The sequence below is a fragment of the Kitasatospora sp. NBC_00240 genome (assembly GCF_026342405.1).
Classification (GTDB): Bacteria; Actinomycetota; Actinomycetes; order Streptomycetales; family Streptomycetaceae; genus Kitasatospora.
In genome coordinates this window covers 742,723-858,065 of record NZ_JAPEMU010000001.1, presented here as the reverse complement: position 1 = coordinate 858,065, position 115,343 = coordinate 742,723, and the positions used below count along the sequence as shown (strand labels likewise).

79 protein-coding genes and 6 pseudogenes (1 of these 85 running past the window's edge) are annotated in these 115,343 nt (G+C 69.9%); 44 read left to right on the top strand and 41 right to left on the bottom strand.

Features of this window, described 5'->3' with window-relative positions; all coding sequences use genetic code 11:
- The 3 genes from OG689_RS03625 to OG689_RS03615 form a co-directional block, all read left to right on the top strand.
- Positions 1–1,016, top strand: the 3' portion of a protein-coding gene (locus tag OG689_RS03625; RefSeq protein ID WP_266326842.1) for an IS110 family transposase. Its footprint begins 214 nt before the window's first position; the window shows 1,016 of its 1,230 coding nt (coding positions 215–1,230); its start codon lies beyond the left edge, outside the window; the stop codon is at positions 1,014–1,016.
- A gap of 1,123 nt (positions 1,017–2,139) precedes the next feature.
- On the top strand, positions 2,140–2,529 hold the full coding sequence (locus OG689_RS03620; protein WP_266317621.1) for a tyrosinase cofactor: 390 nt from the start codon (positions 2,140–2,142) through the stop codon (positions 2,527–2,529).
- An 80-nt stretch (positions 2,530–2,609) separates the two neighbouring features.
- Positions 2,610–3,440 carry a tyrosinase family protein gene (locus OG689_RS03615; RefSeq protein ID WP_266317620.1) on the top strand — a complete coding sequence of 277 codons (831 nt, stop codon included), beginning with the start codon at positions 2,610–2,612 and terminating at the stop codon, positions 3,438–3,440.
- 183 nt (positions 3,441–3,623) lie between these two features.
- Here OG689_RS03615 and OG689_RS03610 read toward each other — a convergent pair.
- Positions 3,624–4,063: pseudogene (locus OG689_RS03610) on the bottom strand (transposase); the annotation flags it as partial.
- A 76-nt stretch (positions 4,064–4,139) separates the two neighbouring features.
- On the bottom strand, positions 4,140–4,736 hold the full coding sequence (locus OG689_RS03605) for a TetR family transcriptional regulator (protein WP_266317618.1): 597 nt from the start codon (positions 4,734–4,736) through the stop codon (positions 4,140–4,142).
- 91 nt (positions 4,737–4,827) lie between these two features.
- Here OG689_RS03605 and OG689_RS03600 point away from each other — a divergent pair, with 91 nt between their 5' ends.
- The 3 genes from OG689_RS03600 (at position 4,828) to zapE (ending at position 7,228) form a co-directional block, all read left to right on the top strand.
- The gene (locus tag OG689_RS03600; RefSeq protein ID WP_266317617.1) at positions 4,828–6,012 is read left to right on the top strand and encodes an alpha/beta hydrolase; all 1,185 of its coding nucleotides are present in this window, start codon (positions 4,828–4,830) and stop codon (positions 6,010–6,012) included.
- A gap of 139 nt (positions 6,013–6,151) precedes the next feature.
- The gene (locus tag OG689_RS03595) at positions 6,152–6,301 is read left to right on the top strand and encodes a hypothetical protein (protein WP_266317615.1); all 150 of its coding nucleotides are present in this window, start codon (positions 6,152–6,154) and stop codon (positions 6,299–6,301) included.
- Between the two features lie 66 nt (positions 6,302–6,367).
- Positions 6,368–7,228 carry a cell division protein ZapE gene (zapE, locus tag OG689_RS03590; protein ID WP_266317613.1) on the top strand — a complete coding sequence of 287 codons (861 nt, stop codon included), beginning with the start codon at positions 6,368–6,370 and terminating at the stop codon, positions 7,226–7,228.
- Between the two features lie 656 nt (positions 7,229–7,884).
- Here zapE and OG689_RS03585 read toward each other — a convergent pair.
- From OG689_RS03585 to OG689_RS03570, 4 genes are all read right to left on the bottom strand, one after another.
- Positions 7,885–8,919, bottom strand: coding sequence for a substrate-binding domain-containing protein (locus OG689_RS03585; protein ID WP_266317561.1), 1,035 nt, complete (start codon positions 8,917–8,919; stop codon positions 7,885–7,887).
- Between the two features lie 146 nt (positions 8,920–9,065).
- Positions 9,066–9,848: a transposase domain-containing protein gene (locus OG689_RS03580; protein ID WP_266317554.1), complete on the bottom strand. Its 783-nt coding sequence runs from the start codon at positions 9,846–9,848 to the stop codon at positions 9,066–9,068.
- 294 nt (positions 9,849–10,142) lie between these two features.
- The gene (locus OG689_RS03575) at positions 10,143–11,186 is read right to left on the bottom strand and encodes a substrate-binding domain-containing protein (RefSeq protein WP_266317552.1); all 1,044 of its coding nucleotides are present in this window, start codon (positions 11,184–11,186) and stop codon (positions 10,143–10,145) included.
- A 423-nt stretch (positions 11,187–11,609) separates the two neighbouring features.
- Complete coding sequence (locus tag OG689_RS03570) at positions 11,610–12,038, bottom strand: ATP-binding protein (protein ID WP_266317550.1); 429 nt, start codon at positions 12,036–12,038, stop codon at positions 11,610–11,612.
- Between the two features lie 415 nt (positions 12,039–12,453).
- Between OG689_RS03570 and OG689_RS03565 the strand changes: the two genes are divergently transcribed.
- The gene (locus OG689_RS03565; protein WP_266317548.1) at positions 12,454–12,750 is read left to right on the top strand and encodes a hypothetical protein; all 297 of its coding nucleotides are present in this window, start codon (positions 12,454–12,456) and stop codon (positions 12,748–12,750) included.
- On the opposite strand, the gene OG689_RS03560 is transcribed toward OG689_RS03565, so the two are convergent.
- The 6 genes from OG689_RS03560 to OG689_RS03535 all read right to left on the bottom strand — a co-directional run bounded on the left by OG689_RS03560 (position 12,708) and on the right by OG689_RS03535 (position 22,903).
- On the bottom strand, positions 12,708–13,484 hold the full coding sequence (locus tag OG689_RS03560; protein ID WP_266317546.1) for a hypothetical protein: 777 nt from the start codon (positions 13,482–13,484) through the stop codon (positions 12,708–12,710). The genes OG689_RS03565 and OG689_RS03560 overlap by 43 nt on opposite strands.
- A gap of 122 nt (positions 13,485–13,606) precedes the next feature.
- Complete coding sequence (locus tag OG689_RS03555; protein ID WP_266317544.1) at positions 13,607–15,952, bottom strand: hypothetical protein; 2,346 nt, start codon at positions 15,950–15,952, stop codon at positions 13,607–13,609.
- Positions 15,953–16,684: 732 nt separating this feature from the next.
- On the bottom strand, positions 16,685–19,117 hold the full coding sequence (locus OG689_RS03550) for a hypothetical protein (RefSeq protein WP_266317542.1): 2,433 nt from the start codon (positions 19,115–19,117) through the stop codon (positions 16,685–16,687).
- A 98-nt stretch (positions 19,118–19,215) separates the two neighbouring features.
- Entirely contained in the window at positions 19,216–20,256 is a 1,041-nt protein-coding gene (locus OG689_RS03545) for an ABC transporter permease (RefSeq protein WP_266317540.1), read from the bottom strand.
- Entirely contained in the window at positions 20,253–21,854 is a 1,602-nt protein-coding gene (locus OG689_RS03540) for a sugar ABC transporter ATP-binding protein (RefSeq protein WP_266317538.1), read from the bottom strand. The genes OG689_RS03545 and OG689_RS03540 overlap by 4 nt, the downstream gene beginning before the upstream one ends.
- A 5-nt stretch (positions 21,855–21,859) precedes the next feature.
- Positions 21,860–22,903, bottom strand: a complete 1,044-nt coding sequence (locus OG689_RS03535) for a substrate-binding domain-containing protein (protein WP_266317536.1) — start codon at positions 22,901–22,903, stop codon at positions 21,860–21,862.
- A 188-nt stretch (positions 22,904–23,091) separates the two neighbouring features.
- Between OG689_RS03535 and OG689_RS03530 the strand changes: the two genes are divergently transcribed.
- The 7 genes from OG689_RS03530 (at position 23,092) to OG689_RS03500 (ending at position 29,116) form a co-directional block, all read left to right on the top strand.
- Positions 23,092–23,859, top strand: coding sequence for an SDR family NAD(P)-dependent oxidoreductase (locus OG689_RS03530; protein ID WP_266317529.1), 768 nt, complete (start codon positions 23,092–23,094; stop codon positions 23,857–23,859).
- A gap of 61 nt (positions 23,860–23,920) precedes the next feature.
- On the top strand, positions 23,921–24,637 hold the full coding sequence (locus tag OG689_RS03525) for a FadR/GntR family transcriptional regulator (RefSeq protein ID WP_266317522.1): 717 nt from the start codon (positions 23,921–23,923) through the stop codon (positions 24,635–24,637).
- Entirely contained in the window at positions 24,634–25,779 is a 1,146-nt protein-coding gene (gene dgoD, locus OG689_RS03520) for a galactonate dehydratase (RefSeq protein WP_266317514.1), read from the top strand. The genes OG689_RS03525 and dgoD overlap by 4 nt, the downstream gene beginning before the upstream one ends.
- Positions 25,773–26,618 carry a hypothetical protein gene (locus OG689_RS03515; RefSeq protein ID WP_266317506.1) on the top strand — a complete coding sequence of 282 codons (846 nt, stop codon included), beginning with the start codon at positions 25,773–25,775 and terminating at the stop codon, positions 26,616–26,618. The genes dgoD and OG689_RS03515 overlap by 7 nt, the downstream gene beginning before the upstream one ends.
- Positions 26,619–26,633: 15 nt before the next feature.
- Entirely contained in the window at positions 26,634–27,260 is a 627-nt protein-coding gene (locus OG689_RS03510) for a bifunctional 4-hydroxy-2-oxoglutarate aldolase/2-dehydro-3-deoxy-phosphogluconate aldolase (RefSeq protein ID WP_266317500.1), read from the top strand.
- Entirely contained in the window at positions 27,257–28,222 is a 966-nt protein-coding gene (locus OG689_RS03505) for a sugar kinase (RefSeq protein ID WP_266317495.1), read from the top strand. Before OG689_RS03510 ends, OG689_RS03505 begins: the two co-directional genes overlap by 4 nt.
- Positions 28,223–28,237: 15 nt before the next feature.
- Complete coding sequence (locus OG689_RS03500) at positions 28,238–29,116, top strand: SMP-30/gluconolactonase/LRE family protein (protein ID WP_266317490.1); 879 nt, start codon at positions 28,238–28,240, stop codon at positions 29,114–29,116.
- 227 nt (positions 29,117–29,343) lie between these two features.
- Here the strand turns inward: OG689_RS03500 and OG689_RS03495 are convergent, their stop codons facing one another.
- Together OG689_RS03495 and OG689_RS03490 are read right to left on the bottom strand one after the other, a co-directional pair.
- Positions 29,344–29,772 carry an ATP-binding protein gene (locus OG689_RS03495; protein ID WP_266317486.1) on the bottom strand — a complete coding sequence of 143 codons (429 nt, stop codon included), beginning with the start codon at positions 29,770–29,772 and terminating at the stop codon, positions 29,344–29,346.
- Positions 29,773–30,104: 332 nt separating this feature from the next.
- Entirely contained in the window at positions 30,105–32,528 is a 2,424-nt protein-coding gene (locus OG689_RS03490) for a ricin-type beta-trefoil lectin domain protein (RefSeq protein WP_266317479.1), read from the bottom strand.
- A gap of 836 nt (positions 32,529–33,364) precedes the next feature.
- Here OG689_RS03490 and OG689_RS03485 point away from each other — a divergent pair.
- The gene (locus tag OG689_RS03485) at positions 33,365–35,257 is read left to right on the top strand and encodes a glycoside hydrolase family 27 protein (RefSeq protein ID WP_266317475.1); all 1,893 of its coding nucleotides are present in this window, start codon (positions 33,365–33,367) and stop codon (positions 35,255–35,257) included.
- A gap of 322 nt (positions 35,258–35,579) precedes the next feature.
- Positions 35,580–37,088 carry an ISL3 family transposase gene (locus OG689_RS03480; RefSeq protein ID WP_266326828.1) on the top strand — a complete coding sequence of 503 codons (1,509 nt, stop codon included), beginning with the start codon at positions 35,580–35,582 and terminating at the stop codon, positions 37,086–37,088.
- A 64-nt stretch (positions 37,089–37,152) separates the two neighbouring features.
- Here the strand turns inward: OG689_RS03480 and OG689_RS03475 are convergent, their stop codons facing one another.
- From OG689_RS03475 to OG689_RS03465, 3 genes are all read right to left on the bottom strand, one after another.
- Entirely contained in the window at positions 37,153–38,424 is a 1,272-nt protein-coding gene (locus tag OG689_RS03475; RefSeq protein ID WP_266317470.1) for an IS256 family transposase, read from the bottom strand.
- Between the two features lie 66 nt (positions 38,425–38,490).
- Positions 38,491–39,939 carry a HAMP domain-containing sensor histidine kinase gene (locus OG689_RS03470; RefSeq protein ID WP_266317467.1) on the bottom strand — a complete coding sequence of 483 codons (1,449 nt, stop codon included), beginning with the start codon at positions 39,937–39,939 and terminating at the stop codon, positions 38,491–38,493.
- Between the two features lie 11 nt (positions 39,940–39,950).
- A complete protein-coding gene (locus OG689_RS03465; protein WP_266317455.1) occupies positions 39,951–40,604 on the bottom strand; it encodes a response regulator transcription factor in 654 nt (217 codons plus the stop codon).
- Between the two features lie 191 nt (positions 40,605–40,795).
- On the opposite strand from OG689_RS03465, the gene OG689_RS03460 reads away from it, so the two are divergent.
- Genes OG689_RS03460 through OG689_RS03445 form a run of 4 tightly spaced genes read left to right on the top strand, consistent with a single transcriptional unit; the run spans position 40,796 to position 44,644 of the window.
- The gene (locus OG689_RS03460; protein WP_266317452.1) at positions 40,796–41,380 is read left to right on the top strand and encodes a hypothetical protein; all 585 of its coding nucleotides are present in this window, start codon (positions 40,796–40,798) and stop codon (positions 41,378–41,380) included.
- A gap of 29 nt (positions 41,381–41,409) precedes the next feature.
- Positions 41,410–42,690 carry a peptidoglycan-binding domain-containing protein gene (locus OG689_RS03455; RefSeq protein ID WP_266317447.1) on the top strand — a complete coding sequence of 427 codons (1,281 nt, stop codon included), beginning with the start codon at positions 41,410–41,412 and terminating at the stop codon, positions 42,688–42,690.
- A complete protein-coding gene (locus OG689_RS03450) occupies positions 42,687–43,424 on the top strand; it encodes an ABC transporter ATP-binding protein (RefSeq protein ID WP_266317441.1) in 738 nt (245 codons plus the stop codon). Before OG689_RS03455 ends, OG689_RS03450 begins: the two co-directional genes overlap by 4 nt.
- A complete protein-coding gene (locus tag OG689_RS03445) occupies positions 43,421–44,644 on the top strand; it encodes an ABC transporter permease (protein WP_266317435.1) in 1,224 nt (407 codons plus the stop codon). The genes OG689_RS03450 and OG689_RS03445 overlap by 4 nt, the downstream gene beginning before the upstream one ends.
- 201 nt (positions 44,645–44,845) lie before the next feature.
- Here OG689_RS03445 and OG689_RS03440 read toward each other — a convergent pair.
- A protein-coding gene (locus tag OG689_RS03440) for an IS3 family transposase (RefSeq protein ID WP_266326840.1) occupies positions 44,846–46,095 on the bottom strand; the annotation gives its coding sequence in 2 pieces (ribosomal slippage) (positions 44,846–45,804 and positions 45,804–46,095; 1,251 coding nt in all).
- A gap of 217 nt (positions 46,096–46,312) precedes the next feature.
- Between OG689_RS03440 and OG689_RS03435 the strand changes: the two genes are divergently transcribed.
- Together OG689_RS03435 and OG689_RS03430 are read left to right on the top strand one after the other, a co-directional pair.
- On the top strand, positions 46,313–47,383 hold the full coding sequence (locus OG689_RS03435) for a substrate-binding domain-containing protein (RefSeq protein WP_266317430.1): 1,071 nt from the start codon (positions 46,313–46,315) through the stop codon (positions 47,381–47,383).
- 280 nt (positions 47,384–47,663) lie between these two features.
- On the top strand, positions 47,664–49,601 hold the full coding sequence (locus OG689_RS03430) for a DUF2264 domain-containing protein (RefSeq protein ID WP_266326838.1): 1,938 nt from the start codon (positions 47,664–47,666) through the stop codon (positions 49,599–49,601).
- A 114-nt stretch (positions 49,602–49,715) separates the two neighbouring features.
- Here the strand turns inward: OG689_RS03430 and OG689_RS03425 are convergent, their stop codons facing one another.
- Positions 49,716–50,771 carry a LacI family DNA-binding transcriptional regulator gene (locus tag OG689_RS03425; protein ID WP_266317429.1) on the bottom strand — a complete coding sequence of 352 codons (1,056 nt, stop codon included), beginning with the start codon at positions 50,769–50,771 and terminating at the stop codon, positions 49,716–49,718.
- Positions 50,772–51,061: 290 nt separating this feature from the next.
- Between OG689_RS03425 and OG689_RS03420 the strand changes: the two genes are divergently transcribed.
- Together OG689_RS03420 and OG689_RS03415 are read left to right on the top strand one after the other, a co-directional pair.
- The gene (locus tag OG689_RS03420; RefSeq protein WP_266317424.1) at positions 51,062–53,413 is read left to right on the top strand and encodes a LuxR C-terminal-related transcriptional regulator; all 2,352 of its coding nucleotides are present in this window, start codon (positions 51,062–51,064) and stop codon (positions 53,411–53,413) included.
- A 110-nt stretch (positions 53,414–53,523) separates the two neighbouring features.
- Positions 53,524–55,557, top strand: a complete 2,034-nt coding sequence (locus tag OG689_RS03415) for an NB-ARC domain-containing protein (protein WP_266317418.1) — start codon at positions 53,524–53,526, stop codon at positions 55,555–55,557.
- 153 nt (positions 55,558–55,710) lie between these two features.
- Here the strand turns inward: OG689_RS03415 and OG689_RS03410 are convergent, their stop codons facing one another.
- The 5 genes from OG689_RS03410 to OG689_RS03390 all read right to left on the bottom strand — a co-directional run bounded on the left by OG689_RS03410 (position 55,711) and on the right by OG689_RS03390 (position 61,488).
- Entirely contained in the window at positions 55,711–57,384 is a 1,674-nt protein-coding gene (locus OG689_RS03410; protein ID WP_266317412.1) for a TIGR03767 family metallophosphoesterase, read from the bottom strand.
- 89 nt (positions 57,385–57,473) lie between these two features.
- Entirely contained in the window at positions 57,474–58,535 is a 1,062-nt protein-coding gene (locus OG689_RS03405) for an ABC transporter ATP-binding protein (protein ID WP_266317405.1), read from the bottom strand.
- A 64-nt stretch (positions 58,536–58,599) separates the two neighbouring features.
- Positions 58,600–59,289 (bottom strand): ABC transporter permease subunit, encoded by a 690-nt coding sequence (locus OG689_RS03400; RefSeq protein ID WP_266317403.1) that lies wholly within the window; start codon positions 59,287–59,289, stop codon positions 58,600–58,602.
- A 158-nt stretch (positions 59,290–59,447) separates the two neighbouring features.
- Entirely contained in the window at positions 59,448–60,371 is a 924-nt protein-coding gene (locus OG689_RS03395) for an ABC transporter permease subunit (RefSeq protein WP_266317399.1), read from the bottom strand.
- Positions 60,358–61,488, bottom strand: coding sequence for an ABC transporter substrate-binding protein (locus tag OG689_RS03390; protein ID WP_266317392.1), 1,131 nt, complete (start codon positions 61,486–61,488; stop codon positions 60,358–60,360). Before OG689_RS03390 ends, OG689_RS03395 begins: the two co-directional genes overlap by 14 nt.
- A gap of 198 nt (positions 61,489–61,686) precedes the next feature.
- On the opposite strand from OG689_RS03390, the gene OG689_RS03385 reads away from it, so the two are divergent.
- Both OG689_RS03385 and OG689_RS03380 read left to right on the top strand, forming a co-directional pair.
- Positions 61,687–64,029 carry a LuxR C-terminal-related transcriptional regulator gene (locus tag OG689_RS03385; protein WP_266317385.1) on the top strand — a complete coding sequence of 781 codons (2,343 nt, stop codon included), beginning with the start codon at positions 61,687–61,689 and terminating at the stop codon, positions 64,027–64,029.
- 266 nt (positions 64,030–64,295) lie between these two features.
- A complete protein-coding gene (locus OG689_RS03380; protein WP_266276092.1) occupies positions 64,296–65,147 on the top strand; it encodes an IS5 family transposase in 852 nt (283 codons plus the stop codon).
- A gap of 17 nt (positions 65,148–65,164) precedes the next feature.
- On the opposite strand, the gene OG689_RS03375 is transcribed toward OG689_RS03380, so the two are convergent.
- Both OG689_RS03375 and OG689_RS03370 read right to left on the bottom strand, forming a co-directional pair.
- Positions 65,165–65,563, bottom strand: coding sequence for a hypothetical protein (locus OG689_RS03375; RefSeq protein WP_266317380.1), 399 nt, complete (start codon positions 65,561–65,563; stop codon positions 65,165–65,167).
- The gene (locus OG689_RS03370; protein WP_266317377.1) at positions 65,560–66,414 is read right to left on the bottom strand and encodes an IS5 family transposase; all 855 of its coding nucleotides are present in this window, start codon (positions 66,412–66,414) and stop codon (positions 65,560–65,562) included. Before OG689_RS03370 ends, OG689_RS03375 begins: the two co-directional genes overlap by 4 nt.
- 135 nt (positions 66,415–66,549) lie before the next feature.
- Between OG689_RS03370 and OG689_RS03365 the strand changes: the two genes are divergently transcribed.
- Complete coding sequence (locus tag OG689_RS03365) at positions 66,550–66,951, top strand: aminotransferase class IV (RefSeq protein WP_266326836.1); 402 nt, start codon at positions 66,550–66,552, stop codon at positions 66,949–66,951.
- A gap of 492 nt (positions 66,952–67,443) precedes the next feature.
- Positions 67,444–68,193 (top strand): DNA methyltransferase, encoded by a 750-nt coding sequence (locus OG689_RS03360; RefSeq protein WP_266317371.1) that lies wholly within the window; start codon positions 67,444–67,446, stop codon positions 68,191–68,193.
- Positions 68,194–68,444: 251 nt separating this feature from the next.
- Here the strand turns inward: OG689_RS03360 and OG689_RS03355 are convergent.
- Positions 68,445–68,729: pseudogene (locus tag OG689_RS03355) on the bottom strand (putative quinol monooxygenase); the annotation flags it as partial.
- 269 nt (positions 68,730–68,998) lie between these two features.
- A complete protein-coding gene (locus OG689_RS03350; protein WP_266317368.1) occupies positions 68,999–69,964 on the bottom strand; it encodes a carbohydrate kinase in 966 nt (321 codons plus the stop codon).
- A 331-nt stretch (positions 69,965–70,295) separates the two neighbouring features.
- On the opposite strand from OG689_RS03350, the gene OG689_RS03345 reads away from it, so the two are divergent.
- The 5 genes and pseudogenes from OG689_RS03345 to OG689_RS03325 all read left to right on the top strand — a co-directional run.
- Complete coding sequence (locus OG689_RS03345) at positions 70,296–71,258, top strand: sugar ABC transporter substrate-binding protein (RefSeq protein ID WP_266326834.1); 963 nt, start codon at positions 70,296–70,298, stop codon at positions 71,256–71,258.
- 125 nt (positions 71,259–71,383) lie between these two features.
- Positions 71,384–72,379 carry an ABC transporter permease gene (locus tag OG689_RS03340; RefSeq protein ID WP_266317365.1) on the top strand — a complete coding sequence of 332 codons (996 nt, stop codon included), beginning with the start codon at positions 71,384–71,386 and terminating at the stop codon, positions 72,377–72,379.
- Complete coding sequence (locus tag OG689_RS03335) at positions 72,376–73,215, top strand: ATP-binding cassette domain-containing protein (RefSeq protein ID WP_266326832.1); 840 nt, start codon at positions 72,376–72,378, stop codon at positions 73,213–73,215. The genes OG689_RS03340 and OG689_RS03335 overlap by 4 nt, the downstream gene beginning before the upstream one ends.
- Before the next feature lie 69 nt (positions 73,216–73,284).
- Entirely contained in the window at positions 73,285–74,304 is a 1,020-nt protein-coding gene (locus tag OG689_RS03330; RefSeq protein ID WP_266317361.1) for a LacI family DNA-binding transcriptional regulator, read from the top strand.
- Between the two features lie 139 nt (positions 74,305–74,443).
- Positions 74,444–75,051: pseudogene (locus OG689_RS03325) on the top strand (glycoside hydrolase family 32 protein); the annotation flags it as partial.
- Between the two features lie 3 nt (positions 75,052–75,054).
- On the opposite strand, the pseudogene OG689_RS03320 reads toward OG689_RS03325, so the two are convergent.
- A pseudogene (locus OG689_RS03320) lies at positions 75,055–75,299 on the bottom strand (DNA-3-methyladenine glycosylase 2 family protein); the annotation flags it as partial.
- 256 nt (positions 75,300–75,555) lie between these two features.
- On the opposite strand from OG689_RS03320, the pseudogene OG689_RS03315 reads away from it, so the two are divergent.
- Positions 75,556–75,921 (top strand): annotated as a pseudogene (locus tag OG689_RS03315) (PHP domain-containing protein); the annotation flags it as partial.
- Positions 75,922–76,252: 331 nt separating this feature from the next.
- On the opposite strand, the gene OG689_RS03310 reads toward OG689_RS03315, so the two are convergent.
- A complete protein-coding gene (locus OG689_RS03310; protein ID WP_266317356.1) occupies positions 76,253–76,483 on the bottom strand; it encodes a hypothetical protein in 231 nt (76 codons plus the stop codon).
- Between the two features lie 1,091 nt (positions 76,484–77,574).
- On the opposite strand from OG689_RS03310, the gene OG689_RS03305 reads away from it, so the two are divergent.
- The 3 genes from OG689_RS03305 to OG689_RS03295 all read left to right on the top strand — a co-directional run bounded on the left by OG689_RS03305 (position 77,575) and on the right by OG689_RS03295 (position 80,036).
- Positions 77,575–77,856, top strand: coding sequence for a MerR family transcriptional regulator (locus OG689_RS03305; RefSeq protein ID WP_266326830.1), 282 nt, complete (start codon positions 77,575–77,577; stop codon positions 77,854–77,856).
- Between the two features lie 1,268 nt (positions 77,857–79,124).
- Positions 79,125–79,610 carry an Hsp20/alpha crystallin family protein gene (locus OG689_RS03300; protein ID WP_266317354.1) on the top strand — a complete coding sequence of 162 codons (486 nt, stop codon included), beginning with the start codon at positions 79,125–79,127 and terminating at the stop codon, positions 79,608–79,610.
- A 213-nt stretch (positions 79,611–79,823) separates the two neighbouring features.
- On the top strand, positions 79,824–80,036 hold the full coding sequence (locus tag OG689_RS03295) for a hypothetical protein (protein WP_266317349.1): 213 nt from the start codon (positions 79,824–79,826) through the stop codon (positions 80,034–80,036).
- 59 nt (positions 80,037–80,095) lie between these two features.
- Here the strand turns inward: OG689_RS03295 and OG689_RS03290 are convergent, their stop codons facing one another.
- A complete protein-coding gene (locus OG689_RS03290) occupies positions 80,096–81,919 on the bottom strand; it encodes a right-handed parallel beta-helix repeat-containing protein (RefSeq protein WP_266317345.1) in 1,824 nt (607 codons plus the stop codon).
- 33 nt (positions 81,920–81,952) lie between these two features.
- On the opposite strand from OG689_RS03290, the gene OG689_RS03285 reads away from it, so the two are divergent.
- Positions 81,953–83,461: an ISL3 family transposase gene (locus OG689_RS03285; RefSeq protein ID WP_266326828.1), complete on the top strand. Its 1,509-nt coding sequence runs from the start codon at positions 81,953–81,955 to the stop codon at positions 83,459–83,461.
- Between the two features lie 270 nt (positions 83,462–83,731).
- Here the strand turns inward: OG689_RS03285 and OG689_RS03280 are convergent, their stop codons facing one another.
- The 4 genes from OG689_RS03280 to OG689_RS03265 all read right to left on the bottom strand — a co-directional run bounded on the left by OG689_RS03280 (position 83,732) and on the right by OG689_RS03265 (position 92,948).
- Positions 83,732–86,194 carry an RICIN domain-containing protein gene (locus OG689_RS03280; RefSeq protein WP_266317340.1) on the bottom strand — a complete coding sequence of 821 codons (2,463 nt, stop codon included), beginning with the start codon at positions 86,192–86,194 and terminating at the stop codon, positions 83,732–83,734.
- Between the two features lie 498 nt (positions 86,195–86,692).
- Positions 86,693–89,179 (bottom strand): RICIN domain-containing protein, encoded by a 2,487-nt coding sequence (locus OG689_RS03275; protein WP_266317337.1) that lies wholly within the window; start codon positions 89,177–89,179, stop codon positions 86,693–86,695.
- Between the two features lie 196 nt (positions 89,180–89,375).
- A complete protein-coding gene (locus OG689_RS03270) occupies positions 89,376–90,671 on the bottom strand; it encodes an extracellular solute-binding protein (protein WP_266317336.1) in 1,296 nt (431 codons plus the stop codon).
- Between the two features lie 909 nt (positions 90,672–91,580).
- Positions 91,581–92,948 (bottom strand): ROK family transcriptional regulator, encoded by a 1,368-nt coding sequence (locus tag OG689_RS03265; protein ID WP_266317335.1) that lies wholly within the window; start codon positions 92,946–92,948, stop codon positions 91,581–91,583.
- Positions 92,949–93,308: 360 nt separating this feature from the next.
- Between OG689_RS03265 and OG689_RS03260 the strand changes: the two genes are divergently transcribed.
- The 3 genes from OG689_RS03260 to OG689_RS03250 are packed head-to-tail and all read left to right on the top strand — an operon-like array spanning position 93,309 to position 96,480.
- Positions 93,309–94,616, top strand: a complete 1,308-nt coding sequence (locus tag OG689_RS03260) for an extracellular solute-binding protein (RefSeq protein WP_266317334.1) — start codon at positions 93,309–93,311, stop codon at positions 94,614–94,616.
- Between the two features lie 2 nt (positions 94,617–94,618).
- Positions 94,619–95,614, top strand: a complete 996-nt coding sequence (locus tag OG689_RS03255) for a carbohydrate ABC transporter permease (RefSeq protein ID WP_266317331.1) — start codon at positions 94,619–94,621, stop codon at positions 95,612–95,614.
- Complete coding sequence (locus OG689_RS03250) at positions 95,611–96,480, top strand: carbohydrate ABC transporter permease (protein WP_266317324.1); 870 nt, start codon at positions 95,611–95,613, stop codon at positions 96,478–96,480. The genes OG689_RS03255 and OG689_RS03250 overlap by 4 nt, the downstream gene beginning before the upstream one ends.
- Before the next feature lie 52 nt (positions 96,481–96,532).
- Here OG689_RS03250 and OG689_RS03245 read toward each other — a convergent pair whose 3' ends face one another.
- Positions 96,533–97,099: a GNAT family N-acetyltransferase gene (locus OG689_RS03245; protein ID WP_266317321.1), complete on the bottom strand. Its 567-nt coding sequence runs from the start codon at positions 97,097–97,099 to the stop codon at positions 96,533–96,535.
- Between the two features lie 1,171 nt (positions 97,100–98,270).
- On the opposite strand from OG689_RS03245, the gene OG689_RS03240 reads away from it, so the two are divergent.
- A complete protein-coding gene (locus OG689_RS03240; protein ID WP_266317316.1) occupies positions 98,271–100,889 on the top strand; it encodes a CBM35 domain-containing protein in 2,619 nt (872 codons plus the stop codon).
- 280 nt (positions 100,890–101,169) lie between these two features.
- Here the strand turns inward: OG689_RS03240 and OG689_RS03235 are convergent, their stop codons facing one another.
- Entirely contained in the window at positions 101,170–103,950 is a 2,781-nt protein-coding gene (locus OG689_RS03235; RefSeq protein WP_266317311.1) for a beta-galactosidase, read from the bottom strand.
- A gap of 110 nt (positions 103,951–104,060) precedes the next feature.
- On the opposite strand from OG689_RS03235, the gene OG689_RS03230 reads away from it, so the two are divergent.
- Positions 104,061–104,297: a hypothetical protein gene (locus tag OG689_RS03230; RefSeq protein ID WP_266317305.1), complete on the top strand. Its 237-nt coding sequence runs from the start codon at positions 104,061–104,063 to the stop codon at positions 104,295–104,297.
- A 148-nt stretch (positions 104,298–104,445) separates the two neighbouring features.
- On the opposite strand, the gene OG689_RS03225 is transcribed toward OG689_RS03230, so the two are convergent.
- The 3 genes and pseudogenes from OG689_RS03225 to OG689_RS03215 form a co-directional block, all read right to left on the bottom strand.
- A complete protein-coding gene (locus OG689_RS03225; RefSeq protein WP_266317299.1) occupies positions 104,446–106,821 on the bottom strand; it encodes a beta-galactosidase in 2,376 nt (791 codons plus the stop codon).
- Between the two features lie 1,258 nt (positions 106,822–108,079).
- Positions 108,080–108,207: pseudogene (locus OG689_RS03220) on the bottom strand (transposase); the annotation flags it as partial.
- A 105-nt stretch (positions 108,208–108,312) separates the two neighbouring features.
- Positions 108,313–110,511, bottom strand: a complete 2,199-nt coding sequence (locus tag OG689_RS03215; RefSeq protein ID WP_266317295.1) for an NPCBM/NEW2 domain-containing protein — start codon at positions 110,509–110,511, stop codon at positions 108,313–108,315.
- A 1,612-nt stretch (positions 110,512–112,123) separates the two neighbouring features.
- Between OG689_RS03215 and OG689_RS03210 the strand changes: the two genes are divergently transcribed.
- Positions 112,124–113,908: a sigma-70 family RNA polymerase sigma factor gene (locus OG689_RS03210; RefSeq protein ID WP_266317291.1), complete on the top strand. Its 1,785-nt coding sequence runs from the start codon at positions 112,124–112,126 to the stop codon at positions 113,906–113,908.
- 118 nt (positions 113,909–114,026) lie between these two features.
- Here the strand turns inward: OG689_RS03210 and OG689_RS03205 are convergent, their stop codons facing one another.
- Positions 114,027–115,268: an IS256 family transposase gene (locus OG689_RS03205; RefSeq protein WP_266317287.1), complete on the bottom strand. Its 1,242-nt coding sequence runs from the start codon at positions 115,266–115,268 to the stop codon at positions 114,027–114,029.
- Between the last annotated feature and the right edge of the window lie 75 nt (positions 115,269–115,343).

Here is a 115,343-nt window from a genome sequence, read left to right as displayed (position 1 = left end):
TGATCGCGGCCGGCTACCGGGTCTACGCGGTCAACCCCAAGCAGACTGACCGGTTCAAGGAGCGGTACGCCACTCCGGGGGCCAGGAGCGACGAGGGTGGCGCGCACGCGCTGGCGGACATGGTCCGCATCAACCGCGACCAGCTGCGGCGGGTCGCCGGGGACAGCGACCTGGCCCAGGCCGTCCGCGTGGTCGCCCGCGCCCACCAGACCCTGATCTGGGAGCGCACCCGCACCTTCCAGCGGCTGCGGAGCTCGCTGCGGGAGTACTTCCCCGGCGCGCTGACCGTCTACGCGTGCCTGGAGCTGGTCAGTTCCGAGGCGTTGGAACTATTGATCAAGGCCCCCACGCCCGAAGAAGCGGCCAGATTGACGACGCCGCAGATCACCGCCGTCCTGGCCGGACACCGCCGCCGCAACCGGGAGCAGTGGGCCGGCGCGATCCAGGCCGCACTCCGCGAGCCCCGGGTTGGCCTGCCCGCGCCGGTCACCACCGCCTACGGCGCGGCAGTGACAGCCCACGCGAGGGTACTGATCGCACTGAATGAGCAGGTACAGGCACTGGAAGAGCAGGTGAGGGCGCATTTTCTCGCGCACCCGGACGCTGAGATCTACCTGTCGATGCCCGGCATCGGCGAGATCACCGGCGCCCGGGTGCTGGCCGAGTTCGGCGACGACCCCACCCGCTACACGTCCGCGAAGGAGCGCAAGAACTTCGCCGGCACCAGCCCCGTCACCCGGGCCTCCGGCAGGACGCACAGCGTTCAGGCCCGCTTCGTCCGTAACAACCGGCTCGCGGACGCCCTGCACCGTCAGGCGTTCTGTTCGCTGCAGATCTCGCCCGGCGCCCGCCGCTACTACGACGTGCAGCGAGCACGGGACCTGGACTCCAACTCCGCCCTGCGCCAGCTCGGCAACCGCCTCGTCGGTTTCCTCCACGGATGCCTCAAGGCCCGCACCCTCTACGACGAGGCCACTGCCTGGTCACACCACGCAGCCCTCCCAGCCGCAGCTTGACACCGGGACGGCATGGGGTGTCTGACAGCGAGCGGAACACGGCACCACACCACAGTCTCCGCTGGTACCTGTCCGCCCTGTCATGGGGTCAGGGCGGACAGGGCACCGTCCAGCGGAACGGCGAGCGGCCGCTGAGGGTCGGCCGCCTCGCCAACGCCGCCGGTGGCGTCCACCTGACAGGACGCCACCGGCGGTGTCATCGGACGCGTCAGTGATCTCGTGTCAATCATGCAGGAATACTGAACGCCCGTCGAGGTGGTGGGCGAGCTCGTGGCGGCGGCTGATGCTGCGGCGGGCCAGGACCCAGCGGCGGCGAGTGGGCTCGTCACCGTCCAGGCAGGGGTGTGGACAGTGTTGTCCGCAGACACCACACCCCGCGTCGCCGAGGACTGTGGGGCGGCCCGGGGACGGCCACGGTGCGCACCCCGGGGCCGCGCCGTAGCCGGCAGGGGGAGGAGCAGGCCACAACGGCTGTTCAGATCGGCCTGATCGGTATGTGAGGTTGCCCCGCTGTGCCTGAGGGTGGTAAAGGGCAGCCTGATTTCCCCATGAGCCGGTCCGGGGGGTGACGAGAGGATCGAGCGCCGGCCAAGCCAAGAGCCGCACTGTCATATTCTGCTCATAACTGACCATTAGTCAACAACAATGTACATATGACTTGTTGAACATGCGCACGTGGGGTGCTGTTTGAAGAGAACATGAGGGCATTCAGTCAAGTCGCCAACCCCCGGGGCATTTACGGGGGGTCGACTTCAAGCCACTCGGGAGATGTGAGGACTGACACAATCGCCTGTGGTCACGGCAAGAATTCCGCCCCCGGAGGCCGCGTCGACTGAGGATCGCTCGCGACTGGGGGGCCCAGGCCGGACAATTGCAACTGGATCAGGATGCCGTGACTCCCAAGAGGCATCCGGATTCTGGCTCATCGACGTGCCATCGCCGGTTCGCCATTGCGGAGCGATGGACGGCTTGCGAGCATGAGTGCCGCGCCGCCGTGATCACGAGCGCCCAACCGGTGTCGGTCAGTAGTCAACTGATCCATCGTCAGAAATTTGCGCCTTCGCCCTTGCCTCCATGGCCGGCGCCCGCCACCAAGACCGTCGCCCACCCCAGGGGAACTCTCATGCCCGAAAACAGCACCGAACTTACCCGACGCCGGATGCTGCAGAGTGCGGGTATCGCCTTGACCGCCGCCGCCGCCTTCACCGCGATCGGCCTTACCGGCCCAGCCGCCGCACCGGCCGGCGCGGCCGTCACCGCAGGCAGCGATCCTGAGACCGACTTCGACGAGACCTATCTCGGCCGCCGGATCCAGAGCCGGCCCGCCAATGGACACCAACACCACAGCAGTCACGCAGTCCTGATCGACGGTCAGGAGTTGCACGCGATGCAGAATGCCGATGGCACCTGGGTCAGCGTCATCGACCACTACCGGACGCACCGCACACCGCGCGCCCTCGCCCGCGCCGCCGCCACCAAACTCCAGGGCGCGACGCTGCTCCCGCCCAGCTGAGCCCGCGGCTTCCGTAGCCGCTCACCTGAGCCCCCTCCCGCACCCTGCCCGCCCTCAGCATCGACCAGGAGCACCCGCGCATGGCAGTCCGCAAGAACCAGGCCTCCCTCACTCCCCAGGAGAAGAGCGCCTTCGTCGCCGCCCTCCTCGAACTCAAGCGCCGCGGCCGCTTCGACCCGTATGTCACCACCCACAACACCTTCATCATGAACGACAACGACAACGGCGAGCGGACCGCCCACCGCGCGCCGTCCTTCCTGCCCTGGCACCGCAGCTTCCTGCTGCGGTTCGAACGGGACCTGCAGTTGATCAACCCCAACGTGACTCTGCCGTATTGGGACTGGACCGTCGACCGGACCGTCGACGCCAGCCTCTGGGGCTCCGATCTCCTCGGCGGCGACGGCCGGGCCAGCGACGGCCAGGTCACCACCGGCCCGTTCGCCTACAGCGGCGGGAACTGGCCGCTCACGGTCAGCCCCGACAGCCGCAACTTCCTGCAGCGATCGCTCGGCAAGGACGTCGGCGAGCTGCCGACCCGGGCCGAGGTGGAGTCCGTACTCGCGGTCCAGCCGTACGACGCCGCGCCCTGGAACAGCAGCTCGACCAGCGGCTTCCGCAACCAGATCGAGGGTTGGCACGGGGTCAACCTGCACAACCGGGTGCACGTCTGGGTGGGAGGGTCGATGGGTACCGGCATGTCGCCCAACGACCCGGCCTTCTGGCTGCACCACTGCTTCATCGACAAGATATGGGCCGAGTGGTCGCTCCGACACGCCGACCACGGCTACCTGCCGGCCACTGCGACCCCCAACGTGGTCGCGTTCGGCGACGTGATGAAGCCGTGGAACGACACCACCCCGGCAGATATGTTCAACCACCTGCGGTACTACCGCTACGACACCCGGTTCTGACCGTTCCCGGCCGCGTCGGCGCAGTTCCCGCCGGCGCGGCCGGCCCGGCGGTCGGGCCCGGCAGCCATCCGTCAGACCTCCGCCAGGAGCTGCAGCAGACGCGCCACCTCGCCTGCAACGGCGTTGCGGGCGAGGGCACTTGCGGCGTCGGAGGTAGCCGCCGGCGGCACTCGTCCCCAGGTGCTTGACGGTGTTCAGGGTCAGGTCCAGGCGGCGGGAGCATTCCAGCAGGCCGACGCCCTGACCGAGGAGGCCGTGGACCTTGATCCGGCGTTCGCGGGTGGTCTGCTCGTGGACGCCGCCGGGGCGGTGCGGTCGACGGCGGCACAGCAGGGCACGTGGGCACGCAATTCGGCCGGGACTTGTCACGCAGATTCCGCCACAGGTGCCATCGGTCGTCGACCTGCACCGCATCGGGCAGAGCCTGCCGAATCTCCTCGGCACAGGTGGCAGAGCCGTCCCGGCGGAATCCCGACCCCGGGATGAGCACGCAGCCAGGCCGTAAGGGTGGAGGCCTCACGGCCCGGGAGCACTTCGACCCGTCGGCGGGTTTCGGCGTTGATGATGGTCGTGTAGCGGCGCCGACGGCGCGGAGCGAAGTCGTCGACCCCTGTCACCGGGGAGGCTCACACCCGCGTGGGCCGCCCTGCAGTGAGCTCCCCCGGCCGCGTCGGGAGCGGGCCGGCCCACCCTTGAGCCTCAGTGACGGCGGCTCTGCGCGGCGGAGTCATGGGCCGGGCCGTAGACGGTGTCCAGCAGCCCGTGCGCGAAACGGTCGAGGTCGTCCAGGCCGGCGGCTGCGAGGACCCCCTGGCCGCCGGTCAGAAGGTGGGGGACGGCGGCGTGCAGGGCGAGCGTGACGGCGGCGGCGCGCGGTGGGGTCACCGGCAGGCCCGCGGCGCTCTGGGCGTCCTCGAAGGCGGTGAAGTCGGCGATGGCCACAGTGTCGAGGAGAGCTGCCAGGTGGGGGCGGCGGGTGGCTTCCGCGCGCAGCTCAAGGTAGGCGAGCATGCGGGCGCGGCCCGGGCCGGCGACGTTCTCCAGAAGTGCGCGCAGCATGGCGGCCAGACCCGCGCGGTCGGCGGGTGCCGGCCGAGGCACGTCGCGGTACAGCTCGACGCACCGATCGGCGACGGCTGCGAGCAGGGCGTCCCGGGTGGGGAAGTAGTTCTTGGTGGTGCCCGCGGGGACCTCGGCGGTTGCGTCGACGGCCCGGTGGGTGAGGCCGCGCCCACCCGCCTCTGCCAGCACCTCGATGGCCGCATCGCGCAAGCTGTCGCGCCGGTTCCTGTTCACCTTGGCAATTCTACCCCATCCGTGGTACCACGGATGGGGTACCACGGATGGGGTGACGCCGTGGCCGAGCTGCGATTCGGAGGATGGTCTCGTGCCTGTCGGTTACCTGTGGACCGTGGTGTTCATCGCCACGGGCACGTTGTTCGCGCTCGCGCCGGTGCGCCGGCCGCGGCTGCTCGCCGACCTGAGCTTCCGCCTCGGTCTGGTCATCGGCGAGCTGCCGTTCGTCGCCCTGGCCTGGCTCCTGCTCTGGACAGCCGTGGCCATCGCCCAGGGAGACATCGACACGCTCGCCGGCCGGGCGGTCGTCGCCCTGGCGGCGGTCACCGCAGCATGGCTCGCGGTCGTCGTCCGGCGCGGGTTGCGCGGTCGGGCAGCGGTCGACCGTGCCCTGGCCGAGGGCCTGGGTACGGGCTGGCGGGAGGCCATCGCCCAGGACAGGGCTGCCGGATTGCGCCACCGCCGGCCGCTCGCCCGCATCCTGCTCCGGCCTTTCGCCGGCCGCCCGTACGACGTGGTGCGGGTGGCGAACCTGCAGTACGGCGCCGGCGGCCGGCGGCAACGGCTCGACGTCTACCACCACCGCTCGCGGCCTGCCGGCGCCCCCGTCCTGATCCATCTGCACGGCGGCAGCTATCGCGGCGGCCGCAAGAACAGCCAGTCCCTGCCGCTGCTGCACCGCCTGGCGAGCCGGGGCTGGGTCTGCGTCAGCGCCAACTACCGCCTCCTGCCGGAGGTCCGGCATCCCGAGCACCTGATCGACGCCAAGCGGGTGATCGCGTGGGTCCGCGAGCACGGTGACGCGTACGGAGCCGATCCCGCGGCACTGCTCATGGCAGGCAGCTCGGCCGGCGGGCACCTCGCGGCGCTGGCCGCCCTCACGCCCGGCGACCCGGCCCTCCAACCCGGCTTCGAGGCCGCCGACACCTCGGTCACCGCCGTGATCGGACTGAACGGCTACTACGGCCCCTACTACGGCCAAGGACCCGAGTCCTCACCCTCGGCACACATCACCGCGGACGCGCCGCCCTTTCTCCTGGTGCACGGCGACCGGGACACCGTCGTGCCCGTCGACATCGCCCGGTACTTCGCCGCCGACCTGCGTGGCGGCTCCGTCGCCACCGTGGTCTACGCCGAACTCCCGGGCGCCCAGCACGCCTTCGATCTCTTTCACTCGCTGCGCTTCGAGGCGGTGGTGGACGGCGTCGAGGCCTTCGCCGGCTGGGTGCTCTCGTCCCGGCGGGTGTCCGAACCCCCGCATCCGACCGCGAGGTGAGGGGGTCAGCCCGCTGGTCGCGGGCGGCCGGGAGTGCCCTCCGAGGCCTGGGCCGCCGCGGGTGACCCGCAGAGGCACCAGGATCCGGACAACTCTCCGCGATATTAGTGCTTCTGACGCCCTGCCAGGGTCGAGACCCGTGACGGACAGGGCGCAGAGGCAGTACGAGGCGATGCGCGGCCACTTCCACCAGACCGCCCGGGAGCGCGGATTCGCGCTCGTCCCCACTCAGGAACGGCCGGTCGAGCTGCTCAGCCGGCTGGCCGGCGAGCTGGCCCACCCGGCCTGACGGTTGCGCCGCCCGCCGCGCCATCTCTACCTCTGGGGCCCGGTCGGCCGTGGCAAGAGCTGGCTGGTGAACACCTTTCTCGAAGGTCTGCCGACGCCGCGCAAGCGGCGGCTGCACTTCCACAGCTTCTTCCGCCGACTGCACGAGGGCGTCGCCCACCACGCCGAGGGCCGGAATGCGGACGGCTCGGCGGTGGACCGGGCCGTGGACGAGCTGCTCGGCGACTGCCGGATTCTGGTCTTCGATGAGTTCCACGCCCATGACGCCGGTGACGCGATGCTGGTCGCCCGGCTCTTCCGCTCCCTGCTGGACCGGCGGATCACGCTCGTCACCACCTCCAACTACCCGCCCGCCGGGCCGATGCCCGACCCGCTCTACCACCACCTCTTCGAGCCGACGATCAGGCTGATCGAGGAGCGGATGGACGTGCTCGACGTCTCGGGGCCGGTCGACCTCCGGCGGCAGCCCCGGCCGGACGGTGCTCACGGGTTCGCCCTCGGCGCCCGTCTGAGCCCCGGCGACGTGGACGCGGCCGGCCTCACTCCGCTGCAGCCCGAGGAAGCGGGCCGGGTACCCGCCCACCATCGTGAGCTGTCGGCCCGGGCGGCCCGCACCGACCTGGTCTGGTTCGGTTTCGAGGAGCTCTGCGAAGGTCTCACCGCCGTCGCGGACTACCTCGCACTCGTCGACCGCTTCCCGGCCATCCTCCTCGACGGCGTCCCACCGCTCACCGAGGCCTCCCCCGACGCCCGTCGACGCTTCGCCAACCTGGTCGACGTCTGCTGCGACCGCGACGTGCCCCTGACCCTGATCGGCGCCGACCCGCTCGCCGGCCTCCCCGCCGACTCCACCCTCATGCGCGACCTCGATCGCACCGCCAGCCGCCTCGCCCTCCTGCGACAGCCGGCCCCGGGCGCTGCCCGCTGAGCGCGCACCGGGCAGCCCGTTCGACCACCGGGCCCCGGCGATCGCGCGCCACGTCATCAGCACGGACAGGGGTTCGCCGGGCTCTGACTGCCGCCGCGGCCGACGAGCCCCCCTGGCGCCCGGGTTCTTGACGAAGTTCCCGATGAGCCCGGGCCAGTTCAGTGGCGCCCGGTGATGTACTCACCGAGGTGGGCGAGCTGTTCGGCGTCGAAGAGGCCGATGGAGGTCCGGTAGGCCCTGATCGCCCGAGCCCGGGGCGCCACGCAGGCCTGAGCGACCGCACCGATCGGCACCCCGGCGGGCCCGTGCCGGATTCGTCCCGCGCGGCGCCCACCGCGTCCCCCGCCGCGACCTGGAGGCCACACCACGATCGGCGCCGGCACCGCCGTCCGTACCGCCTGCTTCATGCAGTGGCGCACCAAGCCGGGCAGGGCCCTCGGGGGCATCGCCCACCTGCCCCAGGGCACAGGCGGCAACCCGGCCGCCTTCGACCTGTTCACCACCCTCGCCTGGCGGACCGGCCCGACCGACCAGCAGAAGTGGTGCGCCGACTACGCCGCCTACCGCTACACGCTCCGCGCTGGTCGGGGTGTCGGGGCGGAGCCGGTTGCGGAAGCGCCCCGACACCCGTCGGTGTCGTTCGTCGAAGCCGCGACTCAGGTGCAGCTGAGGCCTGAGGCCTGCCAGTTGGTGGGATCGACCATGGTGGTGGGCGCCAGGGTCTCTGCCGGGAGGGCTTGCTTGCGGCGTATGTGGGTGACCAGCTTCTCCACGGCGAGAGCTCCGACGTCCTTGCCCTTGATGTAGAGCGCGGCTCGCATCGCGCTGGGCTTGCCGGTCAGCCATTCCCGGCAGGCAAGGCCGGCGCCGATGCCGATGCCGATGACGTTGTCGGGGCCGAAGCCGGCGTCTCTCAGGGCTTGCGCGGCGCCCTGGACGTTCTCGTCGTTGCAGCCCCAGACGACCCAGTGTTTGACGCCGGCGTTGGCGGTGACGGCCAGGGCGACCTTCAGGCGGGCGTTGGCGGCGGTGTTGTCGGTCCAGATTTCCAGGTCCTTGGTGCTGCCGGGGACCTTCCCATGGAAGGCGTCCAGCGCCCCGTGGACGCGCTCCCCGCAGACCGGAATGTCGTGGCCGTACACCGACAGGATGCGGGTGTCGGCGGAGTTCCAGCCGGTGCGGGCGAACTCCGCTGCGGCCCTTGTGCCGACCTCCTTGCCCATGCCGGTGCCGCTGAACCCGACACGCGGCACGAGGTCGTTGGGGAAGCAGGCGCCGGGATCGGGATAGTTGGTGCAGATCTGGTCGTCCGAGGTGAGCAGGGGGATCCCGGCTTCCTTGGCGGTCCGGGCGAAGTCCGGCCCCTCCGCCGGATCGGGAAGCACGGCGATCAACCCGTTGGTCTTCCGCTCGATTGCTTTTTGCAGCTCACTGCGAGTGGTGTCGCCGCGGTTGCCCAGGTTGATCACGTCGAGGTCGACGCCGAGTTCGGCGGCCTTCGCTCTCGCTCCGGCGGCCTCGTCCATGAAATACGGCTGATCTGCCTGCTTCTGGAGGTAGGTCAGAGAGAGCCTGCCGGTGGGACCGGCGGCATCATGCGGGGAAGAGACCAGAGCGCAGCCGGTGACGGCCAGGGCGAGGGTGATCAGGCCGGCAGTGCGTAGGGAGTGCCCGAGGGCGGGTGAGGTCATGACGTCCTTCTGGTGGGAGTGCCGACGTGGTGCGCAGGTCGCGGCTCGGCGGGGGGTTCGTCCTCGCACGGCGGCCGCGCCGCAGGTGGCCCTCGGCCGCCGGACGAGGGCGGGGGTGGAGTGGGCTGGGGCGCAAGGCGGTGACTTCAGGTCGGGCATCTCACACGCGGCACACCCCGTTGGAAGAGCAGCCGCAACGGGTCCGGGCGCAGCCGGCGGAGGGCCCGGCCGATCGCGGCGGTTGTCGGCACCTGCCACGCCCGCCGCCTGTCCCCGACCCCCTCACCCAGCAGCCGCGCGACCTCCTCGTACTCCTGGTCGAAGAACAGGCACGTCGCGAGCACGAAGTGCACGACGCCCCGCGCCGGCAGCAGCCGACTACGCTGCTCGGCCCGCCCGGCCTCGGCGATCACCTCATCGACCAGACCCGGCGGGAAGGCCCGGGTCAGCACCCCGATCGCGATCCGGTCCGACAACCGCTCACCCGCAGGCGACTCAACGCTCCACCCTCGCCACACCACAGCGACGCGACAAGCAGACCAAAGTAACCGGCATGGGCTTGGGGGGCCGACGGGGCGTTCGCGGGTGCGGCGTTGTCGGATGACGACGCCGGCGACGAGGAGAGTGCCTTGGGTGACGTTCTGCCAGAAGGCGGCGAGGGTGGCAATGGTGGGCCTGACCCGACCGTGGATGATGACGGCGCCGTTGAGGATGCTGAAGCCGAGGCACCTCAGGTCGGTGGTGATCCGGCGGTTGAGTTCGGTGCGGTCGAAGCGACATGCCGCCGCACGGGGCAGCGCGGCGACGTGGACGTTCTCCGCCGGCGAGACGTGCGGGATGATCGCGTGTCCCTGAGGGATGACGCGGATGCCGGACCGCCGCGCGTAGGTCGGCGGCATGTGGGCGAGCGGTGACCCGTCGAGCAGCACTCGTCCTTCGGTCGGACGGTGGTCGCCCGTGAGGATCCGCAACAGCGGGGACTTGCCTGCACGCTCTCTCTCATGAGGGCGGTGACCTGGCCGGCTGGAAAGCCGAGCGTGGCACCCTGGAGTGCCTTGACGGCACCGGAGTGCTTGGCGACGCTCTCGGCGACGAGGCCGGACGGCGGGGCGAGCGTACGGTCGAGGGCGGTCATCGTCTTCTCACGGGCGGTGGACGGGGGAGGTTGCTGTGGAGGCCGGCGCGGCGGTCAGGGCGTTGGCGCCGCGCCGGCTGCTGATCGGTCAGTTGCAGGACACGCCGGCGGACTGCCAGTTCGAGGGATCCACCATGGTGGTGGAGGCGAACGCCTCCTGGGGGAGGGGCTTGCCGTTCTTGAGCTGGTCGAAGATCGTCTGTACGGCGAGTGCGCCGACCTCCTTGCCGCTGATGAACAGGGAGGCCTTCATGCCGGAGGGCTTGTCGGTGCCCCAGTCCTTGCAGGCGAGGTAGGCTCCGAGGCCCACGCCGGCGATGTCGTTCGGGCTGACGCCCGCGTTCTGCAGGGCGGTGACGCCGCCCTGGACGTTCTCGTCGTTGCAGCCCCAGAGGACCCAGTGCTTGACGCCGTGGTTGGCGGTGATGGTCGCGGCGATCTTGTCCTGGGCGCCGGTGGGGGTGTTGTCGGTGGCCACGTCGATGTTCTGGACACCGGGGATGGCTGTGTTGAAGGCGTCCTTGGCGGCCTGCACACGGTCGCCGCAGACGGTGACGTCCTGCTTCCAGGCGGAGATGACCCGGGTGTCGGCGACGCTCCAGCCGGCCTTCTGGTACTCCGCGGCGGCGCGCTTGCCGACTTCGGCGCCCATCTGCTGGCCGGAGAAGCCGATCCGCGGGACGAGGTTGGCCTTGTCGCATCCGGCCGGGTCGGGACCGGTGGTGCAGATCTGGTCGTCGGAGGTGAGCAGTGCGACCTTGGCGTCCTTGGCGGTCTGTACGACCTGCGGGCCGACGGCCGGGTCCGGCACGACGATGATCAGGCCGTTGCTCTTCTGCGCGATCGCGGACTGGACCTCGCTGACGGTCTTGTTGGCGTCGTTGCCGAGGTTGACGACCTTGAGGTCGACGCCCAGCTCGGCGGCCTTGGCCTTGGCGCCGTTGGCCTCGTCGATGAAGTACTGCTGGTCGCCCTGCTTCTGCAGGTAGGTCAGGGAGATCTTCCCGCTGACCGGGGCGACCGAGGCATCGCCGGCTCCGCCGGAGGTCTGACCGGTCGAACACGCCGTCAGGGTGAGCACGACGGTCGCGCCGATGACAGCGGCGGCGACTCGGGTGCGGGTGGTGATCATATGGTGTGACGCCTTCGAGTAAGTGAGCGGGAGGTCGTTCGTTCGAGGAAACGAGAAGGAGTTTGGGCGGCCTCGACCGGTGCGGAGCGTGGCTGGGCGGCAGCGGCCCGCACGGGGGTGCGGACGCCTGTGAGGTCCGCGTCGGTCCGGCTGACGGGCTCACAGGGGGATCCGGATCTGCGTGGCCTCCGGGGAGAGAGGGTTCGATTCCCCGGCGCTTGGCCGCTCCCGCGAGCGCGGACGCTTCGTCGGGCGGAGAGGGCGGGCCGCCCGAGGCGCCTGTCCTTCGGCTAGGAGCTTGCAGGAGGATCATGGAAATCGTCAAGATATTTCCATGATTAATGTCAATTGGTTACAGTTCTGTGCTGGGCCGAGCTCTTGAACTCCGGGACGGCGGCGGGGTGGTTCGGCGCGGACGCGGCTTCAGGCGAGATGGCACCAGACCGTTTTGCCGGTGGCGACCGGGCGGGTGCCCCAGTCGGTGGCGAGTGCGTCCAGGAGTGCCAGGCCGCGTCCGTGTTCCGCGCCCGCGTCGGAGGTGCAGGGGGCCGGGGGTCGCGGATCGGGGTCGGTCACTGCCAGGAGGAGACGCCGGCCGTCCCAGTGGACGTCCAGGCGGGCGCCGGTAGGGGTGCCGGCGGCAGCGGTGTGCTGCAATGCGTTGCTGATCAGTTCCGTGGCCACCAGCGTGGCCGCGTCGATCAGGTGCTCTGCGCAGTTGCGTGCTTGCAGTGCGTCGCTGAGGTGCCGGCGCACTGCGCTGATGCCGGCGTTGTTGTGGGTGGTGAGGGTCAGGCCCGGCTGGGAGGCGCTTGCCACGGAGGGCGGGTGCGGGGTGGATACGGTGGCCATCGGGACTCCCATGTCGGGCAAATCGGGTGATGTCTCCACCGTCGCCGGTCCGGGTCGCGCGCACAGCCGTGGAACTACCTGTTGCGTACCTGTATGCCGGTTCGCGGGGAAAGTAGCGCCAGTCGGGAAGGCCGCCAGCTCCGACGGCCTCCCTGGGCGACCCCACCCCGGGCAACCCGCCTGGCGGTGTAACCACGATGGCTCGGCGGTGGTCCGTTGCCCGTGGCACCGGCCGTGACGAGGGGCCGGCGGGAAGCCCAGCCCGGGCGCCGACCTGTGCCTCCAAACGCTCCCGCAGCGGCGGGGGACCTCGGTGGTCATCCAGCCGCAGCCGTCCTGCGCCTGTGCAGCCCAGCGGACTCCGGCTACGACGCCGGCGACAGTGCGGGGGCCGCGACGGAAGATTCATGGCCGCGTGGGGCAATGTCGAATCCTGGCCGCGACAGATGACGGCCAGTCGGCGGGTGCGGTCCGGGATGTCGGAGGAGGCTGGGCGGTAGTCGAAGCAGGCGCCATCGGCGGGCAAGGTCGCCGACCGGACCACACCATCTCGGCGAACACCTTCGGCGGCCTGGTCTGGGAACGGTACCCGGCCGGCATCGCCCGGCTGTGCAACTCGCTGTTCGAGCCCTACGCGTACACCCGGGACTCGGCGTACCTTCAGAAGGTCTACGACACGGTGTTCGCCGGCGCCGGCATCGACGTCACGTGACGGCCCGTCGAATTCTCCTCGTCCGACGGGCCGTTTCGACCGACCGGGCCGGTTTGCCACCGACCGGATCGGTCCACCGCAACACTACCCACCGGCTCCACGCGCTGCACGGCTCTCGCGGTCGCAGCCGTCGCAGGCACTCGGGAGCAGCGGCCACTGCACCGGACGAGCCCACGCCCAGGAGCTGGAGCCTCGTCCGGTGAGCCTTGGTGCGGCACTACGGCCTGCGGTGTGCGGGCCGGGTGCGACGGCCTGCGCAGGAGGAGCACGGCGGCGCCGCCTCCGACGGTGAGCAGGGCGTCCATGCCGCCTGCCCAGAGCCCGGTCGCTCCGGTGACGGCGAGAGATCCGCGGTCCGTCGGCGCGGTGGCCGGAGTGCTGCCGGGGGTGCTGGTGGATCCGATCACGGTGTCGTCGTCGGGACCGTCGGGACTGTCGGGGGAGGGCGGGGCAGCTGCCGTGGGCGCGTCGGGCTGCGCGGCGGCGGCGGGCCTGCCCGCCGGCGAGGTGGTGCCCTCGGCGCCGAACTGGATGTGGCCGTCGGCGCCGGCGGCATCGGACCGGACGACGCTGATCGACAGGTGCGCCGCGGTGTCGACGAGTGGGGTGCCAGCGGTGGTGAAGGAGCCGGTGGCGGCCTGGTCGTCGTGTTTGGCGTTGCCGATCATGAGGGCTTGGGCGTAGCGGCCGGCCGGGACCCGGTGGACGTTCACGCCCTGGGCGACCGCGCCCACCGAAGGCGGGCTCCTTTTGTCGTGCGCACGGGCGGTCGGCCCGCTGCGCAGGCGGCCCGCCACCTTCCGGGGAAGGTGGCGGGCCGTCTCATTGCGGCTGCGCTGTAAGGGGGTTGCGCCGATCAGGGGTGGGCGGCCGCGGCGGGGTTGCCGGTCAGCTTCGTGGTGCTGTCGAGCTGCTGCCAGGTGCCGGTGGGGCCGGTGCCGATGCGGTACCACTGCCACAGGGTGTTGTCGGTGGCGCGGATGTAGACGTTGATGCGGTCACCGACCTGGGAGGCGGTCGGTGCGCCGGTGCCGGCGCGGCCGAGGTCGTACCAGGTGGAGGACCAGCCGCCGGTGGCGGTCCAGCTGAGCTGGCCGATGTTGCCGGTGGGGGAGAGGGCGGCGAACACCTCGATCTGTCCGGGGTGGCCGCTGACCGCGGTCGGCGAGGAGGAGAGGGTGCCGCCGCGCTTGGTCCAGCCGGTCCATTCGCCGCTGACGTAGCTCTTCTGCCACAGGGCGTTGTCGGTGCCGCGGGCGAAGAGGTCGATGCGGTTGAGGGAGGCCACCGCGGTGGGGGCGCCGACGATGGTGCCGCTGCCGGTGGGCGTGCTGGGGCCGCCGAGCGCCACCGAGCTGGTCGTCCACTTGACGTCGTACCAGTACGCCGGCTTGTCGTCCGCGCCGGGCGTCTGCTGGAAGGTCCGCTGGTAGACCTGCCCGTTGGTGCCTCGCACGAACACGTCGATGCGGTCGCGTCCCATGCTTGCCGCGGTCGGGCTCGCGGTCAGAACCATCCCGGGGAGATTGAGCCAACTGCCCCAGGCGCCGTTCTTGTAGGTGTTGGTCCACAGCCCGTCGTCGGCGCCGCGGACGAAGACGTCAACGCCGCCTGCGGAGGAGACGACGGCGGGCTCGCCCTTGATGGAGCCGGGGCCGGTGGAGCCGGCGGTGCCCAGGGACACGTTCTGCCACGCCGACCAGGTGCTGCTGTTCCAGATCTTCTCGCTGAGACCCGTGGCGGTGGGGACGATGACCGTGTCCGGCTTCTGTTCGGTGGCGCCGGTGAGCTTGAGCAGCACGGACTGGTGCGGGGCCAGGGTGAAGGACTTCGATCCGGTGGAGCTGAGGGTGCCCAGGCCCGCGCCGGTGTAGAGGTTCTGCACCGTGGCGGTGCCGTTCAGGCCGAGGCTCTGGGTGGTGAAGGAGTAGGTCTGCGAGGTGGTGCTGCGGTTCAGGAGCAGGACGGCCCGGGTGCCGGCGGTCGCCAGCTGCTTGGACCAGACCTGGACCTTGCCGTTGTCGAGGACCTTCTGCCCCTGGTGGTTGGCACTGTCCTGGGCGACGGCGATCACGGACTGATTGCCGACGATGCCCGCGGACGCCGCGGTGAGGTTGGTGAGGTCGCTCGCCAGCACCAGCGGCGCGCCCTGGACGGCCCACATCCCGAAGTAGGACTGCTGCTCGTCCGGAGTGAGCCCCCAGAGCGTGGTGGTGTCCGTGCCGTGGGTCTGCTGCTTGCCGGTCGCCGGGTCGTTGCCGAAGCCGGGCCCGATCATCAGGTAGTCCGGGTCGTTGTACTGGCCCGTCGCCTGGTTGCTGGGGTGGTCGTTCAGGTCGAAGTTGCCCGTGACCTGGGCGAAGTTGACCCAGGTCGAGCCGCCGTTGGACGTCGTGCCCCAGCCGACGTTGCCCGAGAGGTCGTGCCCGGTCCGCCAGGTGCGACCCGCTGCACCGCCCCACACCCACGGGCCGTCCGGGGAGCCTGCCCCCCACTGGCACATGTCCAGGGCGATCGGGTGCGCCACGCCGGCGGAGGTCTTGGCGTTGGCCGCCAGACTGCCCCAGTCCTTGTAGTCCGCCATGACCGTGCTGTACTTGGTCGGCGTTCCGCCGCAGTGGTCCAGCTTCAGATAGTCGAAGCCCCAGTCCGCGAACGTGGTCAGGTCCTTGGCCTCGTGGTCACCGCTGCCACTCATGCCGCCGCAGCCGCGGGCACCGGTGTCGGTGTACATCCCGGCCTTCAGGCCGAGCTCGTGGATGTAGTCGGTGAGGTCCTTCATGGAGTTCAACGCACGCGCCGCGACGACGGTGCCGTTGGAGAGGGTGACCGCCTTGGTCTGGGCACCGGTCAGGAAGCCGGTCTTGGTGGTGAAGGTGCCGTTGGCGTCGCGTCCGGCGCCGTTGTTGGGACCCCAGCCGTCGTCGATGCCGACGTCGCGGTATCCGAGGTCGGCCAGGCTCTTGTGGGTGCCCGAGGCGTTGACCGGGAGGTTGCTGTTCGGTGTCGCCATGCCGGCCGCCTGGTCGGCGATGTTCTTGGCGGAGATGTTGGCACCGTAGAAGAACCAGGAGTTCCAACCCATCGGCGGGGCCGTCGCACCGTACCCACCGGGCGGGACCATGGCCTGGGCCGGCGTCGGGTTGCTGAAGGCATTCACGGTCAGCGACCCGGCGACGAGGATCGCGGCGCTCAACGCCACGCCGGCGATGCGGCGGACCGGGCGGGCCGTCCGGTCCGCGGGCGGCGGGGAGAAATCCGCCGTCGCCGGGTCGGGACGGGACGAAGGTGCGGAAGCGGGAGAAATCGCGAGCTCCTAGTGGTGGAGATCATGCGGATCGGGCAAGTTCTGCGACACGGAGAACTGCCCTTGGCCTGAATGGGCGGCGGGTGGTCCTACGGGGTCGACGACGAGTCGGTCCGTGCGGCGCTCCTGGACGACGACGGCGATGACGAGGGTGCCGCCGCGAAACCGACCTCGTCCGAGTCCGCAGACGCCAAGGGTGGTGGCGGGACCGAGGAGATGATGAAGGGGAGTCGCCGCATCGGCCTGTCCGGTGGCCGGCGATGAGGACGTCGATCGGCCCGACGGACACCCGATGTGCTGAGGTCGTCCAGGGGGTTGCTCGAACGCCCGGTGTTCCCCGGCCGCCCGGGAGCAAGGACCGTCTCTTCGGGCGGAGTTGGCGGGCCGGCCGAAGGCTGCGCCACGCCGTCCGGCCCGTTGGCAAGAGCATGCCGCAGGCCGATGGATGACGTCAAGATTTATCAATGATTAATGGTGAGTGGTTACCGTGGTGTTACCTGATACCGCGGGCCGGGTCCCTGCGGCCGCCCCAGCTGCCGGCTCGATGCGAACGTGGGCGGCCCGCCACCTTCCGGGGAAGGTGGCGGGCCGTCTCATTGCGGCTGCGCTGTAAGGGGGTTGCGCCGATCAGGGGTGGGCGGCCGCGGCGGGGTTGCCGGTCAGCTTCGTGGTGCTGTCGAGCTGCTGCCAGGTGCCGGTGGGGCCGGTGCCGATGCGGTACCACTGCCACAGGGTGTTGTCGGTGGCGCGGATGTAGACGTTGATGCGGTCACCGACCTGGGAGGCGGTCGGTGCGCCGGTGCCGGCGCGGCCGAGGTCGTACCAGGTGGAGGACCAGCCGCCGGTGGCGGTCCAGCTGAGCTGGCCGATGTTGCCGGTGGGGGAGAGGGCGGCGAACACCTCGATCTGTCCGGGGTGGCCGCTGACCGCGGTCGGCGAGGAGGAGAGGGTGCCGCCGCGCTTGGTCCAGCCGGTCCATTCGCCGCTGACGTAGCTCTTCTGCCACAGGGCGTTGTCGGTGCCGCGGGCGAAGAGGTCGATGCGGTTGAGGGAGGCCACCGCGGTGGGGGCGCCGACGATGGTGGTCGCGTTGGGTGCGTCCTGGCCCACCCAACTGGTCGTCCACTTGACGTCGTACCAGTACGCGGGCAAGTCGCTAGCACCGGGCGTCTGCTGGAAGGTCTTCTGGTACACCTTGCCGTCGGTGCTGCGGACGAACACGTCGATGCGGTCGCGGCCGAGGCTCGCGGCGGTGGGGCTCGCCGAGAGCGTCCCGCCGAGGTTCACCCAACTGCCCCAGGCGCCGTTCTTGTAGGTGTTCGCCCACAGGGCGTTGTCCGTACCGCGGACGAAGACATCAACGCCACCCGCGGAGGAGACGACGGCGGGCTCGCCCTGGATCGAACCGGGGCCGGTGGAGCCGGCGGTGCCCAGGGCCAGGGTCTGCCAGCCGGACCAGGTGCTGCCGTTCCAACTCTTCTGACTGATGCCGGTCGCGGTCGGAGCGAAGACGGTTTCGGGCTTCTGTTCGGTGGCGCCGGTGAGCTTGAGCATCACGGACTGGTGCGGGGCCAGGGTGAAGGACTTCGATCCGGTGGAGCTGAGGGTGCCCAGGCCCGCGCCGGTGTAGAGGTTCTGCACCGTGGCGGTGCCGTTCAGGCCGAGGTTCTGGGTGGTGAAGGAGTAGGTCTGCGAGGTGCTGCTGGTGTTGAGCAGCAGCACGGCGCGGGTGCCGGCGGTTGCCAGCTGCTTGGACCAGACCTGGACGTTGCCGTTGTCGATGACCTTCTGCCCCTGGTGGACGGCGCTGTCCTGGTCGACGGCGATCACGGACTCGTTGCCGACGATGGCCGCGGACGCCGCAGTGAGGTTGGGGGTGTCGGTCGCCAGCACCAGCGGCGCGCCCTGGATGGCCCACATCCCGAAGTAGGACTGCTGCTCGTCCGGGGTGAGGCCCCAGAGAGTGGTGTCCGTGCCGTGGGTCTGCTGCTGCCCGGTGGCCGGGTTGTCGCCGAAGCCGGGCCCGATCAGCAGGTAGTCCGGGTCGTTGTACTGGCCGGGACCTTCGTTGCTGGGGTGGTCGTTCAGGTTGAAGTTGCCCTGGACCTGGCTCCAGTTGATCCAGGTCGAGCCGCCGTTGGACGTCGTCCCGTAACCGGCGGCCCCGGTGATGTCGCGCCCGGTGCGCCAGGTCCGGCTGGCTGCACCGCCCCACACCCAGGGGCCGTCCGGGGCGCCCGTGCCCCACTCGCAGATCTCCAGCGCCAGCGGGTGCGCGACGCCGGCGGAGGACTTGGCATTGGCCGTCAGGCTGCCCCAGTCCTTGTAGTCCGCCATGACCGTGCCGTACTTGGTCGGGGTTCCGCCGCAGTGGTCCACCTTCACCCAGTCGTACCCCCAGTCCGCGAACGTGGTGACGTCCTTGGCCTCGTTGTTGCCACTGCCGCGCTGGCCGCCGCAGCCGGTGGTGCCAGTGTCGGTGTACATGCCGGCCTTCAGGCCGAGGGCGTGGACGTAGTCGGTGAGGTCCTTCATCGTGTTCAGCGCGTGTGCGGGAACGGTGGTGCCGTTGGACAGCGTCACGGCCTTGCTCATGGCGCCGCTGGGAAGGAAGCCGGCGTTGGGGACGATGGTGCCGCTGGCGTCGCGTCCGCTGCCGCTGCCGGTCCACCATCCTCCGTCGATGCTGACGTCGCGGTAGCCGAGGTCGGCAAGACTCTTGTGGGTACCCGTGCCGGTGAGCGCGAGGTTCGCGTTCGGCGTGGCGAGTCCGGCCGCCTGGTCGGCGATGGCCTTGGCGGTGATGTTGTTGTTGAAGAAGTACCAGGAGTTCCAGCCCATGGGCGGGGTCGTCGCACCGATGGCACCGGGCGGAACCATCGCCTCGGCGGGGGTGGGCGCACTGACGGCCGTGACCGCCAGCGAACCGGTGACGAGGATCGCGGCGCTCAGCGCCAGGCTGGCGATGCGGCGGACCGGGCGGGCCGTCCGTGCGGGCGGCGCGGGGAAGCCGGCTGTCGCCGGGTCAGGACGGTTCGAGGGGGCAGAGGCAAGGGACATCGGGAGCTCCTAGGTGGTGGAGATCACGCGGGTGGGGGAGGTTGGGCGGGTGCCGTGCCCACCCCTTCGATCCAGGGGTGGGCACGGATCGGTCGCTCCTAGGCGGGGAGGCCGATGCGGCGTTCGCCGTTGCGGCGCTGCTGGATGACGACGGCGACGACGAGGAGGGCGCCCTGGGCGACGTTCTGCCAGAAGGCGTTGATGCCTTGGACGGTGAGGCCGTTCTCGAGGCAGCCGAGGAGGGCGACGGCGAGGAGGGTGCCGCCGATGCCGCCCTTGCCGCCCTTGAGGGCTGCGCCGCCCAGGGCCGCTGCGGTGATGGCCTTGAGTTCGAGGCCTTCGCTGCCGGAGGTGGGCTGGCCGGAGCCGGTGCGGGCGGTGAGGAGGATGCCGGCTACGGCGGCGACGACGCCGATGAGGGCGTAGACGGCGACGAGGTACTTGTTGATGTTGATGCCGGCGAGGCGGGCGGCGGTGTCGTTGCCGCCGATGGCGTAGACGTTGCGGCCGATGTCGGTGTACTTGAGGAGCAGGTGCACGGCGAGGGCGACGACGATGAGGATCCAGACCATGACGGGGAGGCCGGCGATCTTGCCGCGGCCGAGGAAGACGAAGATGTCGTTGTTGAGGACGTAGCCCTGGGCGCGGCCGTCGGAGATGAGCTGGGCGAGGCCCTTGTAGGCGGCGAGGCCGGCGAGGGTGGCGATGGTGGGGTTGACGCGGCCGTAGACGATGATCACGCCGTTGAGGATGCCGACGAGCAGGCCCACCCCGACGGCGGCGGCGATGCCGGCGAGGGCGTTGGAGCCGGTGGAGGTGAAGGCCATGGCGGAGACGACGGAGGCGACGCCGGCCTGGGAGCCCACCGAGATGTCGAGGCCGCCGCAGATGATGACGGCGGTCTGGACGACGGCGAGCAGGCCGGTGATGGTGGCGGCCTCGGCGATGACCTGCATGTTGGAGACGCTGAGGTAGTTGTCGTTGAGGATCCCGAACAGGCCCAGGACCAGCACCAGGGCGCCGATCAGGCTCAGGTTCTGGCCACCGACGGAGGTGAGCCAGGTGCGTGCGGTGGTTGCCGGTGTCGGCCGGTTTCCGTTCTTGTCGGGCTCTCGCTCGACGGAAAGGGCGGTCGTCATCGGGTGCCTCCGGGGGCCGGGTGGGTTCCGGTGCGAGGTGCCGTGGTGGTCTCGTGCGGAAGGGTGGGTGCGAGGTCGTCGGCCATGGCGAGGCTGAGGATGGCTTCCTCGGTGGCCTGGGTGTGGTCGAGGTGGCCGGTGATGCGGCCGTTCTGCATGACGATGACGCGGTCGGCGAGGCCGAGGACTTCGGGGAGTTCGGAGGAGATGACCAGGATGGCGGTGCCTTTGCGGGCCAGGTCGGCGATGATCTGGTAGATCTCGGCCTTGGCGCCGATGTCGACGCCGCGGGTGGGTTCGTCCAGGATCAGCAGGGCGGGTCGGCGGGCGAGCCAGCGGGCGAGGACGACCTTCTGCTGGTTGCCGCCGGAGAGGGTGCGGACCTCGGCCTCGATGGAGGGGGCGCGTACGCGCAGGCGGTCGGCGTATTCCTGGGCGAGTGCCTTCTCCTGGAGGCGGCTAACGAATCGCCAGCGGCGTAGTCTGCCGAGGCTGACGAGGGAGGTGTTGTCCCGGATCGTCCGGTGCAGGAAGAGCGCTTGGGCCTTGCGTTCCTCGGGGGCGAGGCCGATGCCCGCGCGAATCGCGTCGCGTGGTCCCCGCAGTCGGAGCCGTTTGCCGTCGACGTGGACGGTTCCGGATCGTATCGGGGTGTCACCGGCGAGGGCCAGAGCCAGTTGGGAGCGCCCCGCGCCGATCAGTCCCGCCAGGGCGACGACCTCGCCCGCCTTCACCTGGAGGCTGACGTTGTGCACGTCCTCGGTGGTGAGGTTGTCGACCTCCAGGACGACGCGGTCGCCGGCGACGTGCTGGCGGGCGAAGAGCGCGGACAGGTCGCGGCCGACCATGAGGCGTACGAGTTCGCCCTCACTGGTCGTCCTGGCGTCCACGGTGCCGGCGAGGGCGCCGTCGCGCAGGACGGCGATCCGGTCTGCGAGTTGGAAGATCTCCTTCATGCGGTGGGAGACGTAGATGACGGCGATACCCTCGTCGCGCAGGCGCCGGATCAGGGCGAACAGTGCGTCGACCTCGTGGTCGGACAGGGAGGAGGTCGGTTCGTCGAAGGCGATCGCCCGGGGCGGGGTGTCCCCGGTGAGGGCGCGCAGGATCTCCACCAGTTGCCGTTGTGCGGCGGTGAGCTGGGAGCCGAGCAGGTCGGGGTCGAGGACCTTGTCGAAGCCCAGGCGTCTCAGGTCAGTGGTGATCCGGCGGTGGAGCTCGGCCCGGTCGAGGCGGCGGCCCGCGCGTCGGGGCAGCGACCCGGCGTAGACGTTCTCGGCGACCGAGACGTGCGGGATGATCTCCGGTTCCTGCGGGATGATCCGGATCCCGGCGCGCCGCGCGTCGGTCGGCGAGTCGAGGTTCAGGACCCCGCCGTCCAGGCGGACCCGGCCGTCGGTGGGCTGGTGGTCGCCGGTGAGGATCCGCAGGAGGGTGGATTTTCCGGCGCCGTTCTCGCCCATCAGGGCGGTGACCTGCCCGGGCGGGAAGTGCAGGGTGACGTCGCGCAGAGCCTGGACGGGGCCGAACCGCTTGGTGAGCCCTTCGGCTGCCAGCCCGGCCCCGAACGCGTGTGCCCGCGTGCTGGGGATGCTCATCCGGCTCAGCTGCACTTCAGGCCGGCGGACTGCCAGTTCGAGGGATCCACCATGGTGGTGGAGGCGAACGCCTCCTGGGGGAGGGGCTTGCCGTTCTTGAGCTGGTCGAAGATCGTCTGTACGGCGAGTGCGCCGACCTCCTTGCCGCTGATGAACAGGGAGGCCTTCATGCCGGAGGGCTTGTCGGTGCCCCAGTCCTTGCAGGCGAGGTAGGCTCCGAGGCCCACGCCGGCGATGTCGTTCGGGCTGACGCCCGCGTTCTGCAGGGCGGTGACGCCGCCCTGGACGTTCTCGTCGTTGCAGCCCCAGAGGACCCAGTGCTTGACGCCGTGGTTGGCGGTGATGGTCGCGGCGATCTTGTCCTGGGCGCCGGTGGGGGTGTTGTCGGTGGCCACGTCGATGTTCTGGACACCGGGGATGGCTGTGTTGAAGGCGTCCTTGGCGGCCTGCACACGGTCGCCGCAGACGGTGACGTCCTGCTTCCAGGCGGAGATGACCCGGGTGTCGGCGACGCTCCAGCCGGCCTTCTGGTACTCCGCGGCGGCGCGCTTGCCGACTTCGGCGCCCATCTGCTGGCCGGAGAAGCCGATCCGCGGGACGAGGTTGGCCTTGTCGCATCCGGCCGGGTCGGGACCGGTGGTGCAGATCTGGTCGTCGGAGGTGAGCAGTGCGACCTTGGCGTCCTTGGCGGTCTGTACGACCTGCGGGCCGACGGCCGGGTCCGGCACGACGATGATCAGGCCGTTGCTCTTCTGCGCGATCGCGGACTGGACCTCGCTGACGGTCTTGTTGGCGTCGTTGCCGAGGTTGACGACCTTGAGGTCGACGCCCAGCTCGGCGGCCTTGGCCTTGGCGCCGTTGGCCTCGTCGATGAAGTACTGCTGGTCGCCCTGCTTCTGCAGGTAGGTCAGGGAGATCTTCCCGCTGACCGGGGCGACCGAGGCATCGCCGGCGCCGCCGGAGGTCTGACCGGTCGAACACGCGCTCAGACCGAGAACGACGGCTGCGCCGAGGACAGCGGCGATACCGCGGCTGCGTACGGTGATCATTTGGAGCTCCAAGGGGAGGGTGGGGTTCTTCAGGAAGCCGACCGGCCGGCGGGTCCGTGGCCCGGAACTGCTGCGGCTTCGGCCGCGAGCTGCCTTCTCGCCTGTCGTCCTGGGCTCGAATCCTGGGACCGGGGAACCATCGCTGTCAATATATTTGCATAATTAATCACAAGCGCTACGGTGGTGACGTGACTGAGAAGACCTGTCGAAGATTCCCGGGCCGTGTCGCCCTGATCACCGGTGCCGCCAGCGGCATCGGTGCCGCGACCGCGCAGCGGCTGGCCGCCGAAGGCGCCTCCGTCGTCGCCGTCGACATCGCCGACACGGCCGGTCAGGCCGTCGTCGAGACGATCCGGAGAGGAGGTGGCCAGGCCGAGTACCGGCACGGCGACGTGACCTCCGCCGCGATGTGGGACGAGCTGGCCGCGCATGTGCACAACCGGTACGGGCGGCTGGACGTACTGCACAGCAACGCCTACGCCGTGGTGGTCAAGCCCGCCCACGAGCTGACCGAGGCCGAGTGGGACCTCCAGCTCGCCGTGACGCTCAAGGCGTCCTGGTTGGGGGTCCGGGCCCTCGCCGGTGCCCTGCGGGACAGCGAGGGTTCGGTGGTGCTCACCTCGTCCGTCCACGCACTGGTCGGCCTGCCGGGACATCCCGCGTACGCCGCCGCCAAGGGCGCGCTCTGCGCGATGGGGCGCCAGCTCGCCGTCGAGTACGGCCCGCAGGTGCGGGTCAACACCGTCGTGCCCGGGCCGATCATGACCGCGGCGTGGGACCGGGTGGACGAGGCGGGGCGGGCCGGCAGCGTCGCCGAGACCGTCGCCAAGCGCTTCGGGCGGCCCGAGGAGGTCGCGGCCGCCGTGGCGTTCCTCGCCTCCTCGGACGCTTCCTACGTCACCGGCGTGAACCTGGTGGTCGACGGTGGCTGGTCCGTGGTCAAAGCTTCCTCGTGAACATGCGATATACAGACGTGCGCGCGACCGCCCCGCGCAGAGCGACCGAGGGAGAGCCCCCATGAACCAGCCGGCACGAGGACTGCACGGACAGGCCGTCGAGATCATCGGTGAACGGATCATCCGCGGTACCTACGCCCCGGGCGCCTCGATCTACCCCGACCAGATCGAGCAGGAACTCGGTGTCAGCAAGACTGTCGTGCGCGAGGCGCTGCGAGTACTGGCGTCCAAGGGGCTGATCGGATCCCGCCAGAAGCGCGGCACCTTCGTCAGGCCGCGCTCCGACTGGAACCTGCTGGACAGTGATCTGCTGCGCTGGCAGGGTCTCGGCATCCCCGACGCGACCTTCCTCGACAACCTCGGCGAGGTCCGATCCATCGTCGAGCCGGCCGGTGCCCGGCTGGCCGCCGAGCGCCGTGACGAGGCCGACCTCGCCGCGCTGGAGGACGCACTGGAGCGGATGGCCGCCGCGGGCAGCGACGCCCATGCCGCGGTCGAGGCCGACCTCGCATTCCACCGCGTACTGCTGGCCGCCGCCCACAACGAACTCCTCACCCGGATGGAGGTGGTGATCGAGGCCGGCCTGCGGGTGCGGGACCACATCGTGCACGGCTCGGACCACAGTGCCGACGCCGTCCCCGCCCACCGGGCCGTGCTCGACGCGGTCCGGGCACGGGAGCCGGAGGCGGCCGCCCGCGCCGTCCACGACCTGCTCGCCCAGGCCACCGCCGACCTCCACCACCTGATAGACGATGCCGCTCGGAGAGAGACCCAATGAAGATCACATCGCTGGAGACATTTCTTGTCGGCCCGCGCTGGCTGTTCCTGCGCGTCGCCACCGACGAGGGGATCACCGGCTGGGGCGAGCCCGTCGTCGAGGGCCGCGCCGAGACGGTGCAGGCCGCGGTCCGTGAACTCGCCGACTATCTGGTCGGTGAAGATCCGCTCCGCATCGAGCACCACTGGCAGATCCTGACCAAGGGCGGCTTTTACCGGGGCGGCCCGGTGCTCTCCAGCGCGGTCGCAGGCATCGACCAGGCGCTGTGGGACATCGCGGGCAAGGTGCACGGCGTTCCCGTCCACCAGTTGCTGGGCGGCCACGTCCGTGATCGCGTGCGGGTGTACGCGTGGATCGGTGGCGACAGCCCCTCCGAGGTCGCCGAACTCGCCCAGGCCCAGATCGACGCCGGCTTCACCGCCGTCAAGATGAACGGGTCGGCACAGATGGGCCCCATCGACACCCCGGCCCAGACCCGGGCCGTCGTCGACCGGGTCGCCGCGGTCCGCGAGGTGCTCGGCGACGAACGCGACGTGGCCGTCGACTTCCACGGCCGGATGTCCACCGCCATGTCCAGGCGGCTGCTGCCCCTGCTGGAGCCGTTGCACCCGATGTTCGTCGAGGAGCCGGTACTCCCGGAGCACTCCCGCGACCTGCGCCGCCTCGTCGACTCGACCTCCATCCCGCTGGCCGTGGGCGAACGGCTCTACTCCCGCTCGGACTTCCGCGACGTGCTCGCGACCGGCATCGCCGTCGCCCAGCCCGACCCCTCGCACGCCGGCGGCATCTCCGAGGTCCGGCGCATCGCCGCACTCGCCGAGGTCCACGATGTCGCGATGGCGCCACACTGCCCCCTCGGCCCGATCGCCCTTGCCGCCAACCTCCAACTTGCCTTCGCGATACCGAACTTCCTCATCCAGGAACAGAGCCTCGGGATCCACTACAACCAGGGGAACGACCTCCTGGACTACTTGGTCGACCCCGAGCCCTTCCGCTTCACCGACGGTCACGCCGCCCGGCCCACCGGCCCGGGCCTCGGCATCGAGATCGACGAGGAGGCGGTGCGCCGCGCCGCCGAGACCGGCCACCGCTGGCGCAATCCCGTCTGGTTCCACCAGGACGGGTCGTTCGCGGAATGGTGACCGACCTGCCCGTCGCCGCCCGCACCGATCTGTCGCAAGGCGGCCGGTGGACCTCCCTGCGCGCCGGCGAGCGCGAATGGCTCTGGCACCGCCCGGATCCTGCCCGTACCGGCGTCCTCCCCGGCGACGCCTTCGTCGACGCCGGCGGCCTGGAGGAGTGCATCCCGACGGTGCGCGGCACCCCCGACCACGGAGACGCCTGGTCCCGGCCCTGGCGACGCGAGGGCGACACCGACATCGTGCAGTGCCCGGATTTCGAACTGCGCCGACGCGTGGTCGGCGGCCCCGCCGCGCTGCGCGCCGTGTACGAGCTGCACGCCGAACCGGGATACCGGTTCCTCTGGGCGGCCCACGCACTGCTCGACGTCACACCGGACGCCCGCCTGGCCGCCCCCGAGGCCACCACGACCCGGCTCTTCCCCGAAGCGGCAGAACTGCTGGCACAGCCCTGGCCCGCTGGCGCCCACCACATCACCGGACCATGGCCCGCACCTCACGGCCTGCGCCTGGACCGCCTCGGACCGGACGACGGCACCGCCGTCGGGTCCGTACTCACCGGCTGTGCGAGCGTGACGGTCCTGGACGGCCCCGACACGCTCTCCATGTCCCTGCACACCGACGCCGACGTCCCCGTCTCCGTCGCCCTCTGGCGCAACCTGCGCGGCTTCCCGGCCCCGACACCGTACCGGAGCATCGGCGTCGAGCCCATGCTCGGATCTGTCTTCGACCTCGCCGAGGCAGGGCCCGGCGACGCGGCGACGGTGCCGGCCGGCGGCACCCTGCGCTGGACGCTCGAAATGACCGCGACGAGCACCCGCACCCCGACCGACCCGACCTGACCGACGAGGCCCACCATGAACCTGACCGAACTGCCGCACCGGACGCTGGCCATCGTGCGCGGCACCGACCGTGAAGCGGCGCTGCGCACCGTCCTCACCCTCGCGGAGGAGGGCATCACCGCATCGGAGGTGTCCCTGACCACCCCCGGCGCCCTCTGGGTGATCGAACAGGCCCGCCGTGAACTCGGCTCCCTCGCCACCCTCGGCGCCGGGACGGTCCTGACCGCCGTGGACGCCGCCCGCGCGGCCGACGCGGGTGCGAACTTCCTCGTCACTCCCGGTCTCGGCGAAGACCTGCGCAGCGGTCCGTTGCCCGGGATCCCGGTACTGGTCGGAGCGCTGACACCCAGCGAGGTGATCGCCGCGACCGAGTACGGAGCCCTCGCCGTCAAGCTCTTCCCCGCCTCCCTGGGCGGCCCGGCCTACCTGAAAGCACTGCGGGACCCCTTCCCCGCCGTGCCGTTCGTGCCCGTCGGTGGTGTCGACACCGAGTCCGCGCTCCGCTACCTCGCCGCCGGCGCGGTGGCCGTGGGCGTCGGCTCGCCCCTGGTCGGCGACGCCGCCGACGGTGGCAGCCTGAACGCACTGCGCGAGCGTGTCGCCCACTGGCGCACCGCCCTGACCGAGGAGATCGCGGGATGACAAGCACGACAGGACCTGCGGTCGTCACGGTCGGCGAGACCATGGCCGCCCTGCGCGCCACCGGCCCGGTCCGGCTCGGCGCACCGATGGAGCTCTCCGTCGCCGGCGCCGAGGCCAACGTCGCGATCGGCCTGGCCAGACTCGGCCACCGGGTGGGTTGGGTCGGCAACGTCGGCGACGACGAGTTCGGCGCCCTCGTCCTGCGCACGCTCCGGGCGGAGCAGGTCGACGTCGGCCACGCGCGGGTCGACGCGGACGGCCGGCCGACCGGGCTGCTGGCCCGGGAGGACCGGATCGCCGATCTGGTGAGCGTCGCCTACTACCGCGCGGGATCGGCCGGATCCGCCCTGCGGGCCGAGGACGTCCTGCCGGCGCTGGACCCCGCCGTCCGGATTCTCCACCTGACCGGTATCACGCCCGCCCTGAGCGCCACCGCCGCCGACGCCGTCCGCGCGGCCGCCACCCGGGCCGGCGAACTCGGCATCACCGTCTGCCTCGACGTCAACTACCGGGCCCGCCTGTGGTCGCCGGCCGAGGCGAGGAGGGTCCTGCTGCCGCTGGCCCGGACGGCCGACGTGCTGGTCGCCTCCGCCGACGAACTGCACCTGGTGTCCGACGACCCGGACCTGCCCGAGCGGGAGGCTGTCGCCGCGCTGCTCGCCCAGGGGCGCCGCGAGGTGGTGCTCACCCGCGGCGGCGACGGCGCGAGCGTCGGCAGCGCCGACGGCACCGTCAGCACGCCGGCACGCAGGGTACCCGTGGTCGATGTGGTCGGCGCCGGCGACGCGTTCGTCGCCGGCTACCTCTCCGGCCTGCTCGACGGACTCGACATCGAAGGCCGCCTCCACCGGGCCACCGCCACCGGCGCCTTCGCCGTCACCAGCCGGGGGGACTGGGAAGGCCTGCCCACCCGCCGCGAGCTGGCCCTCCTCGACGCGCCCGCCGGCACCACCCTGCGCTAGCCCCCGGAGGTCCCGATGTCCTTCTCCAACCAGTCGTACGCCGATGTCTGGGCCGACAGCGACCACGAACTCGGCGAAGGCGCCCGCTGGATCGACGGGCGGCTCGTGTACGTCGACATCCTCGCCGGCCGCCTCCTCGAAGTCCCCGATCTGCCCGGCCCGCGAACCCCACGTGAGATCGCCCGCGTCGACGTTCCCCTGGGCGCGGTGGCTCCGGTCAGCGGACGCCCGGGACACTGGATCGCCGCGGCCGGCACCGGTATCGCCCTGCTCGGCCCGGACGGAAGCCTGGACTGGCTCGCCCGCCCCGAGGACCGGTCGCCGGTCCGGACCAGGATGAACGACGGTGTCTGCGACCCGCACGGTCGCTTCTGGGCCGGCAGCATGGCCTACGACGGCACCCCGGGCGCCGGATCCCTCTACCGGACCGACCCCGACGGCTCCGTCCACCGGGTCCTCGACGGCCTGACCATCGTCAACGGCCCGGCCTTCGACCCCAGCGGTGACGTCCTCTACGTCGCCGACAGTGCGGCGGGCGTGATCCACCGATGCACCCTCGACCCCGACGGCAACCCGGACGGTCGCGAGGAGTTCGCCCGCGTGGGCGCCGGTGGTGCTCCGGACGGAATGACCGTGGACACCGACGGCTGCCTGTGGGTGGCGATCTGGGGACACGGAGCCGTCCACCGCTACCATCCCGGCGGTGCCCTGCTGGGTACCGTGCGCCTGCCCACTCCCCAGCCCACCTCCGTCTGCCTGACCCCGTCCGGCGGGAGCCTCTTCGTCACCACCGCCCGGTACGGCCTCAGCCAGCCCGGCGGGCAGGACGGGTCCGTGCTCCGGGTGCCCGCCCAGGCCGCGGCTCCGGCCGCCCGCGCCTACCGGCAGGAATAGGACTCAGGGCCTCCCCGGCGGGCTCCCGGGGCGCGATCGCGTGCTTCAGCCGCTGTGCGCGGGTTCCTCGTCCCGGACCATGGATTCCGGCGGGTCGACCGTTGCGGCCGCCCGCCAGGCGATCGAGCAGCGGGCGGGCCAGTGCCCCCACACCCCTTCCGGGATGTGGGGGCGGTCTCGGGCGGGAGCGGTCGGGCACGGGCCGTCGGGTGTGCGTGGTGGTGGATTCAGGTGAGAACGCACCAGACGGTCTTGCCGGTGGTGGTGGGGCGGGCTCCCCAGAGGGTGGCGAGTGCGTCCAGGAGTTCGGTGCCGCGTCCGCCTTCGTCGTCGGGGTCGGCGGTCCTGGGGGTCGGGGGCAGGGGGTCGGGGTCGCTGACGGCGATGGTCAGGTCGTGGCCGTCCCAGTTCATGTCCAGGCGGGCGCCGCGGGGGGTGTCCGCGGCGGTGGTGTGCCGCAGGGCGTTGCTGAGCAGTTCGGTGGCCAGCAGCGCCGCCGAGTCGATCAGGTCCTCGGTGCAGCCGCAGGACTCCAGTGCCTCGGTGAGGCGGCAGCGCAGGGTGCGGATGCCGGCGAGGTGGTGGGTGCTGAGGGTCAGGTCCGACCGGGAGGGGCAGGTCGCGGTGGGCCGGGGCAGTACGGCTGTGCTGGTCATCGGGACTCCCGCGGTCGGATCTGTCGGGTGATGTCTTCACCCTCGCCGCTCCGGGCGCCGGGCACAGCCGTGGTACTACCTGTTCGGCTACCCGTATGCCGTCCGGGGAGTACGTAGTGCCCTCCCGCCGCTCGGCCTGGAAGTCGGCTCCGCTGCTGCCGTTGATCACTCCGAACGGCCACAGCGGCTCCAGACCGACGTTATCCACGTTCCTGGCGCCGCCCTCGGGCCGGACAACGCCGGATGAAGGGGCGGGCGGGGGCCCGCCCCTTCGGGACGCCGCCTTCACGAGGCGGTGTCAGAGCGTTGTCAGGCGGATGCGCGGAGCATCCCTACGGCAGGGTCCACTTCTGGTTGAACCCGCCGTTGCAGTCCCAGATGTCCAGCTGGGTCCCGTTGGTGGCGGTGCCACGGGGATCGTCGAGGCAGCGTCCGGACTGCGTGCCCTTCAGGGTGCCGTCGGGCTGCGGGGTCCACTGCTGGTTGGCGCCGCCGTTGCAGTCCCACAGGTCGACGAGGGTCCCGTTCGCGGTGCCGCGGCCGGTGACGTCCAGGCACTTGCCGTTGACCTGCAGGGTGCCGTTGGTGAAGGTCCACTTCTGGGCGTTGGTTCCGTTGCAGTCCCAGATCTGGATCTTGGTGCCGTTCACGGTCGAGCTCTTGTCGTCGTCGACGCACTTGCCGGCCACGCCCGAGGTGATCGGGCCGGTGTGGGAGGACGCCGTGCCGGCGGTGAGCGCGAACTTGTCGAACTGCTCGGTCTGGTAGCCGGTGACGCCGAGGCCGGCCCGGCCGCTGGTGTAGGTGGTGTCGGTGGCGGTGCCCACGGTCGTACCGTCGATGGCCGCGGTGAGCGTGGAGCCCTCCATCTTCAGGGCGAGGCTGTGCCAGGTGTTGGTCCCCGGTGCCGTCACCGTCCCGGAGGCCAGGGACGTCCAGGCCCACTGGGTGCCCTCCGGTGCCCTGGGGACGGTGTCGCTGCGCTGGATGGACCACGCACCGGTGTTCGAAAGCTGCAGGTGGTAGGCGTTCAGGCCCTGGTTGTTCTTGGCCTGCTGGCCGATGCGGCCCAGTACCTCGACCGTTCCGGCCTGTTCGAACAGGGCGTCCGTGCCGACCGTGTAGTTGCTCCAGCTGCCGTCGCCCATGAAGGTGTAGGGCGCGTGGTAGTTCTCGTGGGTCCAGTTGATCGGCTGGGTGGGCGCCATCTGGCGCAGGCAGGTGCCCGTGCGCCCGCCGCCGCAGGCGGTCTTCGCGAAGGCGCCGTTCATGTCGGCGAAGTACTTGGGCGAGGTGCTGGCGGTCGCGGTCTCGAAGGTGTCGGAGTACGGCAGCGCGAGCGCGGACGCCGCCGGGGGAGTCGTGTTGCCCTTGCCCTGGCCGGTGGTCGTCGTGACCGTGTAGAGGTAGCCGGGCTGCAGGGTCAGCGTGTAGGTGCCGTTGACCGGGGTGACGTCGGGGGCCTGGACGAAGTGGTCGGCGGTGTTCGAGGACTTCAGGTTCGTCGCCCAGAGGTGCACCTTGCCGGTGGACAGGCCGCCGCTGACGGTGAACGTCGCGCTCTGCGCGGCGGTGGCGTCCATCGTCTCGATGACGGTGCTGTAGTCGGTGTTGTTGGTCGACTTCAGCGTGACGTAGCTGCCGTTCACCCGGTCGCCGCCGAGGTAGCCGCTCGCCGAGTCGATGTAGTGCCAGCCGGGCTTGGTGAACTGGGTGGTGTGTGCGGTGGCCCAGGTGGTCCTGCCGATCTGGTAGTTCCCCGACCAGGGCTGGGCGGCGATGGACATGCCGTCGGTGGAGAAGTACTGGTTCGGGTACAGGGCGGCAATGACCGGCCAGTTGATGTAGGAGGTCATCCTGCCGTCGATGTAACCGCGGTTGATCGCGCGGGCGGCCGCGGCCGCTCCGGTGTTGGCGTCCTGGGAGCCGTTCTCGCTGGCCCACAGCGGCTTGCCGAGGGCCTGCGCGGCGGGGGTGCTGTTGCACGTGGCGCCGCTGCTGAGGTACCCGCAGACGTAGTGGGCCCCGACGATGTCGACCGCCGCCTTGAACGCGGGATCCTTCGCCATGTCGTCGGCGATGCCCCAGTCGCCGTCGGCCGCGACCACCTTGGTGGCGGCGTGGCCGTTCGTGTTCAGCGCGGACCGGAAGTTCTCGTACCAGGCCTTGTCGTAGCCGCGCTCGTTCCAGCCGCCGACGTAGTCGATCGACAGGTCGTGCTGCGCGGCGCAGCCGAACCAGGACATCAGGTAGTCGATCATGTCCTGGGACCAGAAGTTCCCGCCGCCGATCCAGCCCGGCGCGCCCCAGGCGAGGGCGGCGAGCTTGATGTCGGGGTTGCGTGCCTTGGCCTGCTCGGCGAGCCACCACTCGTAGCCCTGGTTGCAGTCCACGGCCCCACGGGTGTGCTGGAAGCTGGCCTCGGCGCCGTCGGTCGAGTTGGTGTCACCACCGATCTCGATCTTCAGGACCTGGAGCGACGCACCGTAGCCGGGCTTGAACAGGTAGTCGAGCAGCTCACTGCGCTGCGGCTCGGGGTAGTCGATCAGCAGGCGGGAGTTGCCACCGCCGCCGGAAATCGCCCCGACGCCGTCGAAGGTCAGCCCCGGCTTGCTGCCGTCTAGCGTGATCGACGTCGTGGTGGCCGCCTGCGCGGCGGTCGGCAGGACCAGACCGATCATCGTGGCGAGTGCGGCGAGTACCGCACCGACAGTCGCTGCTGGGAGAGCGGGACGGCGCTCTCGGCGGGTGGGCATGGGTGTCTCCTTGGGTTCGATCGGTGGCTGCGACCCCGGCGCGCCGGCTCCGGCAGGAGCGCGCATCAGACGGCCCCGCGGCGACGGTCCCCCACGACCGCCGCCGCGGCGACCACCGTCGCCCGCTCGCCACTCGCCGCCTCGTGGCGCGCAGTGGGAGGTGTGCTGGAGGCGTGGCCGGGCCGTCCAGCACTGGCGACAGACACCGTCGACACCCCTGGGCGAGCTTCGTTGCTCCCCCGACCGACGTGTCCGACGGACCGGAATCCGGATGGCCAGAACGGTAGGCAGCGAGGTCCGGCGGGTCAACGGCGTGAGAGCGAATGACCAGGCGGATGAATTCAGCAGCGGTTCAGGGGCTCAGCACATTGACGGTCGGGTGAACCACGGAAGACCCCGTTCCCGTCGTGCTGGTCGGGCGACGTGGCAGTTCACTGAGGGCGGTCAACGAGAGCGTCTGCACACATCACGAGGCTGGGGCGTACGAAGCCGTCCCGACCCCGGCCGGCAGGCCGGGGTCGGGACGGGGAAGGTGCGCCGCGCGGCCCGGAGGCCTCTGATCGATCCATGGGCAATGGCGGATCATAAGAGCAAGTAGGCATAGAATTGCTCATTCGATACTAAAGTCTTGACTATGATCTGGCCGTGCCACAGGATGACGGCACACTGAACCAGAGGCAACCGCGTCGGAGCCCCAACCACCCCCCGTCCCAGACCAGTTCACCCCCGGGCTGCCCCGCGGCAGTGTGACCTCCTCTTCCGTGTCCGGGCTGCGGGCAGATTCCTCCGGCCGCCGTGCCCGGATCCCCCTCACGACGATCGACAAGGAGATCCGCGTGCGCTCCTCCAGGCTCACCGCATCACTCGCCACCGTGATGGTGGCCGCTTCGACGGTGATCGCCACCGTAGGGACGTCGCCGGCAGTGGCCGTGACGGTGCCGGGCAACATCGCCGACCACACGCTGCAGGCCACTCCGCCGATGGTCGTCCGCCCGGGATCCTGGCGGGAGACCAACGAGACCCTGGTGAAGCAGGACGCCGACGCGCTGGTGTCCACCGGACTGGCCGCGAAGGGCTGGAACGTCGTCGCCGTCGACGACGACTGGATGATCAAGTCCAACGGCCAGGACTGGGACGGCACCCAGATCGTGTCCTCCGCCCAGAAGGGCCGTGACCTCGACGGCAACATCATCACCGCGCCCAGCAAGTACCCGAGCGGCATCAAGTCGGTCATCGACTACGTCCACAGCAAGGGCCTCAAGTTCGGCATCTACAACGACGCCGGGACCCTGACCTGCGACGGCGGCGCCGGTAGCTACGGCCACTTCGCGCAGGATGCGAACTACTTCGCCAGCCTGGGCGTCGACTACATCAAGTCGGACTACTGCTACAACTACGACAACACCTCCAACGGCTGGCCGCTGACGACGGACCACGACGCCGACATCGCGGTGGCGGCCTACCAGGAATTCGCCCGGGCGATCAAGGCGGCGAACGCCTCGTACGGCACCCACATGGTGCTCAACGCCTCCGCACCGGCCTACTTCAACTGGCACAGCGACGCCACCGGCACCGACGCCTACAAGAAGGTCGTGGCCGGCATGCAGACCAGCGCGCAGGCCTGGCGCGCCGGCGTGGACACCGGTGGTACGTGGAGTGCCAGCCTCAGCCAACTCGACCAGGGTGAGGGCGCCCGCCAGTTCGCGAAGGCCGGGCACTTCAACGACCTGGACCAGCTCAGCTTCGGCAAGGGCACCATGACCAGGGCGCAGGAGCAGGCGCAGTTCACCATGTGGGCGATGGTCGACTCACCGCTGAACATGAAGCTCAAGGGCACCGCCGCCTTCACCGCGAACATCGTGGCCGACGCCGGCAACACCGACGTCATCGCGGTCAGCCAGGACCGCCTCGGCGTCCAGGGCCGGCGCATCTCCACCAGCGCCGACGCGGACGTCTACGTCAAGCCGCTGGCCAACGGCGACTTCGCCGTCACCCTGCTGAACAAGAACACCACCACCGCCCGGACCATCAGCACCACCGGCTCCGCGATCGGCACCTCGGCCACCGGCCTCACCCTCAAGGACCTGTGGACGAAGGCGACCACCTCCAGCACCGGAACCATCTCCGCGACCGTTCCCGCCGGCAGCGCCGTGATCTACCGGGTGACCCCGGGCAGCACCTTCACCGGCTGGACCAAGGCCCGCAACGCCACCGCGATCAGCGACGAGGACGCGGTGACCGCCGGCTGCTTCGACCGGGTGTGCGACAGCTACTCCGCAGACCGGCTCGCCGCCGCCGGCGCCCACCGCGGTGACGTCCTCAGCTTCGGCGGCAGCGCCTTCCAGTGGCCCGGCGTCGGCTCCGGCGAGCCCGACAGCATCGTCGCCAAGGGCCAGACCATCACCCACGTGGTCGGCAACAAGCTGGCTTTCCTCGGCTCCTCCAGCGGCGGTGACACCTCCGGCACGCTGACGATCAACTACACCGACGGCACGAGCAGCACCGCCACCCTGGGCTTCCCCAACTGGGTCACCTCGAACCCGACCGCCTTCGGCTGCTCCACGGCCGTCGACACGACCGGCCGCAACGCCCCCACCGGTCCCGACCAGCCCAGCACCCACTACGTGGTCTCCTATTGCCCGATCACCGTCACGGCGGGCAAGACCATCAAGTCCTTCACCCTGCCCGACAAGCCGGCACTCCACATCTTCTCCGTCAACGCCAGCTGACATCAGATGCTTCTCCGGGAGCGGCCCGTCCCAGCCGACGGGCCGCCCCCGCCCGTCGTGCGTGCCCGCTGCGCCGTGCCTTCACCGTGCCGTGCACCGTGCTGACGATCGCGACTGACCGATCGCGGCCTCACGCCCCCGTGCCCGGCTCCAGACCTCATGTTGTCGGGAAGAGCGGCCACGAAGGCCCTGTGTGCTTCGCCGAGGGCGTCATCGATCCGGGGCGTGTCAGTGTCTTGGCTCTGTCCCGTAATCGGTGGTAACCAACGGTGACGACTGTCGTTGGCATGGTGTGCGTGATGTCAACGAGCTTGTGCGTGTGGTGTTTTCTGGGCTCTCTGCGCTGGTCGTCGAGGGTGTGACGGACGAGGGCGAGGTCATTCGGGTGTCGGCGCGGACCCGGGACGATCCGGTGCCGTGTCCCGCGTGCGGGACGCCGACAGGGCGGGTGCACGGTTTCCACGGGCGGAGGGTCTCGGACGTGCCGGTGGACGGACGGCGGGTCGTCGTCTCGGTGAGGTTGCGGCGCTTGGTCTGCCCGGTGCTCGGCTGCCGGCGGCAGACGTTCCGTGAGCAGGTTCCCGGCGTCGTGGAGCGCTACCAGCGGCGGACTGGTCGCCTGGCTGATCAACTCGCTTCCGTGGTGAAGGAGTTAGCGGGCCGGGCGGGCGCCCGCCTCTCCCGTGTACTGGCCTGCGCGGTCTCCCGCTCGACCGCCCTGCGCATGCTCATGTGCCGGGCGGTGCCGCTGCTGCGCGTCCCGCGTGTGCTCGGTATCGACGACTTCGCCCTCAAGCGCCGGTCCCGCTACGCGACCGTGATCATCGACGCCGAGACCGGCGAGCGGATCGACGTCCTGCCCGACCGCACCACCCGGACCCTGGTGGCGTGGCTGCGTGCGCATCCCGGAGCCGAGTACGTCTGCCGCGACGGCTCCGCCTCCTACGGCGAGGCGATCCGCCAGGCCCTGCCCGACGCGGTGCAGGTCAGCGACAGGTGGCACCTCTGGTCCAACCTGTGCGGCAAGGTCCTGGCCGAGGTCCGCTCCCACGCCGTCTGCTGGGCCAGCACCGTGAACCCCGCACGTCCCGGGGGCGTCCGCGAGCAGACCACCCGCGAGCGTTGGCAGCAGGTCCACACCCTGCTCGGCCAGGGCGTCGGCCTGCTCGAATGCGCCCGCCGCCTCGACGTCGCCCTGAACACCGTCAAACGGTACGCCCGCATGAAGGAGCCCACCGCAGAGCGCCGCGCACCCCGCTACAAGCCCACCCTCGTCGACCCCTACCGCGACCACCTGCGTCGGCGCCGAAGCGAGGACCCCGCGGTGCCCGTCACCCACCTCCTGCGCGAGATCAAGGAGCTGGGCTACACCGGCAGCGCGAACCTCCTGGTCCGCTACCTCACCCAGGGCCGCGCCGAGGGCGACAGGCCGGTCACCACCCCGCAGCGTTTCGCCCGCCTCCTGCTCACCCGCCCGGAGAACCTGCGCGACAAGGACGCCGTACTGCTGCGGGAACTCACCGAAGCCTGCCCGGAGATGAACGAACTCGCCCGTCTGACCGGAGAGTTCGCAAAGCTGCTGACCCCGGCCGAAGGCAATGACGCCAAGCTCACCGACTGGATCACCATCGTGCGCGCCACCGACCTGCCCCACCTGCACAGCTTCTGCAACGGCCTCGAACTCGACCGGGCCGCCGTCGACGCCGGCCTCACCCTCCCGTACCACAACGGCCGCACCGAGGGCGTCAACACCCGAACCAAGCGGATCATGAGGCAGATGCACGGCCGGGCCGGGTTCCCCCTCCTCCGCCACCGCATCCTCCTCCAGTGACCACTACACAGCGCTACCACCGATTACGGGACAGAGCCAGTGTCTTTGTGTAAGTCGGTTGGTGTCATCGGATGCTGAGCCGGTCCTCGAAGAACAGTGAGAACTGGTTCAGCGCTTCCTTCCAGTGTGCGGCGACGTGATTGGCGTCGCGTGCTTTGGGGTTGATCTGTTCCCTGACGGCGAGGTAGAGCACCTTCAGGGCAGCCTGCTCCGACGGGAAATGGCCACGGTTGCGGGTGGCCTTCCGAAGCCGGGAGTTGATCGACTCCACCATGTTCGTGGAGTAGACGACCTTCCTTATGGCGGGTGGGAAGGCCAGGTAGGGCGTGAACTCGCTCCAGGCCGCCCGCCAGGTGCGGACCACGGCCGGGTAGCGGGCCGCGAGCTCGGAGTCCGCGAACTCGGCCAGGGCCAGTTCGGCCGCCTGCTCGGTGGGTGCGGTGTAGATCGCCCGCAGGGCCGGCACCAGTGCGGGGTGGTCCTTGCCCGAGGTGAGCCGCAGGGATGCGCGGATCAGGTGGATCACGCATGTTTGGACCGTGGCCTTGGGCCAGGTCGCGGTGACCGCGTCGGGCAGGCCCTTCAGGCCGTCGCAGGCCACGATGCACACGTCCTCGACGCCGCGGTTGCGCAGTTCGGACAGCACGGCCATCCACGTGGTGGCACCTTCGCCCTCGGCTCCCACCCACAGGCCCAGGACGTCTTTGCGGCCGTCCATGTCCACGCCGACGGCCACGTAGACCGGCTTCGACGTCACCGACCCGGAGCGGATCTTCACCCACAGCGCGTCGATGTAGATGATCGGCCAGACCGCGTCCAGCGGTCGGCTCTGCCAGGCGGCCAGCTCGTCGACCACAGCGTCGGTGACCTTGCTGATCAGGTCCGCGCTGACCTCGACCCCGTAGATCTGAGCCAGGTGCGAGCGGATGTCGCGCACGCTCATCCCGCGCGCGTACAGCGACAGGATCCGCTCGTTGAACCCTGCCAGCCGACGGGTGTTCCGGGGCACGAGACGGGGCTCGAAGTCCCCGTTGCGGTCCCGGGGCACCGCCACCGTCACCGCGCCGACGTCCGTCAGCACGGTCTTGGGCGAGGTTCCGTTGCGGGAGTTGCCCGAGCCCCGGCCCGCCGGGTCGTGCTTCTCGTAGCCCAGGTGCTCGGTCATCTCCGCCTCCAGAGCGCGTTCCAACACCGCCCTGGTGATCTCGGTGAGCAGCCCGCCGTCGCCGAGCAGGGCCGCCCCGGAGGCGTCAGCACTGTCCATCAGCCGCTCGACGACCTCGTCGACCAGCGCGTCCCCGGCCGGTGCAACAACCGGTTCAATCTTGTCCGTCATCACTCGTCCGTTCCGCCTGGTCAGGGCCCGGACACCGAGCCCCGGCCAGACTTCCACATCACGGACTTACACGAAGTTTCGGACACGCTCTCGATCCGGGCGAATGGCCAGTTGGCAGCGTGTGCCACAAGGGGGCGGGTCTTCCGGAATGTGCCGTCCGGAGCTGTTCCGTTCATCGTTGGCCGGTCCACCACGTGAAGTTCCGGGCCGCGTGGTGCTCCTGGTCGGGCTGCGCGTACCGGCCGTTGCTTCGGTGGGCAGTAGAGGCAGGGTGACGTGGACCTCCAGGCCCCCGTCGGGGTTCGGGCGGGCGGTGACGGTCCCGGCATGGATCTGGGCGATGGAGCGGACGATGGACAGGCCCAGTCCGGCGCCCTGGGTGGAGCCGGTGCGCGCGGTGACGCCTCGCCGGAAGGGCTCGAACAGCTCGGGGAGGGTGTCTGCGGGCACGTAGGGTCCGCTGTTGTGGACGACCAGTCCACCGTGCGGGGATGTGCGGATCTGCAGCGCGCCGCCGCGGTGGTTGTGTCGGATCGCGTTCTGGACCAGGTTGGTCACGAGGTGGGTGAGCAGGACCGGGTTGCCCAGGACACTGACCGGGTGCAGGTCCAGGTCGACCGTGACGCCGGAGGCGGTCGCGGCGGACTCATGTTGGCGGGCCACCTCGGCGGCCACTTCGTCCAGCGCGACGGGTTCGCGGTGGGTGAGCCCTTGTTCGCCCTGGGCGAGGAGCAGCAGTCCGTCGATGAGGCGTTCGGCACGGCGGTTGGCGTCGAGGAGCTGCTGCCTGACCGTGTTGAGGCTGTCGGGTGAGGGGGAGGTGTCGGCGAGACCGATCTGGATGGCGGCGCGTTGGATGGTCAGGGGGGTGCGTAGTTCGTGGGAGGCGTTGGCGATGAAGCGCCGCTGACTGGAGAAGGCGTTGTGCAGCCGGTCAAGGAGGTCGTCGAAGGTGTCGGCGAGTTCCTTGAACTCGTCGCGGGGGCCGGTGAGGGCGATCCGTTCGTGCAGGTTCTCCCAGGACAGCCGCCGGGCGGTCGTGGTGATCGCGTGGACCGGTCGCAGGACGTGCCCGGCCATCCACCAGCCCAGCAGCATAGCGAGGAGCACCAGCAGGGCGAGTGCGATGCCGGAGACGGTCAGTAGCTCCTGCAGCATTTCGTGCCTGTATCGCGCGATGGCGTCGGTCACCGCCTCCGGCACGATGTTCGGCGGCTGCACGGCCGACTGCCGCCATTCCCCGGGCAGCGAGGGGAGCGGTCCGACGACGGGGGGTCGGGAGCCGAGCGGTGTGCCTGCTTCGGTTCCGACGGACACGGTCCTAGCAATGGCCGTGCGCTGCTGGAACCACAGGTAGATGACGGTGATCAGTAGCGTGCCGGCGAGGAAGAACAGTCCGCCGTACAGGGCGGTCAGGCGGACCCGTACGGTCGGCAGCAGGCGGCGTACCTTCCTGGGGTGGTCGGCCTGGACGGGCGGGTGGACGGGGTCGGGGTGCACGGGGTCGGGGTGCACGGGCGCCGCCTTCATATCCGGTAGCCGATGCCTGGCAGGGTCTCGATCATCGGGGGCTGTCCGAGTTTGCTGCGGAGCCTGGAGAGGGTGACGCGGACGGCGTTGGTGAACGGGTCGGCATTCTCGTCCCAGGCGCGTTCCAGCAGCTCCTCCGTGCTGACCGCCGCCCCCCTGGCCCGCAGCAGTACTTCGAGGACGGCGAACTCCTTGCGGGACAACGCCAGATAGCGGCCGTTCCGGTGGACCTGGCGGTTCGCGGCGTCGAGCACGAGGCCGCCCTTTTCCAGGATGGGTGGCAGAGCAGTCTGGGTGCGGCGGCCGAGCGCCTGGACTCGGGCGACCAGTTCGTCGTATTCGAAGGGCTTGGGCAGATAGTCGTCGGCGCCCAGCCGCAGTCCCTGGACCCGGTCGGCCACCGTGCCGGCTGCGGTGAGCATGAGGATGCGGGTGCGGGCGCCTATCCCGGTCAGCTCCCGGCAGATCTGGTCACCGTGGACGCCGGGCAGGTCGCGGTCCAGCACGAGCACGTCGTAGTCGTTGACCGCCAGCCGCTGCTGGGCGCTGGGGCCGTCGTAGGCGATATCGACGGCCATCGCGTACGCACGCAGACCCGCTGCCACCAGGTCGGCGAGCACGTGCTCGTCCTCGGCCACAAGTACGCGCATCGCTCGTTCCCTTCTTCCTGTCCGCGGGTCGCCGCCGGGCATATATCGGGCGCCGGCCTTCCCTACGCCAAGTGGTATCGCGGCGAATGTTTCTGCGGCATAACAGAAAACTGGAACGCCCATGAAATGCCGAGCCGCGTATTCCTTGGTGCCGACGGCCGAATCCGGCCTAGGACGAAGGGTACGAGAAGATGAAGATCAGCACACTGATCCGCCCTGCTCCCACGCTGCGCACGCCTTCCAGGCTCCGGCGGGGGCTGGCCGGTGTGGGGGTGGGAGTGGCGGCACTGGTGCTGGCCGGCTGCGGCGGCGGCCAGGACGGCGGCCCGAAGGTGGCCAGCCTCGGTAACGGCTCGCAAGCCGGGAGTTCGGCGAGTCCGTCTCCGGGGGCGGCGAACCCCGAGGACGCACAGTTGCAGTTCGCCCGCTGCATGCGCGACAAGGGCGTGGACGTGCCGGACGCGCAGGCGGGCGGTTCCATCAGGATCGGCGGTCCGGGCCAGGACCCGGCCAAGGTGCAGGCGGCCCTGCAGGAGTGCCAGCACTTCCTCAGCGCCGGCGGTCCGAGCATGGACGACCCGAAGGCCAAGGACATGCTCACCAAGATGGCCCAGTGCATGCGCGAGCACGGCGTGAACATGCAGGACCCGGACGGAAGCGGCTCGCTGCGCGTCGAAGGAAATGTGGACCCGCAGAAGATGGACGCGGCGAACAAGGCGTGCCAGTCGGTCATGTCGAAGCCGGCCGGCTCTGCGCCCGGGAGCGGTGCGGGATGATCCACCGACAAGAACAGGATGACGTGCCAATGAACCCTGACCACGGCGCAGCGGCCGGCCCCGGCACGGTCACCGCCCCACCCGACCCCGACCCGATCACCGCTGCCCGCCCGGTACCCGGCGCACCTGCCTCCGAGGCGGCGCGCCCTGGCCGGCAGAGACGTCGCTGGCTGGTCGTCTGCACGGCGCTGGTCTTGGTGGCAGGCTGCGCCGCAGCGTACCTCGCGGTCCACCCCACGGGAGACAAGCAGGTGGCCGGCACGGCCCGGCCGACGACAGCAGCGGTCACCAGAACCGACCTGGTGGTGCAGGACAAGGACGACGGGACGCTCGGCTTCGACGGCTCCTACACGATCACCGCGGGCTCCGGTTCCGGTCCCGGCACGGCGGGTGGCGGCCCGTCCAGGACGCCTGGTGCGTCGAACGCGGGTGCCAACGTGCTGACGTGGCTGCCCGCTCAGGGACAGACCATCGAGCGCGGCCAGCAGGTCTACCGCGTGGATGACAAGCCGGTTCCGCTGCTGTACGGGTCGGTCCCGTCCTGGCGCGACCTGAACGTGGGCGTGTCCGACGGTGCGGACGTGCAGGAGCTGAAGGAGAATCTCAAGGCCCTCGGCTACGGCAGCGACCTGGCCGACGACAAGCACTTCAGCGATGCCACCGCCCAGGCGGTCAAGAGCTGGCAGAAAGCTCAGGGGCGGTCGCAGACCGGCACGGTCGCGCTCGGGGATGTCGTGGTGGAGCCCACCGCGATCCGGGTCGCCTCCGTCACCGGGACGGTCGGCGCCCCCGCTTCCGGCGCGGTGCTGAGCGCCACCGGTACGGACCGGGTGGTCAGCGTGAACCTGGCGACCGGCAAGGTGGCCTTGGCCAAGCAGGGAGCGGCCGTGCAGGTACAGCTGCCCGGCGGCACGACGACCTCAGGTCAGATCAGCGACGTCGGCACCGTCGCCACAGCCCCCGACAACGCCGGCAGCGCGGGCCCGGCAGGCAACAACCGGGCCGGCTCCGGCACCGACAACGCCACCATCAAGGTGAAGGTCACGCTCGACCAACCCGCGGACGCGGGCAGACTCGACGGGGCACCGGTCACGGTGCTGTTCACCAGCGACGAGCACAAGAACGTGCTGGCCGTACCGGTGACGTCGCTGCTGGCCACCGTGCAGGGCACCTACGCCGTCCAGGTCGTAGCCGACGACGGCACCACCCGCCTGGTGCCCGTCACGCTCGGCATCTTCGCCGGTGGCAACGTGGAGGTCATCAGCCCGGACCTGCACGAAGGCATGAAAGTGGAGGTCCCCTCCTCATGATCCCCGTCATCGAACTCGACGGCGTCGGCAAGTCCTACCCCGGGGGCGTACACGCACTGCGCGAGGTCTCCTTGCGGGTATGGCCCGGCGAGCTGCTGGCCGTCGTCGGCCCCTCCGGGTCCGGCAAGTCGACGATGCTGCAGCTCATGGGAACCCTGGACCGGCCAACCGCGGGACACGTCAGGGTGATGGGCCACAACGCCGCCCGCCTGACCGACCGTCAGCTGTCAGCCGTGCGCTCCCGCTGGATCGGCTTCGTCTTCCAGCAGTTCTTCCTCACCCCGCACCTGAGCGCGGTGGAGAACGTCGCCACCGGGCTGCTCTACCACGGCGTGCCACGACGCCGCCGCCGCTCCCTCGCTGCCGAGGCGCTGGGACGCGTGGGCCTGGGCCACCGGCTCGCCCACCGGCCCCACGAACTCTCCGGCGGTGAACGCCAGCGCGTGGCCATCGCCCGCGCCCTGGTGGGGCGGCCCGCGATCGTACTCGCCGACGAGCCCACCGGAGCGCTGGACTCCGCCTCCGGCACCCAGGTGATGCGGCTGCTGCACGAGCTCAACGCCGACGGCACCACCATCGCCGTCATCACCCACGACCAGTCCATCGCCCGATCGATGCCCCGCCGGGTCGAGATCCTCGACGGCCGCATTCGCTACGACAGCGAACCACTCGACCCGATGACAGCCCCGGCGGCACTGCCCCCGCCGCGCTACGAGGCCAGGGAGGCGACGTGAACACCGCACCGTCCCGGACCGGGGCACCCGCCCCACTACCGGCGTCCGGCCGCCTCAGCCCCGGCGACGTCATCCGTGTCGGACTGGTAGGCGTCCGCGGGCGCCCGCTGCGCGCGTGCCTGTCCGCCCTCGGCATCGCGATCGGCATCGCCGCGATGGTCGCCATCCTCGGCATCACCGCCGGCAGTCAGGCCCAGATCGAGGCCCAGATCGCCAAGGTCGGCACCAACCTGCTCACCGCCACCACCGGACATGACCTGTTCGGAACCAAGTCCGAACTGCCCACGGAATCCGCGACCATGGTGAGCCGGATCGCACCCGTGCGCCAGGTCTCCGCCGTGGGCACGGTTTCCAACGCCACCGTGCACCGCAACGACAAGACCGACCAGCGCGACACCGCCGGCATCGCCGTCCAGGGCACCCGGCTCGACCTGCCCACCACGATCGGCGCCACGATCGCCAAGGGCACCTGGCTCAACGCGGCCACCGAGCAATACCCCGCAGTCGTCCTCGGCTCCGTCGCCGCCGACCGGCTCGGTGTCCACAGCCCCGGCACCCCCGTCTACCTGGGCGGCCAGTGGTTCACCGTCGCTGGCATCCTGAGCCCCGTCACCCTCGCCCCCGAGATCGACCGCTCCGCCCTGATCGGCTGGGACGCCGCCGCCAAGATCGGCTTCGACGGACACCCGACCACCATCTACGTACGCTCCGCCGACGAGGCGGTCAACGACGTGCACGACGTTCTCGCACAGACGGTCAACCCGCAGCACCCCGACCAGGTGAACATCAGCCGCCCCTCCGACGCCCTCACCACCGCGCTCGCCGTCAAGAACACCTTCAAGCTGATGTTCCTCGGGCTGGGAGCGATTGCCCTGCTGGTCGGAGGCATCGGAGTCGCCAACACCATGGTCATCTCCGTACTCGAACGACGAGCCGAGATCGGCCTGCGCCGGGCCATCGGAGCCGGCCGCGGCCAGATCAAGCTGCAGTTCCTCACCGAATCCGTGGCCCTCTCCGCCCTCGGCGGCCTCAGCGGCGTGGTCATCGGTCTGGCCGTCTGCGTCGGCTGGGCACGCAACCAGAACTGGCCTGTCACCATCCCCGCCCAAGCCGTCCTCGCCGGTGTAGCCGCCGCCGTCACCATCGGAGCCCTCGCCGGCCTCTACCCGGCAACCCGCGCTGCCCGCACCTCCCCCGCCGAAGCACTCGCATCCAGTTGACCACCACCGGCCGCGACCCTTCTGCTCGGGGGCCCGTCCCACGGGGCGGTTTTCCAGGGGTTGTCGCAGCACGTGGTCGGCTGGTCCGGGCCGACGGCACACATGCAGGACGCTCGGCCGGGAATCCCCGGGCGAGCGTCCTGCATGTCTGCCGTCACCGCGTTTGACCGGAGGTGAACCGCTGCGGGTTCTTCAGAGACTCTAGATTGTGACTGTGACCTGCAGGTTTGGCTGTTGGCTGTAGTACTTGGCTTCGTATTCGGCGGGTGGGGTGTGGCCGAGTTCACTGTGGAGCCGGGTGGAGTTGAACCAGTCGACGTACTCGGCGGTGGCGATCTCGACGTCGGTGAGGGTGCGCCAGGGGCCTTGGCGCTTGATGAGCTCGGTTTTGTACAGGCCGATGGCCGATTCCATCAGGGCGTTGTCCAGGGCGTCTCCGACCGACCCGATGGACGCGGCCATCTTCTCCTTGGCCAGGTGCGTGGCCAGGCGGAACGACGTGTACTGCGAGCCGGCATCGGAGTGGTGTATCAACTCCCTTGGCATGACCGGGAATCCGCCGCGGTCTCGCTGCCACAGGCCCATCTCGAGCGCGGACAGGATCAGTGGGGTCTGCTTGTTGGTGGCCGCCGACCAGCCGACGATCCGCCGCGAGAAGGTGTCGACGACGAACGCGACGTAGACGGTGCCGGCCCAGGCCGCCACGTGCGTGAAGTCCGCCACCCAGACGCGGTTCGGTGCGCTCGCGACGAAGTTGCGCTGCAGCAGGTCGGGTGCGCGGTCCACGCTCTTGTCCGAGACGGTGGTGACGATCTTCTTGCCTCGCACCGCTCCCGACAGTCCTTCTGCCTTCATGAGACGGGAGACCGTGCACTGTGCGACGGTGTGGCCGCGCCGGTTGAGTTCGGCCCAGACCTTGCGGTAGCCGTAGACGCCGTAGTTGCTCTCGTGGATCTCCTTGATGAGCGGGACGAGTTCGGCGTCGCGGCGGGCGCGGGCGGAGGTGGTGCCGCTCTTGTGGGCGTAGTAGGTGCTGGAGTGGATGCTGCAGTCGTTCGCGGTGAGCGTCCTGCAGATCGGCTCGACTCCGCCGAAGCGGTCCCGGTGCTCGTCGATGAACGCTACGAGCGTGTGTGTGGCCGGTCGAGCTCGGCCGCGAAGAAGGACGCCGCGGCCTTGAGGATCTCGTTGGCGCGCTTCAGCTCGGCGTTCTCCCGCTTGAGCGCCTTCATCGCCGCGGATTCCTCGGTCGTGGTGCCGGGCCGGGTGCCGGCGTCGGTCCGGGCCTGGCGCACCCACTTGCGCAGGCTTTCCGGGCCCACGTCGAGCTTGGCGCCGATCGACCGGATGCACTGGTACACGGTCTCGTACTGATCGCGGGTCTCCAGCACCAGGCGCACCGCCCGCTCCCGGACCTCACTGGGGTATGGCTTCCTCGTAACGGACTCGATCCTTCCAAGGGAAGGAGTCTCGGTAAAACCCGCAGCGGTTCAGCGGCGACCGATGCTCGGGGTGTCGTGGGTGCTGCGCGCCGGCTCGGCCACGGGAGCGGGCTCGTCCTGCCGTGTGAGTGCCAAGACGGCCACATGATTGCTCTTGTGATCCATATATGATCGAATGATAGCAAGTGATCCACCGGATCGCATCGCAGTCATCGGGAGGGAGCACATGTCCATCTCAGCGGAAGTCCGGCGCGCCTGGATCGTCAACGTCGTACGAGAGCTGGGCAGCGTGCGCGTGGCGGATCTGGCCGGCCGCCTCCGGATCCCGGCGGTCACTGTCCGGCGCGACATCGCGGCCCTGGCGGCTGAGGGGACGCTGCGGCGTTCGCACGGAGTGGTCTCGATTCCCGGGGACGCCGGAGCGGAAACCGGCGCCGGCCGTGAGTACGTGGTCGGGATGCTGGTACCCACCGTCGGCTCCTACTTCGACGAGGTGATCGCCGGCGCCCGTGCCGCCACCGCCGCCGCCGGTGTGCGACTGGTCCTCGGCATTTCCCCGTACGAGGCCCGGGACGACCACGCGCAGGCCGAGCGGCTGCTGGAGTCGGGTGTCGACGGGCTGCTGGTGGCCCCCAACTGGCTCCCGGGCGGGCGTCACGACGAGTACGGCTGGCTCGACGAACTCCCCGTTCCCGCCGTCCTGGTCGAACGCTGGGCCTCCCCGGGCGGTCCCGGCGCGGCGTTGGACGCCGTCGGATCGGACCATCACCACGGCGTCCTGCTCGCGCTGAGCCATCTCGCTTCGCTCGGGCACCGGTCCGTGACGCTGGCTGCCCGCGACGACACCTGGACCTCGCACCAGGTGCGAGCCGGCTACACCGAGGCCGTGCGGCTGCTCGGGTTCGAACCGCAGCCGGTCATCGACATGGAGGCTTCGCTTCCGGGCTCGGGCCGCACGGACATCGAGACCCTGGCGGACCGGATCGCGGGTTCGGTCGCCTCGGGTGTGCGAGCCGTGCTTGTCCACAACGACCACGACGCCATCCAGTTGCTGCCGTTGCTGCGCGCCCGTGGCCTGACCCTTCCCGGGGGACTCGCCCTGATCTCCTACGACGATGTGTACGCCGCGCTCGCGGTTCCGGCTCTGACGGCCGTCGCTCCGCCCAAGCGTGCTGTCGGCGACGCTGCCGCGGAGCTCCTGTTGAAACGCCTCGACTGCGATCGGGCCCGGCCCGCCCGTCGGATCCGGCTGCTACCGGGCCTGAAGGTCCGGGGTTCGTGCGGCGGCGAGCGCTGAATCCGCCCTGCCGTTTTTCCCGGCCCGAATCAGCCTGCCGCCGGTGGCGAGCCGGCCGAAGGAGTCCCCAACAGGTTGTCGGTGGTTCACATGGCCGGGCTGGAGATCGCATGATTTCAAGTGACCTGGATCCATATTGCCCCCCATGCGCCCTGGGGTCGGGGTTGTCCCCGATGTGGACGGCTGACCCTGGATCTGGATGATCATATGGTCGTAAATCTTGACGATTGATCGGCACTTTTCTATATTCGATCAGCCACTTCCGACCAAGGAGTTCGCCATGCCGTCGACCGAGCTTCCGCCCGAGGACTGGGCGCTCAGCCCGTACACCGGTTGGACCAGGGCTCACTGGGAGGCCGTCGCGGACCGCCTGCTGGCCGCCGTCAGGCGTTACGCGGGCCCGGAACACGCGCTCATCGACCTTCCCGGTGGCCGGCCGAGCCTGTCCGGGCGACGCTCGGACAGCTTGGAAGGCTATGCCAGGACCTTTCTGCTCGCGGCCTTCCGCGTGGCCGGATCCGGCGGCGCGGACCCGACGGGGCTGATGCGGAGCTATGCCCGGGGACTGGCCGCGGGCACCCGGACCCCGACGACCGAACGCGACCTCGCCGACGGCGATCAGGTCTCCTGGCCGTGCATCGACGAGCGTCCCCAGGCACTGGTGGAGGCCGCCTCCATCGCCGTCGCCCTCCGACTCACCCGCCCGTGGCTCTGGGACACCCTCGGCGAGCAGACCCGCGAACAGGTCCGCGCCTGGCTGGCCCCGGGCGTGCGGCCCTCCCCGGTCGACAACAACTGGTGGCTCTTCCCCGCCATGGTGGGCGCGTTCCTGGTCGACGCCGGCCTCGACCACGACGGCTCCGCGCAGCACGCCGTGGACCGGGGACTGACGAGGATCGAACAGTGGTACCTCGGCGACGGCTGGTACACCGACGGCCGCCCGCGCGCCTTCGACCACTACAACGGCTGGGCCTTTCACCTCTACCCCCTCCTGCACGCCCACTTGAGTGCCGACGGCGACCTGCTCAAGAGGTACGGCCCCCGCCTCGCCGCTCACCTCGACGGATACGCCGGCACCTTCGGTGCCGACGGCGCCCCCATGCACCAGGGCCGCTCGCTCATCTACCGCTTCGCCGCCGCCGCGCCGCTCTGGGCAGGAGCACTCACCGGTCACAGTCCACTGGCGCCGGGCACCACCCGCCGCCTCGCCTCCGGCGCCCTGCGGTACTTCGTCGACCGCGGTGCCGTCGACGCGAACGGCCTCCTCCCGCTCGGCTGGTTCGGCGAGTACGAGCCGATGGTCCAGACCTACTCGGGGCCCGCCTCGCCTTACTGGGCGAGCAAGGGCTTCCTGGGCCTGCTGCTCCCGGCCGACCACCCCGTCTGGACGGCCGTCGAGGAGCCGGGCCCGGCCGAGAGCGCCGACAGGGTCCTCGCACTGCCGCAGCCCGGGTGGCTGATCCAGTCCACGGCCGCCGACGGCCTGGTCCGCCTGCACAACCACGGCAGCGACGACCAGCCGGCCGACCAGGTGCTGCCGGACAACCCGCTCTATTCGCGGCTCGCCCACTCCACGGCCACCGGGCCGGTCTTCGACGGCCCTCCCGACAACCACTTCGGACTGGTGATCGACGGTGAGGTCAGCGAACGCGGCCGGATCCGCCCGCTCGGTGCCGGCGACGGCTGGGCCGCCTCCGCGCACCGGCCGCGGATCGGAGGCCGCGAACTGCCCGGCGTCACGGTCACCTCGCTGGTCCTCGCCCGCGGCGCCGACGAGGTCCACGCCCACCTGGTCGGCGGCGCCGAGCCCGGTACCGCGGTACGGCACGGCGGTTGGGCCGTGGCGGGAAGAACGGCCGAGACGGCGACGGACGGGTTGCTCGCCAGTGTCGCCGTCACCGATCCGCAGGGAGCGCGACTGGCCTCGGCACTGACGAACATCGAGGGCTTCACGGCCGCCGACGCGCGGTGGCTGTCCCGTGGCACCGCCCTCGGGGCGATCGGCGCGGTACCGGTGCTGGTCGGCACCACACACGCCGGGACCACGATGTTCGTCAGCGCCGCGAGGCTCGACCGGTCCGGGTCCGGAGGCTTCCCCGGTCCTCGTGTGCACGTGCAGGGGGCCAGGATCCGCGTCTCCTGGCCCGGAGGCGGCGAACACGAGGCCGAACTCCGCGTGGGAGGGGTCACCGTCGCAACCGTCCGCCCGGGCGATTGATCCTGGTGCGGCTGGGGGTTTTCCAGGGGGTACCAGGCTCGACGCGCTGCCCGGGCCCGCGGCGCGCTTCCTCGACCGACCGAGCCGCTGGGCAGGTGGGCGCGCTCGGCGGCACTACCTGCCGGGCTCCCCGCCGCAGGAGGCCCGCACCTTCAACTCGGGCAGCAGCCGGACGTGGTGGACGGGCAGCTCGGACCCGCCGGCGATGCGGCGCAGCATGAGTTCGACCGCCTCGGTGCCCACCGCCCGCTTGGGTGGGGCGACAGCGGTCAATGATGGCGTGGCCAGCGCCGCGAAGACGTCGTCGTACGAGATCAGCGCAACGTCCTCGGGCATGCGCAGCCCGCGGGCGTGCAACAGGGGTGCCAGTTGGATGGCTTCCTGGTCGTTGTGGATCAGGACCGCCCGTACGCCGTTCGTCACGGCCTCGGCGACCTGTGCGGCGAGGGCCTCCGAGTCGAGCCCGGGGCGGTGGATGTCGATCACTGCTTGCGGCTCAAGCCCGAGCAGCCGGACGCCTTCCGCGTAACCGGCCCGGACCTGGTGCGCCGTCCAGGTGTCCTCGCGGGCGGCCAGCAGCACCGACTTGTGTCCCAGCCGGACCAGGTGGTGCAGGGCCAGCAAGGCACCGTGATGGTGGTCGGAGCCGACCGAGTCCAGCTCGGCGGCGGCGCTGTCCGGTGGGGCGAGACGCTCGACCAGCAGGGCCGGTACCGGCAGGTCGCGGACCCAGGACGTGTCGCCGGGCGTGGCACCCGGCCAGTTGGGAGTGAGCAGTAGGCCGTCGACACCGGAGTCCAGCAGCTGGTCCGCCTGGGCGCGGTCGTCCGTGGACTCGTAGGAGGCGATTCCCAGCGCCAGCCTTGCCCCGGCGGCCGTGGCCGCCTTGCGGGCCCCGTCGATCACCTCGTCGAAGTAGGAGCCGATCGTCGGCACGAGCATGCCGATCACCCGGTCCTGCCCTGCCGGGCCGGTCGTGGTCGCGTGCGGGAGCGAGACGGCGCCATGCGAGCGGAGCAGCAGGCCCTGGTCTGCGAGGGCCGCCACGTCTCGGCGCACCGTGATCGGGGCGGCGCCGATCCGGGCTGCCAGATCCATCACCCGGACCGTGCCCAGTTCGCGGACGACATCGAGGATGCCGGCCCGCCGTTCCTCCGCGGTGATGGTCATGGCTTCCCTTCTCCCACCCGACGCACGGAGGCGACGGTGCGCTGTCCCGGAGCAATTAGTATCACTCGGTCATGCATCGACCGAGTAGACGCCGGCAGGGACTGCACGCACGGGGCGGCGCCGGAACGGATCGGACACGACGCGCGACCACCTCGTCGTCCGGCGGGGGCCGAATTCGGGCGGTCCAGCCGGACCCGACGGCGGTGGTCGGCCACCCGTCGGCAACGTCGGACCAAGCCGTCGGGAGCGCCGCGTTGACAGCCTGCCCGGCCGTGTTTAGCGTGCGAGGTATGACCACTCCCGTGCGGACGCGCTGGGGTGATGCGGGCCTGCCGGTCGAGTTGACGAGCTTCGTGGGACGTCGGCAGGACATCGGTGCGGTCAAGGGAGCCCTGTCCGAGGCCCGGGTGGTGACGCTGACGGGTGCCGGTGGCGTCGGCAAGACCCGGCTGGCGATGCGAGTGGCCACGGAGCTGCGGCGGGCGTTCGCTGACGGTGTGCGTTTCGTCGACCTGTCCACCGCGACGGACCCTGCGGCGATGAGGTCCTCGGTGGTGGATGCGCTGGGAATCCACGACCAGTCGACCCGTGACAGTACGGACGTCATCGCGGACTTCCTGCGCGACCGGCAGATGCTGCTCGTCCTCGACAACTGCGAGCAGATCGCCGGTGACTGCGCGTCCCTGGTCAACGCCTTGATCCGCCGGTCCCCGCGGATACGGATCCTGGCGACGAGCCGCGAGCGGCTGTGGGTCACCGGCGAGTACGTGTGGCGGGTGCCCTCACTGTCCGTCCCGGACAAGGAGGGTGAGGCGGACGGTGCGCGTACTTCGACGGCGCCGGCGGAGTACCCGTCGCTGGCGCTGTTCGCGGAGCGGGCCGCCATGGTCGGCGGGACCTCTCCGGACAGGGAGGACTGGCCCGACGTGGCCGAGCTGTGCCGCATGCTGGACGGCCTGCCGCTGGCCATCGAGCTGGCCGCGGCCCAGACCCGGATGTTCTCGCCGGCTCAGCTCGTGCGGCGGTTCGACGAGCGGCTCGGCTCCCTCCGCGGGCTGGACCGTGCGGCGCCACCCCGGCACCGCACGCTGGAAGCGGCGATCGACTGGAGCCACGAGCTGTGCTCGCCCGCGGAGCGGCTGCTGTGGGCACGGGCCTCGGTCTTCGCGGGGTGGTTCGGCCTGGACGCGGTCGAAGGTGTGTGCTCGGGCGAGGGCCTGCCACGGGAGAAGGTCATCGACACGATCGCCGGGTTGGTGGACAAGTCGGTCCTCGTCCCGGAGGAACATCTGGGGGAGGTGCGGTACCGGCTGCTGGAGACCCTGGCCCGGTACGGGCGCGCCCGGCTGCGCGAAGCGGGTGACGAGAAGACCCTCACCCGGCGCCACCGTGACTGGTACCTCCGGCTGGCGGAGCAGATGGCCGCAGAGTGGTTCGGCCCGGACCAGTTGGAGTGGGCGCGACGGCTGCAGCGTGAGTACCTGAACCTGCGCGCCGCCATGGAGTACTCCCTGGCGCCGCCGCTCGGAGAAGGACGGGTGGGGCTGAGGTTCACTGCCGCACTGATGCCGTACTGGTACGGAGGCTGCCAGCTGAGTGAGGGACGGGTGTGGCTGGAGCGAGCCCTGGCCTCGGACCGGGAGCCGACCCTCGCCCGCGCCATGTCCCTGCGGAACCTGGCCTCGATCTGCGCGATCCTGCGGGACTTCCCCGTGGCCGAGGGGGCCCTCCGGGAGTGCCGGGCTCTGGCCGATCACCTGCACGACCCACTGGTGGCCGCACAGACGGCGGCCACCGAGGCTCACCTGGCGGTGATCCGCAGCGACTATGCCACGGCGCTCGATCGCGCGACGGCGGCGCTGGCGTTCCCCGGTTACGCCGTACGGCCGGAGCGCGCGGCGCTGCTCCCCACGCTGGCCATCGCGTGCGCGCTGCTCGGCGACTACGACGGGGCTGCCTCCGCCTTCGAGGAGGCGCAACGGTGCAGTGCGGAGTCCGGGGCGCGTTTCGACCTGTCCTGGGCACTGGTCGGCCGGGCCATCGCGGCGCTCTTCGCGGGTGAGAACAGAGCGGTGATCAGGTTCGCGCGGGAGGCCATGGTGATCGCGCGCGACTTCCACAACGCGCTCTGCATATCCAAGGCTCCCACCCTCCTGTTCTGCTCCACGGCGGCCGACGGCGATTTCACGCGCGGCGCCGTGCTCCTCGGAGTGCAACGGCGGATCTGCCACGCGCTCGGCGTTTCCGGATTGGCCAACGACGCAGAGACGGTCCTGATCAATGCCACCACGTCGCAGATCAGGAAGGAACTCGGCGAGAGGTCCTTCGAAGCAGCAGTGGCCCGTGGTTTCGCCCTCGACCTCGACGAGGCGATCGACTACGCACTCGGCACCGAGGCCGAGCCCGCAGGGGCCGTCGAAGCGAGCACCAAAGCGGCCGAGCACAGTCCGCTGACCGCCCGCGAACAGCAGGTCGCGGAGCTGGTGTCGCAGGGAATGTCGAACAAGCAGATCGCCGCGGACCTGGTGCTCTCGCCGCGCACGGTCGAAGGACACGTCGAGCACATCCTCGCCAAGCTCGGTCTGACCTCCCGCGCCCATATCGCCGCCTGGATCGCGCACCACCGGACCGGCCAGGATTGACCGCCCACGGGCAGCCGGATAGCGTCAAAAGGGACATGAGGGCAACCGCGCCAGGCTCACGGAAGGACCCCTCACCCGTCCAAGCCGCACTGATCGGCCGTCGGCGTGAGGTGTCCCAGGCCAAGCGGTTGTTGCGGAAGGCCCGGCTGCTGACCCTGACGGGATCCGGGGGAGTAGGCAAGACCCGTCTCGCGATGCAGGTCGCCGCCGACCTCGGCCCGCGCTTCGCGGACGGTGTGTGGTTCGTGGATCTGAGCGCGGTGGAGGACGGCGAACTGGTGGCGGAAACCGCCTCGGTCACCGTCGGGATCCGCAGCCTCTCCGATCAGCCGCCGGTCGAGCTTCTCTGCGCATACCTGAAGACCGCGCGAGCGCTGATCGTCCTGGACGGCTGCGAGCACCTCCGCCCGGCCTGTGCGGATCTCGTCGGCTGCCTGCTGCAGGCGGCCCCCGGCCTTCGTATCCTGGCGACCAGCCGCCAGACTCTGGGCATGTACGGTGAGACGATCATGTCGGTACCGCCGCTTGCCGTTCCGGAGCCGTACCGGCCCCGCCGGGTGGCCGCGACGGGCCGCTACGAGGCGGTCAAACTCTTCTCGGCACGAGCGGCGGCCGTCGCACCGGACTTCGCCCTCGACGCGGCCAACCACGAGACGGTGAGCCGGTTGTGCCAACGCCTGGAGGGCCTCCCGTTGGCCATCGAACTCGCCGCGGTGCAACTACGCTGGGATTCCCCCGAAACGCTCCTGCGCAAGCTGGAGGACCATCTTGAGCCGCTCGGCGGGGCGGACGGATCCTCAGCCCCGCGCCACCAGACCCTGCGGGCGTCCATCGACTGGAGTTTCGACCTGTGTTCCCCGGCGGAGCAGGCGCTCTGGTCGCGGGTGTCGGTCTTCGCCGGGTCGTTCGACATGGATGCTGCCGAGGCGGTCTGCTCCGGAGACGGTATCGCCCCGTCGCAAGTGGTCGACCTGATGGCGGGCCTGCTGGACAAGTCGGTACTGATACGGCAGGACACGGGATCCCAGGTGCGCTACCGCCTGTTGGACACCCTCCGGCGGTACGGGCGGGCGCGCTTCGCCACGTCCGAACAGGAGGCGGGCCTTCGCCGCCGGCACCGGGACTGGTACTACGCCATGGCCGTCGAGGCGGAGGGCCAGTGGGTGGGCCCCGAGGAGGCGGCGTGGCTGTCCCGCCTGCAGGCCGAGCACGCCAACATACGCGCGGCCCTGGAGTTCTGCGTCACCGAGCCCGGACAGGCACAGGCGGGGATGGAATTCATGTCGGCGTTGTGGATCCACTGGATCTGCAGCGGCTCCCTGAACGAGGGCCGTCACTGGCTCGGCCGATTGCTCGCGCTGGTGTCCGAGCCTTCTGCGGCCAGGGCCGAGGCGCTGTGGTTGTGCTCTCTGTTCCACCTGCTGCAGGGATCCGTCGACGAGGCGATCCCGTTGCTGCAGGCATCCGAAGCCCTGGCCGGCAAGCTGGACGATCAGCTCCTGGCGGCACGGGTGGCGCATGGCTGGGCACTGTCCGCCCTGCTCGGCGGCGAGCCGCTGCAAGCCGTGCCGCTGCTGCGCCACGCACTGGACGGCTACCGGGCCGGCGGTCTGCGCATCGGGGAGATGCTGGCCCTCTACGGACTTGCCACGGCGTGCTCCGTCCTCCACGACCCGCGGGCCGCTGACTTCGGCGAGGAGTGCCTCGGCCTGTGCGACGCGCATGGTGCCCCCTTGTCGAGGTCGTACGCCCTGTGGGCGATGGGACTCGACACCCTGCGACGGGGCGACCCGCAACAGGCAGGCGAACTGGTCCAGGCCGGTCTTCGGCTCAGGTGGCCGATGAACGATCGCTGGGGCGTAACCCTGAGCATCGAGGTCCTGGCCTGGACGGCCGCATCGAGAGGTCAGGCGGAACGGGGCGCCAAGCTGCTCGGCGCGGCCGACACCATGTGGCACGCGGTCGGCAGCGCACGGCCGAGACACCTGGTAGGCGGACGCGAGCAAGCCGCCAGGGAACTGCAGCAGATCCTCGGCCGGAACAGGTTCGACGAAGCTTTCCGACGCGGCGCCGTGCTGACCCTGGACCAGGCCGTCACCTACGCCCTGGACGAGCCGGCAGAACGCCCGGGCGGTCCTGCCTGACGGGGCGGGCGAGCCCTGCCCGCCAGGGATGCGACGGGTACCGCCCCGAGGTGGCCTCGGTGGGGGCCGAGCTGCACGTGCATGGGCAGTCCCACTGACTGGGAGCCCGGCAGCGGCGGCCTCCGGGAGAACGTCGCCGCCCTCTGGCGTGCCTCAGCTGTCGTTGCGCGCCGAACGCCCTTTCGTCCCCGGGAACGGCAGCAGCAGATCCACGTTGCGGTCGCCGGGCGTACCGGCGAGCGGCACGCCCCAGGGCACGTTGGCGGCGATCTCGCGGTGCAGCGAGGGCAGCCAGGTCCGCCCGTCGGCGGGATCGGGCCGGGCCGGGGTGTCGTGGTCGACCATGGTGCACAGGACGGACAGCGCTCCGTCGCGGTTGTCGACCAGTTCGACCAGCCGCGCCTGGCACGGCCAGTCCATCACCGCGCACGTGGTGACCTCCCAGAACCCGTGGCCGAACCCGGTCGGGTCCGGACGTGGCCGCACCATGTTGAAGTGCCGATGGCCGTTGAGCCAGAGCACCACGTTGGGGAACCGGTGCAGCAACGCGAGCAGGGCCTGCGGCTCCACCAGCGGCAGCGGCCCGGAGGAGTCCCCGGCCAGGCCCCGACGGTTGACCAGAGTGTCGGGGCCGTGGTGCGAGAGGATGATGACGGGGTGGTCCTCGTGCGGGGTGCGCGCCTCGTCGCCGTCGGCGCGGCGGTAGCGTGAGTGTGCCTCGATCAGCCGTTGTTCGAGCCAGCGTCCCTGCTCGGCATCCAGGCAGCCGTCGGCGCCGCCCGCCAGGCAGTTGGTGTCGAGGGCGATCATGCGCACGCCGGACTCCGGGTCGTCGTACGTGTAGTAGGCGGTACCTTCGCGCAGGTTGTCCCGGGTGAAGCCGTGACCGTACGGGCGTCCGCCTGTCCGGAAGTGCTCGGCCACGAACTCCGCGCGGGTGATGCCGCGCCGCTCCACATCGGGGGTGACCGGCAGTTGGTGGCCGGAGAGGAAGGCCTCGGGGTGCTCGGTGAACAGGTCGAGCGCGTGGTCCCGCTCGACCCCGGGGGGCAGGTCGACCGGCTTGCGCCCGCCGACCAGGTACTCCAGCACCGAACGGGTCAGGGCGCCGACTCCCTGGGTGAGCGCTTCGTGGTTGCCGAAACAGGCCAGCCACGGCAGTTCCAGTCCGGGCGCGTCGAACTCGGCGGTCGCCGCGCGTAGTAGCCCCGGGTGGTGCGGGAAGCCGTACCACTCGCACCAGAGGTCCGGGCCGTGCGTGCCGTCCCCCTCCGGCTGCCAGTAGATCCGGTCGGGCCAGTCCCGGCTCTGCACGCCCTGGTACCCCGGCCCACCCGAGTCGGGCCGGACCCGCCCGCCCTCCAACAGGGCGAGGAACATCTGCATCTCGTTCCACTGGGCGTTGTCGATCACGTCGCCGGTGGTCACCACCAGGCTCAGCGGCGCGCCGGTCACGGGACTGCCGTCCAGCCCGTTCAGCGTGCGCACCACGGCGTCCACCGCGTGCGCCGTCAGCGCCTCCTGGGGACGCTGCACCGGTAGCAGGGCGGCGAACCGTGGGTCGTCGCCCTCGCGGTTGAAGAACTCGAAGCGCGCCGGTGACTGCACGTCCCCGATCTGGAAGTCCGTCACATGGCCGATGCACAGCAGCGTGCGCCGGTCGCCGACCGGGGGCCGCCGCCGGCCCTCCCCGAGCAGGTCGTCGCGGATCACATGCGGCTCGCCGTCCTGGAACTCCAGCTCCCGGTAGGGGCCTACGGTGCCTTTCCGGAGGACCCGGCCGCGCCCGATGGTCCGGTGCAGCGTGGTGTGGTGCGATCCGCCCATGAGCCTGCCTTCCGTGGACCTCGCTCCGGCGACAGCCGCGTTCCGCGCCTGAACTCCTCACACGGTGGTCCGCCGGCGCGGTGCCTCGTTCAGGACCGCACGACCCGGGGTGCGGCCGGCTCCAGTCGCAAGGCCACCCGGGCGCCCACGGCGTGCTCGTCGAACGGGCGGGACGGGGTGTCCACCCGGATGACCTGCCCGTCGCCGTGCTCCAGCCGCACACTCAGCCGGGTCACCGGTCCGAGGAAGGACCGGGTGACCACGACACCGGTGAGTTCGTCCGGCGCGGGCGAGCCGTCGAGGGCCCTGATCCGGATCTCCTCCGGCCGGACGATCAGCTTAACTCCTGTGCCCCGAGGCTGCTCGGCCGCAGCGGCCGCCGCGATCCGCCGTCCGTGCACCCTCACATGGCCGCCCTCGGCGACACCGGGCAGCAGGTTGCTGACACCGACGAACCGGGCCACGAAAGCGGTTGCCGGCTCGTGGTAGATCCTGGACGGCGCGGCCAGTTGCTCCAACCTGCCGTCGGACATCACTCCCACCCGGTCGGAGATCGCGAGTGCTTCTTCCTGGTTGTGGGTGACGAAGAGAGTGGTGGTGCCCAGTTCCCTCTGGATCCGGCGGATCTCCTCGCGCAGGTTAACCCGGACGTTGGCGTCGAGCGCGGACAACGGTTCGTCCAGCAGGAGGACTTTCGGTGAGATGGCCAGGGCGCGGGCCAGTGCCACTCTCTGCTGCTGCCCGCCGGAAAGTTCGTGTGGGTAGCGTTCGGCGTGGGCGGTCAGCCCGACCAGGTCCAGGAGCTCCGCGGCCCGGGCACGTCGGCGGGCGGTGGGCTCCTTCCGTACCCGCAGGCCGAACCCGACGTTGACGATGGCTGTCATGTTGGGGAAGAGGCTGTAGCTCTGGAAGACCATGCCCATGTCCCGCTTGTCCGGCGGTACCCGGGTGATGTCTCTGCCGTTTACCACGACCCGTCCACCGTCCGGGGTCTCGAAACCGGCGATGATCCGCAGAGTGGTGGTCTTGCCGCATCCGCTCGGACCCAGCAGGCTGACGAACTCACCGGCCGCGAGAGTGAGGTCGAGCCCCTCCAGCGCCGTGGTGCGGCCGAAGGACTTGCGGACCGTCTGCAGCTCCAGGTGCGCCATCGCTCGCCTTCTTCCGATCTTCGGCTTCCGATCTCCGGTCGCCGGCCCGGGCCGTAGTGAAGTGTCACGGTGACGACCGCCCGCGGCGGCCCACGAACGAGATCGCCAGCAGCAGTGCGAAGGCGGTCAGGATGGCCGCAAGGGACACCGCGACCGACAACTCGGCGTCGCCCTTGCCGAGCAGGTTGATCGTGACCTGGAAATTGTCGAAGTTCAGCAGTGAGGCCACGGTGAACTCACCCAGCACCAGTGCCACAGCCAGGAACGACGCCCCGACCAGAGCACTGCGGATGTTCGGTACCACCACCCGCAGCAACACGGTCGGCCAGGAGGCCCCGAGTCCCCTGGCGGCCTCGGCAAGTGTCCGCAGGTCGATCGCGGCCAGGCCGGCGTCGATGGCCCGGTAGCCGAAGGGCAGCACCAGCACCACGTAGACGAACGTCAGTGTGAGAGGCGAGTCGCCAAGCAGGTAAGCCACCCAGGCATAGAGCGGGGCGATACCGACCACCAGAACGATTGCGGGGATCATCAGCGGTAGGAGGCAGAGGAACTCCACCGGCCGACGAGCCCTCGGCAGCCTCAGCCGCACCCAGGCGAGGGTCGGTACCAGGAGGAGCAGCATCGCCGAGACGGTGAGCCCGGCCAGCGTCAGGGAGGTCGTGACCGCGGAGACCAGTGCCGGGGTGTCGCCGATCGCCGCCCAGGCCCGGAAGCCGCGGCGTCCCCCGCCTTCCCGAGTGCTGAACTCCAGCATGGCCGCCAGCGGAAGCAGGAAGAAGATGCCCAGTGGCACCAGGACCGCCCCGCGGAGCAGCGCTGACCGGCGTCGCCCGCGGGTCCACGGGGGAGGGGTCGAACGGTTGGACGCTGCGGCGGCCAGGGGAGAGGGGGCCGGGGGCGGGGCCGAGGCGCTCAACGCAGCCACCTCGCGGCACGGCGCAGGAGCAGCGCGTACAGCACCATGACGACCGCGACGACTACGATCATGCTGAATCCGAGGGCCTTGCCGATGTTCTGCCGGCCCAGCAGCACCTCGCTGGTGAAGTAGTTCCGGATCTCCAGCGGAACGATCGGGCTGCCTTGTGACACCAGGGCGGCCGCGGTCGCGTACGCCGAGAAGGCGTTGGCGAACAGCAGTAGGCTCGCGCCGAGAAAGGACGGCCCGAGGACCGGCCCCGCCACGTGCCGCCAGTACCGCCAGGTCGAGCCCCCGAGACTCTGCACCGCCTCGCGCCACTGCGGCCGCAGGCCGTCCAGGGCAGGCAGGAACACGATCACCATGAGCGGGATCTGGAAATACGAGTAGACGAGGATCAGACCCGGCATGTCGTACAGCCACACGCCGTTGGCGAAGATGTCGATGCCCAGGTGGTCCTTGAGGTACACCGTGACCAGTCCGGTGAGGCCGAACGTGGCGATGAACGCGAACGCCAGGGTGACGCCGCCGAATTGGGCCAGAACCCCGCACCCCGCGAGGACCGTCCGGCGCAGGGTCCCGTCCGGCCTCGCCGTGGTGACCGCCCAGGCGAGCAGCGATCCCAGTACGGCGCCGACCATCGCAGCGGTCGCGGAGAGTTCGATGCTGCGGACGAACGCCTCCAGATAGACGCCTCTGCTCAGGACACGGACGTTGGCGGTCGAGAGGTGCCCGTCGTCTCCCTGGAAGGCGCCCACGACGACGACGAGGGTGGGGTAGATCAGGAAGACCCCGACGTAGGCCAGGAAAGGGAGGACTCCGAGATACGGGGTCAGGGTGCGGAGACCGGGCCATGCGGCCGTGGGACGTCCCTTCCAGCGGTGGCGCGGTGAGGGACGTCCCGTGTCAGCCGACCGCACTTGCCCAGTGCTCCGACAGATACTGCTTGGCTGCGTCCACCTGCTGCGGGGTGAGGTAGACCGGTGTGCCTTCGACTGGCGGAAGGTTGTCGAGGGCCTTCTGGTCGATGGTGCCAGCCCTCTTCATCGCCTCGGCGCGGACGGGGTGGGCGAAGCCGGCCAGGAAGTTGTTCTGGCCCTGATCGGAGTAGAGGAACTCCTCCCACAACCGGGCAGCGGCCGGGTGAACCGCGTCCTTGTTGATCGCCTGGGCGTAGTAGGAGCCTACGGCCGTGTTCTCGGGGACGACGACCTTCCAGTCGATCTGGCCCACGAGCTTCGCCGTCGCAGCGGTGTGCAGGTAGTCCCAGTCGAGGACGACCGGGGTCTGGCCGCTCGCGATGGTGGCCGGGGTCGGGGTGATCGGAAGGAAGTTTCCGATCTTCTTCAGTTGAGCGAAGAAGTCGACTCCGGGGGCGATGTCGTCGGGAGAGCCGCCGTTGCTCAGAGAGGCCGCGACGACGCCGTAGAACGCGGAGGCCGCCTGGGTCGGGTCGCCCTCAAGGGCGACCTTGCCCTTGTACTCCGGTTTCAGCAGATCCTGGATGGAGGTGGGTGCGGGAACCTTCGAGGCGTCGTATCCCACGGACATGAAGCCGCCGTAGTCGCTGGCCCACAGGCCGTCCGGCTGCTTCAGCGGGGCCGGGATGTCCTTCCAGGTCTGCACCTGGTAGGGGGCGAAGAGGCCGGTGTTGGCGAGCACGACGTTCTGTCCGAGATCGAAGACGTCCGGTACGCGGTCCGTGCCGGCCAGTTGTTTCGCCGCATTGATCTCCTCCTGGCTGGAGGCGTCAGGCTGGCTGGACACGACCTTGATACCGAATTTCTGGGAGAACTCGTCGATCGTACGGCCGTAGTTCGCCCATTCGGGAGGCAACGCGATGACGTTGAGACGGCCTTCCTTCTGGGCTGCGGCCACCAGCTGGTCCATACCGCCGAAACCGGCAGCCGAAGTCGCTGTCGCGGCTGTCGTTCCGGAATTTCCGCCATTCGAGGCGGGGGGCGAACCGCATGCGCTCACGATCAGGAGCGTGCTGACAAGCAAACCGAGAGTGATGGTTGCCCGCTTGCGCACCATGGGCCGATCTCCTTCCTCGTACGTTGCCGGCTGGTTGCCGCCGGCTGTCGAGGGTGCAGTCCTGCCGGCCAGAATGACGGTGCAGTCCTGGTGGCCGGAATACGACGGGCTTGCTCCGGTGCCGCTTTCACACACAGTACCTGGACGGGTGCGATCTGACGGTTGCCACTCCCACCGAGGCCTGCCTAACCTGCGGGTATGGGCTTCACCGAGCAGCCACCTCGGGGTGCTGCCGTAACCGGGCTTCCGCTTGAGCTGACCAGCTTCGTCGGGCGGAAGCAGGAGATCCGAGAGGTCAGAGAGCTGCTTTCCGCCACTCGCGTCGTAACCCTGGTGGGCCCGGGGGGCGTGGGGAAGACCCGATTGGCAGTCCAGGCGGCAGCCCAGGCTCGCAGGCTGTACAAGGACGGAATCTGTTTCCTCGATCTCGCGCCACTTCAGGACGGCGACCTGCTCGCCTACACGGTGGTGGAGGCGTTGGGGATAGACAGCCAGAGTTCGCGCGACAGGGTGAACCTCATCACGGACCATCTGCGTGAACGGCAGATGCTACTGGTGTTCGACAATTGCGAACATGTGACGCCGGAATGCGCGCGGCTCATCAACACCATGCTCCGCTCAGGTCTCCACGCACGGGTTCTGGCGACGAGCAGGCAATCGCTCGGTGTCACCGGCGAATATATCTGGTCGGTACCGCCGTTGGCCGTACCAGATCCCGACGGGGCGGGAAACGTCGGCGCCGTTTCCGACTATCCGGGGCTCGCCCTGTTCGCGGAGCGGGCCGCGCGGGTCGCGGAGTTCACGCTGACCGAGCAGAACTGGCTCGATGCGGCACGGCTGTGCAAGCGATTGGACGGCCTGCCGCTGGCGATCGAGCTGGCTGCCGCGCGCACCCGGGTCCTGTCCCCGGGCGACATCCTCAAGCGACTCGACGACCAGTTCCGCCTGCTCACCTCCGACGACCGTGCCGCTCCCGCCCGGCACCGCACCCTCCGGGCGGCGGTCGACGGGAGCTACGATCTCTGCTCGCCGCAGGAGCGCCTGTTGTGGGCGCGGGCATGCGTCTTCGCCCGGCGGTTCGGCCTCGATGCGGCGGAGAACGTGTGCGGTGACGAGGACCTTCCGCCCGAGCAGGTCCTGGACGTCCTCTCAGGCCTCGTGGACAAGTCGGTCCTGGTCCGGGAGGAACATGCCGGCGGAGTGAAGTACCGACTGCTGGACGCCATCGCCCACTACGGACGCACCAAGCTGCGCGAGGCGGGGGAGGAAGAGGAACTGGAGCGGCGTCACCGGGATTGGTACCTACGCCTGGCCCAGCGCTTCGACGCCGAGTGGTTCGGCCCCGACCAGGTGCGGCAGTCCCGGCAGATGCGCGAGGAGCACGACAATCTCCGCGCCGCTCTCGCCTTCTGCCTGAACACGCCCGGGGAAGGCCAGAGCGGCCTCGTGATGCTCACTGCGCTCATCCACTACTGGGTTTCCTGCGGACACGTCACCGAGGGTCGGTACTGGCTTGAGCGCGCGCTCCCCATGAACACGGAACGGACCATCCCCCGCGCCAGAGCCCTGCGCAGCCTCGGGGTGCTGGCGGGCATGCAGGGAGACTCCTCGGCGGCTGCCCCGGCCCTGTTGGAATGCCGTGACATCGCCCAGAGTCTCGGTGACGACATCCTGGACGCGAACGCCTTGGCCATGGTGGGACAGGTCGCCCTGGCTGATCGTGACGCGAAGGCGGCTCTCGCGTATCTGCAGGAGGCGGACAAGCGCCTGCTGGAGCTGAATCATCCGCGAAAGCGGCATATCTACATACTGACCCTGCTCGGCGTGGCCAGGTTCGCGCTCGGCGAGTTCGACGAGGCGGTAGCGGTCGCCGAGGAGCTACGGGACATCAGTGCCCGGCTCGGCGAGCGCTGGTTCCTGGCGAAGGCGCAACTTACCCTGGGCCTCGCCCAGTTCGGCCAAGGCGATCCGGCAGCGGCTGCCAGGAACGCTCACGACGCACTGGAGATCGGGCGCGAGTTCGACGACACTCCGACCATGGGGCTGGCCATCATGATTCTTATGTGGGCCGCCATGGCAACCGGTGACTATCAGCGCGGCGCCCAGCTCCTGGGGGCATGCCGAGGTATCTGGCAGGTGTCCGGTGTGCTCACCGGTAACTCCCAGGTGTTCGATCCCACGACTGCTCCGCTCGAAGCCAAGGCCCGGGACGCGCTCGGCGACAGAGACTTCCGAGCCGCTGTCGACCGCGGCGCCGGACTGGATCTCGACCGGGCCACTGAGTACGCACTGGGAAATGGCGAGGCGGCTCCTGTCCCGATTGTTGCCCCGAAGGCCGCCCAGGCGGACAGCCCACTGACGAAGCGTGAGCAACAGGTCGCGGAACTTGTGGGGCAGGGTATGTCCAACAAAGAAATCGCGGCCAGCCTGGTGGTCTCGCCGCGCACTGCAGAGGGGCACGTGGAGCGTGTGCTCGCCAAGCTCGGTTTCACCAAGCGTGCTCAAATCGCCGTGTGGCTGACGGAATCGCGCAGCGACTGATGAACCGCACCGGTTCGAACGGAGGCTCGCTCCGAGCGTCACGGCAGACCCGTCCCCATACCCCGTCGAACTGGGAGGTCGAGCGGAACGCGTGGTCGCCGAGCGGAGTCAGAGCCCACCTGGAGTCAAGGCTTCCCTATAAGAGGACGTTAAGACCGACCGGCAATAGGCAGTCGCTGTCGCACGTAAGGCGGGGTGGATGCAGTACGGGCACGGGTCCACGTGATCATGGAGTTCTCTACGCTCAGTGATCACGAAGGACGGCCGTGCCCGCGCTGCCATCTTGCCTGCTCGAACCCCTCTGGGACCAGTTCGCTGCACTCTTGCCTGCCCGGGAAGCGTTCGTCGCGAACCATCCGCTGGGCTGCCACCGCCGCCGGATCGCTGACCGGACGGTCTTCGAGCACATCGTGCTCGCGCTGGTCCACGGCTCCGGCTACGAGCGCGTCTCCACCCCTGGATGCTCCGACCGCACGATCAGGCGGCGTGTCAAAGAGTGGGCCGAGCAAGGGATTTCCGAATCTGTGCACGCTCTCGCGCTCGAGGCCTACGACCGGATGATCGGCCTCGGTCTGGGCGAGATCTCGGTGGATGGCTGTATCACCAAGGCCCCGTCCGGCGGTGACAAGGCCGGGCGCTCGCCGGTCGACCGGGGCAAGCAGGGTCTGAAGCGCTCCGTCGCCACCGACGCCTGCGGCGTCCCGCTCGGGATCGTCTCCGACGGGGCCAACCGGCACGACTCGCCCCTGCTCGGCCCGACCCTGGACGCCGCCAAGGACCAGGTCGGCGCGCTGCCGGAAGCCGTCAACGTCAACCTCGACCGCGGCTACGACAGCGCCAAGTCCCGTTCGCTGATAGCCCAGTTGGGCTTCACCGCGGAGATCGCCCGCAAGGGCGTGCCCGCCCCGATCCAGGCCGGCAAGCGCTGGGTGGTCGAGCGCACGCACTCGTGGATGAACGACTACGGCAAGCTCCGGCGCTGCACCGAGAGGAGCGGCAGCGTCGTGGACTTCTACCTCTACCTCGCCGCCGCCCTCGTCACGCTCCGCATGCTGATCCGCCGGGCAACGAGCCGCTACCGCTGGGACGGCCGGCCCACCACCCGACGCCTCAAGTGATCCATTTGCCGGTCGGTCTAAGTCCGTTTCTGGTAGCGGCCTCGTCCGGGTTGGGTGAGGAAGCCTTGGCGAGTGAGGCGTCCGAGGCGGCTGCGGGTGATGTTGACGGACGCCTCGTCGGTGGGCATGCCGAGGTGTTCGTGCAGCTCGCGTGCCCGGAATGCCTGGTCGGGGTGCTGGTTGAAGGCGTTCACGATGGCCTGGTAGGTGGTGTTGGTCTCGGGTGGTTCGGATTCGGTTCCTGCCGGGGTGACCTCCGTGATGATCTTTCGGGTGGTGGCCAGGTCCGTGAGCCGTGCTTCGGTCTCGGTCGGGTCGGCGGCGAGCTCTTCGATCCGGGCGCGTAGTTCTGCGGCCCGGGCGGTGGCCTCGTCCTGCCGGCTCTGGAGGTCTGCCAGGAGTTCGGCGACGTTCACGCGGCCAGTCCGAGGATGTCGCGCCAGGCCGGGGCTGGTGTGGTGAGGCGGCGGGTCATGTTCGCGGTGGAGGCCCAGTAGACGCGTGAGGCGGAGGTGTCGGGCCGGTGGTCGTACTCGCGGGCGAGGCGCCGGTGCAGCATCAAGGTGCCGTTCGTCTGTTCCACCACCCACCGTTTCGGCTGCGGGACGAAGCCCTTGCCCTGGTCAGCCGGGTTGCGGCGGACGACCTCGACGTCGATGTCCAGCAAAGCGCCGTGGATGACGACCTCGTCCTTGAAGCCCTGGTCCACCAGGGCCTTCTCCAGACGCATCCCGCATCGCTCGGCGACCTGGTCGAGCAGGGCGGTGCCGGCGGCGTTGTCGTGGGCCGAGGCGGCCAGGACGACGACGCCGATGATCAGCCCCATGACGTCCACGGCCAGTCCCCGCTTACGCCCCGACACCTTCTTGTTCGCGTCCAGCCCCGTCGTGGTCTTCGGGACACCGGCGGCCGCGCGGACGGACTGGGTGTCAATGATCACGAGGGACGGGTCCTCTAATCGGCGGGCCCTCTCCCGTACCTGGCAGCGCAGGAGTTCCTGGATCCGCTGGTCGAGCCCGTCCTGGCGCCACAGACCGAAGTAGTAGAACACCGCCGACCAGGACGGCAGGTCATGGGGCAGATAGCGCCACTGACAGCCCGTCCGATTCTGGTAAAAGATCGCATTCACGATCTCCCGCAGTTCACAGGACCCCGGATCCCCAGTAGCCGATCGCGCCACCCGGTCCTGCTTCCAGGCCGTGATCATCGGCTCGATCAACGCCCACTGCTCGTCCGATAAGTCGCTCGGATACGCCCGTCTGTTCATGCGCCGCAGAACATCACCCGAACCCCGACTGGCACGCCAGTACGGCCGACGTTCACACGAACGAGCGATCACGAACCGAGATAATAGGGACTTAACGTCCTCTAAGGACAGCCTGTTCGACGGGCTGTCGCGCACATCGAGCACAGCGGGGGGTTCGCCCAGACCTACTACCGCCAGGTCGCGGTGGACGAGGGCTACGACGAGGCGCTGCTGGTGGGGCAGGGCGGCGTGATCGCCGAGGGCTCGATCACCAATGTCGGTTTCGTCGAGGGCGACACCGTGGTCTGGCCGGACGCCCCCGTGCTCCAGGGCATCGCGATGCAGGTCCTCGCGCGTGAACTGGCCGCCGCCGGCGTGGAGTCCAAGCGCCGCCCGGTCTTCCTCAGCGACGTGGCCTCGTTCGAAGGTGCCTTCCTCACCAACTCGCGCGGCTTCGCGGCGGTCGGCCGGATCGACACCGTCGACCTGCTGCTGGACGCACCACTGCTGGCGACCGCCCGGCGGCTGCACCGCGAGGCGCCCTGGGACGAGATCTGACGGGCCCGCCCGGTCGGAGGAACGGGCCGTCGTCGCTGCCACCGCTGCCGTGACGGGTGCGACGAGTGGGGCTGTGACCAGTGGGGCGGCCTGCCCATGGCGGGCCTGAGCCCTGGGGGTTGGCGGCTCCCGGACGCTGGTTTCTGGTCCGTGCGCGGCAGCCGGCCGCGCTCGTCATCTCAGCCGAAACACTGGGCGCTCCTCGGTGACGCAGGGAAAGGTTCGCGGGCTCCGCCGTGCGCTCTCGCCTGGGCGGGACGAACACGGGCTGACACGCGCCGGGCCGGGCCGATCTGGCCTGTTGCCCGCTTGGCACGGCGAGACACTAGACGCGAAGTCCGGCCGCACCAAACCGTCCGCGACCAGCTTCGATACTCCTCAGCCGTCCGTTTGGTACGGCTGCCGATCGCGGCTACCTCCCCCTGCATCCCGCTTCCGGAGGCTGCCGCAGCGCACCGCCCGGAGGCGGCCCACCCTGCCGAGGGAGGCCCCATGAGCAGCTTCACCTTCTACCGAGGCGACGCCCTCACCGTCCTGAAGACCCTCCCCGACGAGTCCGTCAATGCGGTCGTCACCGACCCGCCGTGCAACTCCGGCGGGCGGCCCAGCTCCGAACGCACCGGTCGGGACGCCCGCGCGAAGTACGTGACGTCCAAGTCCGCCCACGACTTGAAGACCTTCCCTGGCGAGAACCGCGACCAGCGCTCCTACCGGTCCTGGCTGACCGAACTGCTCACCGAGGCATACCAGGTGAGCACCCAGCACTCGGTCGCCACGGTCTTCTCGGATTGGCGGCAGGAACCGACTACGAGCGACGCGCTGCAGATGGCCGGCTGGACGTGGCAGGGCACCATTCCGTGGATCAAGCCCGCAAGCCGGCCGCGCAAGGGCGGCTTCAAGCAGTCAGCGGAGTTCATCACCTGGGGCGTCAAGGGCACCATCGACAGCAGCCGGAGCCTTTACCCGCCGGGTCACTTCATCGCCTCCCAGCCCCGCAAGGACCGGGTACACATCACCCAGAAGCCGCTGGAGATCATGCAGCAGCTCGTCCGGATCTGCCCCGACGACGGCGTCGTCCTCGACGCCTTCACCGGCAGCGGCTCGACCGGCGTCGCCGCCCTGCGCGAAGGCCGGCGCTTTGTGGGGGTCGAACTCTCACCGCACTACGCCGAGATCGCCGACCAGCGGCTGCGTGCAGAACTGACCCAGGACGACTTCGTTCTTGCCGGACCGGAGGCCTGACATCAGAAACACCGTCAGGCAATTCTGTAGCAGACGTTAAGGACGGCTGAAGCAACACGCTGCTCGGTGCACGCCGAGGACGGGCAGCGCCGTTCCGAAGGCCGTCCCCAGGCTTCGCTCGCGCCCCCAAGAGCATGGCCCTTGCGCGGCCCTTACGACGCGCGCGGGTCGCACCCTCCTGGGGCGAGGCAGGACGGCTCGCTCCAGGGGCAAGGGGGTACGGGTCGGTGGTGAGTGCCCGTCTCGGCTGGTGGGGTCAGGAAGGTCAGGACGGACCCGTCCTCCTCGATCATCCCTACCAGCTCGGTGTTGAACGGGCCCCCATGGGGAGCGGTGATGTGCTCCGCGAAGGCGGCCTCGCTCCGGTACACCTCGAAGATCCAGTACGCGCGGGGATCCGATTCCTTGGTGTACACGTCGAAGACGAGGTTGCCGGGCTCCGACCGGACCGTCCTGGCGAAATCCGCCACCAGGGCGGCGACCCGCTCCTCGAATCCGGGCCTGACCGTGAACTCGGCCAGCAGGGTCTTCTTCATGCCGGTTCCTCTTCGTCTGGGCGTCAGTGGGGGCTGCGCCTGCGCAGAAATGTCGGGGCCGGAGACCGGGTGGTCTCCAGCCGCCTTTGTTAGCTGGCGGGGCCGGGCGCGGCCCGGGGCACGGCAGGCGCGCCCACCGGGGTGGTGGCGGGCACGCGCCGGATGGTGAGATCGGGCGGAGTGGGCCGCCGAGAAGCCGCGACCCGTTCGGCGCGGTGCGGTGCTTCCCTCGGGCAGGTCCGGGCGTTCGGCCTCGGAAGTGCCCGCCGTCAGCGGGCGGTGGCCGCAGGTGCGGACTCCATCTGATGCGCCCACGGCGGGTTGGGGCCGGCGACCGAGCAGGTGAGAGCTGCGACCCGGGCTGCGTATTCGCAGGCGTCGGAGACCTCATCGACGGTCAGGTCGTCAAGTCGTCCACCCAGGCGGCCGGCCCGGGACAACCGGTGGAGCAGGCCGGCGGTGAACGAGTCGCCGGCGCCGATGGTGTCCACGACCTCGACCCGCGGTGCGGGAGCGAACACCCGGACACCGTCGAGGGACGCGACCGCGCCGCGACCGCCCAGGGTGATCACCACCAGCCGGACGCCGGCCAGGTGCCAGGCGTCACAGGCACGCTCGGGCGTCACGCCCGGCATCAACAGTTCCAGGTCGTCGGAGCTGAGGCGCAGGATGTCGGCGAGTGCGCACCAACGCGCCAGGCGCGCCTGGTAGACGGCCGGATCGACCAGCAGCGGGCGGACGTTGGGGTCGATCGAGACGGTCGCACTGCTGCGCGCGCCGGTGAGGAGTTCCTCGATGCGCTCGCCGCCGGGGGCGCGCACCAGCGCGAGGGAGCCGGTGTGAAGGCAGGCGGCGTCCTGGGGAAAAGCCGCTGCGAGTTCGGCATCGGTCCACTGCCAGTCGGCGGTGGCCTCGGCGTGGAAGGAGTACTGGGCCTGGCCGTGCTCGTCGAGGGTCGCGATGGCCATGGTGCTGGGTTCGCGAGCCGCGACGACGCCGGTGAGGTCGACGCCGGACGATGCCAGGTGGGCGCGGAAGAGCGCGCCGAAGGCGTCGGAGGATATCCGGCCGAGGAAGCGGGTGGGGGTGCCGAGCCGGGCCAGCGCCGCGGCGGTGTTGGCCGGCCCGCCGCCCGGCAGGACACGCAGAGCGAGCTCGCCGGGGCGTGGCTGGGCAGTGTCGGCGAAAGCGTCGGCGACGCACTCGCCGAGGACAGCAATCGGGCGCTGGACCATCGGTGCGCCTTTCGGGGGAGTGGGGTCTGGGGGTGGGGGACCGAACGGTCCCAGATCTGGGCTGCTGACTTTGCAGGGCTGTCGTCGCTGGTCAGCGGGGGTGATTGCGGCTGCGTTACCCAGTTGTTACGCCTGTGGGGCTTGTGACCCGGGTCTCGCAGACTTCATCATCTCTCCCAAGCGGATGTCAACGCTGACATAAGTCAACGATGACATTCCTTGGACCGCCGATCACGCCCTGACCACCCGGGCCGCACCCCCAGGAGCCATGATGTCCCTCGTCACCCGCCCGACCCTGATCAGAGCCGGAGCAGCCCTCCTGGCCGGTGGCATGGCGCTCACGCTCACCGCATGCGGCACCGGCTCGAAGAGCTCCGCCGACAACGGCTCCTCCGGCGCTGTCAAGGTCGGCCTGATCACCAAGACCGACACCAACCCGTTCTTCGTGAAGATGAAGGAAGGCGCCCAGAAGGCCGCCCAGGAGAGCGGTGCCACGCTGAGCACGGCCGCCGGCAAGTTCGACGGCGACAACGCGGGACAGATCGCCGCGATCGAGAACATGGTGGCCGCCGGCGTCAAGGGCATCCTGATCACCCCCAGCGACTCCAAGGCGATCCTGCCCGCCATCAAGAAGGCCCGCGACAAGGGCGTCCTGGTCATCGCCCTCGACAGCCCGACCGACCCCGAGGACGGCACCGACGCGCTGTTCGCCACCGACAACAAGAAGGCGGGCGTGCTGATCGGCCAGTACGCCAAGACCGCCATGGCGGGCAAGAGCGCGAAGATCGCGACCCTCGACCTCGCGCCGGGCGTCGCGGTGGGCCAGCTGCGCCACGACGGATTCCTGGAGGGCTTCGGCATCGCGGAGGGCGACCCGTCGGTGGTCTGCTCCCAGGACACCGGCGGTGATCAGGCCAAGGGCCAGACCGCGATGGAGAACTGCCTGCAGAAGTCCCCCGACATCAACGTCGTCTACACCATCAACGAGCCCGCCGCGCTGGGCGCCTACACCGCGCTGAAGGCCAAGGGCCGGGAGAAGGACGTCCTGATCGTCTCGGTCGACGGCGGCTGCACCGGCACCCAGGCCGTCAAGGACGGCAAGATCGCCGCGACCTCCCAGCAGTACCCGCTGGTGATGGCCTCCCAGGGCCTCAACGCCATCGTCTCCTACGCCAAGTCCGGTACCAAGGCGAGCGGCTACACCGACACGGGCGTCAACCTGATCACCGACAAGCCGCAGGCCGGCATCAACGCCCACGACACCACCTACGGCCTGGCGAACTGCTGGGGCTGACCTGCCCCTCCCCGAACCAGCGGTCCGGTCCGGCTCTCCTGCCCCGACCTGGTCCGGACCGCTTCCACCCATCGCGACGCCGCCCGCCGGGCGCTCCCGATCCGCTTCACCGGCAAGGACCTCTCATGACCACATCCACCGCCCCGTACGGGAACCTCACCGGGCCGACAGCGCTGCGCCGGCTCGTGACGGCCCCGACGGCCGGCCCGCTCGCCGCCCTCGTGCTGGCCTGCGCCTTCTTCTCCCTGACGACAGACCAGTTCCTCTCCGGCGGCAACTTCTCGCTGATCATCCAGCAGGTGATGGTGGTCGGGGCGCTGGCCGTGGGGCAGACTCTGATCATCCTGACGGCCGGCATTGACCTGTCCTGCGGCGCGGTGATGGCCTTCGGGTCGATACTGATCGCCAGGATGGCCGCCCAGGGGACCGTTCCGCCCCTGGTGGCGATCCTGCTGGGCCTGGCGGTGTGTGCCGGCTTCGGCCTGGTCAACGGTCTGCTGGTGAAGCTGATCCCGCTGCCGCCGTTCATCGTGACGCTCGGCATGCTGAACGTGGCCTTCGCGCTCACCCACATCTACTCCAACGAGCAGACCGTCACCGACCTGCCCGGCGCGCTCACGTTCCTCGGCACCACCTTCCCACTCGGCGGCACCGACGTCACCTACGGCTCACTCGTCGCCCTGGCACTGTTCGGCGTGTTCGCCTACCTGCTGAGCAGCACCTCCTGGGGCCGGCACGTCTACGCGCTGGGCAACAGCCCCGAGGCCGCCCGCCTCAACGGCATCCGCACCGGGCGCCTGACCATCGGCCTCTACGCACTCGCCGGACTGGTCTACGGCCTCGCCGCACTCCTGCTGATCTCCCGCACCGGCGTCGGAGACCCACAGGCAGGGCAGACCGACAACCTCGACAGCATCACCGCGGTGGTCCTCGGCGGCACCAGCCTCTTCGGCGGCCGCGGCAGCGTGCTCGGCTCCTTGGTCGGCGCCCTCATCGTCGGGGTGTTCCGCAACGGCCTCCAGCTGATGGGCGTCGCCTCCATCTACCAGACGCTCATCACCGGCGTCCTGGTCATCCTCGCCGTCACCGTCGACCAGATCTCCCGGAAGAGGACCCGCTGATGAGCGCTCCCACTCCCACCCCCGTGATCCAGGCCAGGGGTCTGGTCAAGCGCTACGGTCACGTCACCGCCATCGACGGAGCCGACTTCGACCTGCTGCCCGGCGAGGTCCTGGCCGTCATCGGCGACAACGGCGCCGGCAAGTCCAGTCTCATCAAGGCCCTCACCGGCGCCGTCACCCCCGACGAGGGCGAGATCCGTCTGAACGGCGAGGTCATCCGCTTCAACGGACCGCAGGACGCCCGGGCCCACGGAATCGAGACCGTCTACCAGGACCTCGCGGTCGCGGCCTCCATGGACATAGCCTCCAACATGTTCCTCGGCCGCGAACTGCGCCGGCCGGGCCCGCTCGGCAGCGTCCTGCGCATGATCGACAAGAAGCGGATGCGCGAGGAGGCCGCCGCGCACATGGCCGACCTCAAGATCGGCCTGCGCTCGCTCACCCAGCCGGTGGAGACGCTCTCCGGCGGCCAGCGTCAGGCCGTCGCCGTCGCCCGCTCGGTCGCGTGGGCACGGAGCGTCGTCGTCATGGACGAACCCACCGCGGCGCTCGGCGTCAAGGAGTCCGGTCAGGTCCTCGACCTGATCCGGCGGGTCCGCGACAAGGGGCTGCCGGTCGTCCTGATCAGCCACAACATGCCGCACGTCTTCGAGATCGCCGACCGCATCCACGTGCATCGGATGGGCCGGCGCGAGGCCCTGATCAAGCCGTCCGACTACACCATGTCCGAGGTCGTCGCCATCATGACGGGCGCCCTCACCGTCGACCAGGAGCACGGCGGTACTGTCGTGGCGGACGCCCAGGCCGTCAAGGCCGCCGGAGTCCGTCCGAACTGACCAGACACCCCGGGCGCGGGCCCCGCACACCACCGGAGCCCGCGCCCGGCGAAGCCGAACGGTGGGTACATGGCCTCGCCCCGTCGCACGACGCTGCACGATGTGGCCCAGGAGGTCGGCGTCAGCGCCAAGACCGTCTCCCGGGTCCTGAACGGCGACGGACCCACCTCCGAGGCAACCCGGGCAAAGGTCATGGCGGCAGTCGAGAAGCTCGGCTTCCAACCCAACCTCATGGCCCGCAACATGCGCGTCGGCGGCCCGGACAGCACCGTCGGCCTGATCATCCCCGACATGGGCAACCCGTTCTTCGGCACCGTCGCCGGCGGCATCGAAAGCGCGGTGCGCGAGCGCGGGCTGACCCTGCTGATGGGCTCCAGCGCCGACGACCCCGACCGGGAACGGGCGCTGATCACCACCTTCCTCGGCCGCCGGGTCAGCGCACTGATGGTGGTGCCCGCAGCAGCGGCCGACCACGGCCACCTGCGGGCGGCCCGGACCGCAGGGATGCCGGTGGTCTTCCTCGACCGCCCCGGGACCGGCCTCACCGCCGACAGCGTGGTCAGCTCCAACCGGGACGGCACCCGTGAAGGCACCACCCACCTCATCACCGGCGGGCACCGGCGCATCGCCTTCATCGGCGACCGGCCGGCGACCCTCTACACCCGCCGCGAGCGGCTCGCCGGGTACCGCGAAGCACTCGAAACCGCCCACCTGCCCTACGACCGCTCGCTCGTACTCGACGGCCACACCGAGGCCGAGGCCGCCGAGGCCGTCCTGCGAGTGCTGCACAGTCCCCACCCGCCGACCGCGATCCTCGCGGCCAACAACTTCGCCGCCATGGGCACCGTACGCGGCATGGTCCGCGCCGGCCGGCGCGACATCGCCCTCGTCTCCTTCGACGACCTGCCGTTCGCGGAGGTGCTGGAACCCGCCATCACCACGGTCGCCCAGGATCCGGCCGCCATCGGCACAGCCGCAGCCGAGATCGCCCTCGCCCGCCTCGACGGCGACCGCACCCGGGCCCGCACCGTCACCGTCCCCACCCGTCTCATCCCCCGCGGATCCGGCGAACTGCCGCCCTCCGCCTAGCAGTACCGCACCGCCGCCCCACCAACGGCCCGCCATGTCACCGCGACCGCCGTCCTGCTGCCGTGCCTCGGCGCAGCCATGCCCCGATGAGCCGCGACCGCGCTCACCCCCCACCCAAAGCTCTGCGAAGGAGCTCTCCATGCCTGTGTCCCGACGTACCCGCGGTTCCTCGCTGGCCATCCTGGCCACCGCCGTCTGTGTCTCGGCCTGACCGCAGGATCCCCCGCGGTGGCGGACACCGCGCCCCTCCAGGAGCAGTACCGCCCCCAGGTGCACTACACCCCGGCGCAGAACTGGATGAACGACCCCAACGGGCTCGTGTACTACAAGGGCGAGTACCACCTCTTCTATCAGTACAACCCCGACGGCAACTCCTGGGGCAACATGTCCTGGGGCCACGCCGTCAGCACCGACCTCGTGCACTGGAAGGAAATGCCGCTGGCCATCCCGCACGACAGCAACGAGATGGTCTTCTCCGGCAGCGCCGTGATCGACGTCGACAACACCACCGGCTTCGGCACCCGCAAGGACCCCGCCATGGTCGCCGTCTACACCAGCTCCTACCCCGACGGGAAGCAGGCCCAGTCGCTGGCCTACAGCACCGACCGTGGCCGCACCTGGACCAAGTACACCGGCAACCCGGTGCTCGACATCGGCTCCCACGCCTTCCGCGACCCCAAGGGCCAGTGGTACGCGCCGACCCGCAGCTGGCTCATGACCGTGTCGCTGGCCGACGAGCACAAGGTCGAGCTCCAGGAGCCAGTCGGCGCCCGGGCCCCAGGCCGTCGCCTGGACGGTCGCCTCCCCGGGGATGGCGGTGATGCGCAGGATGCCGATTCCGGCGGGGGTGCGCGAGGCACGCCAGAACGCGCCGTCGGGCCCGATCCTGGTCGCCGGGTCGCCGGGTCCCCGGCGCCGCGGCGCAGCGTGCCGAGGACAGCGGCCAGGTCGAGCGGGTAGCCCGAGCGCCAGGTGCGGATCGCCCCGTCGTCCATCTGCTCACCGCCTGCTGGGTCCCGCCGGGCGTCGTTCTCGGCGGCCGGTATCCGGGCACCCTACGCCACCGTCCTGCCCGCCACGGACCCCCCTTCTCCGGGCTCTGTGGCGGGCGGTTGTGCGTCCGTGCAGGTGAAGCGTGGGCGTGTCGCACCAGTAACGTTCGATTCTCTGTTCGAATAGCTCCAGGGTGGATGGAGAAGTGGGGGCGCCGGAGGAGACGCAGGGGGTCGTGGAGCGAGGAGGCGACCGCCGTTGTTCACGCATCTGCACGTCGCCTCGGGCTATTCGGTGCGCTACGGAGGCTCCGTGCCGGACGAGTCGGCCGCCCGGGCGGCCGAGCTGGACCTGCCGGCGGTGGCCCTGACCGACCGCGACACGGTCGCCGGGGCCGTGCGCTTCGCACGGGCCTGTGCCAGGGCGGGGGTGCGGCCGGTGTTCGGCGCGAACCTCGCCGTCCCCCTGCTGGAGCCGCCCGCCACCGCGACGGCCACCCGCCGCAGGACCCCGGCGCGCGGGGGAGCGTTCGTCGACGAGTCCGCCCTCAAGGTCACCCTGCTGTCCCGCGACGGCGTCGGCTGGGCGAACCTGTGCGCGCTGATCACCGCCGCCTGGGCCGCCCGCGCCGAGGCCGGCGGCGGCCAGCCGGTCCTGTGTCCCCGCTGCTTCGCGACGGGTGAGCGGCTGACCGGCGGCCTCGCCCGGAGCGCCCGGTGCTGCTGCCTCTCCGCCCCAATTCCCTGGTCCCGAGCCGCGGCTGCCTTCACGTTCGCCTGCTCGCGGGTGCGGAGGGACCGAGGCGGGCGCGGGCCGCGGACTGGCGGGTCCGAACTGGTCTCGAAGCGGCCTGCACCGCCCGCCGCCGGCCGCCACCCGGGCGCGCGTCGCGCCGTGGCTGCGGGCGGGCGGAGACGTGTCTGACGTGTGCTCCCCCGCCGGGGTCGCGGCGCGGCTATCGGGTCGACGGTGGCCGGCCGAGCTGATGCGGGGGGTTGAGGGCGTGGCGCAGGGCGGGCAGGTCGGTGAGAGTGGCTTGTTCGGCGAAGCGGGCGAGGAGCCGGCGCAGGACGTGTTCGTCGCGGTCGTGGACGGCTTCGGTGAGGGCGGCCAGCAGTGACGCCCGGGTGTGCGGGGGATGCGGGGCGGGCGCGCACGCTGCTGGTGCCGGCTGTTGTCCTTCCACCTGTCGGTCCTCCCGTTCGTCAGTGTTGCCGTGCCGGCCCGTCGCTGTTCGGGCCGAAGACTACCTTCCCCTCGAACAGCGAAAAATCTGTGCTGGCCGAAGTAGACATCGCTCGGTGTCGTGGTTAGTGTTTCTCCCGTAGGAAGCAGTCGAGCGGTACCCGCCAGACATGAACTGGCGGGCAGCAGGGCAGAAGTTCGCAGGTCGGCGCGGTTGTGGGGTTCTGAAGCCAGGGTTGGTGCAGTTCGGCGACGGGACCGGCGGCCGGGTCGGGTGGCCCGCAGGTATCAGGGGCCGCCACCCAGCGGTGCCGCGGCAGGACGCAGTTCGCGGGTGAGCAGTACGCAGGACACACGCCGGGCAGGTGGGCGTGAAAGAGGTGCGGCGGCAGGGTTTCGGAGCCAGAGCGGTTGCAGGACGGCGACGGGACCGGCGGCCGGACCCGGTGGCCCGCAGTGATCAGGGGCCGCCACCCAGCGGTACCGCAGTTCGGCAGGTGCAGTACCGGCAGTCGCAGTACGCGGTATCCCGGTGAAGGCGCCCGGGCTGCGGGCGCGCGTGCCGGGAGGTCCGGGCAGTGGGGTTCCGAGCCAGGGAAAGTGCAGGACGGGCGACGGGGCTGGCTGCCGGACACGGTGACCCTTCGAGGCCGCCGCAGTAGTACCCGTGTTGAGAAGAACCAGCAGTACCAGGAAGTTGGCAGTACCAGTCAGTACGCACGCAGAGGATGAACGGAGGGAACAGAGCGCCATCAGGATCGCCCGGCCCGTGAGGCAGGTTCGTCCGGGCGGACACCGCAGACCCCCCAGCTACGAAGGACGGTGGTTTCCGGTCACGCATACGCGATCCCCGCACGCCCCCTCCCCCGGGGCAGTGCGGAACTGAAAAACGCCGGCTCGAGGCCGGCAGATGGTGATGTATCCCTTCGGGGCCCCGGAGCCGCCACGGCGCCGGGGCCCCTCCACGCGTCCCCGGCCCCACACAGAAGAGGTGCAGTGACCACGGCAACCATCCGGCCCCACACCCCCAGCCCCGGCTCCAACACCCCGGGCCCCAGCTCCTTCGACGACGACGACTACCCCGCCTACACGATGGGCCGCGCCGCCGAGATGACCGGCACCACCGCCGCCTTCCTGCGCGCCCTCGGCGACCAGGGCCTCATCACCCCCCTGCGCTCGGAGGGGGGCCACCGCCGCTTCTCCCGCTACCAACTGCGGATCGCGATGCGCGCCCGCGACCTCGTCGACCAGGGCACCCCCGTCGAGGCCGCCTGCCGCATCGTCATCCTCGAAGACCAACTCGAAGAAGCCCTGCGCATCAACGAACAACTACGCCACGACGCCGGCGACCCCAAGCCGACCGCCGACACCTGACCCGCCCGCAGAAGACCGCCCGCCCGGCCCGGAGCAGGCCGGGCGGACCACCGCCGAGCCGCGGCAGGAACGCGCTCACACCCGCGGCCGCCACGGCACCTTCCCCATCGGCTTGCATCTGCGCGAGCCCGTGCGCGTTGCGGCCGGTGCCTCGGGGTGGTGTCGAGCCGCGGCCGGGGCGACCTGAACGTCTACGTCGCCGGGGCGAGGCCCTGCGCCGAGCAGTGCCCCGTCCCCGAGCAGCCTGACGTCCGCGGCAGGTGGGAGCCCAAGTAACGCGAGCGCCTCGCCGAGCTTCGCGTGGCCCCGACGTGCCGTCCGGGCGGTGTGCCACTACTCGACGGTGGTGCGTGCGCTCGTGCGGGGGACGACCGACACGGTGTTGTTCTGCGCGAACGGGCGGCTCTGGAGCCGGTGGACGCGAAGTGGTTGTCGGCCCGGCCGGGGCCGAGGTGTTGTCAGCCTCAGGAGCGGGTTGCTGCTACCGGCGTCGGCGCCGCGTATGAGAAGCGGTGCGCTAGCGCTGCGACTGGGCGATCGTCCGTAGGCCACCTAGTGTCATGGTCCGGCGGCGCTTCGACGAGGGCCGGGGACGGCATCCGATATGCGTGTGCCGTTCGCCTCCTAGGGGGCCGGGCAGTGGCCGGTGGCGCAGGCGTGACGAGAGGAGAAGCATCGTGGTGAGGGTGGTCGGTGGGGACATGGTGGCGGCAAGTGATCCCGGGTGCGCGACGTGCCGAGGAACGGGGCGCTCGTCGGCCGGCGCACCGTGCGGGCCGTGCGGCGTGCGGCTGCCGGTGAGGCTGATCAGGTGGCTTGACGTCGGCGGCGATGCGTGGCGGCAAGTGCGTCCGGCCCGTCGCTGACGACAACGGCATGCCGTTTCCAGCACTGGTAGGCCCGCGCGGTGATGGTGAGGTGTGCCGCGGGTTCTCCGGCACTCACTGTTCGACGGTCTTCCTTCTTCTCGTTCCGCTGCTTGCGCTCCTGTTCGGCGCCGGCGCCGGCGTCGCACAGTGCCAGGGCCCTGTGGTGGGTCGCCGTCCTCGCGCCCGTGGTCCGGTTGGTGGGCTCCCTGGCCCTCACCGCGGGCCGGCCGTCCTCGCGCGTCCTTGGAACACTCGAAGTTGAGCCGATGCTTGTCAAGTAAGCTGTGTTGACGCTATAACTTTCTTGTCGATGAGACCGACAGAATAACTGGTGGGGCGGTGGCTGTCCTGCCGTTGTCGGGCACTTGTTCCGCTGCGATTGTGAGGAGCTGAATCACCGTGCTGATGCGTACCGACCCCTTCCGCGACCTCGACCGTCTCGCGCAGCAGCTGCTCGGTACCCCGGCGAAGCCGGCCGGCATGCCGCTGACCGCCTTCCGCGACGGCCAGAGCCTCGTCCTGCGTCTGGACCTGCCGGGCATCGACCCGGCTTCCATCGACCTGGACATCGAGCGCAACGTGCTGACCGTCCGTGCCCAGCGCCAGGGCGCGCTGCCGGAGGGAGCGCAGGTGCTGGCCGACGAGCGCACCCTGGGGACGTTCACCCGGCAGGTGCTCCTGGGCGACGCCTTGGACACCGACCGCATCGAGGCCGACTACGACCAGGGCGTGCTCACCGTGCGGATCCCGGTGACGGAGAAGGCCAAGCCCCGCAAGATCCGGATCACCGGCCGCACGCAGCCCGAAACCCCTGCCGCCGCGCGACCCCCGCGGGAGCCCGGGCCGCTCGGCACCGACTCCCGGCGCGAGGCGATCAACGCCTGAAAGGTAACCGAGTTCGCCCGCGCGGCCCCGACACACCAAGGCCGCGCGGGCCACCGGGCCGCCCGCGGCAACCTGATATCCACGGCTTGGAGGAGTTGAGATGACGACCGGCACCTTCCCACCGCGCCGGGTACCACGGACTCATCTCGGTCCGGCGCTCGCCGTCGGCGCGGCATGCCGAGGCAAGAATTCCGAGGACAGGCCGGGAGCGCCATGACTCTCAACGGCCACGAAAAGGCCGACTGGAACATCAAGCGGCTGGCCGGCCTCTCGGTGCACCGGCTGCGCCGCGCCTTGGCGGCCGGCGGTGAGGTCGAGCTACCCCCTGGCGATGAGCGGGCCACCCTGGTCGCCGAGTTCGGTGACGGCCTTTCGGGTGGTGGCCTTGCCCTGCTGGGCCCCGGAGGTCCGCCATGCGTTCGGTGACGTTCGTGCGGCCGCCTGGAGGGTGTTGTGCCACAGCCCGTGGTCCGCGGCCGCTGTGCTCAGCGGCGGGTGCGGCCGTGACTGCCGGCCGGCCGGCGACGGCGGAAGACCACGAGGACGGCGATGCCTCCGGCGAGGGTGGCGGCTGCTCCGATGACAGGGGCCGGGGTGAAGCCGGTCTGGGCCAAGCCCTCCGCGTTGGGCGTGGGTGAGGAGGAGATGCCTGGTACGGCTCCGGCGTCGCGGTTGGTGCCCGCAGGGGTCGTGGTGGTGGAGGCGGCAGGCCTTGGGGCGGGCCCGGAGGCCGATCCGGAAGGCGTTTCGGCGGTGGTGCCGGCGGTGCTCGCGTACGCGCCGCGGTCGTACGCCTGCCCTGGCGTGCGCGTGGCTCCGGTGATGTCGCGCGGGACGGCCGCGAACGGGGTGCCGGTGCCCAGTGCGGGTGATCCCGGGCGCAGCCGGAAGTCGGCGGCGGCCGGATCCGTCGTGGGGTTCAGGAACTTGGGGTCGGCCACCAGGTCGTGCGGCCCGGTCGTCTGTGGGGCGGTTCCGTCGAAGTAGAGGTTGTAGTCGTAGGTCACGTCCTGGTTCTGGGAGTTGCTGTTGACCGGCAGGCCGGGGCGGGCCGCGGCGATGTTGTTGAGGATGCGCACGTCACGGCTGTGGGCCCCGAAGACGTTGGCGTACTTCAGGTGCGGGGAGGCGGAGTTCTGGTAAGCCGTGTTGTTGACGATGTCGACGTGCTGGGACTTGAAGGCGTGGATGCCGGATCCGCCGTTGTCGAACACGACGTTGTCGGCCACCAGGGTGCGTCCCCGGTAGTCGTCCCCGGTCCCGGCCGGTTTTTCCTTGTTCGTGTCGATGATGATGCCGTTGCCGTCCGAATAGCAGTCGCACTGGCTCCATTTCACCTTGGTCTGATTCCCGTACACGGTGTTGCCGGTGATGCGGATCTTGTAGGTCTGTGGATCTCCGGGGCTCGCGTCCAGCGCGCGCAGGACGGAGATGCCGCTGGTGGCGTAGTGGGTGTACCAGGAGTTGTCGTGCACCCGGTTGTCGCGGATGGTCACGCCGTCCGCGTCGATCGCGCTGATGCCGCCGCCGGGGAAGCCGTGGAAGTCGTTCCCGGCGATCTCGACGTCGTGCGGTATCGGCCCGTCCTGCTTGTCCCGGCGGACGGTCAGGCAGTTGGTGTTGTAGCGGGCGTCGTCGGACAGGGCGTGGTGCTCGGCCGCGTCCAGGGTCAGCCGGGGTGCGTTGCCGGCGATCTCCAGCCCGGTGACCTTGATGTACGAGGCACCGAGGACGTTGATGCCGTCCCAGCTGGTGACCGGGTGCAGCACCGGCTTGCTGCCGGGGTACGCCTGGTAGGTGATCGGCTGCGCGGCCGTTCCGGACCGGGTGATGAGCAGCAGGCTGCGGCCCTCGGCCGCTTCGTTGTACGTGCCGCCCATGATCGACACGGTGTCACCCGGGAGGGTGCGGTCGGCGGCCTTCTGCAGTGTCCTCAGCGGGGAGCCGGGCGAGGTGCCCGCGTTGTCGTCCGATCCCGAGGGGCTCACGTAGTACGTGGTGGTGGAGCTGAACCTGGTGAGGGCGGTGAGGGTGGTGGGGTCGTTGTCGGCCCCCGTGTGGTGGGGCGTGTAGGTGATTCCGGTGCCGGTGTAGATCGCGACCTGCTCCTCGTCGGTGGACATGAGGACCACGCCGATCCGGTGCCCCTTGGGGACGGTGTAGTTCGCCGGCTCGGCCTTCCACGTCACCGTGGTGGGCTGCCGGTCAAGGACGATGGCCTGCTGCCTGTCGCCCATCCAGGGGTCTGTCCCATAATCGGCTCTGTCCCGTAATCGGTGGTAACCAACGGTGACGACTGTCGTTGGCATGGTGTGCGTGATGTCAACGAGCTTGTGCGTGTGGTGTTTTCTGGGCTCTCTGCGCTGGTCGTCGAGGGTGTGACGGACGAGGGCGAGGTCATTCGGGTGTCGGCGCGGACCCGGGACGATCCGGTGCCGTGTCCCGCGTGCGGGACGCCGACAGGGCGGGTGCACGGTTTCCACGGGCGGAGGGTCTCGGACGTGCCGGTGGACGGACGGCGGGTCGTCGTCTCGGTGAGGTTGCGGCGCTTGGTCTGCCCGGTGCTCGGCTGCCGGCGGCAGACGTTCCGTGAGCAGGTTCCCGGCGTCGTGGAGCGCTACCAGCGGCGGACTGGTCGCCTGGCTGATCAACTCGCTTCCGTGGTGAAGGAGTTAGCGGGCCGGGCGGGCGCCCGCCTCTCCCGTGTACTGGCCTGCGCGGTCTCCCGCTCGACCGCCCTGCGCATGCTCATGTGCCGGGCGGTGCCGCTGCTGCGCGTCCCGCGTGTGCTCGGTATCGACGACTTCGCCCTCAAGCGCCGGTCCCGCTACGCGACCGTGATCATCGACGCCGAGACCGGCGAGCGGATCGACGTCCTGCCCGACCGCACCACCCGGACCCTGGTGGCGTGGCTGCGTGCGCATCCCGGAGCCGAGTACGTCTGCCGCGACGGCTCCGCCTCCTACGGCGAGGCGATCCGCCAGGCCCTGCCCGACGCGGTGCAGGTCAGCGACAGGTGGCACCTCTGGTCCAACCTGTGCGGCAAGGTCCTGGCCGAGGTCCGCTCCCACGCCGTCTGCTGGGCCAGCACCGTGAACCCCGCACGTCCCGGGGGCGTCCGCGAGCAGACCACCCGCGAGCGTTGGCAGCAGGTCCACACCCTGCTCGGCCAGGGCGTCGGCCTGCTCGAATGCGCCCGCCGCCTCGACGTCGCCCTGAACACCGTCAAACGGTACGCCCGCATGAAGGAGCCCACCGCAGAGCGCCGCGCACCCCGCTACAAGCCCACCCTCGTCGACCCCTACCGCGACCACCTGCGTCGGCGCCGAAGCGAGGACCCCGCGGTGCCCGTCACCCACCTCCTGCGCGAGATCAAGGAGCTGGGCTACACCGGCAGCGCGAACCTCCTGGTCCGCTACCTCACCCAGGGCCGCGCCGAGGGCGACAGGCCGGTCACCACCCCGCAGCGTTTCGCCCGCCTCCTGCTCACCCGCCCGGAGAACCTGCGCGACAAGGACGCCGTACTGCTGCGGGAACTCACCGAAGCCTGCCCGGAGATGAACGAACTCGCCCGTCTGACCGGAGAGTTCGCAAAGCTGCTGACCCCGGCCGAAGGCAATGACGCCAAGCTCACCGACTGGATCACCATCGTGCGCGCCACCGACCTGCCCCACCTGCACAGCTTCTGCAACGGCCTCGAACTCGACCGGGCCGCCGTCGACGCCGGCCTCACCCTCCCGTACCACAACGGCCGCACCGAGGGCGTCAACACCCGAACCAAGCGGATCATGAGGCAGATGCACGGCCGGGCCGGGTTCCCCCTCCTCCGCCACCGCATCCTCCTCCAGTGACCACTACACAGCGCTACCACCGATTACGGGACAGAGCCCCATAATCGGTGGGAGCGTGTCCGGAAGATCGTGCAACTTCGTTGACGCGTCACCTACGGGCGCGTCGACGGGAAGACTCATGGGCAGCGGCCGTTCTCTCGTGCTTCGTGACCCGACATCTCGAAGCGTGGAGAACGGCCGCCCCTGCCGACCCGGAAAGAGCCGTAGATCAGCAGGTCAAGTAACCAACGATGTTGGACAACGAGCTTGGGTTCGCCTCGCGGTGGACGGTCAGCTGATGGTCCAGTGCTGGAGGGCGGAGCCGGTGTCGGGCTGTTGGGTGGCCAGGGCGCCGTTCGTGGTGGAGGCGGTGGTCAGGAGCAGGCCGCTGTTCTGCGAGGTGACGGTGTATCCGCCGCCGGGGATCGCATTGACCAGCCATCGCTGGTTCGCGCCGTTGGTGCAGGCCCACTGGATTATCTGGGCTCCGGGGGAGGTGGAGCCGCCGCTGACGTCCATGCAGAGGTTGGACTCGCCGTTGGCGATGCGGTAGCTGCCGTCGGTCTGCCTGGTGAAGATCCAGTTCTGGTTGGCTCCGCCGCTGGGGGACCAGGTGATGAGCTGGGTGCCCTGGGCGGTGGAGTGGTTGGGGTCGTCGAGGGCCTTGCCCGAGGCGATCAGGGTGTGGCTGCCGCTGAGGCCGCCCGGTCCGACGGTCCAGGTGAAGGGGGTCGAGTTGCTGGCGGTGCCCGAGGAGGCGGTGACCGTGACGGTGGTGGTGCCGGTGGTGGTGGGTGTGCCCGAGATCAGGCCGGAGGAGCTGATCGACAGGCCGGCCGGCAGGCCTGTCGCCGAGTAGGTCAGCGTTTTGCCGTTCGAGTCGTTGCCGCTGATCTGCAGCGAGACCGCCGTGTTGACGTTCGTGGACTGGTTGCCGGGATTGGTGACGGAGACGATCTCGGGTGCCGGTCCGGTCGCGGTCAGGCTCAGGGTCTGCTCATTTGCGGTCCGGCTTCCGCCCACCGGGTTGCCCGTGGTGTTGGTCCAGGTGCGGGTGGGGGTGGTCTCGCTCAGGCGGCCGGTGGTCGCGGACATGGCCAGGTCCAGGCCGCTGTATCGGTTGACCAGGTGGTAGGTGCCGGCGGAGGGGAGGACGAACCACTGCTGGCCGGTGGTGGGGCCGCCGGTGCCGGCCGTGGTGGCGGTGGGCTGGGCGCCCCAGGCGCGGCCGGCGGTGGCGGTGGAGTCGACGCCGAGCAGCTGCCCGGTGGAGGCGTTGATGATCCTGTACGAGCCGTCTCTGTTGGTGGCGAAGATCCAGGACTCCAGGGCCGAGCCGGTCGCGGCGGGCAGGGAGGTGGTGGCGGAGCTGCCGGAGGCCTGGGCGAGGATCCGTCCACCGCCGTTGGCGATCCGGTAGGTCTTGGTCACGTCGATCGGTGTGGCCGGGGCGGCGGAGGAGCCGAGGGTGACGTTCACGTACTCGGCGAGGTTGCCGCCGGCGCAGTTGCCCGAGCAGTACGACCTGAAGGACTTCCCGACGATCGTCGAACTGGTCCGGTTGACGCCGTCGACGAACCACCGGTACCAGGACGACGTGTGGTAGCTGCCGGTGTCGCCGGCCAGGTACCACTTCTGGGTGGAGAGGTCGTCGGTGACGTAGAACTGCTGCGGGGCGTTGCCGCTCTGGTCGACCGCCTGCGGCTCGCCGATGTACAGGCCCAGGTACGCGTTGTAGGTGATGTCCATGACGAACAGGGGCGAGGTGGGAGGCATCTTGCCGGCCGCGATCTGCTGGGCGGAGGTGCCGGTGTTGGCGGGGTTGTACTCGCCGGCCGGCGGGGTGTAGCCCGTGGTGCTGGAGGCGTTGACGGGCACGACGTTGCTCTCCAGGCCGCCCACGCCGGGCTGGGTCCAGGCGCCGTTGTACCACTTCTGCCAGGAGCTGGGCGCCATCTTGCCGGAGATCGGGGCGCGGGCCACGTGCTCGTAGAAGGTCGTCCAGCTGCCGCCCTTCTCGACGATCCGGGAGCCGTAGTGCACGTAGAAGTACCCGGAGGCGGTGTCGACGAACAGGCGCGGATCGCCGTCGCCGTAGGAATAGGTCTGGTTCGGGAACGCGGTGGTGTCGCCCCGGGTGGTGCTGTACGGGGAGGTGATCGCGTGGTCCTTGATGGTCCACGTCTTGCCCTGGTCGGTGGAGACCGCGTAGTCGATGCCGTCGTAGTGGATGCCATCGCCGAACGGCTGGTTGGTGAACTCGTTGTGTACCAGGCCGTACCAGTCCCCGGTGTCCGGGTCGACCCACAGGCCGACCAGGTCGCAGTAGCTCTTCTCGCTGGACACTGTCGGAGGTACCGGCGCGATCGTGGCCTGGAGGCCGGTGGGGCTGTTGTTGCACCGCCAGGTGGTGTCGTTGTTCTTGTCGTTGGGGTTGGCGGGGTTCACCGCATCACTGATCGTGCTGGATCTGCCGGCGTTGTCGAAGTTCGCGCCCGTGTAGAAGGTCCACGGACGGCCTGAGCCCGCCGGGTAGAAGGAGTGGGATTCCTGGAAGTAGAACGTGCCGTCCTTGTCGATGTAGGCGCCGGCCGGGGAGTCGTCGAAGTACGAGTGCGAAACCGGTGCGCCGACGGTGACGGTGTAGGTGGCGGTGGGCGGGGTCGCCGATGCGGGGGACACCGCGCCGACGGCCAGTCCGAGGAGGGCCGCGGTCAGGGCGGCGGCCGTGGTTCTGCGGGACGGAGAGAACACAGGGGCTCCATGGATGGGCATGTGGGTTGGGAAGCCGCCGCGCGGGGGTGCCGGTGCTGACGGTGTGGGCCGTCGTGCGGGCGGTCCGCTGCGGGGCGGCTGGCGGTGGGTCGGGTCGGGGGCGCTTCTGCAGGGACGGGAGGCCCCCTGCTGCGGGGTGTGGCCGTGCCGGGTCGGGTCCTGGACGGTGTGTCAGTCGGCGGTGATGTCAATTCCGTTGCCTCGCATCGCGTCGATGGTGCGGTCGCGCGCGGCCTGGAGCGCTGTTCGTAAAGGACGACGACCGGTTCCCGCTGGTGCTCCACCGGCAGGCCGGCGGCGAGCTGATGATGCCGGTCACCCTCGTGACCGCTTGTCCGGCTCGTGTCCAGGGCGCGCTGGACCGGGAGGCCGGAATCTGCGCCCGGCCAGGTCCCGGAAGGGAAGGGGGCCCTGCGGTGGGTGTCCGCAGGGCCCCGTCGGTCGGGTGGGGTCAGGTCCGCCCTTGCGGGTGGAGGGTCAGTTGATGGTCCAGTGCTGGAGGGTGGAGCCGGTGTCGGTCTGCTGGGTGACCAGGGCGCCGTCGGAGGTCGAGGCGGTGGTGAGCAGCAGCCCGCTGCTCTTGGAGGTGACGGTGTAGCCGCCGGTGATCGGGGTGATCACCCAGTGCTGGTTGTTGCCGCCGTTGCAGGGCCACTGGATGATCTGGGCGCCGGCGGAGGTGGAGTTGCCGCTGACGTCCATGCAGAGGTTGGAGAGGCCGTTGACGAGCTGGTAGCTGCCGTCCGGCTGCTGGGTGAGGACCCAGTTCTGGTTGGTGCCGCCGTTGGTGCTCCAGGTGATGAGCTGGGTGTTCTGGCTCAGGGAGTGGTTGGGGTCGTCGAGTGCCCTGCCTCCGGTTGTCAGCGTGTGGGTGCCGCTGAGCACCGAGTTGACGGTCCAGGTGAAGGAGGTCGTGCCGGTGGCGGTGCCGGAGGAGGCGGTGACCGTGACCGTCGAGGACCCGGCGGTGGTCGGGGTGCCGGTGATCAGGCCGGCGGAGCTGATCGACAGGCCGGCGGGCAGGCCGGTCGCGGAGAGGGTGAGGGGCCTGCCGGCGGAGTCGTTGGAGCTGAGCTGCAGCGACACGGCCGTGTTGACGTTGCCGGACCGGTTGCCGGGGTTGGTGACCGTGACGACTTCGGGGGCCGGGCCGGTCTGGGTGAGGGTGAGGGTCTGCTCGCTCGCGGTGCGGGTCCCGCCGACCGTGTTGCCGGTGGTGTTGGTCCAGCTGCGGGTGGGGGTGGTCTCGGTGAGCCGGGTGGAGTCGGAGGAGAGGCCGATCACCAGGCCGCTGTGGCGGTTGACCAGCTTGAAGGTCCCGGTGGCTGCTCCGGAGGTGGTGGTGCCGGGGATGACCCACCACTGCTGTCCGACGCTGGGACCGCTCGGTGCGGCGGCGGTGACGGTCGGCTGGGTGCCCCAGCCGCGGCCGGTGGTGGTGGTGTTGACGCCGAGCAGCTGGCTGGTGGAGGAGTTGGTGATCCGGTAGGAGCCGTCGCCGTTGGCGCTGAAGATCCAGGACTCCAGGGCGGAGCCGGTGGCCGTGGCCAGCGAGGTGGTCGCGGAGCCGCCGGAGACCTGGGCGAGGAGCCGGCTGTTGCCGTTGGCGATCCGGTAGGTCTTGGTCGGGTCGACCGGCGCCGCGGCGGGGGAGGAGGGGTTGATGGTGAGGTCGACGTACTCGCCGCCGGAGGTCTTGCCGTCGGCCTTCTTCGAGCACTCGAAGGAGCAGTAGGAGCGGAAGGACTTGCCGACGATCGTGTTGTTCGTCTTGTTCGCGCTGTCGAGGAACCAGCGGTACCAGGATGCGGTGTGGTAGCTGCCGGTGTCGCCGATCGGGTACCACTTCTGGGTGGAGAGGTCGTCGGTCGCGTAGAGGTACTGCGGCGACGTGCCGTCCTGGGTCACGGCTTGCGGTTCACCGATGTACAGCCCCAGGTAGGCGTTGTACGTGATGTCCATGACGAACAGCGGCGACGTCGCGGGCATCGTGCCGGCCGCGATCTGCTGGGCCGCGGTGCCGGTGTTCCTCGGGTCGTACTCGCCGGACACCGGGGTGTAGCCGGTGGTGCTGCCGGAGCCGACCGGGACCATGTTGCTCTCCTGGCCGCCCACGCCGGGCTGGGTCCAGGCGCCGTTGTACCACTTCTGCCAGGAGCCGGGCGCCATCTTCGAGGAGATCGGGGCGCGGGCCACGTGCTCGTGGAAGGCTACCCAGCCGCCGCCCTTGTTGAGGATCCGCGAGCCGTAGTAGACGTAGAAGTAGCCCGAGGCGGTGTCCACGTACAGGCGCTGGTCGCCGTCGCCGTAGTCGAAGGTGTCCTGGGGGAACGCGGTGTTGTCGTCCCGGGTGGTGCTGTACGGGGAGGTGATCACGTGGCTCTTGATGTCCCAGGTCTTGCCCTGGTCCTTGGACACCGTGTAGTCGATCGCGTCGTAGTGCAGGCCGTCGCCGAAGGGCTGCGGGGTGAACTCGTTGTGCACCAGGCCGTACCAGTCGCCGGTGTCCGGGTCGACCCACACCCCGGCGAGGTCGCAGTAGTTCTTCTGGGCGTATCTGGAGCCGGCGGGCGCGTAGCTGGCCTCAAGGCCGGTGGGGCTGTTGTTGCACCGCCAGGTAGTGTCGTTGTTCTTGTCGTTCGGGTTGGCCGGGTTGACGAAGTCGCTGATCGCGCTGGACCGGGTGGCGGTGTCGAAATCGGTCCCGGTGAAGAAGCTCCAGTAGCGCGGCCCGGTAGCCTCGTACTGGGCGTTGGACTGCTGGAAGTAGAAGGTGCCGTCCTTGTCGACGTACGGGGCGGACGGGGTGTCGTTCGGGTAGGCGTACGGGACGGGGGACCCGACGCCGACCGTGTAGGTGCCGGTGGGCGGGGCCGCCGAGGCGGGGGACACCGCGCCGACGGCCAGTCCGAGGAGGGCCGCGGTCAGGGCGGCGGCCGTGGTTCTGCGGGACGGAGAGAACACAGGGGCTCCATGGGTGGGCATGTGGGGGAGGGAAGCCGCCGCGCAAGGGGGTGCCGGTGCTGACGGTGTGGGCCGTCGTGCGGGCGGTTCGCCGTGGGGCGGGCTGGAGGTGGGTCGTGTCGGGGGCGTTTCCGCGGGGACGGGAGGCGCCCTGCTGCGGGGTGTGGCCGTGCCGGGTCCGCCCCCGGACGGTGTGTCAGTCGGCGGTGACGTCAATTCCCTTGCCTCGCATCGCGTCGATGGTGCGCTCGCGCGCGGCCTGGAGCGCTGTTCGTAGTGGCGTCCGGTCGGTTGCGGCCTTGGTCAGTTCGGCGCTCAGGGCGGCGGACGTCTCGTTCATCACCGGACCCCAGGTCCAGTTGGTGCTTCCCTGCGCTTTGCGGAAGACGTCGAAGATCACCTGGTTGCCGAAGTACGGGTCCGGTCGGTTGAGTGCGGGCAGGGTGTCCGCGGTGACCGCCGCGGGGTAGATGCCGGCCTTGTCCACCAGGATCTCCAGGGATCTGCGGTCACTGCCGAGCCAGTTGGCGAACTCCAGGGCGGGTCCTGCGGCGTTGCAGCCCTTGATGATCGCGGTGGCCGAGCCGCCGTCGAACCCGGACGCGTCGTCTGCGTCCCAGCGGGGCATGGGTGCCACCGCCCACTGGCCCGCGGCGCTCGCCGCGTTCTGGGTGAGCAGGCCGGAGAACCAGACGGGTGCCGGTAGGGCCGCGACCGTTCCGTTCCGCAGGTCGGCGAACAGTTCGTCGCTGTAGGCCTTCTCGGTCTTGGCCAGGTCCTTGTCGAGGAGGTCCTGCCAGAAGGCGGTGACCTTCGTGCTGTTCGGGCTGGTGGTGTTCACCTTCCAGGTGGAGCCCTTGACGTCGAACCAGCTGCCGCCGGCCTGGGCGGTGAGGGCGGCGAACCACCAGGGGTCGTCGGGTGTGAACGCGGTCAGGTGGTGCCCCGGCGCGGCCTGTCGCAGCCTGGCGGCGTCTGCCGCGAACTCCTGCCAGGTGGCCTCCGGTTTCAGGCCGTACCGGGCGTACACGTCCCTTCGGTAGTAGAGGGCCATCGGGCCGAGGTCGAGAGGGAACCCGTAGACCTCACCCGCGACGGAACTCTGCTTCCAGGCGGTCTCGCTGTAGTTGACGCGCTCAGCGAGGACTTTCTGGCCGATCGGCAGGAGGGCGCCTTCGGCGGCGAAGCTCGGCAGGGATTCATAACCCATCTGGACGAGGCACGGGGCCGTGCCGTCCTTGACGGCCGTCAGGACTGCGGCGTAGCCGCCCCGGCTTCCCGGTGCGATCTTCTGGAACTCGACGTGCACACCGGGATGGGTGGCGTTGAACTGCGCCACGGCCTCCTGATAGCCGGGGGCCCAGCCCCAGAACGTGATGGTGGCAGGCTGTCCCCCTTGGGGGACGGTGGATCCGCAGGACGCCACGCAGGCGAAGGCGGAGAGCGCCGCGAGAGCGGCGAGCATCCGGCGGGGGGCGGATGGCGTACGCATCGATGGGTCCTTCGCGCGGGGTACCGTGAGGGTGTGGTGCCGGGGGCTCGGCATCGCGTGCCGGGCCCCCGGGCTGGGGCGGGGTGAGGATCACGGATCGGGTGCCAGGATGCTCGCAGTGCCGAACGGACGGTCGTTCGGGAGCGGCGGCGGCTGGGACCGAACCGGTTTGGAGCTCTCCGTGAACGGTTCACTGCCCCTTGGGGGTGGAGCCGTTGAGGCGCTGTGGGGCTGGTGCAGCCGGACGACGGGGGGTCGATCGCTGCAATGACATGCAGTATCCGCCCCGGCGACGCACAGATGTCAACAGAGTCGACCAAAAAGTTGCACAGAAATTCTGGGCTCAAAATGCGTGATCATGATCGAATCAATGCATGATCAAGCAGATTAATGCAAATGATCATGTGGAATGCCATGAGGGCCCTCCCGTGCAAGTGGGCCGGTGGGCCGCGAGGGCGCTCGGCTCCGGCGCCGCCCCCTGCCAGCCCCGCAGGACCGGCCTCGCCCCCACCATGCGCCACTACCGGCCAACTCTCCCCAGCCCCACGCCCGGATCGCCCACCACCCCGCCGCAGACATCGCCCAAGCCCGAGCGCACTGGAGGCCACCCCGCACCCCCGGGGCCAGCGCCGCGGCCGCTCTCCGTCGGACCGTGGCACTGGACGGCCGGGCGGCTTGGTGGGCGGGTGCGTCCCGGCTGTCCGCGGCGGGCGCCGAGCGGCAGTCGCTGTTCGGACGATCGCGCCGGGGCGCGGGGCGGACGGGGCGGGGCCCGCCGCCGTCACGCCGACCGCAGCCGCCGCTGCGGAGCTCCGGAGGCCCACCCCGAAGCCGTGGCCGGAGCGGCCGGTGTGGGCCGACGGAGAGGGGAGGATCAGCGGTCGGCCGGGGGATGTGGGCACCGACTCCCTACGCGCCGGCGCCCGTACGGGGGAGGGGACGTGCCGGTCGGAGGTCAGCGGGTCCGGGCGCCTTTGTCCCGGGCTCCGGCCTGAGGGGGATGTCGGAAGGGTCTTGGAAGATGCCTTCGAGTGCGAGCTGGGCGCCGCCCCGGGCGGCGTTGGAGAGGCCGAGGGTGGAGGCGGTCACGAGGACCCGCCCGGGGGCGGGTGTGATCCTGCGGTTGTCGAGGACCCGCTGCGCCGCGTCCACCAGGTAGCGGCCGAAGACGGCGAAGTAGCCGCCGAGGACGATTCTGGGTGGGTTGAGTACGTCGACCAGGATGCCGAGTCCGAGGGCCAGGTCGTCGGCGAGGGCGGCGAGGGCGGCGAGTGTGCGGGGCTCGCGGGCGTCGGCTCGGCCGAGCAGGTCGTCTAGTCGGTCGGCGAGGTCGACGGAGAGGTCGTGCACCTGGTCGGAGGGGTCCGCGGCGGCGTCGAGGAAGGCCTGCAGTCCGACGGCGACCTCCCAGCATCCGGTCCGCCCGCAGGCGCAGGGCCGGTCGAGGCGGTCGAGCCTCATGTGGCCGATCTCGGAGCCGCGGATCAGTTTGCCGCCGGAGATGCTGGCGCCGCCGACGCCGATTCCGCCGGTGACGTAGACGAGTTCGCGGACGTCGGCGCCGGGGGCGGCCAGGTATTCGGCGAGGGCGCCGGACTCGGCGTCGTTCTCGACGAGGACGGGCGGTGCGTGCCGTCCGAGCCGTGCGCGCAGTTCGTGGACCGCCCGTACGTCGCGCCAGCCGAAGTTGGTGGCCACGGCGACCGTGCCGGAGGCGGCGTCCACCGACCCCTGGGTGACGAGGGTGACCCCGATGGGGTGCATGCCGAGGTCGGTCACCGCGCTGAGGCAGTCGGCGACCAGGTCGGCGACCTCGCGCAGGGCGGCCTGCGGGGTGAGGGCGGGCACGTTGAGGGCGCGGCGGTCCTCGTGGACGACGGTGCCGCGCAGGTCGAGGGCGAGGACGGTGATGTGGTCGGGGCCGATCTCGGCGCCGACGCCGCAGATCCAGCGGCCGTCGAGGTCGACCATCCGGTGCGGGCGGCCGACGGCGCCGGCGCGGTCCAGCTCGCCCTCGCGGACCAGTCCGCGCTGGATCAGGTCCCCGACCAGGACCGAGACCGTCGCCTTGGGCAGGCCGGTCGCGGCCGCGAGATGGGTGCGCGACTGCGCACCGCTCTCGCGCAGGTGGCGCAGGACAACGCCAAGGTTGGTGCGGCGCAGCGAGGCCTTGTCGGCAGCTTCGGGGTAGCCCGCCATGATGCCGCCTGCTCCGAGGAAGGCCGTGCCGGTACTGCCGTGGCCCGTACCGGTGGTGTCGCGCTGCTCTTGCCTCACGTGGTCTCCTCGTTCCGCGCTCTGCCCACAGGTCGGTGTCGGCTCTAGACATGTTAGTTGATGCATTAATCGAAATAACCAGGGCGGCCGATCGTCGATCATCGGTGTCGGTTGGGTAACGGAAGCGTACCGAATGACGACTGGGGGCCGAGTGTGAGGCCAAAGTGCCTTTGGTGGAGGCGAGTTGCCCTCCCGGTGTTGGGTCGTCGTGTCTCGCGAACGGTTCGTGGAACCCCTTGACAGCGCCCATTCTTAATTAACACACTAGCGGAACTAACAACCCGCAGCATTCGGCGGGTCCCCACCACCGCGCCCGGGCCGAGCCCCGCCCCGCGGGTAGGCAGCAGAAGAGGACCTCCCATGAAGAACCGCGCCCTCAGAACCGTCACCCTCGCCGTGGCGATCGCCTCGCTGGCCGGCACCGCCGCTTGCGGCTCTGGTGGATCGGGCGGGTCCGCAGACAAGGCGTCCGGGCCGGTGACCATCGAGTTCTGGGGTTGGGCCCCGGGCTACGAGAAGTCGGTGGAGTTGTTCAACTCCACGCACCCGGGCATCCAGGTGACCTACAGCAAGATCTCGCCCGGTTCCAAGGGTGGTTACACGAAGATGCTGAGTGCGGTGAAGGCGGGCAACGCCCCGTGTGTGGGGTCGGTCGGGTTCGAGACCCTCCCCACCTTCGCCGCGGCCGGCGCCCTGCAGGACGCGACGGCCGCTGCCGCGCCGTTTGCGAAGGAGTACGGGGCGTCGGCGTTCGCGCAGTCCGGGGTGGCCGGGCACACCTACGGCCTGCCGGTGGACATCGCGCCGATGGGTCTGATCTACCGCAAGGACCTGTTCGCGAAGTTCGGGATCCACGAGGCGCCGAGGACGTGGGAGGAGTACGCGGCCGACGCCGCGACGATCCACGCGGCGGACCCGAACGCCTACATCGGCTATTTCGGCAACGACGCCTACAACTTCGCGGGTCTCGCGCAGCAGGCGGGCGCGAAGTGGTTCGCCACCGGCGGTGAGAAGTGGTCGGTGGAGGTGAACGATGCGGCGACGAGGAAGGTCGCCGCGTTCTGGCAGGGCCTGATCGACAAGAAGCTGGTGAAGGTGGTGCCGAGCTTCGACACCGCCCTCTACAAGGGCATGGGCGAGGGCACGATCCTCTCCGACGTCAACGCGGTGTGGGACACCCCGATCCTGGCCGACAGCGTCAAGCAGACCTCCGGCAACTGGGCGGTGGCGCCGATGCCGGTCTGGGACGCGGCCAAGCCCGCCTCCGGGAACGCCGGCGGCACCCCCAACGCGATCCTGAAGGGCTGCGCGCACGTGAAGGAGGCGGTGGAGTTCGCGCACTGGTTCGGCACGGACCAGGCCAGCGTCAGCAACCTGATCAAGGAGACCGGTATCTACCCGGCGGCGCTCTCCGGCCTGGACAACCCGGCGCTGGCCGAGCCCAACCCGTTCTACGGCGGCCAGAAGATCTTCGACGTGTTCAGGGCGAGCGCAGCCCAGGTCGATGCCGGTTTCCAGTGGGGGCCGGTGATGACCAAGACCTCCGGTGCGCTCGGTGACGGCCTGGGCAAGGCCGGCGCCGGCAGCACCACCCTGGAGGCGGCGCTGGCCGACACCCAGGCCCAGACGGTCGCGGAGATGAAGACCCAGGGCATGGGGATCGGCTGACCATGCACCCCGCACCCACCACCACCACGACGGCTCCGGCGCGGCCCACCGGGCCCGCCGGGGCCGCCCCGGAGCCGTCCGGCCCGGCGGCAGCCCCCGTCCCGCGGGGGCGGGGCGTCGACTGGCGTCGCTGGACCCCGCTGGGTTTCCTGCTCCCGTTCGGGGCCCTGTTCCTGATCACCTTCGTCGCGCCGATCTGCTACGCCGTCCACCAGAGCCTGTTCAGGCTGCACCGCTCCGGCCTGGGGCTCACGCCCCCGGCCACGGTCTTCACCGGATTCTCCAACTACACCGACGCGCTCGCCGATGACGCGTTCACGTCCTCGGTGGTGCGGGTGGTGCTGATCGGCGCCGTCCAGGTGCCGTTGATGCTGGGTCTGGCGCTGGTGCTGGCGCTGCTGCTGGATGCGCGTCGCACGCCCGGCAAGAGGTTCTTCCGCCTGGCGTTCTTCCTGCCGTACGCGATCCCGGGTGTGATCGGCGGGCTGATGTGGTCCTTCCTCTACCAGCCGGACGTCAGCCCGATCGCCGACGCGCTGGCCGGCGTCGGCCTGCACGTCGACTTCACCTCGGACGGCTTGCTGCCATGGTCGGTCGGCAACATCCTCACCTGGGGCTGGACCGGCTACAACATGATCGTCATCCACTCCGCGCTCAAGGCCATCCCGGGCGAGCTGACCGAGGCCGCCGCCCTGGACGGCTGCACCGGCTGGCGCCTGGCCTGGCACGTCAAGATCCCGCTGGTGCGGCCCGCCCTCCTGATGACCACGGTGTTCTCCATCATCGGTACCGCCCAGCTCTACAACGAACCGGTCGTCATGAAGGCCGTCGCCCCGAACCTCTCCAGCAACTGGACGCCGATCATGGCCGCCCAGAACGAGGTCGCGGCGAACAACTACCACGCGGCGGCGACCCGGTCGGTCCTCCTCGCACTGGTGATCTTCGTCCTCTCCTTCGGATTCATGCGGTTCGTCAACAAGCGCGGAGCGGCACTATGAGGACCACACGTCCCGGCGGCCCGGTGCGGGCCGCCAATCCGGCCGGCCGCATCGGGGTGCTCGCCGTCCTGGTGCTCGCCGCGGCCTATTCCCTGCTGCCGGTGTGGTGGCTGGTGGTCTCCGCGACCAAGGGCAGCAGCGACCTCTTCTCCAGCAACGGCTTCTGGTTCGCCGGCCGGATCGAGATCGTGCACAACATCTCCACCCTGCTCGGCGTCCAGGACGGCATCTACGGACGCTGGCTGCTCAACAGCCTCCTCTACGCGGTCGGCGGCGCCGCCGCGGCGACGCTGCTGTCCGCGATGGCCGGCTACGTGCTGGCGAAGTACACCTTCCGCGGCCGCGAGGCGGTCTTCAACACCGTGCTCGGCGCGATCCTCATCCCCGCCCCGCTGTTCGCGCTGCCGCTCTACCTGATGTTCTCCGCCACCCACCTGGTGAACACCTTCTGGGCGGTGTTCATCCCCAGCATCGTCAGCCCCTTCGGCGTCTACCTCTCCCGCATCTACGCCGCCGCCGCCGTCCCCGACGAACTGCTGGAGGCCGGACGCATCGACGGCGCCGGCGAGTTCAGGATCTTCCGCTCCATCGCCCTGCGGGTCCTCCAGCCCTCACTCGTCACCATCTTCCTGTTCCAGTTCGTGACGATCTGGACCAACTACCTGCTGCCCTCCCTGATGCTCGCCAGCGACCGCCTTCAGCCGGTCACCGTCGGCCTGGTCGCCTGGAAGGAACAACGCGGCCAGACCGTCCCCTACAACCTCATCATCACCGGCGCACTGCTCTCCGTCGTCCCCATCGTCGTGATGTTCCTCCTGCTGCAGCGCTACTGGAAGGCCGGACTCACCTCCGGCAGCGTCAAGTAGCCCACCGGCCGGGGTTCCTGGCCCACTCGTGGTGAATCCCGGCGGCTCCTGGTCAGCTGGTCAGGTCGCCGGGGCGGATGCGGTAGACCTGCAGGCTCAGTCCGTAGTACTTGGTGGTCTCGCCGACCCACTCCATGCCGAGCCGCCTCGTCATGGCGATGGCGCGGACGTTGTTCGGCCGGGCGACCGCGAAGAGTTCTTCGGCGTCCTGTGTGAAGGCCCAGGCGATGAGTGCGCGGCCGCCCTCGGTGGCATAGCCCTGCCCCCATGCCCCGGGGGCGACCTGCCAGCTCATCTCCAGGTCGTCCTCGTACGGTGGCAGCAGCCGGATGCCGAGGCCACCCACCACCGCGCCGTCGTCCCGGCGCTGCACGGCCCACCGGCCCCGAGGCGCCGGCAGATTCGGCTGCGCCTCCTGCCACGCCTGCAGCACCGAGCGCATCGCCGCCACGTCACCGACGCGTTCCATCGCCGGAGTGAGCCAACGCGCGACTTCGGGGGATCCGTAGATCGCCAGGGCGTCCTCGGCATCGTCGACGGACCAGTCCCGAATGACGAGCCGCTCGGTGACCAACGCGATGTCCATCGCCCGGACCTCCTCAGTCTTCCTGGTGCCCATGATGCTCCCGCCTCCTTGCGGCTGCACGGCTGGATCGTGGGCGGGGGCAACCCGGCGGCGGGCCGTTCACCCAGCAGGGGAGCCGACTGCGACCGGCACCGGCACCGGCCCCGACCGGTCCGCCGGCCGTCGAGCAGCCACGCGCAGCGGGTCGATGCCGTGGGCAGGGGCTTCCCGAGGCCGGCGGGAGTGCTTCGCTGTCAGGGGGCGGGATCACCCAGCACCCTCGAAATCGGCAGGTTCAACCTCGGCACCGCCGGCATCGGCGCCCGCGGGCACGCCTTCCACCTCAGACAGCCGCTGTCGAGACATCGGGGGATTCGCGTGGGCTCAGATGCCGGCGGCGGTGTGGATGGCTCGTACGGTGCCGTCGGGATCCAGGTGTGTCGGTGGCGGCCAAGCGGGCGGACGGCGAGGCGCGCGACAGGTCGACGCAGACGGCGGGCCGGCGGGCCGGACCCGCACGGCCGAAGAGTCCTCTCCCAGGGGATGCGGGCGGACGCCGTAGGACAGCACGCCGGGATTCCAGGTAGCGCTCACCCGGAGCGGGCGCGGTGACCAGTTGCCCAGGGCGGCGCCGTCGCGGGGTTCCGCAGGCCGCACCTGTGGATGCGTCGGCCGACGGCTTGCTCGCGGCTCGGGGCATCCGGCAGCGGCGCTTCGGCGGGAGGGTCGGAAGGCGGCGGCCCACGGGCCGCACTGTCACGAGCGCTGGATCCCCTCGGGTGCGGCAGGCACCGGGTCGCCCCGGTCGGCCCGGCAAGGGGCTGTAACGATCTCGCAACGGGGTTTGAATTCCCTGACCCCACTGGCGGATCCTTCGGTGCGGAGGGATCGATGCTCAAAGTTGCTTGATATGAGCCAGCATTGCGCATGTTGAAGCATTGATCTTTTCGCGGATCACAGCTTTCCATCCGAAGGCCCTGCACATTCTGCGCGTACCTGTCTCCAAGATGGATCCGAAGGCGCAGAGGTGCTAGCGGCAGTGAAAACAAGACTGACGAACGACATCAGCGAGCAGACAGGGACGGTGATCCGGAGCGGCAACGTCCCGGACATCCTTCGACCGGCGTTGCGCCGGCAAGGCCGCTGACGACCTGGACCGATCCGGGCGGGCTCGCACCGACGAGGGGCCTGTCGGCGCCCCGTCCGCCTACTGAAGGACCATGGAATGAAACGTTCTCTCCGATTCTGGCCGGCCGCCACGTGCGCAATCGTGCTGGCCGGCCTGGTGCTGGCCCCGCCGGCCGCACAGGCCTCGACCACCGCGACCAGTGCCTCGGGCAGCGCGCTGGCCGTCACCCCCCCTATGGGCTACAACAACTGGGCCAGCACCGGCTGTTCGACCAACAACCCGAACGCCGGCGACGTCGGACCGTCCGAGACCCTCATCCTGAACCAGGCGGCATCCCTGGTCAGTTCAGGTCTGGCAGCCAAGGGCTACCAGACGGTCACCATCGACGACTGCTGGATGACCCACTCCCGCGGCGCGGACGGCAACCTGGTGGTCGACTCCGCAAAGTTCCCGAACGGCATGGCCTACATCGGCCAGCAGCTCCACGACAAGGGCCTCAAGTTCGGCATCTACGAGGACATCGGCAACTGGACGTGCGGTGGCTTCCCCGGCGACTACGGCCAGTTCCAGCAGGACGCCGACCTGTTCGCCTCCTGGGGTGTGGACTACGTCAAGCTGGACGGCTGCAACATGCCCTCGGCCGACAACAACCTCGCCGGCTACGCCAAGGACTACGCTGCCTTCGCCGCCGCGCTGAAGAACAACGCCAGCCACCGCGACATGGTCTTCTCCAACTCGGCCCCCGCCTACTTCTCCATCGGTCCGAGCGACCTGGGCAACTGGTACTCGATCGTCGATGCCTCCTCCAGCGCCAGCCAGCTCTGGCGCAGCGGCTACGACGTGAAGATGGCCCACGCCGGCGGAAGCGCCTGGACCAAGACCGGCAACCAGGCCGGCGTGCTGACCCAGTACGGCTACAACACCGAACTGGCCCGCTACTCCGGCCCCGGAAACTGGAACGACCCGGACTTCCTGATCCCCGATCAGCTGACCGACGCCGAGACCCGCAGCCAGATCGCGCTGTACTCGGTGACGTCGTCGCCGCTGATCCTGAGCACCGACGTCACCAACCTGTCCGCGGCAGCCCTGAGCGCCCTGAACAACTCCGACGTCATCGCCGTCGACCAGGACGCCCTGGGCGCCGGCGCCGTGCGGATGAGCGACGGACCGGCCAACTCCAGCAGCGGCACCGAGCTCGTCGCCAAGCCGCTGTCCGACGGCAGCCTGGCCGCCGTCGTGCTGAACAAGGGCTCCGCCACCCAGGCCGGCTACAGCCTGAGCCTGTCCGCGCTCGGCCTGGACACGGCCACCAGCGGCTGCACCTACACCGTCAAGGACCTGTGGGGCAACCAGGGCTGGAGCAGCAACACCTCCACCGCCTCCACCGGATCGGTGGCACTGACGAACATCGCCGGCCACGACAACGCCATGCTGAAGATCACCCCGAACAGCAGCTGCGCCGCCCACACCCCCACGGGCCAGATTTCCTCCAGCCCCCGTGGCATCAGCAGCGCCCCGCTGTGCCAGGAGCGGTACGGATCCACCACTGAGGTGGACATCGCCACCTGCACCGGTGCGACAAAGCAGCAGTGGCAGATGAAGGCCGACGGTACCGTCCGCCTGGTCGAGCCCGGCGCAGGCGGAACCGCCCAGTGCCTGACCGCCCCGTCCGCCACCACGACCAGTGCTGTCAACGGCCAGTCCGGCATGTGGTTGCGGGTCGACACCTGCGGTGCGGCGGCGGACGCCGGCTACCAGAACTGGACCTACGGCCGCGACGGCAACCTGGTTCTGGCCGGATCCACCGCCAACGCGGGCCGGTGCGCAGACGTCTACGGCGCAGCCACCGGCACCTCCGGCACTCCGGTCGACCTCACCGCCTGCGCGGCGGCGCCGGACGCGCTGAAGGCGGCCCAGGTCTGGGCGGCACCGGTCGGCGCCACCACCTATCAGGCCGACCGCGCCGGCACCCTCGGCGGCCAGGCGCAGGTCTCCTCCTGCGGCACCTGCCCCGACGGCAAGCTCGTCGGCTTCATCGGCGGCACCACCAACAGCGGCACCCTGACGTTCGCCAACGTCAAGGTCGCCACCTCCGGTACCTACCAGCTGCAGATCGACTACATCAACGGCGACGCCGGTGCCCGCACCGGCAACATCACCGTGAACGGCGGCACCGCGACCCCCGTCGGCTTCCCCACCAACGGCAACTGGACCACGGTCGGGTCGAAGCTGGTCACCGTCGGCCTGAAGGCCGGCACCAACACCGTCAGGTTCAGCAACCCCAACGGCTGGGCCGCCTCCATCGCCAGCCTCTCCGTCCCCACCGTCCCCACCGGCCGGCTGTACTACGCCGACACCGCCGGCACCCTCGGCGGCGGCGCCCAGGTGGCCGCCTGCTCGACCTGCCTCGACGGCAAGCTGGTCGGCTTCATCGGCGGCACCACCAACACCGGCACCCTGACGCTCAACGTCACCGCCGAGACCGCCGGCACCTACCAGCTGCAGATCGCCTACATCAACGGCGACCCCACCGCCCGCACCGGCAACATCACCGTCAACGGCGGCACCGCGACCCCCGTCAGCTTCCCCACCAACGGCAGCTGGACCGTCCTGCAGAACAAGACCGTCACCGTCACCCTCCAAGCCGGAAACAACACCGTCAAGTTCGGCAACCCCAACGGCTGGGCCGCCTCCATCTCCACCGTCACCCTCTGACGGCACACACCTCTGACCTTGCCGCCCGGCGCGCCCGCGCCGGGCGGCAACGCCGTGTCCACTCCCCGCCCGCCCGCCCGGCACGTGGCCCTGCCCCGCTTGGCAGGCCCGCTCCGGTGCTGCCGGCCGGGGGCGGGCGACCCCGGCCGTACTCAGCCCCAGCCCCTCGGCCCGTCACCCTGTGCCGCCCGGACCGGCCGGCCGCCACCGGTGGAGGCCGTGCCCGGAGCGCTGCGCCTGCCCGGACTTGGCGACCGGCCGCGTGTACATCGATCGGATGTCAGGTGACGGTGAACGTCTGGGGGCTGCCGGCGTCGTAGGGGCGCTGTTCGAACTGGGCGCCCTGGGCGGTACCCGCGGTGAGGTAGAGGTTGCTGTAGCGGTTGGCGATGCGGACGTTGCCGTTCCCGGCGTCCTCCAGGCGCCATTCGTCGTTGGTGGTGGGGCCGAGCACGTAGGCGTACTGGATGATCTTCGCTCCGGCGGCCTGGGACGCGTTCAGCACGACCAGGTCCTTGCCGCTGTTCTGGTTGACGATGCGCACGTAGCCGTCCCCGAGCGGCCTGAACTCGAAGCGCTGGTTCGCGCCGTTGTGGTTCGGGTAGCGGATGATCGTGGCGACGTTTGCGGTGCTGCTCCCGCTGACGTCGATGACGTCGCCGGTCCCGGTGACGGTCACGGCGTGGTACCCCGTCGGCACCGTTACCACCGGGCCGTTCCAGGCCGCCTCGCGCATCGGGTTCCACGTCCACCCGGTCAGGGCCGGTGTGGGGTCGGCGGGACGGGGGACGCCGTGGATGGCGGTGTTCCAGGCGGACACTTCGACCAGGAGGTCGGCGCGGGCGGCGTCGGTGAGGCTCTTCAGGTCGATGGTCCACGCCTCGCCGTGGTAGAGGTCGTTCGTGATCGTGGTGCCGGCGCCGATCAGCTTGGCGTCGCCGCCCCGGTAGTCCAGGACCAGATGTGCTTCGGCCAGGTCGGCGAGATCGGTGGGGGTGCTGGTGATGCGCCAGCGGTTCCCGGTGGCCGACGTGACCTGCGGGGCGGCGGGGGCGGCGGCGAGCTGGAAGGTGTAGCGCGCGAAGGGGGTGCTTGCCGCCTGGGTCCGGCTCCAACCGGCCGCCGGTGTGAGAGAGCCCGCCGGGAAGACGTCCGTGGTGATGGTGTTCCCCGCCCGGCCGGCGAACCGGACGGTCGGCGCCAGGGCCGACAGCTGGGCCCCTTCCGTGATGATCAGCCGGTCGCGTCCGTTCAGCGGGGCGACAGCGGCGTTGAGTGACTCGGCCTCGGTCAGGACGATGATCCTCGCGGAGGCGTTCTGGGTGGCGGACTTGCGCACCAGCAGGGAGGTGCGCTGCCCGGCCGGGACGTTCGCGATGCGTTCGGCACCGGTCACGGCCTGGGTGAAGGTTCCCGATTCGCCCGTGAGGACGACGGACGGGTCGAAGGCGAGCGCCCGGTCGGTCCAGTCCGGTGCCCAGTAGACGAAGGTGGGGATGTCGTCGCCGGCGATCTTCGCCAGCGGTTCGACGGTGGCCCAGCGCAGGTCGACGCCGTTCAGGTTCGTCATGAGGGGGAACACGTTGCTGCGGTCCACCGGCATGGTCAGGGGCTGCTGTGGCAGCGTGATGGTCGCGCCGGCCGTGTGCACGTTGATCTGCATGTCGTTGCGGGCGGGCAGGGTGACGCCGCGCTGGGTGTTGTTGACGAACACGAATCCGCGGCCGGCGCCGTCGAAGCGTCCGATGTACCGCAGTCGGCCGGTCTGGGTCGGGTTCATGATCTGCTGGGGGTCGCGGCTGACCCGGGCCCTGACCAGTTCGTCGGCGTAGGTGGCGGTGAAGGTGTGCAGTCGCCGGTAGTACCGGTAGGTCTGCCTGGTCTGGCCGAACTCGCCCAGTGGGGCCTGGAAGTCGTACGTGAGCGGCCAGCTCGTACTCATGCCGGGTACCTGGGTTCCTCCGTGGAACATGTAGTAGCCGAGGTTGTTCGACCCCCGGCCGACACAGTCGTACGTGTTCGCCACCGTGTACCTGGGTTCCACGAGGAAGCGATCGTTTCCGTGCATCGGGCTTCCGGTGCCCAGTTCGCAGAATCCGCGCGGGTAGTCGAGGGTCTGGTAGAACGACCCGCCGATGTCGGTGTTGGCGGTCCACTCGTCACTGCCGTAGATGAAACCGCTCACGGCGGAGGTTCCGCCGCTGGTCTCCCACCCGCGGTAGATGTAACTGCCCTGCAGCGGAATCGCGATGTTCTTCTCGAACCTGGAGTTGGCGGTGACCGTGTAGTACGGCACCACCATGCCGCGCTCCTCGCACATCCGGCGCAGCGTGGTGATGTGGGGCGCGCTGCCGGAGGCGAATTCGTTCTCCAGTTGGATTCCGACGATCGGGCCGCCGTCCTTGACGAACTGTCCTCGGAGTTGGTCGGCGAGTTGTGAGAAGTACGAGCCGACTTTGGCCAGGTACCCCGGGTCGTCCGTGCGTTCGTTGCTCAGGGCGAAGGACGGGATGCCTCCGTTGTCGGTCTCCGAGTTGATGTAGGGGCCGACGCGCAGCCAGACCAGCAGGCCCTGTCGCCGGGCCGCGGCCACGAACGCGCGAATGTCCCGGCGGCCCGTCCAGTCCCAGGTTCCCTCCGGATTCTCGTGATGGTTCCAGAACGCGTATGTGGCCACGGTGTCGAGGCCTGCCGCGCGCATCTTGCCCAGCTCCCGCTCCCAGCGGTCGGCCGCGTAGCGCACGTAGTGGAACTCCCCGCTGAGCGGGTACCAGGCCTGTCCGTTCCTGGTCCACCCGTTGTACGTGACGCCGTAGGTGACGCCCCCGCCGACGCCGCCGAAGCCGGGGAGGGCCGTATCCGGTCGGAGCTCGGTCGCCGCCGTGTCCAGGTGGTAGCCGGGCAGACCCGCTGCCCCGCGGTCGGCCGCGTGGGCATTGGCGGGCCATAGCAGGTTGCCGAGGACGGGGCCGGCGGCGACCGCCGCCGCTCCGGCGCCCAGCAGCCTCAACGCGCCACGGCGGCCCATGTCCTGGGGACGGGGGTCCGGCTGGTGCTCCATGGTCTTCTCCTTGGTGGGTGTCGTGTCGCCCGGAGGGTGTGGGCCGGTAGGGCCCGAACGGGCGTCGGCGGGGGAAAGCGCTTGTTCGGGGGGTTGCCGGACCGCGCGGCATGAAGAGCAGCGGGGCGGAGCCAGGGCCCCGCCGGGCCGGTGGGGTGGTCCTTGTCGCGCTCTCGGGGCTGCTGCTCCCGTGGCGGCTCACCGGCTGGTGCGCGTATACGCAGTGGGTTTGGTTCCGGGACAGCGCCGGCGTCGGGGACGTCATATCCGCAGGCCAGGATGTCAGCCGGGTCGAGAGCGGGGCTGATCTGGCCTTCGTGGCGGCCCTGCCCTCCGAGCCCGGCTGATCAACGTCCAGGACCAGATCACGACCCGCCCCGGCACCGGCAGCTGCTCCGGGGCGGCGCAGGAGGAGGGACGCCATACCTCGTTGGTGTGGTCCGCCCGCGTTCGAGCGGCGTCGGTCAGGCGGACCACCGTGACTTGGCGGGCCGGTCAGGGCGCGGGTACGCCGGTGACCGAGATGTCCGCCGCGCTGGTCCAGGGGCCGCGGTTGCCTGCCTCGGTGAGAGCCCGCAGGCGTACGTAGCGGCCGCTGACCGCCTTGATGTTCACCGTCTTGCGTTCGGCACTGTCGGTGAAGGCTCCGGTGGCAACGGGGCTGCCCCAGGCGCTGGTGGAGTCCGAGACATGGACTTCGTACGACCCGATGCGGCCGTTGGGACTGCCGTCCTGGCGCGGCAGGTAGCCCAGGCCGTCGACGGTGTAACGGGCTCCGAGGTCGATCTGGATTTCGTGGGGCAGCGGGTCACTGCCACTGGACCACTTGCTGTGCCAGATCGTGCTGTTGCTGCCGTCGAAGGCGTTGACCGCCGCGCCGTTCTCCCTGGCGAGCTCCTGGCTGTCCGCGTACACGAGTCTCCAGGCCGTGCGTGCGAGGACGGGGCTGCTGAGGACGGAGTGGAGGGAGATCCGCGCGGGCTGGACCTGGTGGAGGTCGAAGATGACGATCTGGTTCGCGCCCTGTACCAGCCAGGGGGCCGGGCAGTAGATCCGCTGCTGCGGGCCGATCTGCCAATAGCGACCCAGGTTACGGCCGTTGACCCAGACCACGCCCTTGGTCCAGCCGGACATGTCGAGGTAGGTGTCGCCGACCTGGGTGAGATTCACGGTGGCGCGGAAGAAGATGCCGGGGCGCTGGGGGTCGGTCACCCGGGGCGTGAGGTTGGCGACGAACGCGTCGGTCATGGGCAGGAGGGTGGTCTGCCATCCGGTCAGGGTCCCGGTCAGGCTGCCGGCGTTCTGCAGGGCCACGGATTCGAGGATGCCCTTGCGGTCGACGAGAGCGTGGCCGAAGTTGGTGCGACCCAAACCTTCGACAAGGATGTCCAGTTGGGGGTTGGAGCCGGTCGTACTGCCGGTGGGGAGAGCGAGTGTGGCGTTGTTCACGGCCACGTTGAGAGCGGTGGCGACCGCGGAGGGCAACGATGACCGGTAGAGACCGCCCACGTAGCGCTTGGCGAGGCTGACGGTCGCGTAGTCGTGCACCCAACGGATGGACAGCTGACCACCGCTGTAGCCGCCGAGCTGCTTGGTGTAGAGGACGAACCCACTGTTCTGGTCATAGGTCTCCATGGGCTGCGGGTTGACGGTCCGGTCGGCCGGGAGGGGGGCGGGCAGGTTGTCCCACAGCGACGCGTAGGGCGCCGGCAGCAGGTCCGTGCCGTCGGAGCGGGCGACGGTGGCGGGGACGGCCGGTACCGCGGGCGGTGGGGTGGTGAGGTAGCCGGCGATGAGGTTCCGGTACTTGGTGTACCGAGCCGTCGGGGCGCCCTGCTCGGTGATCGGCGCGTTGTAGTCGTAGCTGGTGATGTCGGGGGTGTAACTGCCGGAGCTGTCACTGGCGTTCGCCCCGGCGGTGAATCCGAAGTTGGTGCCGCCGTGCACCATGTAGATGTTGAAGGACAGGCCCTTGTCCATCAGGCCCTTCAGGGCGCCGGAGATGTCGCTGCCCTGCCCCTGGAACGTGCTTTCGCCCCAGTGGGTGAGCCAGCCGGGGTAGAGCTCACCCGACATCGCGGGGACCGTGGGGAAGGACTGGCGGGCCGCCGCCACGTCGGAGGCGTCGCCCCCGCTGAGGCCGATCGCGCCGCCGGCGACCACGGTGCCTTTCGTCTGGGCGTAGGAGAGTCCGTCCTGGGTGTAGAAGGGGCCGTTGACGCCGTTCTTGATCCAGAGTTGGCGGATCTCCTCCAGATAGACGGAGTCGGACCCGTAGGAGCCGTACTCGTTCTCGACCTGGACCATCAGGACGGGGCCGCCGTTGGCCACGAGCAGCGGGGCGACCCTGGGGGCGAGCGCGTTGATGTAGCGGGTCACGGCTGCCATGTAGTGCGGGTCGTCGGCGGCCCTGACCCGGAGCTTGACGCCGGGGTTCTTCAGCAGGTAGGGCGGCAGTCCGCCGAGGTCCCACTCGCCGCAGATGTAGGGGCCGGGACGCAGCAGCACCCACATGCCCTCCTGCTGGCAGAGGTTGACGAACGCCTCGATGTTGCGCCGGTCGGTCTGGAAGTCGAAGACGCCGGGGGTCTCCTCGACGTGGTTCCACATGACGTAGACCGCGATCGTGTTCAGGCCCATGGCCTTGGCCATCTGGATGCGGTGGCGCCAGTACTGGACGGGGATGCGCGCCGGGTGCATCTCCCCGCTGCGGATCTGGAAAGCCCGCCCGTCCAGGAGGAAGGCGCTTCCGTCCGGTGCGAATCCGAAGGTGTGCTGAGCACCTCCGGCTGCAGCGGCCAGGCCCGAGGATGCGGCCAGCGCACCGGCGGAGCTCAGAATGCTGATCGTCAGGAAACGGCGGCGGTCCATAGTGCCCTCACTTGCTGAAAAGAAGATGGGTGATCGACATGGCTACGGGTCCTGCCCGGAAACACGGTGACGTTGCTCCCGGTCGTCCCTGACTTCGCGGACAGGTGATGGGGAACTCGTCAGGGTGGTGGTCGTCGCTGACTGCTCGGACGCGCTCTCGCGGTGGTCCTCGGTGGCGGTGGGCGCAGTGGGTCCGGGTGCTGCTCTGCCTGACCCGATGCCGGATCGACGCTCTGTTCGTCAGGGCCGGTGCCACCGCCCGCGCTCCGCCTTCCGGGCGGCGGTGGTACTGACGGGGCGCCGGCCGATCGGGGGCCGCGAGGCCGGCGGCCCACCAGGGCGTCCGCCGGGGGGAGAGGATCGGCGCATCGCTCGGGCCGGTGTCACCGGCGTACGGGCGGTTGACCGAATATCCGTACCTGGCACGGGTGTTGGACGCCATGGGTGGGGTCACGGCGAGGGGCGTCGCTGTTGGGGCTGGTGGCGGTCGGATCGGCGTGGGCCGGGCTCTTGGGGAGCATCAGCGATGCGGCTGCGGTGAGAGCGTCGGCGGTGGCCGCCCGCAGCTGACGGTGGTGGTCATGACAAGTCCTGCCTTGCAGGGGGGAAGTCGGACGGTCGCCCGTGACACCGCCCGGCCGAAGCCGTGCGGCGCCGGGGCGCGCCGGTGACCCTCGCCGCGGTTGCGCCAGAGCCGGCCGATATCCGGATTGACTGACGGCGTTGACGAGGCATGTGTAATTCTGCGCAAAACTAAGCGCGAGTCAACAGAAATGCTCAAAGTGATGGTGCGTCAAGTTGCATCGTTGACGGCCGATCGGAGCTGCCAACTCCCCCATGAAGGACCGAACACGCGCCCGTCCGAGACAGGGATCGGACGATCCCCTCGGCCGCGCCCCCCCTTTGGCTGATCACCACACGACAAGGCGACGATCGGATGCCCGCCCGACCCTCGGGGAACCCCGGTGACAGCATGGCAGATCCTTGATCAACGCCCGGAGGGCGGTGAGGAAGGCGACAAGGACGCCCATCGAGGCTTGCTGGCGGGTGCGGGATCAGCAGGCTCGGCCGTCAGACCTCTCGGCCGGATTCCCGTTCCTGACCCCGACCGGGGGCGCGCGGGATGCTTCCGATCTGTGTCGGCTCTGTGTCGGCCGGCCGGGTGCGTGGTGGAGAGTGGTGCCGGCGTTCCAGCCCTCACCGAACCGGTAGGAGGACCGGCCGACCTGGATGACCCGGCAGCCGTGCGCAGGCTCTCGGCGTCCGCGATGATCGCCGCGTTTCGCGCATCGGTCTTGGCCTTGCTCGGCGCGAGGCCGACGATCTTTCGCATGGTCAGGCCCGGCAGGTGGGCGAGGCGGCAGCCCTGTCGCGAGCCGTAGGTGGTGCGGTGCCAGAACCTGGCGGGACGGAGGTGATCACGCGGTCGGGCAGCACCCGAAGGGGCGGGGCCGATGCGGCCCCGCCCCCGGTCGTTTGCCGCACCTGGGGTCAGGGGCAGGTGATGACGGGCTGTGCCCAGTCGGCGTGGTCGTTGGAGTTGCCGTTGCCGTTGTCGGTGACGTGCAGGGTGAGTTCCTGGCCGTCGGTGAGGTCGGCCTGCAGGGCCTTGGGTGCGTCGGTGCCGGTGAGGGTGCCGCTGTCGGCGATCTTGACGCCGTCGCGCAGGACCTGGAAGACGACGGAGCCGTTGTTTCCGACCTCGTCGTCGATGCCGACGGTGGTGGTCAGGGAGGTGCAGGTGCCGCCGAGGTAGTAGGTGATGTCGGAGTTGGCGTGGGTGCCGAGGCCCTTGGTGTAGCCGGTGTTGCCGATCTTCATCGGCTGGCCGTCGCCCGCGCCCGATCCGCCGTTGCTGGTGTCACGCTCGACCGGGCCGTAGCCGTTGGTCGCGGAGGTCCAGGTCAGGTCGGAGACGGCGTTGGCGCCGGCGGCCGGGCCGTGACCGCAGGAGATCTTGGCGTCGGCCCAGTCGGCGTGGTCGTAGGAGGTGCCGTCGCCGCCGTCGGTGACCCGCAGGGTGACCTGCTGGCCGCCGGTGAGGTCGGCCTGCAGTGGCTTGGGTGCGTCGGTACCGGTGACCGGGCCGCTGTCGGCGACCTTGACGCCGTCACGCAGGACCTGGAACGTCACCTTGCCCCTGTTGCCGACCTCGTCGTCGATGCCGACGGTGGCGGTCAGGGAGGCGCAGGCGCTGCCGAGGTAGTAGGTGATGTCGGAGTTCGCGTGGGTGCCGAGGCCCTTGGTGTAGCTGGTGCCGCCGATGGCCATGGTGCTGCCGTCGCCGGCGGCCTGCTCGCCGTTGCTGAGGTTGCGTTCCACCGGGCCCCAGCCGCCGGCCGAGGTCGACCAGGGGAGTTCGGAGAGCTGGTTGAGGCCGGTGGCGGGCGGCACCGGGCTGTTGGGTGTGACCTTGAACATCACGGTGTCGTGCGAGGCGACGCTGGCGCTGATGGCTGCGGTGGTCGAGGTGACGACCTTGGACCACAGGTCCCTGAGCTGGTAGCCGGTCGCGCCGCCGAGACCGACCGCCTGCGCGGTGGTGGAGATCGTCGCCGCGGCGGTGCCCTCGTTGGTGAGGGTGACCGCGCGGGAGCCGTCGGCGAGGGGCTTGGTCATGACGACCAGGCCGTTGGTGTTGGACACGACGGTGCCCTGGCGGCCGAGGGAGTCCTGGTCGACGGCGATGACGTCGGTGTTCCCCAGGATGCCGAGGGTGGTGCTGTCGGCGGTGGTGAGGTCGTTGCCCATCAGAAGGGGGGCGGCCATCGCGGCCCACAGGCTCATGTGGGTGCGGTACTCGGCGGGGTTCATGCCGCCGTTGCCGACCTCCAGCATGTCGGGGTCGTTCCATGCGCCGGGCCGGGCGAAGGCGGCGAGGGGCTGATTCGCGTGCGCCCTGTCGATCATGGTGGACCAGTTGTCGCTGATGTCGGGGGTGGTGCGCCAGGAGTTGGCGACGGCCGGACGCCAGGATTCGACGGGCTGCTGGGGCTCGCGGTGGATACTGTAGAAGATCGGCCGTTCGGGCTTGCCCGAGGCCACGACGGCCGCGGTCGCGTCCTTCAGGGCGTCGCGCATCTTCGTGAACGCCGTCTGGGCGTCGACATTGTCCTGATCGGCACGGCACCAGTCGTACTTGAGGTAGTCGACGCCCCAGGAGGCGAAGGTCTGCGCGTCTTGCGCCTCGTGGTCCTTGCTGCCGTTCGCGCCCGGATAGTTGTCCCAGATGTTGGCACAGGTCTTGGTGCCCGGTGTGGCGTAGATGCCGAGCTTGAGGCCCTTGCCGTGCATGTAGTCGGCGAGCAGCTTGATCGGGTTGACGCCGGGGTACGCGGGGTCAGAGGGGAACGTCGTCGGATTGGGCTGCAGGGTGCCGTCCGCTGCGCGGGTCGCGGCCTGCCAGCAGTCGTCGATGTTGACGTACTTGTAGCCGGCCTTGTCCAGGCCCTTGGCGACGATGGCATCCGCGGCATTCTTGATGTCGGTAGCCGTGACGGCACAGCGGAACTTGTTCCAGCTGTTCCACCCCATCTGCGGGGTACGCCCGAGGTGGTTGTCGAGCGCGGCCGCGGGCGGGGCGGACATGACCTGGAGGGCGGAGGTGGCCACGAGCGCACTGGTGGCCACGAGGACGGCGGAGGCGGTGGCGGCCAGGCGCCGCCGGACGGTGGAGCGGGGGTTGGTCATTTTCGGTCCGATCGATGGGGCTGGTGAGCAGGGGTGGGGTTGCTCTGTGGTCAGCGGGGCGCGCCTGACAAATCACTGACGGTTGGTCAGGGAAATGCCACATAGGCGTTGACGGGGCGAAGGCCACTTCGTTCCTGCGGTGGCGATCAGGGACTGGGAGACCGGACTGCGGGGAGACCGGGCCCCTCTCGAAGATTCGGCCGACTCGAAGGGACCTGTTGCCGAGGGGCTGACGCAGAAGTGCGGGATGCACGACTGAGGGCAGGCACGCAGCGGGCCATGGGGCCCATCGGTTGAGCAATGTGCGGATGGAAGCGGCCCGGGTACGAAGGGTGAGTGCACCGGGGTACGCAGCCTCAGAGGGAAACCTGTCGAGACGGAAACAAACAAAGTCCAACAGGGGTGTGCACATGAAACATCCAGCGGCGTGCAGAGTCAACAGGGTGGGGCCAACGCGACGCGAACGGCGAGTCCGCGGACCAACTGAGCCGTCAATTCCCGGACTGACCCCGCCTCCGCATGTTCGAGGTCATCACCGCCGACCAGCTCCAGCGCCTGCCGCGCCCGTGCGGCGTCGAACGAGGCGGTGTGTCAGGCGCCCTGCGACTCCGGCCGCAGGGCCGAGTCGCCTTGGGCGGCAACACCGCCGACCGTGACAAGACACAGCCCTGGGCGGCCCGGCCGGTGGACGCCGCAGGGCAGGTGCCCGGGATCACGTACGGGTCGGCCCGGCGCTGCCGACCCCATACCCGCATCGGCAGGTATAGGTAGTTTCCGCGTAGTACCCCCGGTGTGTGTGTCGGCCGGCCGGGTGAGGGTGGAGGACATGGTTTTCGCAGACGCGACTTCGGATGACCGGTCCCGTAGCAACCCGCTCGTGGTGGAAGACATACAGAGGAGCCCTTCCATGGACGCCACCGTCACCATCCCCACCGGAACGCCGGCCGGCCTCGCCGACGGCACGGCGGGTTCCACGACCGCCGTCCCCCCTCCGGAGCCGCCCGGCAACGCACCACCGGGCAGAACACCAGCGGTCTGGGAGCTTGCCCATCACTCCGCATCTGCCGGGACCGCCCGCCGCCTCGCCCGTACCGTCCTCGGTGCCTGGGGCACGGGCACGGACTTCCAATGCCGCCGCCGCTCCCTCGCCCAGTCAATCGCCGGCGGCGACCGGCCCGGCGGCTGTGCGGACTTTCCGGCCGGCGGGAAGCTGAAAAGGATTGCTGAAGGGGACCAGGGGAGCTCTTGACCGGCTCGAACGCGGCTGCTCGGCTGCTCGGCTTGTCCGGCCGGGGGCGACCAGGGGAGCGGCGGCGTCGGCAACGACGTGAGCGTGGTGAGGCGGGAGTCCTCGGCAGAGTCGAATCCGCGGCAATATCCTTTTTCTTGTTCCTTTTTTCACCGGTATTCGATCGGATGACAATCCTCCTGCTCTTGACCGACCTGCTGCCGGGCGGGTTCGCAGCTGGAGCTTCCCTTCTGAGTCGAGCCCCGGTCAGGCGCCGAAGGGGCCTTACCCATAACCAAATTTCTTGGTGCCGTTCGTCATTGTTTCAAAGCTTCAAGTCCGGATAACGTCCCACTCGTTCGAGGAACAACAGCAGGAGAGGATATGTCGATGGGCCACCCGGACGACGGGCAGCAGTCGCTGGCTGCCCTGGTCGTCGCAGCTCAAGGAGGAGACCGGGCTGCTATGCAGGACCTGTTGGGCTCCTGCCTGCCGATGGCGTACGCAATTGTCGAGCGAGGTCTCACCGGGCAGGCCGATATCGACGATGTCGTACAGGAGACAATGCTTCGTGCGATAAGAGACATACGGGCGCTTCGCGACCCGGAGCGTTTCAAGGGCTGGTTGTCGGCCATTGCCCTCCATCAGGTCGACGACCGCCGGCAGCAGCAGCGCAGGGCCTCCGAACGCACAGTGATGATCGATGAGGCTGCCGTCCGGACCAGCGGCGCAGGGGCGGGCTTCACCAAGCTGTCGGCCCTGAAGCTGGATCTGTCGGAACAACGCCGCCGCACCGTCGAGGCCGCCCGCTGGCTCGACCCCGTCAACCAGGACCTGTTGTCACTGTGGTGGCTGGAGGTCATCGGTGAGATGAGCCGCTGCGACGTCGCCGCCGCTCTCGGTCTGTCACCCGCACATGCAGCAGTCCGCATCCAGCGTATGCACGCGCAGCTGCAGATCTCGCGCACCCTGGTGGAGGCGTTGAACGCCCGGCCCAGGTGTGCGGGACTGCAGGCCACCATCACCGCCTGGGACAACGTGCCCTGCCCCTTGTGGCGCAAGCGCGCCGCGCGACATCTGCGCCGCTGCGCCGCCTGCGGGGGTCTTTCGGACCGCCTCGTGCGTACCGAACGGCTGTTGGCCGACTTCATGCTTGTCGGCGTTCCAGCCGGGTTGCTCGCGGCCCTGGCCGACAGGCAGGTGGTTCCGACGGGCCTCGCCACGGGGTACGGCCCGTCTGCGGTCCCGCCCTCACCACAGCCAATGACGCCTTCCGAACTCTCCGTATCGACGTCCTTCCCCACCGGACGCGACTCCTCCGCCACAGCGGCGGAAACCTCCCACACCGTTCATCAGGACAGGACCATCAAGGTGACATACGCGTCCCCCTCCCGCCGTCGTGGCAAGACCCTTCGCAACGTGGTGTTGGCAGCCTCTGCCACCTGCGCGATCGCAGGGCTGACCGTGGTTGCGGGCAGAAGCATGACCGGCCAGGAGAGCAGGGCTTCGGACAGAGTCAGCACTTCTGCCGCAGACGGGCAGGGCGTCCCCGGGTCCACGCAAACGCCGGCAGAGGCTCGGTCGGCCACGTCCGGGCCGGCCACGCCTCCGCCGGTTTCGGCGCCGTCCGTCCTTCCTTCCCCGGGAGTCGCGGAGGCAGGGAACATGTCGAGTGGTGCACCGTCCCTGAAGCCGACGTCCTCGGGTTCAGCGTCGCGCGCCAACGGTAGTGGCAGCGGCGAACCCGCCGCCCCTCCGAACGCCGCTCTCCTGACACCGCTGGAGCAACGGATCGTGGACCTCACGAACGACGCTCGGGACAAGGCCGGCTGCAAGAGCCGTCTGAAGGCCGACAGCACCTTGGTACTGATAGCTCGCGATCACGTGAACGAAGAGGTGGCCAAGCAGTATTTCGGCCACACCTCTCCTTCCGGCGAAACGGTCGGCGACCGTGCCAAGAGGCTCGGTTCCACCGGGTCGGTCGGTGAAAACCTGGCGGCCGGTTCCAACTCACCGGACGCCACGTTCCAGGGCTGGTACTCGGAAGGACCGAGTGGCGGTCACTACCGGAACATCGTCAACTGCGATTACACGCGGATCGGTGTCGGATACAACGGCGGTGGCATCAAGCCGTACGCCGGCGGAGCCTGGTCCGAGCTGTTCTCCTGATGCTGCAACGGTGCCCGCTGCAACGGCTTTCCGGTTCGCTTGCCAGGTGGTTCGTTGACGAAGAAATGTGCAAGGCGGATACTCGTCGCGGTCGTGTCCCGCTTGGTGGTGTAGCCGATCATTCGGTGGGCGTGTTGGTGGTGTTGGGTAGTGCGGGGGCGCTTTCGGGGAGCTTGGCCGGGTAGAGCTGGTCCATGCTGCCTTCGGGCAGGTAGCGGCGGGGGAAGGCGATCCACTCGTCGTGGAGTTCGAAGAGCACGGCGGTGACCAGTCGCAGGAGCACGTTGTCGTTCGGGAAGACCTGGACGACGTCGGTTCGGCGTTTGATCTCGCGGTTGATCCGTTCCAGCGGGTTGGTGGACTGGATCTTCTTCCAATGTCGTTCCGGGAAGGGTGCGAAGGCGGTCAGGTCGTCTTTTGCTTCCAGCAGCATCGCCTTGACCTTCGGGAACTGCGTGCCGAGCATGCCGGCGACGGTGTCGAGCTGGGTGCGGACCGCCTCGGCCGTGGGCTGGGCGAAGATCGTGCGGATCGTCGCGGCGACCATCTCGGCCGCCTCCTTGTTGATCGCGCTGAACACGTTGCGCAGGAAGTGGACCCTGCATCGTTGGTAGGCGGCGCCGATCATGACCTTGCGGATGGCCTTGACCAGCCCCAGGTGGTGGTCGCCGATCACGAGTCGGACCCCGACGAGGCCGCGTTGACGCAGGGAGCGGAGGAACTCCGTCCAGAACGCCTCGGTCTCGCTGTCGCCGACCATCACTCCCAGCACCTCGCGGCCGCCGTCTTCGGTGATTCCGGTGGCCACGACCACGGCCCGGGAGACGATCTGGTGCTCGACCCTGGCCTTGCAGTAGGTCGCGTCCAGGTAGACGTAGGGGAAGCGGACGTGGTCCAGGGGTCGGCTGCGGAAGGCGGTCAGCTGACCGTCCAGGTCGGCGCAGATCCTGGAGACCTCGCTCTTGGAGATGCCGGTGTCAGCGCCCAGGGCCTTGACCAGGTCGTCGACGGAGCGGGTGGACACGCCGTGGACGTAGGCCTCCATGATGACCGCGTAGAGTGCCTGGTCGATGCGGCGGCGCCGCTCCAGCAGCGCCGGGAAGAAGCTGCCCGCCCGCAGCTTGGGAATCGCCAGATCCAGGTCGCCGGCCGCGGTGGTCACTGTCTTGTCGCGGTGCCCGTTGCGAAACGCGGTGCGGGTGTCGGTGTGCTCGTTCCACTGGGCGCCGATCCTCGCGGTGGCCTCGGCCTCGATCAGCTCCTGGAGCATCCGCTCGGCCACCCCGCGGACGAGTTCGAGCCCGTCTGCCGAACGTAGTGACTCCAACAGGCGTAGTAGGTCAGACTGGGACAGGGCCACCGTGCGTCTCCTTCGTTGAACTGGCCGTTCACTTGGGAGAGTTGCACGGTGGCTGACCTATGTTCAGGGGGTGTG

Coding starts and splice junctions, on each gene's coding strand:
- OG689_RS03370 (WP_266317377.1), bottom strand. CDS start 66,414: ATGAACAGACGGGCGTATCCGAGCGACTTATCGGACGAGCAGTGGGCG.
- OG689_RS03405 (WP_266317405.1), bottom strand. CDS start 58,535: ATGGCGCACCTGGAGCTGCAGACGGTCCGCAAGTCCTTCGGCCGCACC.
- OG689_RS03540 (WP_266317538.1), bottom strand. CDS start 21,854: ATGAGCATCCCCAGCACGCGGGCACACGCGTTCGGGGCCGGGCTGGCA.
- OG689_RS03615 (WP_266317620.1), top strand. CDS start 2,610: ATGGCAGTCCGCAAGAACCAGGCCTCCCTCACTCCCCAGGAGAAGAGC.
- OG689_RS03245 (WP_266317321.1), bottom strand. CDS start 97,099: ATGGGCACCAGGAAGACTGAGGAGGTCCGGGCGATGGACATCGCGTTG.
- OG689_RS03505 (WP_266317495.1), top strand. CDS start 27,257: ATGACAAGCACGACAGGACCTGCGGTCGTCACGGTCGGCGAGACCATG.
- OG689_RS03345 (WP_266326834.1), top strand. CDS start 70,296: ATGGCGCTCACGCTCACCGCATGCGGCACCGGCTCGAAGAGCTCCGCC.
- OG689_RS03255 (WP_266317331.1), top strand. CDS start 94,619: ATGCACCCCGCACCCACCACCACCACGACGGCTCCGGCGCGGCCCACC.
- OG689_RS03350 (WP_266317368.1), bottom strand. CDS start 69,964: ATGGTCCAGCGCCCGATTGCTGTCCTCGGCGAGTGCGTCGCCGACGCT.
- OG689_RS03570 (WP_266317550.1), bottom strand. CDS start 12,038: ATGGCCACCGTATCCACCCCGCACCCGCCCTCCGTGGCAAGCGCCTCC.
- OG689_RS03455 (WP_266317447.1), top strand. CDS start 41,410: ATGAACCCTGACCACGGCGCAGCGGCCGGCCCCGGCACGGTCACCGCC.
- OG689_RS03585 (WP_266317561.1), bottom strand. CDS start 8,919: ATGACCTCACCCGCCCTCGGGCACTCCCTACGCACTGCCGGCCTGATC.
- OG689_RS03490 (WP_266317479.1), bottom strand. CDS start 32,528: ATGCCCACCCGCCGAGAGCGCCGTCCCGCTCTCCCAGCAGCGACTGTC.
- OG689_RS03550 (WP_266317542.1), bottom strand. CDS start 19,117: ATGTCCCTTGCCTCTGCCCCCTCGAACCGTCCTGACCCGGCGACAGCC.
- OG689_RS03420 (WP_266317424.1), top strand. CDS start 51,062: ATGACCACTCCCGTGCGGACGCGCTGGGGTGATGCGGGCCTGCCGGTC.
- OG689_RS03535 (WP_266317536.1), bottom strand. CDS start 22,903: ATGATCACCGTACGCAGCCGCGGTATCGCCGCTGTCCTCGGCGCAGCC.
- OG689_RS03305 (WP_266326830.1), top strand. CDS start 77,575: ATGGGCCGCGCCGCCGAGATGACCGGCACCACCGCCGCCTTCCTGCGC.
- OG689_RS03410 (WP_266317412.1), bottom strand. CDS start 57,384: ATGGGCGGATCGCACCACACCACGCTGCACCGGACCATCGGGCGCGGC.
- OG689_RS03435 (WP_266317430.1), top strand. CDS start 46,313: ATGTCCATCTCAGCGGAAGTCCGGCGCGCCTGGATCGTCAACGTCGTA.
- OG689_RS03390 (WP_266317392.1), bottom strand. CDS start 61,488: ATGGTGCGCAAGCGGGCAACCATCACTCTCGGTTTGCTTGTCAGCACG.
- OG689_RS03340 (WP_266317365.1), top strand. CDS start 71,384: ATGACCACATCCACCGCCCCGTACGGGAACCTCACCGGGCCGACAGCG.
- OG689_RS03210 (WP_266317291.1), top strand. CDS start 112,124: ATGTCGATGGGCCACCCGGACGACGGGCAGCAGTCGCTGGCTGCCCTG.
- OG689_RS03430 (WP_266326838.1), top strand. CDS start 47,664: ATGCCGTCGACCGAGCTTCCGCCCGAGGACTGGGCGCTCAGCCCGTAC.
- OG689_RS03230 (WP_266317305.1), top strand. CDS start 104,061: ATGAAGAGCAGCGGGGCGGAGCCAGGGCCCCGCCGGGCCGGTGGGGTG.
- OG689_RS03240 (WP_266317316.1), top strand. CDS start 98,271: ATGAAACGTTCTCTCCGATTCTGGCCGGCCGCCACGTGCGCAATCGTG.
- OG689_RS03290 (WP_266317345.1), bottom strand. CDS start 81,919: ATGCCAACGACAGTCGTCACCGTTGGTTACCACCGATTACGGGACAGA.
- OG689_RS03330 (WP_266317361.1), top strand. CDS start 73,285: ATGGCCTCGCCCCGTCGCACGACGCTGCACGATGTGGCCCAGGAGGTC.
- OG689_RS03545 (WP_266317540.1), bottom strand. CDS start 20,256: ATGACGACCGCCCTTTCCGTCGAGCGAGAGCCCGACAAGAACGGAAAC.
- OG689_RS03500 (WP_266317490.1), top strand. CDS start 28,238: ATGTCCTTCTCCAACCAGTCGTACGCCGATGTCTGGGCCGACAGCGAC.
- dgoD (WP_266317514.1), top strand. CDS start 24,634: ATGAAGATCACATCGCTGGAGACATTTCTTGTCGGCCCGCGCTGGCTG.
- OG689_RS03270 (WP_266317336.1), bottom strand. CDS start 90,671: ATGCGTACGCCATCCGCCCCCCGCCGGATGCTCGCCGCTCTCGCGGCG.
- OG689_RS03360 (WP_266317371.1), top strand. CDS start 67,444: ATGAGCAGCTTCACCTTCTACCGAGGCGACGCCCTCACCGTCCTGAAG.
- OG689_RS03495 (WP_266317486.1), bottom strand. CDS start 29,772: ATGACCAGCACAGCCGTACTGCCCCGGCCCACCGCGACCTGCCCCTCC.
- OG689_RS03400 (WP_266317403.1), bottom strand. CDS start 59,289: ATGCTGGAGTTCAGCACTCGGGAAGGCGGGGGACGCCGCGGCTTCCGG.
- OG689_RS03235 (WP_266317311.1), bottom strand. CDS start 103,950: ATGGAGCACCAGCCGGACCCCCGTCCCCAGGACATGGGCCGCCGTGGC.
- OG689_RS03465 (WP_266317455.1), bottom strand. CDS start 40,604: ATGCGCGTACTTGTGGCCGAGGACGAGCACGTGCTCGCCGACCTGGTG.
- OG689_RS03425 (WP_266317429.1), bottom strand. CDS start 50,771: ATGACCATCACCGCGGAGGAACGGCGGGCCGGCATCCTCGATGTCGTC.
- OG689_RS03260 (WP_266317334.1), top strand. CDS start 93,309: ATGAAGAACCGCGCCCTCAGAACCGTCACCCTCGCCGTGGCGATCGCC.
- OG689_RS03575 (WP_266317552.1), bottom strand. CDS start 11,186: ATGATCACCACCCGCACCCGAGTCGCCGCCGCTGTCATCGGCGCGACC.
- OG689_RS03215 (WP_266317295.1), bottom strand. CDS start 110,511: ATGACCAACCCCCGCTCCACCGTCCGGCGGCGCCTGGCCGCCACCGCC.
- OG689_RS03510 (WP_266317500.1), top strand. CDS start 26,634: ATGAACCTGACCGAACTGCCGCACCGGACGCTGGCCATCGTGCGCGGC.
- OG689_RS03250 (WP_266317324.1), top strand. CDS start 95,611: ATGAGGACCACACGTCCCGGCGGCCCGGTGCGGGCCGCCAATCCGGCC.
- OG689_RS03385 (WP_266317385.1), top strand. CDS start 61,687: ATGGGCTTCACCGAGCAGCCACCTCGGGGTGCTGCCGTAACCGGGCTT.
- OG689_RS03515 (WP_266317506.1), top strand. CDS start 25,773: ATGGTGACCGACCTGCCCGTCGCCGCCCGCACCGATCTGTCGCAAGGC.
- OG689_RS03525 (WP_266317522.1), top strand. CDS start 23,921: ATGAACCAGCCGGCACGAGGACTGCACGGACAGGCCGTCGAGATCATC.
- OG689_RS03460 (WP_266317452.1), top strand. CDS start 40,796: ATGAAGATCAGCACACTGATCCGCCCTGCTCCCACGCTGCGCACGCCT.
- OG689_RS03620 (WP_266317621.1), top strand. CDS start 2,140: ATGCCCGAAAACAGCACCGAACTTACCCGACGCCGGATGCTGCAGAGT.
- OG689_RS03475 (WP_266317470.1), bottom strand. CDS start 38,424: ATGACGGACAAGATTGAACCGGTTGTTGCACCGGCCGGGGACGCGCTG.
- OG689_RS03450 (WP_266317441.1), top strand. CDS start 42,687: ATGATCCCCGTCATCGAACTCGACGGCGTCGGCAAGTCCTACCCCGGG.
- OG689_RS03295 (WP_266317349.1), top strand. CDS start 79,824: ATGACTCTCAACGGCCACGAAAAGGCCGACTGGAACATCAAGCGGCTG.
- OG689_RS03225 (WP_266317299.1), bottom strand. CDS start 106,821: ATGGACCGCCGCCGTTTCCTGACGATCAGCATTCTGAGCTCCGCCGGT.